Origin of the sequence: Paenibacillus pedocola (assembly GCF_031599675.1) — a bacterium.
Taxonomy (GTDB): domain Bacteria; phylum Bacillota; class Bacilli; order Paenibacillales; family Paenibacillaceae; genus Paenibacillus_AQ; species Paenibacillus_AQ pedocola.
Window position 1 is genome coordinate 2,421,264 of record NZ_CP134223.1, and the last position, 115,343, is coordinate 2,536,606.

Annotated in this window: 81 protein-coding genes, 1 tRNA gene and 1 pseudogene (2 of these 83 cut by a window edge); 70 read left to right on the forward strand and 13 right to left on the reverse strand. The window is 50.7% G+C overall.

Translation table 11 applies throughout. The features are described from left to right. From QU597_RS10305 to QU597_RS10325, 5 genes are all read left to right on the forward strand, one after another. A protein-coding gene (locus QU597_RS10305) for a FecCD family ABC transporter permease (RefSeq protein ID WP_310832554.1) crosses the window boundary here: on the forward strand, positions 1-651 show its 3' portion. 393 nt of this gene lie to the left of the window's left edge; the window shows 651 of its 1,044 coding nt (coding positions 394-1,044); its start codon lies beyond the left edge, outside the window; it ends in the stop codon at positions 649-651. Between the two features lie 42 nt (positions 652-693). Beyond that, on the forward strand, positions 694-1,428 hold the full coding sequence (locus QU597_RS10310) for an alpha/beta hydrolase (RefSeq protein ID WP_310832555.1): 735 nt from the start codon (positions 694-696) through the stop codon (positions 1,426-1,428). A gap of 592 nt (positions 1,429-2,020) precedes the next feature. Then, positions 2,021-3,220, forward strand: a complete 1,200-nt coding sequence (locus QU597_RS10315) for a saccharopine dehydrogenase family protein (RefSeq protein WP_310832556.1) — start codon at positions 2,021-2,023, stop codon at positions 3,218-3,220. A gap of 21 nt (positions 3,221-3,241) precedes the next feature. Next, a complete protein-coding gene (gene nspC, locus QU597_RS10320; RefSeq protein ID WP_370656259.1) occupies positions 3,242-4,378 on the forward strand; it encodes a carboxynorspermidine decarboxylase in 1,137 nt (378 codons plus the stop codon). Between the two features lie 266 nt (positions 4,379-4,644). After that, a complete protein-coding gene (locus QU597_RS10325) occupies positions 4,645-5,631 on the forward strand; it encodes a phosphotransferase enzyme family protein (RefSeq protein WP_310832558.1) in 987 nt (328 codons plus the stop codon). Between the two features lie 61 nt (positions 5,632-5,692). Here QU597_RS10325 and QU597_RS10330 read toward each other — a convergent pair whose 3' ends face one another. Further along, on the reverse strand, positions 5,693-7,261 hold the full coding sequence (locus QU597_RS10330; protein WP_310832559.1) for a stalk domain-containing protein: 1,569 nt from the start codon (positions 7,259-7,261) through the stop codon (positions 5,693-5,695). 210 nt (positions 7,262-7,471) lie between these two features. Here QU597_RS10330 and QU597_RS10335 point away from each other — a divergent pair, with 210 nt between their 5' ends. Beyond that, positions 7,472-8,941: a sensor histidine kinase gene (locus QU597_RS10335; RefSeq protein WP_310832560.1), complete on the forward strand. Its 1,470-nt coding sequence runs from the start codon at positions 7,472-7,474 to the stop codon at positions 8,939-8,941. Here QU597_RS10335 and QU597_RS10340 read toward each other — a convergent pair. Beyond that, the gene (locus QU597_RS10340; protein ID WP_310832561.1) at positions 8,928-9,515 is read right to left on the reverse strand and encodes a response regulator transcription factor; all 588 of its coding nucleotides are present in this window, start codon (positions 9,513-9,515) and stop codon (positions 8,928-8,930) included. The two genes, QU597_RS10335 and QU597_RS10340, sit on opposite strands and share 14 nt — an antisense overlap. Positions 9,516-9,726: 211 nt before the next feature. Here QU597_RS10340 and QU597_RS10345 point away from each other — a divergent pair, with 211 nt between their 5' ends. The 26 genes and pseudogenes from QU597_RS10345 to QU597_RS10470 all read left to right on the forward strand — a co-directional run bounded on the left by QU597_RS10345 (position 9,727) and on the right by QU597_RS10470 (position 68,220). Then, positions 9,727-11,079, forward strand: a complete 1,353-nt coding sequence (locus QU597_RS10345) for a cytochrome P450 (RefSeq protein ID WP_310832562.1) — start codon at positions 9,727-9,729, stop codon at positions 11,077-11,079. 113 nt (positions 11,080-11,192) lie between these two features. Beyond that, positions 11,193-11,876 (forward strand): helix-turn-helix domain-containing protein, encoded by a 684-nt coding sequence (locus QU597_RS10350; protein ID WP_310832563.1) that lies wholly within the window; start codon positions 11,193-11,195, stop codon positions 11,874-11,876. 185 nt (positions 11,877-12,061) lie between these two features. Then, positions 12,062-15,625: a glycoside hydrolase family 44 protein gene (locus QU597_RS10355; RefSeq protein WP_310832564.1), complete on the forward strand. Its 3,564-nt coding sequence runs from the start codon at positions 12,062-12,064 to the stop codon at positions 15,623-15,625. A gap of 66 nt (positions 15,626-15,691) precedes the next feature. After that, positions 15,692-17,068, forward strand: coding sequence for a copper amine oxidase N-terminal domain-containing protein (locus tag QU597_RS10360; protein ID WP_310832565.1), 1,377 nt, complete (start codon positions 15,692-15,694; stop codon positions 17,066-17,068). 30 nt (positions 17,069-17,098) lie between these two features. Continuing rightward, positions 17,099-25,078, forward strand: a complete 7,980-nt coding sequence (locus QU597_RS10365) for an S-layer homology domain-containing protein (protein WP_310832566.1) — start codon at positions 17,099-17,101, stop codon at positions 25,076-25,078. A gap of 215 nt (positions 25,079-25,293) precedes the next feature. Next, entirely contained in the window at positions 25,294-25,917 is a 624-nt protein-coding gene (locus QU597_RS10370; RefSeq protein WP_310832567.1) for a deoxynucleoside kinase, read from the forward strand. Next, a complete protein-coding gene (locus QU597_RS10375; protein ID WP_236333299.1) occupies positions 25,914-26,567 on the forward strand; it encodes a deoxynucleoside kinase in 654 nt (217 codons plus the stop codon). The genes QU597_RS10370 and QU597_RS10375 overlap by 4 nt, the downstream gene beginning before the upstream one ends. Before the next feature lie 183 nt (positions 26,568-26,750). Further along, positions 26,751-26,981 (forward strand): hypothetical protein, encoded by a 231-nt coding sequence (locus tag QU597_RS10380; RefSeq protein ID WP_310832568.1) that lies wholly within the window; start codon positions 26,751-26,753, stop codon positions 26,979-26,981. A gap of 750 nt (positions 26,982-27,731) precedes the next feature. Further along, the gene (locus QU597_RS10385) at positions 27,732-28,337 is read left to right on the forward strand and encodes a hypothetical protein (RefSeq protein ID WP_310832569.1); all 606 of its coding nucleotides are present in this window, start codon (positions 27,732-27,734) and stop codon (positions 28,335-28,337) included. A 93-nt stretch (positions 28,338-28,430) separates the two neighbouring features. After that, positions 28,431-29,225: a hypothetical protein gene (locus tag QU597_RS10390; protein WP_310832570.1), complete on the forward strand. Its 795-nt coding sequence runs from the start codon at positions 28,431-28,433 to the stop codon at positions 29,223-29,225. Between the two features lie 138 nt (positions 29,226-29,363). Further along, positions 29,364-29,822: pseudogene (locus tag QU597_RS10395) on the forward strand (deoxynucleoside kinase); the annotation flags it as partial. A gap of 411 nt (positions 29,823-30,233) precedes the next feature. After that, on the forward strand, positions 30,234-35,843 hold the full coding sequence (locus tag QU597_RS10400; protein WP_310832571.1) for a hypothetical protein: 5,610 nt from the start codon (positions 30,234-30,236) through the stop codon (positions 35,841-35,843). Positions 35,844-35,865: 22 nt separating this feature from the next. Continuing rightward, the gene (locus QU597_RS10405; protein WP_310832572.1) at positions 35,866-43,602 is read left to right on the forward strand and encodes an S-layer homology domain-containing protein; all 7,737 of its coding nucleotides are present in this window, start codon (positions 35,866-35,868) and stop codon (positions 43,600-43,602) included. Between the two features lie 88 nt (positions 43,603-43,690). Further along, positions 43,691-52,294 (forward strand): chitobiase/beta-hexosaminidase C-terminal domain-containing protein, encoded by an 8,604-nt coding sequence (locus QU597_RS10410; RefSeq protein WP_310832573.1) that lies wholly within the window; start codon positions 43,691-43,693, stop codon positions 52,292-52,294. 21 nt (positions 52,295-52,315) lie between these two features. After that, complete coding sequence (locus QU597_RS10415) at positions 52,316-53,005, forward strand: S1 family peptidase (protein ID WP_310832574.1); 690 nt, start codon at positions 52,316-52,318, stop codon at positions 53,003-53,005. Positions 53,006-53,153: 148 nt separating this feature from the next. Next, positions 53,154-53,516, forward strand: a complete 363-nt coding sequence (locus QU597_RS10420; RefSeq protein WP_310832575.1) for a LytR/AlgR family response regulator transcription factor — start codon at positions 53,154-53,156, stop codon at positions 53,514-53,516. 76 nt (positions 53,517-53,592) lie between these two features. Continuing rightward, positions 53,593-54,768, forward strand: coding sequence for a MalY/PatB family protein (locus QU597_RS10425; protein ID WP_310832576.1), 1,176 nt, complete (start codon positions 53,593-53,595; stop codon positions 54,766-54,768). Between the two features lie 123 nt (positions 54,769-54,891). Then, positions 54,892-55,842 carry a nucleoside hydrolase gene (locus tag QU597_RS10430; RefSeq protein ID WP_310832577.1) on the forward strand — a complete coding sequence of 317 codons (951 nt, stop codon included), beginning with the start codon at positions 54,892-54,894 and terminating at the stop codon, positions 55,840-55,842. Positions 55,843-56,222: 380 nt separating this feature from the next. Continuing rightward, on the forward strand, positions 56,223-57,467 hold the full coding sequence (locus tag QU597_RS10435; protein ID WP_310832578.1) for a stalk domain-containing protein: 1,245 nt from the start codon (positions 56,223-56,225) through the stop codon (positions 57,465-57,467). 170 nt (positions 57,468-57,637) lie between these two features. Beyond that, positions 57,638-58,591 carry a radical SAM protein gene (locus QU597_RS10440; protein ID WP_310832579.1) on the forward strand — a complete coding sequence of 318 codons (954 nt, stop codon included), beginning with the start codon at positions 57,638-57,640 and terminating at the stop codon, positions 58,589-58,591. Between the two features lie 196 nt (positions 58,592-58,787). Then, positions 58,788-59,798: an L-rhamnose/proton symporter RhaT gene (locus QU597_RS10445; RefSeq protein ID WP_310832580.1), complete on the forward strand. Its 1,011-nt coding sequence runs from the start codon at positions 58,788-58,790 to the stop codon at positions 59,796-59,798. A 270-nt stretch (positions 59,799-60,068) separates the two neighbouring features. Then, positions 60,069-62,102 carry a methyl-accepting chemotaxis protein gene (locus QU597_RS10450; protein WP_310832581.1) on the forward strand — a complete coding sequence of 678 codons (2,034 nt, stop codon included), beginning with the start codon at positions 60,069-60,071 and terminating at the stop codon, positions 62,100-62,102. A 179-nt stretch (positions 62,103-62,281) separates the two neighbouring features. Then, the gene (locus tag QU597_RS10455) at positions 62,282-63,520 is read left to right on the forward strand and encodes a helix-turn-helix domain-containing protein (protein WP_310832582.1); all 1,239 of its coding nucleotides are present in this window, start codon (positions 62,282-62,284) and stop codon (positions 63,518-63,520) included. A gap of 363 nt (positions 63,521-63,883) precedes the next feature. Next, positions 63,884-64,720, forward strand: a complete 837-nt coding sequence (gene licT / locus QU597_RS10460) for a BglG family transcription antiterminator LicT (protein ID WP_310832583.1) — start codon at positions 63,884-63,886, stop codon at positions 64,718-64,720. Between the two features lie 116 nt (positions 64,721-64,836). Further along, positions 64,837-66,732, forward strand: a complete 1,896-nt coding sequence (locus QU597_RS10465) for a beta-glucoside-specific PTS transporter subunit IIABC (protein ID WP_310832584.1) — start codon at positions 64,837-64,839, stop codon at positions 66,730-66,732. Between the two features lie 27 nt (positions 66,733-66,759). Next, positions 66,760-68,220 carry a 6-phospho-beta-glucosidase gene (locus QU597_RS10470; protein WP_310832586.1) on the forward strand — a complete coding sequence of 487 codons (1,461 nt, stop codon included), beginning with the start codon at positions 66,760-66,762 and terminating at the stop codon, positions 68,218-68,220. Between the two features lie 128 nt (positions 68,221-68,348). Here QU597_RS10470 and QU597_RS10475 read toward each other — a convergent pair whose 3' ends face one another. Beyond that, positions 68,349-69,623, reverse strand: a complete 1,275-nt coding sequence (locus QU597_RS10475; RefSeq protein WP_310832588.1) for a histidine--tRNA ligase — start codon at positions 69,621-69,623, stop codon at positions 68,349-68,351. Positions 69,624-70,034: 411 nt separating this feature from the next. On the opposite strand from QU597_RS10475, the gene QU597_RS10480 reads away from it, so the two are divergent. The 3 genes from QU597_RS10480 to QU597_RS10490 all read left to right on the forward strand — a co-directional run bounded on the left by QU597_RS10480 (position 70,035) and on the right by QU597_RS10490 (position 73,716). Then, the gene (locus QU597_RS10480) at positions 70,035-70,697 is read left to right on the forward strand and encodes an HD domain-containing protein (protein WP_310832589.1); all 663 of its coding nucleotides are present in this window, start codon (positions 70,035-70,037) and stop codon (positions 70,695-70,697) included. 33 nt (positions 70,698-70,730) lie between these two features. Then, on the forward strand, positions 70,731-72,176 hold the full coding sequence (locus QU597_RS10485; protein WP_310832590.1) for a DEAD/DEAH box helicase: 1,446 nt from the start codon (positions 70,731-70,733) through the stop codon (positions 72,174-72,176). A 226-nt stretch (positions 72,177-72,402) separates the two neighbouring features. Beyond that, entirely contained in the window at positions 72,403-73,716 is a 1,314-nt protein-coding gene (locus QU597_RS10490; protein ID WP_310832591.1) for a M20 family metallopeptidase, read from the forward strand. Between the two features lie 106 nt (positions 73,717-73,822). On the opposite strand, the gene QU597_RS10495 is transcribed toward QU597_RS10490, so the two are convergent. After that, positions 73,823-75,538: an ABC transporter ATP-binding protein gene (locus QU597_RS10495; RefSeq protein ID WP_310832592.1), complete on the reverse strand. Its 1,716-nt coding sequence runs from the start codon at positions 75,536-75,538 to the stop codon at positions 73,823-73,825. A gap of 207 nt (positions 75,539-75,745) precedes the next feature. On the opposite strand from QU597_RS10495, the gene QU597_RS10500 reads away from it, so the two are divergent. Beyond that, complete coding sequence (locus QU597_RS10500) at positions 75,746-75,847, forward strand: sporulation protein YjcZ (RefSeq protein ID WP_197071419.1); 102 nt, start codon at positions 75,746-75,748, stop codon at positions 75,845-75,847. 244 nt (positions 75,848-76,091) lie between these two features. Next, positions 76,092-77,279, forward strand: coding sequence for a CynX/NimT family MFS transporter (locus QU597_RS10505; RefSeq protein ID WP_310833272.1), 1,188 nt, complete (start codon positions 76,092-76,094; stop codon positions 77,277-77,279). Between the two features lie 68 nt (positions 77,280-77,347). Here QU597_RS10505 and QU597_RS10510 read toward each other — a convergent pair whose 3' ends face one another. The 3 genes from QU597_RS10510 to QU597_RS10520 all read right to left on the reverse strand — a co-directional run bounded on the left by QU597_RS10510 (position 77,348) and on the right by QU597_RS10520 (position 79,391). Further along, the gene (locus QU597_RS10510) at positions 77,348-78,106 is read right to left on the reverse strand and encodes a class I SAM-dependent methyltransferase (protein WP_310832594.1); all 759 of its coding nucleotides are present in this window, start codon (positions 78,104-78,106) and stop codon (positions 77,348-77,350) included. A gap of 191 nt (positions 78,107-78,297) precedes the next feature. Next, positions 78,298-78,927: a LysE family translocator gene (locus QU597_RS10515; RefSeq protein ID WP_310832595.1), complete on the reverse strand. Its 630-nt coding sequence runs from the start codon at positions 78,925-78,927 to the stop codon at positions 78,298-78,300. After that, positions 78,924-79,391: an Lrp/AsnC family transcriptional regulator gene (locus tag QU597_RS10520; RefSeq protein ID WP_310832596.1), complete on the reverse strand. Its 468-nt coding sequence runs from the start codon at positions 79,389-79,391 to the stop codon at positions 78,924-78,926. The genes QU597_RS10515 and QU597_RS10520 overlap by 4 nt, the downstream gene beginning before the upstream one ends. Positions 79,392-79,599: 208 nt before the next feature. Between QU597_RS10520 and QU597_RS10525 the strand changes: the two genes are divergently transcribed. The 4 genes from QU597_RS10525 to QU597_RS10540 all read left to right on the forward strand — a co-directional run bounded on the left by QU597_RS10525 (position 79,600) and on the right by QU597_RS10540 (position 84,070). After that, positions 79,600-79,683, forward strand: a tRNA-Leu gene (locus tag QU597_RS10525). 215 nt (positions 79,684-79,898) lie between these two features. Next, positions 79,899-83,363: a PAS domain S-box protein gene (locus tag QU597_RS10530; protein ID WP_310832597.1), complete on the forward strand. Its 3,465-nt coding sequence runs from the start codon at positions 79,899-79,901 to the stop codon at positions 83,361-83,363. 33 nt (positions 83,364-83,396) lie between these two features. Beyond that, entirely contained in the window at positions 83,397-83,585 is a 189-nt protein-coding gene (locus QU597_RS10535) for a DUF6954 family protein (protein ID WP_206104219.1), read from the forward strand. An 89-nt stretch (positions 83,586-83,674) separates the two neighbouring features. Next, positions 83,675-84,070, forward strand: coding sequence for a NusG domain II-containing protein (locus tag QU597_RS10540; protein ID WP_310833273.1), 396 nt, complete (start codon positions 83,675-83,677; stop codon positions 84,068-84,070). On the opposite strand, the gene QU597_RS10545 is transcribed toward QU597_RS10540, so the two are convergent. From QU597_RS10545 to QU597_RS10555, 3 genes are read right to left on the reverse strand one after another with little or no spacing between them, the layout of a single operon-like run. Further along, positions 84,063-84,941 carry a TIGR03943 family putative permease subunit gene (locus QU597_RS10545; protein ID WP_206104221.1) on the reverse strand — a complete coding sequence of 293 codons (879 nt, stop codon included), beginning with the start codon at positions 84,939-84,941 and terminating at the stop codon, positions 84,063-84,065. The genes QU597_RS10540 and QU597_RS10545 overlap by 8 nt on opposite strands. A 34-nt stretch (positions 84,942-84,975) precedes the next feature. Then, complete coding sequence (locus QU597_RS10550) at positions 84,976-85,965, reverse strand: permease (protein WP_310832598.1); 990 nt, start codon at positions 85,963-85,965, stop codon at positions 84,976-84,978. Between the two features lie 30 nt (positions 85,966-85,995). Beyond that, positions 85,996-87,039 (reverse strand): CobW family GTP-binding protein, encoded by a 1,044-nt coding sequence (locus tag QU597_RS10555; protein WP_310832599.1) that lies wholly within the window; start codon positions 87,037-87,039, stop codon positions 85,996-85,998. 216 nt (positions 87,040-87,255) lie between these two features. On the opposite strand from QU597_RS10555, the gene rpmG reads away from it, so the two are divergent. From rpmG to QU597_RS10590, 7 genes are all read left to right on the forward strand, one after another. After that, the gene (gene rpmG, locus QU597_RS10560) at positions 87,256-87,405 is read left to right on the forward strand and encodes a 50S ribosomal protein L33 (RefSeq protein ID WP_310832600.1); all 150 of its coding nucleotides are present in this window, start codon (positions 87,256-87,258) and stop codon (positions 87,403-87,405) included. Between the two features lie 51 nt (positions 87,406-87,456). Next, a complete protein-coding gene (locus QU597_RS10565; protein ID WP_310832601.1) occupies positions 87,457-88,665 on the forward strand; it encodes a GTP-binding protein in 1,209 nt (402 codons plus the stop codon). 306 nt (positions 88,666-88,971) lie between these two features. Beyond that, the gene (locus tag QU597_RS10570; protein ID WP_310832602.1) at positions 88,972-89,679 is read left to right on the forward strand and encodes a metal ABC transporter ATP-binding protein; all 708 of its coding nucleotides are present in this window, start codon (positions 88,972-88,974) and stop codon (positions 89,677-89,679) included. Next, positions 89,625-90,488 carry a metal ABC transporter permease gene (locus tag QU597_RS10575; RefSeq protein WP_310833274.1) on the forward strand — a complete coding sequence of 288 codons (864 nt, stop codon included), beginning with the start codon at positions 89,625-89,627 and terminating at the stop codon, positions 90,486-90,488. The genes QU597_RS10570 and QU597_RS10575 overlap by 55 nt, the downstream gene beginning before the upstream one ends. Positions 90,489-90,521: 33 nt before the next feature. Continuing rightward, the gene (locus QU597_RS10580; RefSeq protein ID WP_310832603.1) at positions 90,522-91,613 is read left to right on the forward strand and encodes a metal ABC transporter substrate-binding protein; all 1,092 of its coding nucleotides are present in this window, start codon (positions 90,522-90,524) and stop codon (positions 91,611-91,613) included. 39 nt (positions 91,614-91,652) lie between these two features. Further along, positions 91,653-91,922, forward strand: coding sequence for a 30S ribosomal protein S14 (gene rpsN / locus QU597_RS10585; protein ID WP_310832604.1), 270 nt, complete (start codon positions 91,653-91,655; stop codon positions 91,920-91,922). A 170-nt stretch (positions 91,923-92,092) separates the two neighbouring features. Beyond that, the gene (locus tag QU597_RS10590) at positions 92,093-92,719 is read left to right on the forward strand and encodes a class I SAM-dependent methyltransferase (RefSeq protein WP_310832605.1); all 627 of its coding nucleotides are present in this window, start codon (positions 92,093-92,095) and stop codon (positions 92,717-92,719) included. A 103-nt stretch (positions 92,720-92,822) separates the two neighbouring features. On the opposite strand, the gene QU597_RS10595 is transcribed toward QU597_RS10590, so the two are convergent. Beyond that, positions 92,823-93,407: a helix-turn-helix domain-containing protein gene (locus tag QU597_RS10595; protein ID WP_054939993.1), complete on the reverse strand. Its 585-nt coding sequence runs from the start codon at positions 93,405-93,407 to the stop codon at positions 92,823-92,825. A 162-nt stretch (positions 93,408-93,569) separates the two neighbouring features. Between QU597_RS10595 and QU597_RS10600 the strand changes: the two genes are divergently transcribed. From QU597_RS10600 to QU597_RS10645, 10 genes are all read left to right on the forward strand, one after another. Beyond that, on the forward strand, positions 93,570-93,857 hold the full coding sequence (locus QU597_RS10600) for a Dabb family protein (protein WP_310832606.1): 288 nt from the start codon (positions 93,570-93,572) through the stop codon (positions 93,855-93,857). A 213-nt stretch (positions 93,858-94,070) separates the two neighbouring features. Beyond that, entirely contained in the window at positions 94,071-94,511 is a 441-nt protein-coding gene (locus tag QU597_RS10605; RefSeq protein WP_310832607.1) for a DUF86 domain-containing protein, read from the forward strand. Between the two features lie 69 nt (positions 94,512-94,580). After that, positions 94,581-95,252, forward strand: a complete 672-nt coding sequence (locus QU597_RS10610) for a helix-turn-helix transcriptional regulator (RefSeq protein ID WP_310832608.1) — start codon at positions 94,581-94,583, stop codon at positions 95,250-95,252. A gap of 99 nt (positions 95,253-95,351) precedes the next feature. Further along, entirely contained in the window at positions 95,352-95,831 is a 480-nt protein-coding gene (locus QU597_RS10615; RefSeq protein ID WP_310832609.1) for a YtxH domain-containing protein, read from the forward strand. Between the two features lie 221 nt (positions 95,832-96,052). Beyond that, positions 96,053-96,859 (forward strand): glutamate racemase, encoded by an 807-nt coding sequence (racE, locus tag QU597_RS10620; RefSeq protein WP_279306713.1) that lies wholly within the window; start codon positions 96,053-96,055, stop codon positions 96,857-96,859. 487 nt (positions 96,860-97,346) lie between these two features. Next, entirely contained in the window at positions 97,347-98,555 is a 1,209-nt protein-coding gene (locus tag QU597_RS10625) for a M14 family zinc carboxypeptidase (protein ID WP_310832610.1), read from the forward strand. Positions 98,556-98,669: 114 nt separating this feature from the next. Beyond that, on the forward strand, positions 98,670-98,921 hold the full coding sequence (locus QU597_RS10630) for a hypothetical protein (RefSeq protein WP_310832611.1): 252 nt from the start codon (positions 98,670-98,672) through the stop codon (positions 98,919-98,921). Between the two features lie 126 nt (positions 98,922-99,047). Continuing rightward, complete coding sequence (locus QU597_RS10635; RefSeq protein ID WP_310832612.1) at positions 99,048-99,350, forward strand: HesB/IscA family protein; 303 nt, start codon at positions 99,048-99,050, stop codon at positions 99,348-99,350. Positions 99,351-99,391: 41 nt separating this feature from the next. Beyond that, positions 99,392-99,631, forward strand: a complete 240-nt coding sequence (locus QU597_RS10640; RefSeq protein ID WP_206104237.1) for a YuzB family protein — start codon at positions 99,392-99,394, stop codon at positions 99,629-99,631. Between the two features lie 179 nt (positions 99,632-99,810). Continuing rightward, positions 99,811-100,635 carry an aldo/keto reductase gene (locus QU597_RS10645; RefSeq protein WP_310832613.1) on the forward strand — a complete coding sequence of 275 codons (825 nt, stop codon included), beginning with the start codon at positions 99,811-99,813 and terminating at the stop codon, positions 100,633-100,635. Between the two features lie 75 nt (positions 100,636-100,710). On the opposite strand, the gene QU597_RS10650 is transcribed toward QU597_RS10645, so the two are convergent. Next, positions 100,711-101,850 carry a THUMP domain-containing class I SAM-dependent RNA methyltransferase gene (locus QU597_RS10650; protein WP_310832614.1) on the reverse strand — a complete coding sequence of 380 codons (1,140 nt, stop codon included), beginning with the start codon at positions 101,848-101,850 and terminating at the stop codon, positions 100,711-100,713. A 186-nt stretch (positions 101,851-102,036) separates the two neighbouring features. Here QU597_RS10650 and QU597_RS10655 point away from each other — a divergent pair, with 186 nt between their 5' ends. Beyond that, a complete protein-coding gene (locus QU597_RS10655; protein WP_310832615.1) occupies positions 102,037-102,666 on the forward strand; it encodes an O-methyltransferase in 630 nt (209 codons plus the stop codon). A gap of 17 nt (positions 102,667-102,683) precedes the next feature. Here the strand turns inward: QU597_RS10655 and QU597_RS10660 are convergent, their stop codons facing one another. After that, positions 102,684-103,904, reverse strand: coding sequence for an MFS transporter (locus QU597_RS10660; protein ID WP_310832616.1), 1,221 nt, complete (start codon positions 103,902-103,904; stop codon positions 102,684-102,686). 225 nt (positions 103,905-104,129) lie between these two features. Here QU597_RS10660 and hemE point away from each other — a divergent pair, with 225 nt between their 5' ends. The 11 genes from hemE to QU597_RS10715 all read left to right on the forward strand — a co-directional run. Next, complete coding sequence (gene hemE, locus QU597_RS10665) at positions 104,130-105,191, forward strand: uroporphyrinogen decarboxylase (RefSeq protein ID WP_310832617.1); 1,062 nt, start codon at positions 104,130-104,132, stop codon at positions 105,189-105,191. Positions 105,192-105,239: 48 nt separating this feature from the next. After that, positions 105,240-106,190, forward strand: a complete 951-nt coding sequence (hemH, locus tag QU597_RS10670; protein ID WP_310832618.1) for a ferrochelatase — start codon at positions 105,240-105,242, stop codon at positions 106,188-106,190. Next, a complete protein-coding gene (gene hemG, locus QU597_RS10675; RefSeq protein WP_310832619.1) occupies positions 106,187-107,644 on the forward strand; it encodes a protoporphyrinogen oxidase in 1,458 nt (485 codons plus the stop codon). Before hemH ends, hemG begins: the two co-directional genes overlap by 4 nt. A gap of 156 nt (positions 107,645-107,800) precedes the next feature. Further along, the gene (locus tag QU597_RS10680) at positions 107,801-109,162 is read left to right on the forward strand and encodes a CapA family protein (RefSeq protein ID WP_310832620.1); all 1,362 of its coding nucleotides are present in this window, start codon (positions 107,801-107,803) and stop codon (positions 109,160-109,162) included. A 68-nt stretch (positions 109,163-109,230) separates the two neighbouring features. Continuing rightward, a complete protein-coding gene (locus QU597_RS10685) occupies positions 109,231-109,962 on the forward strand; it encodes a glycerophosphodiester phosphodiesterase (RefSeq protein ID WP_370656260.1) in 732 nt (243 codons plus the stop codon). A 39-nt stretch (positions 109,963-110,001) separates the two neighbouring features. Beyond that, positions 110,002-110,625, forward strand: a complete 624-nt coding sequence (locus QU597_RS10690; protein ID WP_054940009.1) for a fumarylacetoacetate hydrolase family protein — start codon at positions 110,002-110,004, stop codon at positions 110,623-110,625. Between the two features lie 15 nt (positions 110,626-110,640). After that, positions 110,641-111,441: a DUF92 domain-containing protein gene (locus QU597_RS10695; protein WP_310832623.1), complete on the forward strand. Its 801-nt coding sequence runs from the start codon at positions 110,641-110,643 to the stop codon at positions 111,439-111,441. 298 nt (positions 111,442-111,739) lie between these two features. Then, positions 111,740-112,360 carry a TetR/AcrR family transcriptional regulator gene (locus QU597_RS10700; RefSeq protein ID WP_310832624.1) on the forward strand — a complete coding sequence of 207 codons (621 nt, stop codon included), beginning with the start codon at positions 111,740-111,742 and terminating at the stop codon, positions 112,358-112,360. A gap of 36 nt (positions 112,361-112,396) precedes the next feature. Continuing rightward, positions 112,397-114,328 (forward strand): ABC-F family ATP-binding cassette domain-containing protein, encoded by a 1,932-nt coding sequence (locus QU597_RS10705; RefSeq protein ID WP_310832625.1) that lies wholly within the window; start codon positions 112,397-112,399, stop codon positions 114,326-114,328. A 56-nt stretch (positions 114,329-114,384) separates the two neighbouring features. Then, positions 114,385-114,858 carry a tetratricopeptide repeat protein gene (locus QU597_RS10710; protein ID WP_310833275.1) on the forward strand — a complete coding sequence of 158 codons (474 nt, stop codon included), beginning with the start codon at positions 114,385-114,387 and terminating at the stop codon, positions 114,856-114,858. Between the two features lie 177 nt (positions 114,859-115,035). Continuing rightward, a protein-coding gene (locus QU597_RS10715) for a DL-endopeptidase inhibitor IseA family protein (RefSeq protein ID WP_310832626.1) crosses the window boundary here: on the forward strand, positions 115,036-115,343 show its 5' portion. 154 nt of this gene lie beyond the right edge of the window; only the first 308 of its 462 coding nucleotides appear in the window; the start codon lies at positions 115,036-115,038; the stop codon falls past the right edge of the window.

The window sequence follows — 115,343 nt, forward strand, 5'->3', positions numbered from 1 at the left end:
ATGTCCATGCCGATGTTCGGATTCATCGGCGGCCTGGTAGCGGTTGTCATGCTGTTTATCTTTGCAAGACAGCAGGGTGAATTTCATCCGCAGCAGCTGATTCTGGTAGGCATCGCGCTTGCCTCCGGTTTCGGGGCAGTCACACTGTACGTCTCACTGAAAATGGACGCGCAAAACTTCGAAGCGGCTACCGTCTGGCTGGCCGGCAGTGTGTACAATGCGAACTGGCGGCAGGTATTGTCCACTCTTCCCTGGCTGGTAATCCTGACGCCGATCATCTGGAGGCGTGCAGCTGTACTCGATCTGATGCAGCTCCATGAAGTAAGTGTGAAGGGAGTTGGCGTCGCTGTTGGCAGAGAACGACAGATTCTGCTGCTGTGCTGCGTCGGGCTGGTCAGTGCCTGCGTATCTGTGTCAGGCAGCATCGGCTTTGTCGGGCTGATTGCCCCGCATATCGCCAGACGCCTGATCGGCAATACTTACAGATATATAGTTCCCTTATGCGGCGTTATCGGCATGCTGATGGTTATCATTGCTGACTTTATCGGGAAAACCGTGTTTGCACCTGCGGAGCTTCCGGTGGGTATTGTTGTTTCGATTATTGGTGTGCCTTATTTCATATTTCTGCTGTTTAAGACACGGGTAAGATGACGGCTGCAGCATAACCGGCGCAGACGGAGGGGAGTAGCATAGATGGAAGGAACCTATAGACGCAAAGAATTTAACGGACGAAGACTGGGAATCTATACGCCTATGTCTTACGGGCAAATCGGCAGGCGGTACCCGGTAGTCTATCTTCAGGACGATGGAGAAATGCTGGAGGATAACTTCAATTACTTGGAGCATTTAATCATTACGAAGGAGCTTCCGGAGCTGATCTTAGTCGGCATCAGTCCGCATGACAGGAACCATGATTATACGCCCTGGCCTTCCCCGGCGTTGATGTCCGGCTGGCGGGACTTTGGAGGCGGCGGCGGAGAATATCTCAGTGAGCTGGTCCACAGCATCAAGCCCTGCATCGACAGCGGCTACCTTACGCTGCCGGGCCCTGAGCACACAGGCATTTGCGGCAGCTCCTTCGGCGGGATGATCTCCCTCTACGCCTCATATCTCTATCCCGATATTTTCGGGAGAATCGGTCTGATCTCTGCTTCCTTCTGGTATCCGGGCCTTGTAGAATACATGCGGCAGCAGGCCGCGGACCGGCCGGACCAGCGGATCTATATGTATGTGGGAGAGCTGGAGGGTCTGTATAAGACGAATATCCAAAGGCAAATGGTCCCGTTAACCCGGCAGGCGCATACCATCCTTCAGGATCAGGGTTTCGATGAACGGCTGTTAAGGTTTGAGACGAGTCCGGAGGGGACCCATGATAGGGCATTCTTCAGCCGGCAGTTTCCGGCAGCGCTGAAATGGATGTTCGGGTGAATCCGTCAGGAGCACGGATACGCGTACTTGTATAGAATGATTAGGAACAGGAGCTTAAGGTGCTGGATTATCAGCTGCCTTAGGCTCTTTTCTTTCTTTTATAGTGTGGTTGATGGAGGTATTGGATTCGGGCTGTTACACATACTACACCTAAGTATATCCGCTGCGGCGGCTCTATAAGCAGTTAGCGGACAGGTGAAAACGGGTAAGATAACTTATTGCGCCTGTTTTCCGGAGGTGAGCCTGTTTATTGATTTCAAATAATACGTATGAAGAAAGGCGCTGCTGTGATACAATAGTCTAGTTGTCCTTCTTATGGGGTTTTACGTTTCAAGTAGCCGGGCCATGTGGCAATGTTTCTACTAGAAAGCTTAGAAAAACGCAGCATTACAGTGTATTTACATGCGTTCAAGAGTATTAACAGGAAAAACCGAAGATTTTACAGACTATGTATCAATTTTTGTCGTTTTTTATTGATTTATTGCTGTGCTTTATGTATAATCAGCCTTGTTGATTTTTGCAACTGGAAATGGCTTGTACGCTATAAGTCAGATCTGAATTACGGATTTCTTATATTAGGAGGTTATCAATTTTGGGAAAAGCATTAATTATTGGCGCTGGCGGTGTAGCTAGTGTTGTTGTGCACAAGTGCTGCCAGAACCCGGATGTATTTGAAGAGATCTGCATAGCGAGCAGAACCCTCGCGAAATGTGATGCTCTGAAAGATAAATTGGCCGGAGGCCAGACGAAGATTTCTACTGCTCAGCTCGATGCAGATAATACGGATGAGGTAATTGAACTGATCAAGAGCTTCCAGCCGGATGTCGTGATTAATGTCGCTCTCCCATATCAGGACCTGACCATTATGGATGCCTGCCTGGCAACGGGAGTGCACTATGTGGATACCGCTAACTACGAACCGCAGGATACTGCGAAATTTGAATACTCCTGGCAGTGGGCCTACAAAGAAAGATTCGAAAAGGCCGGAATTACTGCGCTGCTCGGCAGCGGCTTCGATCCAGGTGTAACCGGTGTGTTCACCGCTTATGCGCAGAAGCATTATTTTGATGAAATTCACACGATTGATATTGTAGATGCGAACGCAGGCGACCATGGTTACCCGTTTGCCACCAACTTCAATCCTGAGATCAATATCCGCGAAATTACAGCGAACGGACGTTATTATGAAAATGGTGAGTGGATTGAAACTCCGCCGCTGTCCGAGAAAAAAGTCTACGATCTCCCGGAGATCGGCCCTAAGGATATCTACCTTCTCTATCATGAAGAGCTGGAATCCCTGGCTGTCAACATCAAGGGTGTAAAGAAAATCCGCTTCTGGATGACCTTCTCACAGAACTATCTGACTCACCTGAAGGTGCTTGAGAATGTCGGCATGACCTCCATTGAGCCGATTGTCTATGAAGGTAAAGAGATTATTCCTTTGCAGTTCCTGAAGGCGATTCTGCCTGACCCGGCTTCCCTGGGACCAAGAACCAAGGGCAAAACCAACATTGGCTGCATCATTCAGGGCACCAAAGACGGCCAGCCAAAGACGTATTATGTATACAATGTCTGCGATCATGAAGAATGCTACAGAGAAGTGGGCTCCCAAGCTATCTCTTACACTACCGGCGTTCCTGCAATGATCGGGGCTATGATGATTATAAAAGGCATCTGGAACAAACCGGGCGTACACAATATCGAAGAATTCGATCCGGACCCATTCATGGATGCACTCAACAAACACGGGCTGCCTTGGCAAGAAGATTTCTCGCCGACGCTGCTTGATTAGGGCGTAAGGCAAATGAAAGAAATCGATATCGACATCAGCTCGCTGCCGTCCCCTGCCTATCTTGTCGATGAGCGGCTGCTTAAGAAAAACCTGGAGACCCTGAATTACGTGCAGGAGCGTACCGGAGCAAAGATTCTTCTGGCGCAAAAAGGGTTCTCTATGCACGCTCTGTACCCGCTTGTCGGCAAGTACCTGCATGGCGTTACTTCCAGCTCCCTGTTCGAAGCCCGGCTGGGCTTCGAGGAAATGGGCAAGGAAGTGCATGTCTACGCACCAGCTTACATGGATCGTGAATTCGACGAGCTGCTCGGATACACTGACCACATTGTGTTCAATTCGTTTGACCAGTGGAACCGGTTCAAGGACCGGGTACAATCCGCTCCCAAAGCCATCAGCTGCGGTATCCGCGTGAACCCGGAATATTCCGAGATCGAAGTGCCGCTGTATGATCCCTGCTACAACTATTCCCGCATGGGCGTGACGCTGCCGAATTTCCGGCCGGAAGAGCTTGAAGGCATTGATGGACTGCATTTCCATACGATGTGCGAGCAGAACTCGGATACACTGGAACGCACGCTTAAAGTTGTGGAAGAGAAGTTCGGCCAGTATCTGCACGGCATGAAATGGCTCAACTTCGGCGGCGGCCATCATATTACCCGTCCCGATTATGACCTGGAGACACTGATCAAGTGCATTCTCCATATGAAGGAAACCTATAATGTCCAGATCTACCTGGAGCCGGGTGAAGCCGTTGCGCTGAATACCGGATACCTGGTAGCGACTGTACTGGATACGATGCATAACGGAATGGATATTGCTATTCTTGACACCTCGGCGGAATGCCATATGCCGGATGTACTCGCGATGCCGTATCGTCCTGGCATCATCGGAGCCGGTGAACCAGGAGAATATCCGTATACGTATAGACTCGGCGGCATGACCTGTCTGGCGGGAGATATTATCGGCGATTATTCCTTCCCAGAACCGCTCAAATACGGTGACAAGCTGGTCTTCCTGGACATGGCGCATTATTCCATGGTGAAGAACCATATGTTCAACGGCGTCAACTTGCCGGCTATCGCATCATACAATGATGAAGAAGGCCTCAAGGTCATCCGCGAGTTTGAATATAGCGATTTCAGCGGCCGTTTGTCTTAATACATTTATATCAAGGTGTTCTGTAAGCCATTCTTATGGCTTGCAGGACGCCTTTTTTGCTTTTTTCCAATATCCATTATTCAGAAATACGGCACGGAGAAAATGGTTATAACGATTCTGTACATGGCTCCGCAGGATGCAGAGTGATAACCTGAAAACAGTGTATAACCGGAAGGGAGTAATCGGCATGAAACGCCGGGCTAATCAAACAACAACTGCAGTGAAGGTGAAAATAACTTGAAGATATAAAGGAGCTGGCGCAGCGCGTGCTGAAATTGAAATATTTGTTCAATAATGAAGAGTTGGCGGAGATGGTGCTGCGGAACTGGGCGTATGACCGGGAGTCGCTGCATTTGTTTCAGTATTACCGGATTTCCTCCAATGCGATATATCCGTTCGAGAACGGCGGGAAGAATCAGCTGCTCCGATTCGCGCCTCAGACAGAGAAGCTTAGAAGTAACCTGCTGGCGGAGCTGGAGTTTATCTCGTACCTGCGTGAGCGTGGCTATGGGGTGCTGGAGGCCGTACCTTCACGGGAAGGGTCGGAGCTTGTAGAAGCGCAGACGCCTTGGGGGGCTTATTATGCCACGGTCTTTAAACGTGTAACCGGGGTGAGTATGGACACAATCTCTCTGGATGACCAGACTGTATTCCGCTACGGTCAGGCCTTGGGGGAGCTTCACCGGCTATCCAGTGAGTTCAGCCCTGTGCAGAGCAAAAGATGGTCACACAATGAAGTGCTGGAGTGGATTCGCCGGGTTCTGGAGCCATTCCCGGAACAAAGTGCAGCAAGGGCGGAGACAGAGCGGCTTGCGGATTACTTTGCGGGGGTGCTTGCCACTTCGGGCAATTACGGACTGATTCATTATGATTTTGAGCTGGACAATGTCTTCTATGATCAGACCCAGGATACGATTAACGTCATTGATTTCGACGATTCCATGTACCACTGGTATGCCTTGGATATTGAGCAAGCCCTGGACAGCCTGCTGGAAGCCGTTGCAACAGAGGAACAGGGCCCTATGAAGGAGCGCTTTCAGGAGGGTTACGCCAGCCGTTATGATCTGCCGGAAGAAGGCCCTTCGCAGGAGGCTTGCCGGCGATTTGCGGATTTGTACAGGTATGCCCGGATCCTGAGGTCTACAGCCGAACAATGGGAGCATGAGCCGGATTGGCTGACCGGGCTTAGATGCCGCCTGCAGCTGAAGATAAAGGCAGCAGCTTCCCGGTTCGGTCTGGACATCCCTGTCTGAAACGAAAGGTTATAAGCAAAGCCCGTTCTCCTAATGGGAAGGAGAACGGGCTTTTTTATGCTTATTTCATTGTTATGGAAATCTTCTCTTCATTCGGCAGCCATTCAACCACTGCCCCCAGCTGCTCACTGATAAAACGCAGCGGGAGATACATAGTACCGTTCACGATAAAAGGCGCTGTTGGCAGCGTGACACTTTTACCGTTCACTTTCGTTGATTTGGTCACTGTATTGATGGCGATGGACAGAGCAGGTTGATCCCCGGCAGGACGGGTGATCAGGACATTTTTGTCTACTGTATAACTGTTAACTCCTGGTATAGAGGAAGGTGCACTCTGGACATCTTCTTTATAGGATACGGTGGCCCCCATTTTGTCGAATAGGGAGCGTAGAGGGATAAAGTTCTGACCATTTCGGGTGATCACGCCATTCGTCAGGCTGATATTCTCACCGTTCAAGGTTACGGATATTGGCTTCTGCATCGGAACGGGTTCGTTATATCTGAATTCATAACTTGCATATCCGAGCTGAGCATTCTTGTTAACACCCCAGCCCCAAAGGGAGCCATCGTTCTTTTGCATAATGACATGGCGGCCGCCGCCCTTAATAGACTTCATTTCGGACGCCAAAAGGCTGAAATTTGCTTGCGCAGACATATGATCATTTTCAATAGATGCGGTATAGACTTTGTCTTCCGCGGTTATAGCCACAATGGACCGTTCTACAATGCAGGCGTCGATTACGTTCTGGATGCCAGTGAAGAGAACAGGTGCTGCCTGATGATGATAGGTGGTGCCATCTGAAGAACCTGTAATGGTAGAACCCCAGAACCATAAACGGGATTGTCCGTCTATAGCCAGCAAAGACTGCCCGTTATAACTGAGCCTCATGATATTGGTCATTCCCTGGAGAGGAGAAGGGGTTACGTTATCCGGATTACCTTGCGTCGAGGGCTCATAAATGGACTGAACGGGCCATGTCCAGACAGAACCGTCCTTTTGTAGTGCATAGTTTCCTTCAAGCTGAGTGACATCATTCAGATTCTTGACGGGTGTAAACGTAGCGAAATCATCTGTTGATGTCCATACCGTTCTGTCGCTCTTCAGGAAAAGAAACCGTCTCCAGTCCCCATCTTTGTTGTCCTCACTATAACCGGAGACTGCGGCTACCTGGCCGATACCGGAAACAGGGGTAAAGGGGGTCATCGTTAACCCATCCAGAGACATCACTGCAGTTGATACGGTTCCATCCTCACTGACTGCAAGATACCGGTCCCCCAAATTAAAAAGTCTTACTAACTTTTGCAATTCCTGCAACTGCACGGTTTCAATACCAAGTGTCTTCGGGTTAGTCTGCCACTTCCAAACGGCATCATCGTCCTTGGTGGTAAACAGCGCGCTGTCCCATAGGCTGAAGTAATCTTTAACATGTTCGGCACCCGGAACCTGCGTCGGCACGGAACGATTTTCGCCCCATACCCATAAGCTTCCGTCTGCTTTGACCAGATAATCCGGCCCATAGGTTGAAATAGTGGGAGCGCTACCTGCGGTTCCGGCGGCAGAAGGAGTCACCGAAGCATTCAGACCCAGGATAATGCCAAGAATAACGAGCCAAGTTCTTTTTTTTCTCATACTAGTACCCTCGCTATCATTTATGTAGTTTTGTTATATAAGTAAATATATGGTTCCTGTTATCATTAGATTAGACGTCAGGTATGGTAAAAAGTTCCTCCCTCTGGCAAAATAGAAGGGAACATAAAATATACCAATTTTAAGAGTTGTGGTAATATGGAGTCACTTTAATGCTAAGGATTATGAAGCTGATAGGGCGGAGGGTTGGCCTTGAATTTATTTTACATTCTTATGTTTCTGTCGATGTGGACAATGGGTGTGGTGTTGCTTGTATTTAATCGTAAAGCCAACCTCTGGATTAGCCTGACGCTGTTGACTGGAGGGATGGCCAGTTTTGCATTCTCCATTCATCTTACGATCATTCCATTCGTTTTACCCCGCGGGTGGTTATCGCCTGCATTCAGTTCTTTTCTCTATGAGCTTAGTGTTGTGGCAATGACGGTATACTTTTATCTATTTCCTTTTACAGCTTGTATGGGGGCGTTATGGCTGGGTGCGGTACGCTCCGCTAAGAATAGGGCACTGATCTCCGTCCTGTTATTCATACCTGCTGTTCTTGTCGGGGTCCATCATTTGCAGAATGAGCCATGGGCCAGCTTCGAAATCAGCCATTTTCGGATGTGGGCAGGGTTTTATTTCCTGTTAAGTTTTGTACTCTACGGGATTGCCTTCAAACGGGAGAAAGAATTCTATAGGAAGAAGAATAAGAAAAGAGTAGGGGTTATATTTACGCTCGGCACTCTATTTGCGTTCGTAACCGATTTCGTAGGCTTTCGTTCCTTGACCATGAGGGAGTGGAGCTTTGAACTGGAGAGCAACGGGGCATGGAAATACAATGTTATTGTGGTATTGGGCCTTGTGGCGGTTATTATTTTTTATCTGGTGAAGAACGGCTTCATGGGCATCAAGCTCAGAATTGAACGGGAAAAGATGGATGTATCGATGCGTGCGCTTACGATGGGGGTCTCGATCCTGAATCATTCCATCAAGAACGAAATTCAAAAAATCAATTACTTAACCGAGAAGACCACGGGCTATATTCATTCGGGCCAGTCCGACAAATCTCTTCAGTCCATGGAACAAATTCATTCAGTTACGGCTCATCTGCTGGATATGGTCGGGAGAATCAAGGACAAAGCCGACGATATTGTACTCAGTGAAACTCAAGTGGGCATCAAAGAGATCATTAGCGCGGTTCTGCAGCCTATGCAGCCGCTTCTGGAGAGCCGTTCAATCCGGGTAGCAGTCACGCAGGAAGAAGACGGGGAATTAATCTGTGATACGATGCATCTCAAGGAGACATTGTCAAACCTGGTTCAGAATGCAGTGGATGCCATGGATACTGAGGGCGGCTTGCTTACCCTGCGGACAGTGAGAGCCAAGCGTTATTTCATCATTGAAGTGACGGATACCGGATGCGGCATTCCAAAGGATCAACTGGGCAAGATCTTTGAACCATTTTATACCACGAAGAAAAACCCCTATAATCACGGTCTCGGACTATCCTATTGTATGTCGGTCATGAGGAAGCATGGAGGTAAGCTTACCATTGCAAGTGCAGAATCGGAGAGAGGAACAACGGTCATGCTGCATTTTCCAATACAGCGTTTTGTTGTACCTTCTGAGCTGAGTATTTACACCCCTTCCACACCTGTGATCAGATCCATCAATCGCTTTTAAAATAAGTAAGTTTATTCTTGATGCTCTTCAGCTGGGATTTGATCGTGTTGGTTGATTTATGCAGCTTGTCGGAGATTTGCTGTTTGCTCAGCCCTTCTTGTCTCAGTTCGAAGACCTCCCGCTCCATGGGCGACAGCTCCATCAGCTGAATTTCACTGCGCATGACGCGGGCGGCGTCCGCATGAATGGTTGACCGGTCATCATGTGCTTCCCTAATCGCACGGACAATATCTTTATAACTAAGCTTGGTAATGTAATTGAGCGCTCCAAATTGGAAGGATTTCATGATAATTTCTTTTTCGGTCAGCGAGGTAAGCATGATTACTTTGATGCCTTGGTCATGCAGATTTGACAGGATTTCCTTCATAGCTTCCAAGCCATCCAGATTGTTGCCGGTTAAATTAATGTCCATCAAAATGATATCCAGCGGATGCCGAAACGCCGCTTGAACTGCCTCCTCTTTGGTGCTGGCGACTGCCACAACCTCTATATCGGGCTCCTCTGCCAAATCCGTGCTTATATTCTGCTTCCAGAACGGATCATCCTCCACTAACATAACGCGTATACGCTCCATTGAATTCCCTCCATCACTCTGCCTACAGGTTAGCAATAGTATACAAAACAATCACCCGGGCTGATAGGGTGATTTTTTTTCACCCTTGGACATATGCAGGGGGGTGAAAAAAGTTCATCCTCCCCAATCTTCCTTCATCACTATAAGCTATGGATTGTAAACGGCAGCTTAAACGCCGAAATCGCAAGCTGGAACGGAGAGATACCCGAGTATGAAGGCTACAACAGAAACTATGTATGCCCCGCAGGGACCTAAGGGTTCCTGGCTGAGCGGGAATTTGATGGAATACCGGCAGGATCCTACGGGATTTCTAACGGAGCTGCAAAAGGACTACGGTGGTGTGGCACAAATACGGTTTGGTCCCCAGAAAATGTATGTTATCTATGATCCGAACCTTTTAAAGGAGGTTCTGCTGACGAAGCATGAGCATTTTATTAAACTTAAAGCGTTTAAAGAAGCACGCCTGTTTGTCGGGGACGGTGTTGCTACCAGTACAGGAGCCAAGCACAAACGGGTCCGAAAGCTGATTCAGCCTCATTTTACGAGAGGCCATATTCAGACCTATGCAGAGCAAATGGTGCAGACGGTTCGAAAAGAGCTGGACAGCTGGATGCCGGGAGAACGGCGGATTCTGACAGAGGATGTCTCTAACATTACATTTGCGGTTATTGCCAAAACATTGTTCAGCCTCGAAGGGGGCGGATATACCGATTCCATCCGGGTGCCGTATGAGCTGATTAATCGGATGTGTTCGGAACGTATGCGTTCCTTATTTCCGGTGCCCCTGTTCATCTCAACGGCCAATAACCGGGCTTACAAAAAAGCATTGCATGAATTGGACCAGGCCGTGTTCACCATTCTTCAGCAGCGAAGGGAAAATCCTGAGCAAGGCGCAGGGGATCTGCTCTCCGTATTGATGTCTGCGAAGGATGAAAACGGAGCCGGCATGACGGACCAGGAGCTGCGCGACGAGCTGATGATCATGTTCATTGCAGGCCATGAGACTTCGGCCAATGTACTGTCCTGGACATTCTCCTATATCCTGCAGCACAAGGAGGTAGAAGACAAGTTGTACGAGGAGTGGGACCGGGTGCTAGGCGGGAATGATCCTACAGATGCTACTTATATGCAACTGACGTATACCCAGAATGTGCTAAGAGAGGCCATGCGGCTGCGTTCACCATCCTTTTTTACCGGACGCTCGGCCACAGCGGATGTGGAGATTGGCCACATTACGGTGAAGAAAGGACAATCCATACTGTTCAGCCCCTATGCCATGCACCAGAATCCCGAGTATTTTCCAGACCCGTTATCCTTTATTCCAGAGCGGTTCGAGAATGATTTCCTGAAAAAGATTCCGCAGTTTGCTTATATTCCGTTCGGGGGAGGGCCGCGTGGATGTATCGGAAATCATTTTGCGATGATGGAAATGGTAATTGCCCTGTGTATGATCGGCCAGCGTTACCGGCTGAGGCTGGCTCCTGCGCATCCTCCGATTGAAATGGAGGCCCTGATGACGCTGCGTCCCAAACATGGCATTCAGGTCATTGTTAACAACCGGTAAGCAGATATACAATTTGTTAGTTTTTTTACAATGATACTTATAGTCCGTCGACTCCATGCCCCCATCTGGATTAACATGTGAATATAAATAAGTGAGTCAAAGGGTGCTGGTGAATGAATATATTACAGGATTTTGGAATCCGCCTGAAAGAATTAAGGCTCCGGTCGAGCATGTCACAGGATATGCTGGCTTCCAGGTCCGGGCTGGACCGGACCTATATTGGCAGCGTGGAGCGCGGGGAACGCAATGTGTCGCTTAAAAATATCGAAATTCTATGCAATACGCTGGATGTGGATATTAGCTATTTTTTTGACGATGAACGGTTCTCTGTCCATTCTGCATTTTTCAAACAGGAGATGGCAAGACCGCTCGAAGACCGGTTTAGCTACAGCCTGCTGATCGAGGACAATCTGCTGGCATGGAAGGTGACAGGAGCCCTGCATCCGGAGGAAGTCAAACGAATCTGTCTGGATTTAAAAGCGGCCTGCCGTCAGCTTACTCCCGGTCAAGTCAAGCTGCTGATCGATAACAGCAAAATGATGACCAAGGGGCAGCCCATTGCTTTTCTGCACGAAGTCACTGAAATATGGGAGGAGCTTCAGCGGTGGTTCCTTCCTTATTGCGAACAAGTCATCGTCCTCTGCAATTCCAAGTTCATGCAGAATCAGATGAACCGTCTGGCCAAACGGAGCGGGATCATCAAAGTGCAGAAGACGCTGTACGCCGAAGATAAGCAGTGGCTGGCAGCGGATGAGATGGATCTTGTAGATCTGCTCAAAAGGTATCTGGAAGTGTAGATACGCAGGGAGAAGAAATCAAAGGTGATTTATGCACAGACAGATTAAGGTGGCTGCGCGCGCCTTTGCTTGGTACAAAAACGTATTATTTAGATGAGAATAATTGGAGATGAGAAAGACGCATGAAAAAATCTTTATCAAATCACAACAGAAACGTAGCCGTTATGTTTTTGGTTGTTCTTCTGTTGTCAAACAGTTTTTCCTTCGTAGAGGCATTCACGGGGAATGCCTTGGCTGCCGCCAGCTTCAAAGCCTCGGCAGCTCCAGTCTCCCCAACAATAGAAGCGGGAACCAAAGCAACCGTGAACGTAAGCGTAACTTCATCAGAGCATACCGAAGTGCTGCTGGATGTTGAGTTTTTTGATGCAGCACTACAGAATGTCGGCAAGGTGTTCGTAGACAATATTAAGCTGGAAGCGGGCGTAGAGAAGACTGTACCACTGGTCTGGAATGTGCCGGCAAATCTTCCGGCAGGAGAGTATATGGTCAGTTTCGGAATTTTTGGAGCTGGCTGGAAAGGCGGGAACAGCAAGTGGTACCCGGGTGCAGCCAAGATAACCATCACTCAGGGAATACCGCAAATCAGCTTCTCGGCATCAGCAACGGCTGTTCCCGGCAGCATCAAAACGGGTGAGCAAGTGGCGGTTGAGGCCACTGTAACAGCAAATGTGTATACAGAGGCGATTGCCGAAGTGAAGATTCTTCATTCCAGCGGGGAGCCCGTTCATCAGCAAGAGTTCAAAAAGATGTTTCAGGCTAACCAACGGGTAGTATTGCCGGTGAAGTGGAGAGCACCGGAGGATGCTTTACCGGGAACCTACCATGTAGAGGTGGCTGTATATAACCCGGATCGTTCAAAAACCTACACGGTCAATTCAGCAGCGGCACAGTTTTCGGTTAGCCCCGTCAATGGCCCTATACTTCCGGCACCGACTAATGTGAAGGCCTCACTGGTTGTTGATACAGTAACAGTAACCTGGGATAAGGTTGCAGAGGCAGACAGTTATGAGGTTGAGGTGGACGGGGCAGGAATTCTGAAGGTGACGGGCACCTCTTGTGTTCATATCGGATTAAAGCCGAATACCAGTCATACCTACAGGGTCAGGGCCAAAAAGGGCTCAGATGCCGGTCCGTGGAGTATTGCGGTCAGCGTAAAGGTGCCTCCGGCTGAAAGCGGGGTACAGCCTTTTAAAGTCCTGACTGAAACGGGAACAAAGCAGAGCACATCCTCGATTACACCCAAATTCAAAGTCAAGAATAACGGCAAAACAGAGGTCAGTCTGAAGGATTTAAAAATCCGTTACTACTATACGGCCGACTTCACGAATGAGGAAGAAAAATCTTTTAACCTTGGGTTCTACAGCCTGGTGAAATGGAGAACGCTCGCGGCCGCCGACGTCATCACCCGGTTTGTCAAAATGCCGGTTCCCTCCGGGCAGGCTACTCATTACCTGGAGATCGGCTTCACAGAGCAGGCAGGTATGATAAAGCCGGCGGAAGAGCTTTTGTTCAGCGGCTGGATGAATAAGAGCGACTGGTCGGCGTTCAATCAAATGAATGATTACTCGTTCCTGAACACTTCGGCGGAAACCGAAAGCCTAAAAACGGTAGTCTATCTGCAAGGTGTGCGGGTATGGGGAGCCGAACCGGAGCTTCTGGATATCCCGCCATTTCCGGACCCGGTAGAAACCGCAGCCACAGACACGTCAATTACCTTAACCTGGGAAGCTGTTCCGGGAGCGGCGGGCTATGAGATCTATGCGGATGGGGTAATAACGACCGTACCCGGCCTTACGTTTGCTTACGATTTTTTGAAGCCCGGGACATTGCATACCTTCAAAATCAGGGCTCTTAAGGGAGACAGCTCCAGCTTATGGAGCTCGCGGTTCACAGTCAAGACAACCGGAGAGCAGCAGCTGCCGCAGCCTATAGGCATCAGGGCAGAGAAGACCGGAAGTTCAATTACGATCAGCTGGAAAGCCATGCAGGAGTCGGTTACCGGCTATGACATTGAAGTTGACGGTGCAGTTACACCAGTAGGGACTAACCTGTTCTACACACACAGCGGGTTAACGCCGGCTTCGCTTCATACGTACCGGGTTAGAGCCAAAGACGGCAGTACACTGGGGCCCTGGAGTGAGAAGATTCAGGTCAATACACTCCGCAGCCCTGAAGGACCCTTCGAAGTCCAGTTCCACATTGATCCGGCTGCGGAAAGAACCCCCATCAGTCCTTATATTTACGGTTCGAATGAGGATTTGACAGGTACCGAGAATCTGACTGCAAGAAGAGCCGGCGGCAACCGGTTCTCAGCTTACAATTGGGAGAACAATGCTTCGAACTCAGGCAGTGACGGAGGTTTTGTCAGTGATTCCTTTGTTCCGTGGTATTACGGCGGAATTCCGGTCTCGGAAAGCGCCAAGTGGGAAATCCCTGGAAGTGCAGCAGTAGGCTTCCACCAGAAATCCCTGGAGAAAGGTGCTTATACCCTATGGACACTGCCCATGGCGGGTTATGCTGCCAAAGACAAGGGGACCAAAGTGACCCAGGCAGAGATGGCTCCTTCCAGCCGGTGGGTGGACGTTAAGGCGGCCAAAGGTGCCCCGTTCAGTCTTACCCCGGATTTGAATGACAATGTGGTGTATAACGATGAACTGGTCAATCTTCTGGTCCATAAGTTTGGTCCGGCGTCTTCTGCCACCGGTATCAAAGGGTATTCCATGGATAATGAACCGGGACTTTGGAATCACACGCATGAATACATGCATCCAGAAATGGCGAAGGGTGCAGAGGTGCTCAACAAGTCCGTAGAACTCGCCAAAGCGGTTAAAAATGTAGATCCATCCGCTGAAATGTTCGGTCCGGTCTCGTACGGGTTCAGTGACGCCTATATGGTGGATAACAAGCCGGAATGGAATGAGATCAAAGGAAATTACAGATGGTATCTGGATTATTATCTGGACAATATGGCGAGAGAATCGAGAAAAGAAAATAAACGGCTGCTGGATGTGCTGGATATTCACTGGTATTCAGAGGAAATGGGCGGCGGAACCCGGATTACGAGCACAGCGCTTGAGAAACACTCGCTGGAGACGCATAAGGTGCGTGTTCAAGCGCCGCGATCGCTGTGGGATCCGAGTTATCTGGAAGATACATGGATCGGAGACTGGTTCAGTGAGTTTCTTCCGTTGATCCCAACGATGAGAAATTCAATTAACACCTATAATCCGGGGACCAAAATGGCGATCACCGAGTACGATTTCGGCGGCAGCCATCATGTGTCCGGAGGAATTGCACAGGCAGATGTGCTCGGTATATTCGGCAAGCAGGGATTATATATGGCTAATTACTGGAATATGGCGGGTACATCCAGACTGTCCCAAATTCCTTATCTGTCCTCAGGCTTCAAAATTTATAACAACTATGACGGCAGTAACTCGAAGTTCGGGGATACAAGTGTGGAGGCCGACACCAATGACATTGAGAACAGCTCCATCTACAGCTCCGTTTTCAAAAACAGTGACGGTAAGCTGCACATGATTGTGATCAACAAGAACTTTGATTATGAAATGAATGCTTCATTTAACATCGGTGGAACCGTCTCTTACAAATCGGCAAAAGTGTGGGCATTCGATGAGAACAGTCCGCAGATTACCGAAAGAGAAGGGGTATCCCACATCGACGGCAACACCTTCACACTCAGTATTCCGAAACTGACGGTAGCCCATATTGTGCTTTCGGCAGAATGAGGTTGGGCAAATTCACTTAGGATCAAGGCAAAATACTATAATACTAAATTTAAAGGGGCTAAACTCATGTTTGCTAAAAAAATACTTTCCGCTTGTGTATGTTCTGCACTTTTAATGTCCTTTGCCGCCGGAGGAGGTGCATTTGCGGCAGTAACGGCTGCTTCATCGGATATCCAAGTCAAGAAATTTGAATATCTTGACAAAGAATACGACCGGATTTCACTGGATTCGGCAGATTCGCCGGACGGTATACGTGACGGTCACCTGAGCCTGCTGATCGATGCCGGTGAAGGCACAGAGATTAAGTCAATTACGATGAAAGGTGCGGACGCGCAAGGAAATGAGGTCAACCGCGGTATTTGGAAGACGTGGAAGGATTCAGCCGCTGATACAAGTTATTTACTTGTAGTTGTCCAGGATGGGAAAACGATAAATTCCACGTTCACTAAGACACTGGGCAGCTTCAAAGGTGTAGCACAGTTTGAGCTATATGCTTCGGATAACAACGGAATGAAGCCAGGAGAATATTACTATCTGGAAATCGTTACGAACAAAGGCACAGTGAAATCCGACATCACTCCGTATGCAGAGAATGTGACCTCTTATGCGCCTGTTGCTATCCGGGAATTCAGCTGGAAGGACCTGACTTCTGATCAGACGGGTATCGCAAAGTTTGGTCCTGACGGCAGTCCTGATGCTCATTTTAAGTTGAAGCTTAATTTCGCGCAGAAAACCGATGTATTGTCAGTCATCCTCCGCGGTACGGACAAAGACGGTAATCCCGCAGGCGGGATCTGGCGGACTAACAGAGCCGGAAGCGGTTGGCTGCTCGGAATCGCCCAAGGAAAAACAGTAGTGACCCCAGGCTTCAAGGACGATGTAAAAGCACCGGTAGGAGCCTTTAGAGGGAGTGTGGATTTCGACCTGTATGCCGGCAATAACGGCTCTATCAAGAACGGTGAGTACTATGTGGTAGAAGTTGAAACTAGCTTCGGCACCGTTATGACTAATCCGGTGAAGTTCGGTGATCCGGCATCCAATTATGTGAATGATGCTCCGCTCGGGTTCAAAACGATTGGACTGAAGCTGAATTCAGTGAAGGCCAGCGTGGACGAAAAGAATTACACCCTGGAGGTAGCTCCGTTTAAGCAGGAAGGCCGTACGATGGTACCTATCCGCTTCATTGCAGAAGCACTGGGAGCCAAGGTAGATTGGAATCCTAAGGAAAGACGGGTAACACTCACAAAAGATGACACGAAGATTGAACTGATTATCGATAAAAAAGAAGCTTATGTAAATGGGGTTGCTACTATGCTGGATGCTCCGGCCGTTATCCGGAACAACGTAACCCTGCTTCCTGTTCGCTTTGTCAGTGAGAATATGAAAATGAAAGTGTTCTTTGATGAAGGAGAAATTGTCATTACTGACGCCACTGAACAATAAGAGAAGTATGAGATTGGAGGGTAGAGTGCAATGCAAATCAGATTTAACAGAGCCATAAAGGAAAAGCTCGCTACTCTGCTGGCATTTAGTATGCTGATTACAGCAGCAATGCCTGGCACTGTGGTTGCATCCGCTGTGCCGGAGAGTAATCCGGCAGCATCTTCCGTTACAGAAGCCGTGTATAACGCGGACGGGATTCTTAAGGATTTGCTGCCATCGGTGGCAGCCGGTACGCCTGCATCGTGGAACCTGCTCAGCAGGTTGAACCGCGGGTTCAAGTCCTTTATGTACCCTACGTTTGACATGCCGCTCACAGAGCTTAGTTCAGATGAGAGATATATGTCGTTTATGACTTATGATCTTGAGGATGAGAAGGGGACCGGTCGAAAGGTCGTATATATCCAAGACCGGAGTACGGCTGAATTCCAGCGTGTACGAACGCCGGATACTACCGGAACGGTAGTTTATTTCGATATGACTCCGGATGCCCGTTATGTCGTATACACCTACGCTGAAGAAATACTCAGCGGAATAACCAAGGTGTATCTGTATGACAGAACGACTGACGAGTTGGAAACCGTGAGCGGAACAAGCGGTACGAATGAGCTCAGATACGACGACGGGGAATATGTCTCCATTAGTGCGGACGGTCGATATGTGGCTTTTGATTCCGATGCGAAGCTTGTTCCGCAGGATATGAATGAAGAACGGGATGTGTATCTCTACGACCGTGAAGCAAACGGGGAGAAGCTGAAACGGATCAGCGTACCGCTTGAGGAAGGCTTGAACACCGACAGTTGGGCCCCTTCCCTTAGCGGGGATGGGAGCACCATCGCCTTTGTCTCCAAAGCTAAACTCACCTCCGGGGAGGAATATACCGGAACAGAAATTGTGTATATCTACCATCTGGCAGATGGAACGGTAAAGCAAATCACACATGGCAGATCACCCTCTGTCAGCGGTGACGGAAGGGTTGTAGCTTTCACCACCTACCGGCAGGATCTGGTTCCCGGAGACAGCAACGGCAAAGATGATATCTATGTCTACGATACTGGGGAAGACAGCTTCCGGAGAGTTTCTTTGCAGGAAGACGGAAGTGAACATACCAGAGACAGCAGATATCCCTCGATCAGCCAGGACGGCGCTTATGTGGCCTATGAGGTAAGAAGGGACAGTGCTTCGGATCCTGCAGAGAGTTATGTGGCGGGTATTCAGGATCTCAGCTCGGCGAAAATTGCTGTACCGGAATCCGATGTAAAGCTCGGTACTACATCGATGCGGCCAACAGTTGGAAATGGCGGGACAACAATTACCTTCTTCTCCTCTTACATGGAGCCATTGGGTGATACGGAGTTTGAATCTTTTGATTATTTTGTGGCTACATCCGGAACCGAACCTATATGGCCGGAAGGAAGCAGCATTGAGGCGTCTAACATCGGTAAGGATTCTATTACCGTAAGCTGGCCTGAAGCTACTGACGCGGAAGGTGTCACGGGATATGCCCTGTATTTGAACGGAGCACGTATCGCCTATATACCTGCGGGCGAAGAAATGACATACACTCTGACGGATGTTCCCCAAGGGACGGATGATGAAGATCTGATCCAGGTGGAAGCCATCAACAACCGTTACCATATGAGCATGGGAGGGCCTTCCTATACATGGATTAGAGAAGGCGGAGAGATTCCTCCGGATGAGTCTCTATACTTCGACTGGGTGGGAGAACGCAGCAGTGAATGGGGTCCTCTTAAGCAGGAAAGTACCATTGAGCTGTATGGACAGGGGCCTGCGGGCCGTGAGGCAAGTGTGGAATGGACTTATATGAAGTGGGAGGGAGATGTGCAAGTCCAAGAATCAGACTCCCTTCCTTTAGAAGAATTGGCAGAGGCACCGGGATTATACAGAGGGTCCTTTAAACTACCGCCGGATGCGACTGAGCTTAGCGAAATGAAGCTGGTCCTTACGGGTGAAGGAAAGGTTGAAGAGATTGAAGCAGACGACCTGCCGCTCGCTGTGGGAGGAAATCTGGATATTGAGTTCACCGGTGTACCGCCGGAGGAACTGCAGGGAGCCGTATTCACCCTGTTTCAAGCTGACGTTGCAGAAAGATCCGTCACACTCACCGGAAATAAGCTGGAGCTTATTGAGGGCTTGGAGCCTGATGAGGAAACGAGAATTGTCCTCTATACCCCGGATTACCAGTATGAAATGGCACGGCTGGAGGGTGTGATGATTGAACCCGGCAGAACCACTTCCATCCAGGTTCCGGTTACGCTGCCTGCACAGATGAGAGTAAAGGTACTCGATACCTACGGCAAGCCGGTTCCAGATATCCGGGTTGATCTGTGGGATTCAGAACATCAGCTGGTAGACACTGTTACCACAGGGATTGACGGGGCAACCGGGTGGCGTAAGGGACTTTTGCAGAACCAGACCCTGACCGCTGAGCTTGATCTGGATGATGTAGAATATGAGCTTGCGCCCGGTACATCTTTAAGCATAACGCTGGATAAAGGGGATAATGAATTACTGGTTAATCTCATTTCTCCTAACCGCGGAAAGCTGGAGGTGACGGTAAGGGATCCGGAGAATAAGCTCGTATATGATTCTATCGTTACCGCCACCCAAAACTACAAGGGCAAACCGGTCGTCACCAGAGGCCGTACCAGTTTTGACGGCAAAGTGAGGCTGGATTTGTATGCTGGGGAAGCGACTCTTGAAGCAATTCAGCCTAACTACCAGCTCAGCTCCGGGCTGCTCAAAGCCACTGTGAAGGCTGAGACCACGACAACTATGGAAATCCCTATGAATCAGCCGGACAATTATGTGGTCAACCTGAATGTATACAAAAAGGCACTAGACACGGATTGGCTCGGTCCTCTTAACATGAATGATGAATTTCTCTGGACTACGGTGGCCCTTAAACCGGATGGTGCTTGGGTCAAAGGTTACTTCTCGAATTCTTATACACTTGCCGGCAGACCCGGCAGCGAGGTAGAAGCCTGTGTGGAGGGCAATATCTACGGGTTTGCGAGAGGTTGCGGTACTGCGGTTATGGATGAGAATTCAAATGCCAACGTGGAGGTTCGCCTGGAGGAAAAAGGGGCGCGGATTCAAGGAGAGGTAGAGACGGGACGCAATATTATGTACAGCGGTTCTATCTATGAAATCACTCCTAACGGAGGCAAGAGATGGGTTACAGAAGCACGAGATGATCAGCTACAGAGTCATCCGTTCAACGTGAATATCCCGACAGGTGGAACCTTCCGGATGGAAATTCTTAAAATCATCCGCGACACGGGTCATCAGAACCAATATGAGTATGCAACCGTCGAATTTACCGTTGAAGAGAATCAAATAAAGGATCTGGGCAAGATTACATTCAGTCCGTCCAGTTATTTTATGAATCAATCTGGAAATTACCTGACAGCTCAGCCTGCACGGGCTATTCCTGGAAGTACTATAGTGATGAAAGCCGCATACAGAAACAATACGAACCTAACTGCTGAGGATGCGCATCTCCTGCTTGAAATTCCGGAGGATATGACAGTTGTTACTGACTCCCTCGGGAATATGGCTGTAACAGGCGGTGCCGGAGAAGCTGTGCTGGATGAAGGTATTCTGCGTGTACCTCTGGGCGATCTGGCTAAAGGAAACAGCGGTACAGTATCGTATAAGCTTCAGGTGTCCCCGTCCTTTAATAAAGCCAGTGTATCCACAGCTGCGAGAATTCAGGCTTCCCTGAATACGGAGAGTGTGGAAGAAACGATCGGAACGGTGCATTTGGATACACCGAGGGTAACCCTGGATGCGCCGGACAAAATCTCCTCCCCTGATATGCAGACCGTCTTAAGCGGCTACGCCCCGGCCGGAAGAACAGTGCATATCTATGATACCGATGTGCGGATCGGCGGAGCAGTGGCTAACGCCTCAGGGATCTGGAAGGTTAACGTAACCCTTGTGGATATGGGTAATCAGAGTATGCACGCCTTACGGGCCGAAACTGAAATGAATGGTGTGAAATTACAATCTGACAAATCCTACGCGGAATATGATGTGAATTTCCCTAAGCTGGTGCGGATGGCCTATTCCCAGGCGCCGAACGGCAGATGGATATCGCTGGAGGTAGGCAAGAATGTGCCGGATCTGCCTTATACTGTAGTCCCTGGACATCCATTTTTATTCGATCTGGAATTTACACAACCGGATCAGGTAGAGCACGTTAGAGTATACATGGACGGACAGGATGGGGAATCTATTCCCGCAGTAAGAGAAGGTGACTTGTTCCGGGCTACTGTACCGACAACACAGAATGCTCTGGGTGCTATTTATGTGGATTATGATGTGAAGGAGCGGCCGGTCGTTATTGACGATACGATCGAGGACATTGATCAAATCCGCGCGTCGATGCCTCCGTTAATGAGGGACTTCGAAGTAGTATCTAGAGAGCCTTATGTACTGAAGGATGGTATATACTCCGGATCGGCTATCTTGAATTTCCCGCAGCTTGATGATACGAAGATGGATATTAAGGTGACTTACAATCCGGATTCCGGATATATTCCCACTACCGAGGAAGTGGAGCTGGCCAACCGTTCAGGACTGCCGGTTATCCTTGAGCACTATGAGGCTTCTGAAACTGATACTACCATGAGTATGAAGATGAGCGGCTATCTGCCGAGTAATCTTCTGGTGCAGGAAGAAGGAAGCTTGAAGAGTATCGAAGCTTTTGCAGAGCCCCCTAAAGAGCCTGAATGGAAAAAAGCCGCTCAATTCACAATGGAAATGGGAATCTCTGCAGCACCGGTTGGCGGAACAATCATGAAGGTGAAGGGCCAGTACAAAACCTATTCGAAATACGAAGGAAAGATTAGCAAGATTTTGCATAATGTCGAGGTTAGCGGCATGGATTGTGTAGATGAAATGCCGACTACTGTAAAAGAAGCAGGGAAGGCTCTGGCCGCAGTAATCCTTGGAGAAGTAGGCAAAACGGCATTGAAAGCATGGGTAGGTGCGATGGCATTAACCGGGCCTGCCGGGTACGCAGCAGGCGGGATGGCCAAGTATGCAAGTATTAGAATTGACCGATATGTTGATCAGCAAATCAATAAAGTTGGTTCAGGTTACAACGAATGTAAAGACGACGAAGATGGAAAGAACAAGAAAAGGGGCATAAAGGTAGCCAGTCCAAAATGGATTTATGACCCTAGCGGCTTCGTGTATGAAGCAGTAGAGAGCAATCCGCTTGAGGGAGTAACCGCAACGGTGCTCTACCAGGACACGAATTCCGGAGCGTGGAAAGTCTGGGATGCCGCAGAGTATGAACAGGTAAATCCGCAATTAACGGATGGAGCCGGGAAATATGGCTGGGACGTACCGCCCGGAAAATGGAAAGTGGTTTGGAGCAAAGCAGGCTATGAATCGCTGTCCAGCACAGAATTAGATGTTCCGCCGCCGCATACTGAAGTAAACGCGGGGCTGATCTCACGGGCGGCGCCACAAATTTCTTCCGTTCAAGGGGTTACTTATGAGGGGGGAAGCTATGTGGACATTACCTTCTCCAAGTACCTTAAGGTGACTGAGTTACCTAAGGGAGCAGTCATTCTTACAGGGGAGGATCAGAATCAGCTGGAGGGTACTATTAAGTTTATCCAGCTGGAGAAAAGTGCTGCCGACCCCGGTATATCTTTATCCCGGACCGTACGCTTCATCCCTAAGACTGACTTGTCTGTTGAAGGGAAATACAGCGTGAAGCTCGGAAAGAGCTCTTTCAGCAGTTATGCAAATGTTATGATGCTGGATAAAGATACAGGTCCGCATCCGGTCACGATGAGAGAGCTTGATGTGGAAGGTCCGACAGCAGTAAAAGCAAGTATGGAGAGCGGAGGACGGATGATCCGGATCTCATTTAATGAGCCGATCCAGACACTCGCTGATGCTGCAAAGTTTACGCTGAAAGGCACTGCCGGTATCATTACATCGGCTGTAGCTGCAACGAAACAAGGCAGCAGTGAATCCTTTGAGCTTCTGCTTACACTTAGCGATTCTGTGATGGAAGCTTCTGAGCTGGCATTACTCGCGGGAGCTGTAAAGGATAAGGAGGGTAATCTTTCAGGAGAAGGTATATTGGCATTAACACCTGACGTGAATCCGAATCTGAGTGGTCTGACCGTTGGAAGCGGGACACTCACGCCGGTATTTAATCCGGCACAAACTGAGTACACTCTGGAACTTCTGGCAGGCACGAAGGAACTGGAGATTACTGCTGTAACTGCCGACACTGCTGCGAAACTTACCATCGGTTCGGAACCGGCGGTTAGCGGAATGGCGAAAAAACTGACCTTGCCTGAGGACGGAATCATAGAGGTAACAGCAGATCTGGGCAGCGGAACAACAGCGAAGACTTACCGCATTCATGTAAGTGTCGCTGGTGGAGGCGAGCCAACACCGACACCGACACCAAGTGCAACAGCGACGCCAACGCCGACACCAAGTGCAACGGCGACACCGACGCCAAGTGCGACGGCGACACCAACGCCAAGTGCGACGGCGACACCAACGCCGACGGCAAGTGCAACAGCTATACCAACGCCGACAGCAAGTGCGACGACGACACCAACGCCGACAGTAAGTGCAACGGCGACACCGACGCCGACGGCAACGGCAAGTGCGACACCAACGGCAACAGCAAGTCCAACGCCTACCGCAAGTGTGTCGCCGACTGCGAGTGCAAATCCGACGGAAAGCCCGACCCCGACAATCAGACCGACGTCTACTCCGGGCGGGGAACCGAAAAATCCGCTTGATGTAAGTGAAGGTGCAAAAATATCCAGCAAAACCACACCTGATGGGAAAACGACTGTATACGTCGATCTAAGCGCAGAATCCATTTTGGCCGCTTTAAAAGACGGCCTAAAGGGCAAGACCCTCTATTTTGAACTGAAGGATAGAGCGGATGGTGTAATTCTGCAGATTCCGGCGCAAGGCATGCAGCAAATGAAAAATGCTGAGGCGACACTGCAGGTAAAAACGGTACTGATAAATGTGAAAATCAATGCAGCAGTAGCCCTGAAAGGAACATCTCTGGCTGATGGTGGCAAGTATAGGCTGGTTGTAGTCAAGACGGGGGAAATGAACCCGGCAACAGCAGCTGAAAATGCGGGCAAACCGGGTAAAGGAATGAAGCTGCTAAGCCCGCCTGTATTGGTGCATGCGGAAACGATCAGCAATGATCTGGCAGCACCGGTGCCAGTCGCTGCGGTCAAGCGGGCTCTGCAGGGTGAATTCGTATCACTGTCGGAGAAAAAGGAGCTTGTCGATGTTTATCGGTACGATACGGCAGCTTCACGATGGGTTTATGTTAAGAGCACCCCGAACGCCAATGGCACAGGGTTAGTGTTCGACATTAATACCATGGGCCCTTATGCTGCACTAACGATTATGCACCGCCATTTTGATGACACGGCCGGACACTGGGCAGAGCAGGATATTGACTGGATGGTTCGCCACTTACTTGTGAACGGTACATCCGAATCTGCGTTCAAACCAAATGATTCGATCACCCGTGCAGAATTCACCGCTATGCTTGTTAGAGCGTTGAATCTGTCGGATGGTGGCAAAGAGACCAGTGCTGGATTTACAGATGTTGACCCATCAGCATGGTACAGTGAAGCTGTACAGAGTGCAGTATCCAAAGGTCTCGTTAAGGGATGGGACAATGACCATTTTGGCCCGAACAAGACGATTACCCGTGAAGAAATGGCTGTCATGATTGGCCGGGCATATCCGCTGCTTGGCGCCGGAGATCCATCCGCGGCAGACTTGGGCTTGCTCGGACAATATTCAGACAGCAGCAACATTTCTAGCTGGGCGAAGAAAGATGTAGCTATGGTTTTGAACGATGAAATTATGAAAGGCATCACAGACAGCGGCTTTGAGCCGGCGGGCATCACCACCCGCGCCCAGGCCGCGGTAGTCCTCAAGCGTTTACTCAGTAAATTCGAAGAGTAGGCTGCTGTAAGAATCAATAGACCGTATCTGCTTATTCTTAAGCGGGTACGGTTTTTTTTTTTTTTTTTTTTTTGCATCACCAGCACAAAAAAATCTCAAATTCAACCGTTCACGCAAAGGCCTCCTGTGATACAATGATTGAGTCTGTTTTTTGAGGATACACATTTCGCAGCTTCACCCGGCATGGTCCGTATTTGAGGAGGAAATCAGCGTTAATGAAACATGCACCCTTTATAGCAGTGGAAGGCCCGATCGGGGCCGGCAAAACAACCCTCGCCACAATGCTGGCCAGTGAACTGGAGCTACCGGTGATTAAAGAAATTGTGGAGGAGAATCCGTATCTGGACAAGTTCTATCAGAATATGGACGACTGGAGCTTCCAGCTGGAAATGTTCTTTCTCTGCAACCGGTACAAGCAGCTTGAAGATACCGTGAACGAGTACATAAATAAGGATAAACCGGTTATTTCCGATTATCATATTTATAAGAATCTGATTTTTGGCGAGCGTACTCTAAAAGGAACGAAGCGGGACAAATACCGCGAGATTTACCATGTATTGACCGATGATCTGCCAAAGCCTGATATTATTTTCTATATCCGTGCTGATCTGGATACCCTTATGGCCAGAATCGCCAAACGCGGCCGCCCGTTCGAAGAGGAAATTTCACCTGCGTATATGCAGCAATTAATAGAAGATTATGATGATGCTATGGCCTCACTCGCTGTCCGCGAACCGTCGACCGTCATTGTAACGATTGATGGGAACAAGGTTGATTTTGTAGAGAATCAGGAAGATTTCAGCGCTATCGCCGCACAACTAAAGGAGCTTATGAAATGAACACATACAATATCCCGGACAATGCCATTATTACTGTAGCCGGAACAGTGGGAGTCGGCAAATCGACGCTGACTGCAGCCCTAGCGAAGCGTCTGAATTTCCAGACATCGCTGGAGCAGGTCGACCACAATCCATACCTGGAGAAGTTCTACCATGATTTTGAGAGATGGAGCTTCCATCTGCAGATTTATTTCCTGGCGGAACGCTTCAAGGAGCAGAAGAAGATGTTCGAGCTGGGCGGCGGCTTCGTGCAGGACCGTTCGATCTATGAGGATACCGGGATTTTTGCTAAAATGCATGCTGACCAAGGCACCATGTCGAAAACCGACTATGAAACCTACACCAGTCTGTACGAGGCTATGGTCATGACGCCGTATTTCCCGCATCCTGACGTGCTGATCTATATCGAAGGTAGCCTGCCGTCGATCCTCACCCGGATCAATGAACGCGGACGCGAAATGGAAATCCAGACCGATGTCTCCTATTGGGAGCATATGCACGGCCGGTATTCCCAATGGATAGGCGAATTCAGCGCCTGCCCGGTGCTGCGGCTGAATATTGATGACTACGATGTGAATGATGAGGATTCGATGTCGGCGATTCTGGGACAGGTGGGCAAGGCGATTAACCGGAGCGCGGTGACGAAGTAAAGAGTTTCTATATGACTACTCGCTTCGATTATTCATGATATTATTGCGGATTATCCTGCTTCCTCCAATGAACATACCTGAGATGGAAGTAAAGCGAAGTATTTTACTTGAGCTCCAGTTGAGGTTGTGGTGTTTGCAGAGCGAGAAGTCTTACAGTTTCTGCTGGAGGAGTGAATTATTTAGATGGGTTTTTATACTAATACTCCGTGGGCAATTTATGTATCAATAGTAGCAATTATTTTCATAATTTTAATCGTTTTTGTAGTTAGGAATGCATCAACCGAACCGAAAGAGTATATTTTGGGATTAATCTTGCTTTCACTTTCATGTATCGCTGCAGCAGCTTACAAAATGATTGATAGCAGTAAGGCCTTTTATCGTATGTTAATTAATGAGTTTAAACTGAAAATATGAGGTCTTAATCGCGGTGCCAAAAGGCGCTGCTTTTTTTATTTCGGGACAAAAGTTTTTAGGGCGTGTCTGAAAACTCAACCTAGAGGAGTTACTTCAACAAAATCATGGCAGAAGCCAAAAAGGCAACGCTCAAAATCCGAGAAAGCTTATCATATAGTGTGGCGATCCCGCTGAATTGCAAAAACACTACAAGTACTAAAAGTTGCATTCCTAACGATTTGCAGCATTAAACTTTGGCGCGATGGAGAACGCAGCGTCTTCAGATTCGATAAATGTTCGAATTTTCAGGGTTACATAAGCTTTATCAGCTAAAACCACGATTTCAGGCAGCGCAATACCAGAGAGAGTTTCAATTGAGACCGTGTCTTAATGGATAATTTCAGGCGTTAAAAACATGCGCGAATGGGATTACCCTTTGCATCTACTACGGTATGGATTTTGGTGTTTCGGCCACCTTGGGAAAGTCAAATCTCTTAGTGAGTTTCTGCGTTCTCAGTCCCTTTTTTGCCCGCTGCATGCTGCTAAACCTTGCTGGAGGTGCCATCAAAGATAGTTTTCACACACACCCTATTTAAAATTAGAATATGTTCTTATGATATTGGTTATCGCTCGTATTTTTAATCATATATTGAATAAATGGATATTTCCCCCTGTATATATATTATGTTATTTACACATAAAGGAATTAATAGTAATATATTCACCATGTACTGGCCATACATACAAATATTATGAGAGAAGGGATTTTTAGTGAAAAAATTATCAGTTCTACTTTCCACAGCTTTATTGGCATTATCAATTGGAGTAGTACCTGTTAGCGCGGCAACGAGTGATGGTAGTGACGGTTCTACAATTGGAGCATCAGTAAGCGTGCAAGGTGTCCCTACTGTAGAAAATGAAGCTAACTCGAAGATTTCTCCTATGGATGCAGGATACTCATGGAACACTTATGATATTCGTTCAGAATCTAGCAAAACATTCCTATCTAAGAAATTTGTTCGATACTTAACTGAAAGTTGGGCGCAAGCATCTGGATATACCTGGAGTAAAGCCCAAGCGACTGCATTAACTTTCACAGGAAACCTGACATCAGAAGCAATCGACAAAATGAAAGTCCAGTTCGGATTATCCGCTGGATACACAACTACCTATACTGTTGCTATAACCTTACCCGCTACCGCAACACAATTTAGTAAATTAGCATTTGGTGCTGATTACTACACTCAAGATTTTTCATTTGTAAAAACAACTCACTATCAAACTTCTTACGGTTCTGGCGAAATAGTTGATCCAAGAGTATACTCAACTTATCTCCAACCCACACCTAATACTTATCTTTATGTTGTCTACCAATAATTAGCACAGTTAACGACTAGATGAATAATAGTATTAATCCAATGTTGAACATTGGATTAATACTATACTATTTGTTGGGAGATGTTTGAATATATGATTAAAAAATTCAAAATAATTCTTACATTTATAGTTATTATTTTAGTAGTGATTTTTGGTACATATTTTTCTTTAACAAAAGACAAATTTGCAGTAGCACACTTTATCCAATACAATTCCTCAATAGCAGCAGAACTAAACACAAATTATACTATTGATTTAGCTTATTTTATTGAGAAAAACCATAAAGATAAAATATCTACTAAAAGTATCGTATCCATAAACTTTAAGAATTCAGTAACTACTCAGGTCAAATCCTATAAATTAGTTAAAAGTGACTCATCAAAAAAGTACGATATTAGAAATATTACATTAGATGTATCTTTTCAAAAACCAGGAAAGGAAAAAGTAAGGTACATTGAAATAAAATTTGATGATAATTCTGTTGAAGAATACCTAGTAGGTATTTGGAACTTTAATGTTTCTAAGGATAAGAATGAAGAGAAATTGGTTATGAGTGACACTTTTCCATTAGTTTCTAATGATTTTAATGGATATAATTTTAGTTTTACAAATACTACTGCGAATGATATTAAGGTTATCGATTTGGGAATAGACTTAAATGAAACTTCTTTGGAAAATAAACCTATAAACATTAAACCAAAAGGAACAGAGAAAGTTGTTATAAAAACCAGCACAAAAAACAAGGATAAATTCTATATAATAAAACCTAAATTATCCTATGTTTATAATAATAAAGTTTATGCATATTATCCGTTTGCGACCTATTATGGTTTCTTAAACATGACAGATGCCGATATAGATAAAGAAGTAGAAAAAACAAGTATATAGACTGAAAGCCTTCCTAATTGAAGCTTATCCATTTCTGTGACCATAACTCATTCGTATGAGTTTCTTGTACACTTGCAAGTATGCCTGTAGATTGAGCGACGTTACTTATCGCAAATGAGGACGCCGGTAATTCCAATTTTCCTGGCGGAACGCTTCAAGGAGCAGAAGAAGATGTTCGAGCTGGGCGGCGGCTTCTTGCAGGACCGTTCGATCTATGAGGATACCGGGATTTTTGCCAAAATGCATGCCGATCAAGGCACCATGTCGAAAACCGACTATGAAACCTACACCAGTCTGTACGAGGCTATGGTCATGACGCCGTATTTCCCGCATCCTGACGTGCTGATCTATATCGAAGGCAGCCTGCCGTCGATCCTTACCCGGATCAATGAACGCGGACGCGAAATGGAAATCCAGACCGATGTCTCCTACTGGGAGCATATGCACGGCCGGTATTCCCAATGGATAGGCGAATTCAGCGCCTGCCCGGTGCTGCGGCTGAATATTGATGACTACGATGTGAATGATGAGGATTCGATGTCGGCGATTCTGGGACAGGTGGGCAAGGCGATTAACCGGAGCGCGGTGACGAAGTAGAAGCTGCAAGAAAAGAAAATGAACTTCATATCTAAATTCCCGAAACCTGGATGGTATTTACCGTCCAGGTTTTTTGTTGTACAGAGGTTTTTTCAGTTCTGTCTGATAAAAAAAAGTCGAAAGTTCGCATCATTTTAGCAGAATTTTCAAAAAAATATTCATTTTCAAGCAAAGTACCCGATTTTAGTTCCTCTGAACCAGTATTTTGTCGAGATTTGTTAAGAGTTTGTTTAGAGCGTCCTGCTAGAATGGATTTCAGATATGAAAAAATAGGTAAAAAGATGTTATTTGTTTTTTGTCCGCCGTAAGGGAGCCGAAAGGAGAGAGTGCGAGCACATAGAGAGATTACGAGCAAAGAATCTTGTAGGACGGCGGGCGAAAAACAACGAAAGAATAAGGGGGAGCATTGATTTGCTGAAGAGCAGGAGAGCGAAGAAATACACGGCATTAAGTCTGATCCTGAGCTTGTTATTGTCCTTAATACCAGGTTCATGGGCAGGTCAGGCTTCGGCTGCTACAGAGGACCTAGAAGTCACTTTTGGAAAAGGGACACATATTGGGAACTTGACTTATGCGGCTGATAACTCATTTATTAATCTTTTTAATAATCAGACAGCAGGCTTTAGAACAACTTACTCTAAAAATACCTCAATCGGCTGGTCAGATGGCGATGTTTTAATAACCGATGACGATGGTGGTAGTGCTAATTTTGAGATTGATGTAGCCAGCAATACTGAGCTGAGAAATCTTGCAATGAGTGGTCATGCGGAAGTAGTCGTTGGCTGGAAAGATTTGATTTATCATAGCGGTTCAGTCTTTGGGTTCGAATGGACTCGCGTCAGCGGCGCTTCGATCAAGATTGACGGGAGAACCATTATATCTGGAGATTCAAGAGATGATGATGCCGACAACAAGAGCGGTAAGGCTGTCATAACCCCTACTTCAATTATTACTATTTCTGTTTCAGGTGAAGGAAATAAAGGAGGAGCATCGGGTGCCACAGGTGTATCTATTAAATTTCAAGACAAAATCCGTCCCGTACTGAACAACTACACCTTCACCGGCAACGGGGCAACGCGCGAGAATACTACAATCAATCAGACTGAGCTCTATGTAAAAAATACAGAGAACGTTACGCTTGGTTACAATTTCACTGAACCTGTAAAGCCAACCTCAGTGGTACCTCAGAACTCGGACTGGTTTCTGCGCCATCCGCTGTTTGTGAATCCGGCGGGAACCGGGCTTCCGGGAGCCGGACAACAACAGTATCTAGAGAACATCACATACAGTTCTTCCAATCTGTCGACTCTCAACAAACAAATCGCTTTCCAATACAGTCCGAGCCAATACTCCCAGAGCGGGAATCTTCCGTTGGAGCCTAAGATTGCAGGTACTACACCGAACAATCCTCCAATGGAACAGACGATGCAGGAGAAATTTATGGCCGCCGGACTGGCGGATGCCGCCGGGAATATGGCGATCATCAGCTTCCCGAATGTTGGCAGTGCAAATAGTCTGCCTAATGTACAAGGCGATACCATTGATCCCTTCGACTACAAGCACGGAGGCTACCGTGTCATTGTCGATGCGGTGAGACCTAAATATACGAAGGAAGGCAATGGCATCCAGCCGGAAATTTTAACGGGCGTAACGCTAAATATGGGCGACGTTATTGATTTCACGGTCCAGATGACCGAAGAAGCTGTGGTGAAGAAAGGCTGGGATACTGCGAAAACCTTCCTTTATTTCAACAACGGCATGAAAGCATATTATACCGGCGGTTCTAATACGAAGAACTGGACATTCCGGATGACCGTTCCTGACGGTGTTACTGTGGAAGCGCCGCTGCTCAAGGTTATTGCGTTGTCGAATGATGCCAAGGGCAATAACACTGACATTGATGTTGTTCAGGACTATGCGGGTAACCTGCTGTTCCAGCCGGCTAACTATGCAGGGGAGCATGTTGACGGCAACTCCACGCTAATCAACTCTAAGATTGACTGGGCGAACCTGTCCATTGACAATACGAAACCAATTGTCAGCTACCGCTATGAGAGCGGCGGGGGCAGCAATACAACCTATCAGAAAAAAGGCAAGGTTACGATTGATGCCAATGATCCGGCAGTAATGGTTCCGGAGCTTGATCCCATCGTAGCAGATCAAAAGAATTACAGACCAAGCCGGGGGATTTACCGCCCGTCCAATATGACAGGCTCAGCCTCACCATCGGTTGGCCTGGTGTACTACCTATGGAGCCAGGACCCGTCCGATCCGTTTGCTGACAAGACGGAGGATAATTTTGCCGCACTAAAACGCTATGCCCTGGCAGCCAAACAGCCTTCTGAGGAGCTCTATCCGGGAGAGTATCAGAACATTAAGCTCCAAGTGGCTAATAACAAAACCAACCTGCTCTCTCCGCCTGCGGAAGCCTTTACTTCCGAGAACAGCGGTGAGTGGTATCTGCACACCTGGACCGCAGATATGACTTGGGATTCCGCGCGTGAGCTGAAACAGTATGAATTAATGAAGAATTATGTCCGCTTGCATTATGAGCAATATGAAGCTTGGAAAGCGGAAGCCCCAGGTACTGACGACGACAAGAAATTGTATGCCGACAACAAAGCGCTGGTTGCCGTAGGTCAATACGGTGATTTAACCACGTGGAAGCTGGACTATTTCAAACAGGATGATTCCAACTGGACTCATGAGGTAGGGGTCCTGAAGCTGGACAACCAGGTTCCGGTGATTGCTAGTGGCACCCCGAACAACGACAAAACTAACAATGTAGAGATTACAGCACTTGTTACGGACCCGCATAGCGGAATCGGCAGTGTGAAATATCAGTGGGTCAAGGACGGCAATCAGCCGTTAGACGATGACTGGAAGCCGGCCACTTATAGCGGCACTACGGTTACTCAGTCCACTTATGAAGATGTTTTTGAGGATGGCAGCTACTGGCTCTACCTCAAGGCAATGGATAGAGCGGGCAATGAAATTACGGGCAAAGCTTACGACAAAGCGGTGACGGTCAATTCGCAGGACAGCGTTCCTGCTACATTCGCACCCGAGGCTAACCCAAACTATGTGCAAAGCCATGATGTGATGTTCAAGATCGGCGGGATTACGCCGGATTACGTTGGATATGCCATTACTGGCAGTTCCAATCATCCGACGGATGATGCGGAGTTTACTCTGCTTGAGCCATTAGCGGTTCAAGAACAGGAGCCTTCTCCATCTCCACAGACCGGCAGTTCTGGCGGTTCAGCAGGAACTCCTGTGGAGCCAACACCTGTACCAACTCCAGCTGAAACCATTTCACCAGGCGCCGAACCTTCAGTGAGTGCTGTGGTTGGTCCTGTAGCCATGATGAAGCTGTTGGCGGCTGGTCCGCTGAGCGCAGGCAGCTTTAAGCAAGTAGCAATGAGCGTATTGGAAGCTACTCCTGCTCCGGAGGTTACCGCATCACCGGAGGCAGCGGCACCAACTGCGGACAGCAGTTCGAGCCCGGAACCGGCCGCTACGCCGGAACCAACTCCATCTTCTGGATCGCAGGTGACACCGGCAGATGGTGCTGAACCTGCTGCAAAGCTGCTGGCTGAGGATGAGGAGGAATCACTAAGCTATTTGATCCCTGCAGATGCCACCAAGAACGGCGTGCAGTATGTGCATGTGGCCGTGAAGCAAGGCGATAAGGCTTATTACTACTCCAAAGCTTATTACTTTGATAACCAGCCGGCTGCTGTGACCTTCAGCAAGAACGGCGTCAACTACCCGCTTCCTAAACAGTCAGTGGTGGTGACTGTGTCGGAGCTGTATAGCAAGAAGGGTCTGAAATCTAACTATCAATGGGTTAAAGAGGGCGCAGGTATTCCTGGCGCAGCATCCCAAGGCTGGGCGCCTCTTCCTGACGACGGAGAAGCAAAAATCGAAGGCTCTGCTGTGCTGGCACCGGGTGAAGTAGCTGATTTCACTTTGTATGTGTGGTCTGTGGATGGCGCAGGCAATAGTGTCATCGCGAAGACCCCTGAAATCTTCAAGGTATCGGCAGCAGGAGGCAAGGAAGCCCCACCGGCTGATGCCAAGTCGGCGCTCCTGTATTTGTCCGGTGACGAAGAAGACGGCTACACCGCGATTGTGAAGCTGAGCCTCGATACTGAGGATAAATCAGGTTATGAATATTCCATCTCACCGGACAACGGCAGCAGCTGGGTGAACTGGAGACCTTACACGAACTTTGTATCGGTTAAGGTGCCGACAGGTGTTCCGGGACAACTTGAAATTATGGTGAAATACAGAACGCCGGGCGGCAAGATCAGTGATGCAGCTAAGCTTGAGCTTCCGGACAATATGCCGGGAGAAGCTCCGGTATACGCGCTGGCCAGTCAGGTGACTACCGGTCCGGTGAATGCTAAGGTCGGAGCAAATATTGATGTAACGGTACCTGCGGGAGTTAAAGTCATTCTCGGTAAGTCGAATCCGACAACACCGGTACGCACCGGCAATACCTTTAATGTCAAAGAGAACGGCTTTTACAGCTTTGAACTGATTGATCTCAACGATCCCGAACGAACAGATAACCTGTATGTCGTTGTCAAAAATGTGGACGGAGCCAATCCGCAGGCGACAGTGGAGTATCCGTTCACGAAGCTCACCAACAGCAATGTTACGGTTCTGCTTACGGAACCATCAGAGCCGATTATAATCACGAACAATAATGGTAAGAGCAGCCATACCTTCACTGAGAACGGTACGTTTACGTTTGAATTTAAGGATGCTGCAGGCAATACAGGAACGGCTGTAGCCCAAGTGAACAATATTGATAAAGAAGCACCTAAAGTGAAAATTGTCCGCTCCTACCAATATGGAACGGATGGCAGCAAGGTGTTCGGTACGATTAAGGATGGCAACGGCAATGTGCTGCTCTCCTCCGGTGTAACGCTTGAAGTTCAAAAAGCGGATGATTCGGCCAAGGAACTCTTTATCACCAGCCAGAATCAGACGATTTCGCTCAAAGAAAACGGTGTTGCTTCCTTCACCGTTGCTGATCAGTTCGGTAATACAACGGTAGTCAAGGAAACAGTGACTAATATCGTGAGTGCACCGCCGGAAGCGGATAACGTTACTTATACCTTCGTTGATGCTGCAGGCAAAACTCTGCCGGACAGTAAGATTGTCACCATCGGCGGACAGAAGTACGCACAGGGTAAGGTGAAGGTTACGATCTCCGGTAAAACTACAGCGCCGAATATGATTTTCTCAGGCCTTAAGCCAATTCTGTCTGGTGGCAGCTACACTAACAAGATTAGCGGGTCTAACGGAACGTTCACCTATTCAAGAGAATTTGAGGGCAATAGCTCTACAGTCATCGCAATCTCTGATTTGCTCGGCAACTCGAACAAAATTCCGGTTACGGTCAAAGGATTGGATAACACGGCGCCTGAACTGACGCTGAAAAAAGAAACCGTCGGCATTGTCCAGAACAAGCCTGACTTCAATTTTGCCACTGACCTGGGCGGCTACACCGTGTCCGATAATGTATCGGCGGCAGGGAATGTGAAGGTTGCAGTCAGCGACCTGGATCTGACTAAACTGGGACGCCAGCTGGTTACCTATACTGCTACAGATCAGGTAGGGAACAAGAGCATTGCTACTCAGAGTGTAGTCGTAGTAAAAGACGGCGGACTGCTTATTTTCGGGGACGATACACTGATTTCGGCTTCTTCCGGGGAATCTGCATTGTTCAGCAGCAATAAGATTACCTTCAAGATTTCCGGGTACAACGTGATGAAGGTAGCTGGAGCAGACAAAGTTAACGAGTGGGGTACCTTCGATCTGCTGTATCAGGCAGGACTTTACCGTGAAGGGCAAATGAAGACGATCGCAACCAAGATCACTTACCAGGAGCTGGTCAGCGGCCAGTACAAGGTTACTTTCCCGAAAGCCGGCTGGTATACGATTATCGTGAGAACGCAGGAACGCGACCGTGAGTATGCGACCTTCTTTGTCAGCAGCACGAATTAGAAAACTATGAACAGGGGGGACTATGGTGAAGCTGTTTAAAAAAACGTGTGCGATGATGCTCTCATTTGTGATGGTATTCCTGTCCACATCGGAAAGCCTGCATGCCTTGGCTGATGCCGTGAAGAACACGAACACAACGACTATCCAAAATGAATTCATCAAAGTTACCGTGGATAACGCTACGGGCCGGTATGGTGTCCGTACAGTGGAAGGCCAGCCAATACGTAAAAAAGACCAGGAAACAAATCTGTTATTCAAGGGAGATGATCCGGAAACGTCGTTCACGACGTTCCGGATTGATGGAACAGATTATATCTACGGTAACAAATATAAGTTCGGCAACAATTTTTATTCCGAGACCACTGCACCGAAAATCGTGGTAAACACGAACGGAACCCAGCAGCTGGAGATGATCTGGAAGATCAAAGGCGTAGAGATCAAGCAAATTCTGATGCTCTATACCGACAGCGCCGATAAGGTGAACTCCGGAAATGTGAATATCCGCTATGAAGTAAATAACAAAAGCGGTGCCAAGGTTGAAGTGGGCAGCCGGATCCTGCTTGATACGATGGTAGGCAGCAATGACGGCCCTCTGTTCCAGATTGGTACGGCATACCAGGCACCTTTAATGGTAGAAAGAAAATTGACGCATGACCCGAAAGCTGCCGGTATTCCGGATGAGGATGCTGCACTTTATAAATTGCCTTCCTACTGGGTAATGCGCGATAAGCTGGACCTGGCGAACCCGCAGGCGACGAACGTTGTCGCCTACGGCTTCAACAATATCGCCGAGCAGAATATCAACATTGTAGATGAGATGATTGTCGGCCACTGGAACGGCCTGGCCAACACGAAATGGGATTACACCGTACATCCGAATCTGGATTTCACGCGTGATACCAACGATTATGGGAGCTCTGACTCCGCGGTTGCCTTCTACTGGAACCCGGATACTATTGCTGCCGGCGGCTCCCAGAGCTTCGAGACTGTATATGGTCTGGGAGAAATCATTGCCCCGGATAAAGTCTTCTCGATCCGTTATGTAGACCAGATTCAGCAGCTGGCCACACTTCCGGACAACAGCGCTTATAACAATGAGGGGATCTTTGACATCACCGCTGAAGTGGAGAATCTGGCCGCTTTTGGTATGGAGCATTCCCAAATTGAAGTGCAGCTTGACCTAGAGAGCGGGCTTGATTTTGTTAAGCTCGACAGCAAGGGCGATGTTGTTAGGGATAAGAACGGGAAGCCGGTTCTTGAGAATACGCGGAGCCGGAGTCTTGAATTCAAAAAATCCGCCACACCTGAAGAAGCGGAACAAGGGATTAAGCCTAAATACAAGCCGGGCGATACGATTGCCGTTTCCTTCAAAGTTATGGCTAAAGGCAGACCTTGGCCGGTAACGCGCGAATATATGCTGACTGCCCGCAGTCCGGAGACCCAGAGCAAGATTGAAGGGGTTGATGATGAGAGCATCAAAGCACAGTATGAATCGAATAAATCCAATTTCATTCTGCTGCCGCCAGTTGGCGAGGCTACTCCGACCTACGTGTACGGAATCTCGCCGCAAGAGCTCTACAGCACTGATGTGAAATATATGACGGTGAACCTCTCTAATATAGAGGCTTATAATACCGGAAATGAGACGACAGCTCCTAACTTTGACTTATATCTGAAAGAAACCGTAACAGGTGAACGATATAAGGTTGATGTGCAGGATGCGGTAGTCATGCAGCCGACGGATGATGGGATGTCCGGGGACATGCGGATTACGTACCGCGGCGGAGCTAAGGTAGATGAGTCGGGGACAGTGATAGAGCCGGACCTCGGACCTGAATTGCCGCTTGGTGAATACCAGGTGGAGATTGACTACAAAGGCGATGCCGGCGGCGATGAGGAAGTCGCTGCAATGTATGACATTACAACCGAACAGACCATTCTAGTATCCGACAATGATGAATCACGGATCCGTGAAGCCGGTATCATGGTTGTTTACAAGCAGCTGGTAGATGTCAGCGGAATCGCGAACGGAGCTTCAGTGAGCGGGGATCTGCTTGACGATCTGAACAGCATGTTCCCGGACGAGCCGTTCGAAGACGGTGCGTTTCTCTACAATGCTGTAACGGAATACAAAAAGACCAAAGCGGTATTCGGAATGGCCAGCAAGGCGGTTGATCCGGAATTTGAGCTCAGTGACTTCATGGATGATGAAGCACTGGAAGAAACACCTCTCTACAATTACAAACTGTTTGACTCCGAAGAAGAGCTGGAGGCCTTCGAGGCCGAAGCGGAGGAAGAGGAAATTGACCGCGAAGTGGTAGTTGTCATCCGCGGGATGATCAAGCAGGTCGGTTCCAAAGCAGACGAGCAAGTTATTGTAGATACGAAGACTGAACCGGCAATTATTAATGATTCTGTAGCATACACAGGAAAAGATTTGGCGTTTGTCCGTGGTAAACTCGACATTTTCGGAGTATCGCAGCCGGATGATATGCCGTTCCTTGATACGCTGTTTATTAAAGGGGACGGTACGCTGAGTGTGGCGAGCAGCGGCTTTATTTTCCATCAGGGCGAATGGACACTGGACTTCTTCAACGGCTTCAACAAGTCTCTGGGCGGAGATAACTACAATCTTCCTTCCGCAAGCACCGGTGATGATGAAGATGAAGAAGAGGAGGGTGAAGAAGCGCCAGAGAATACGAACCCGGAAGATGATACCGAGAACGGCAGCCTGAAATGGGCCGTCGGGGGCGTGGGCGACCGCTTGAACCCGCTGCGCCAGGTGATGATTGAGGACGTATACTTCAACAAGCAATCGCTGTTTGGTGCACCGAGCTTTTCGATTGACGGATTCGGACTTTCTTTTAATGACTTCATTTTAAGAGAAGGCGGTATCTCCTTCGGCGGTTCCTTATCGATGAAGATCGTTAATGCAGAGATCAACAACGTTGTGTTTAATGATAAAGGCTTTGTCGGCATTGACGCGGCGCTCAAATTCGACTTAGGTGAGGAGCTTGGATTGTTCGGACCTAAGAAGGAAGGGGCTGCCAAGAAAAAGGAAGACGGACCGAAGAGTCCTAGCGGTGAGATTACGGTCACCCACTATGTCCAGGATGTCGGCGGAGAGCCGGTTGAGAATCAGTACGGGCTTGCTTTTGATGCCCAATTGAAAAATATGCTTGAAGTATCGATTGAACTGTCACTCAAGAAAGTAAAGGACGGACGGATTCTGCCGGATGTCATCGCCTTCGGAGCAGGACTGCCTTCTCCGGGGATTCTGATTACCGGTGCTACTTATCTGACCGGAGTCCGCGGTGCAGTTCGTGAACTGGCCGATACGATTGCCGGAGGCAGCAAGGATGATCCATTCCCGCTGACCGTATCGGCAGGCGTGAGCCTGAGATTCGGTATGGCTCCGGCGTATTTCTTCGGAGATGTAGACCTGACTGTAAAACGGACCGGACTTAAAGTGGAAGGCAAGCTGGATTATTCAGCGAAAGCAGATGCTGAAGATGATGAGAAGCTGCCGATGCTGACAGAGGCGCTGCTTGAAGCCCAATGGGTTACCCCATGGTTCGTGCGCGTGCAGTCGGAGATGGATATCGGCGGCTGGGATATTATTGTCGGTAAAGCGGGGATCTTCGTCGGGCAGAATCTTGAGAAGAACCGGACGGATTTTGAAGGCTATATCGGCTCAAAAGTACAGATTCCAAACGATGTACCGATTGTCGGCGGAATGCCGCTGTCCAGTATGTTCCTTGGAGTCAATAACGATAAGGTATGGGGCAGCATCGGCGTTCTGCTGATCTCGCTCGGAATTACCTATTACTGGGGAGGCGGGGTCGAATTCGGTACCTCGACTGATCAACTGCCGGAAGGCATGATCCATCTGGTTGTAGATGACCCAGAGCTGGGACCGCGTCTGATGGTTATTGGTCAGGGCGTAGAGACTCTGGCAACCTCAGAAGCAGCAGCTCCGGCGGCTGAACAAGAGAATCAGGAAATTGTTTATCACGAAATTAACGAAGAGATGAAGCTGGTTGAAAATGGTTCACTCAATGTCAGCGTAGGCGGCATTACCGTTAAAAACAGCGGCAGAGTGCATGAAATTCCAATGGATAATGTAACCGGTAATGCGGTCATTGAAATGGAATATGAATCGAAGGACCTTCCGGCATTCACTCTGAAGGATGCTAGCGGCAAGGTGTTCCCGGTTAAATTCGACAACACGAATACAGACCCTACTGCCAATGCATTCACACAGTATATTCCGGCCAGTAATTCTCCTGACCAGGTCGATATCCGCAAAGCTTATATCATCGTTCCTGCAGATAAGGTGAAGAGCGGCGGCAAATGGACACTTACGGCTGTTTCCGCTGTCAAGACGAAGCTGCTGAATGTACCAACTACACCGCAGCTGAATGATATTAACCTGGCTAAGGACAGCACGAACGTCAACAAGTTCACCGCTTCCTGGAAAGTAGCCAATGCTGCCGAAGGGGATACCATTAATCTGTATCTGGCAGAAGATGCTGTTACTAAGAACACTACTACGCTGGAAAATGGCGATGCCGTGCTAGAAGCGGGTGACCCTGGACTGCTGATTGCGAAGGATATTCCAGTTGGACAGGGTGGCAGTGTAAGCAATGGAATTACAAGCGGCAGCACCAGCCTTGATGTAACGAATGTAACCTTGATGGGGAACCAGGAGGATATCCGCGGTCTCTTAAGACAAGGGAATTATTATCTGCGTGCTGAACTGAAATCTAGCGCGAATTTCGCTACAAAGACCTCGGCCCAGAAATTTGAGCTCACTGATCCGTTTGCTCCGCAGAACGTGAGTGAAGTGAAGGTTGAACCGGCAGGGAACGGACTGTTTGCCCTTTCCTTCAAACCGGGTGCCAAGAAGGCCGGACATGCAGATTATGAACACAGCTACATCATTGATGCCAAGCGTGAGCAGGATGGAACAATGAAGGATTATTCCAATTTTGGAGAGATCCTATTTACTGAAGACGAACTGGCCCCTTACTGGAATGCCTCGACCGGCAAATACGAAGGGATCCTGATCGGCGGCTGGTCCGCAACGTCCACAACGGATGAAGTGGAGCTGGGCAGTCTGGAAGGAACCGTAATGGACCTGAAGGATGTGAAGTATGTAGGGCTTGAAGTTGATCACGAATATGAGATTGGCGTTTCTGCAGCAACGATTCCGACAGCGGCAGATGATAAGAATCAGAATTATCATTACGCTGACCGGATTGCAGCTGCGACAAAACTGCTTCCCAAACCAGTTAAGCCTAATCTGGACATAACAGGACAAGGTACCGTAGTCGATACAGGCGATTATACCAATCTGCTCACGAAGCAGACAGAACAGACACTATCCCTGACTTCGGATCAGAAGAACGTGACGGTTGAAGCCTTCTATGCGGATCAATCGATTGGCAAGGTTGCGCTCAGCAATACCGCAAGCGGAAGCCAGGGCACCTTGAAGCTGGATCAGTTCAAGACGGACGGACCGTTCGCGATTGAACTGCGGGCAACGAATTCAGTGACCAAGGATCTTTCGGTCACAATGCTGTACCTGACGGTCGATACGATTGCCCCTGTGCTCTATATTGATCAGCCGGCAACCGGAGCCAGAACCGTCAATGACGGTACAGGCAACACAATTACTGTAGCGGGTACAACCACGAAGGATACTCTGCTTAAAGTGGGAAGTACGGTAATTCCGGTAGCGGATGACGGAACCTTTAACGCCAAAGTAGCGGTGAATTCTGCCGAACCTACAGTGGCCCTTCAGTTTACTGCTACGGATGCGGCCGGCAATGAGAATTCGGCGGTTGTGGATATCTCGAATGAGAGCTTCGAAGTTCCGTCGGCTCTGATTTTGGAAAAGGTTCCATCCCTGCAGCCTGGCCAGACCGGCACGGTTAAGGCCTATCTTAAAGTGGCAGACGGCAAGGATGAGAACGGGAAGACGAAATATAAGCAGGTGGCTGTGAAAGACAGCGAGCTCAGCAAAATCACCTATTCAGTGGCTTCCGGGGATTCTGTCGAGGTTGTAACAGCGAACGATACGCTTACGAAAAAACCAGTAACTACAATTACCGCCCTGTCAACCGGCTCCAGCCTGATTGAAGGGGAATATAAGGTAGCGGAAGGTGTTAGCCTTCAAGGTTATACCGTTGCTACGGTTGCAGTACCTAAGCCTGAGAAGCTGGGCAGTCTGACAATTTCGGCAGAAACAGTCTACGCGGATACCGATCATACGAAGATTGTCGTCTCTGATTCTGGAGATATGACCGGCCAGCAATTGGCTTATAAGATCTACCCTGCAGGTACAGCAGCTGTACTTCCGGTATTCGAATCCAATCTGAGCGATTGGGAAATGCTGCCTGCGGACGGTGTGATTTCTGTAAAACCGGGTGACGTAATCGTAGTTGCCAAACGTACTTCGCTCCATAAGCTTGCCATGGCAGCAGCTAAAGTATCATCGATTATTTACTCCAACCTGCCGGGCGGAACAGGCGGTGGCGGCGGAGGCGGTGGCGGCGCTGTTGGCGGTGTTGCACCGGTAACACCGACCGGGCTTCCTGCTGCGACATTAAATGGTCAGCCTGTGGATGCTGCCTGGGATGGAACGACGGCCATCATTCATGTGACTACGGACAGCAAGGCTGGGGAAAGCAGCGGGGATATTACGATTAGCAGCACAGATTCTGCGGCTACAGGCTTCAATATTACTGTTGACCTGAATTTTGCAGAGCAGGCCATTGCAGCCAAGAAGAAGATTATTGTCAGTCTGCCACAAGCCCAGCTTGTAATTGGACCAGAGAACCTGGCCGGAATGAAAGAGCCGCTTAAGATTAGCGTTGGAAACAACTCCGCTGCGGACAAGGAGGCAATGACGGCTCTTGCCAAGACTCAGAATTTCAACGTATTGGCTGCAGGCGGCGGGACAACTGTTGCTGTCAATCTGCCTGCGGGCAAATGGACACCGGCGCTTCAGTCTAAGGTTATGATTCCAACCGGTATCACTGCAGGTGACATAACCGCTGTAGTCTTGAAAGATGACAGCGGCAACTGGACGACAGTACCTTGGAAGCTGGCCGCAAACGGCAGTTATGTGGATGTCCAGTTGACAGGAGAAGGAAGTCTGTTCTTTATCAACAACACCAAGGCGTTCAAGGATGTTGCCAAGGGCTTCTGGGCCGAACAAAGCATTCAAGACGCTTCGGACAAACTGTTTGTCATGGGTAAGGCGGCTGACAGCTTTGTCCCTCAGGCTAAAGTAACCCGTGCTGAGCTGCCTACCATTCTGCTCAGAGTAGCGGGCCTCATGAACAATCCGTTCACGCAGCAGAACTTCACGGACGTGGCGGCAGGCAGCTGGTACAGCCGCAGCGTATCTATCGCCGCTGAGCTGGGAATTGTCACTGGACAGAGCTCCGGACAATATGCACCGCAGGCTACATTAACGCGGATGGAAGCCATGACAATGGTCGGAAGACTGCTGAATGTGGTCAGCGCCGGCGGTGAAACGCTTAGCAATGCTGAGATTACGCAAATTCTTAGCAGTTATTCGGACAAGGATATGATTCCGGCATGGGCTAAGCAATCGATCGCACTTAGCATTAAATACGGAATCATCCGCGGGACAGACGGCAAGATCAACCCTGCGGGCGTATTGACCCGTGCGGAAGCTGCTGCGATAGCTATCCGGCTTGATGAGTACATTACAGACAAACAATAGAGAAGCAGGGCCCACACCCGTGAGATGACAGGTGTGGGTATCCTACTGTAAAGGATCACAATACTATTTAAGGTGGTGCATGATGGGAATGAAGCAGAAATCAATCCTGGGGTTGGCGGTTGCGCTGATCGTGCTGACTATCGCAGCGGTTGCCGGGGGCTTGATGGCGAAAGCCGATGGGCAGACCTGGTCGGGCGCGGCAGATACGTCATGGTACAACCCGGTTTATACAACCTTTAAGATTGACAATGTAGCCAAGCTCGCCGGGGTAGCGAAGCTGGTAAACGAAGATAAAGATGCCAATGGGGACCCGATTAACGGGTTCAGCGGTAAGATTTTGGAAATTGACCGTGACTTGGATCTTGGTGCTCATCTCTGGGTACCGATTGGAACCGGGGAGCATCCGTTTCGCGGAACTTTGATTTCTATTGAGGGCTCTATTATCACCCTGTCGGGGATGAAAGTGCAGGACGGCCTGTCCTATCAGGGGCTGGTCGGCAATATGATTGACGGAACGGTAGGCGGGTTTGAATTTTCCAATAGCGGTTCCATCAGTGTGACAAGTGTTACCTATGATGTCTATGCAGGTGCTGCAGTCGGCAAGATGGCCGGCATCAGTATTGTGTATGACATTACTAACAACATGAATATTACAACGGACAGCGCGCCTTACCCTGCTTATTCCGGGGGGATCGTCGGGATGGGGGAAGGCTCCATCGCCAATTCCTTTAACCATGGCGTAGTTACCTCAACGGGTACGACTGCTGTCGGCGGGATCGTGGGTTATGGAGACACCGGCGGCCTGAAGGTCAAGAAGGTGTCGAACTACGGCGCAGTACATGCTAACGGAATAAGCGGTGACATCATTTATGCAGGTGGTATCACCGGGCATACGGTTGGCTCTGTTACGATGAATGATGAGGATACCGTAATCAGCAATACTGCTCCAGTTACAGCAAATGGCGGTTCGACCGTCTATGCCGGGGGTATTATCGGTAAAATCGACAATACGGCAGAGTTCTCCGATTCGACAATCAACAGCGGAGAAGTAGGTATTGAAGCACCGGCAGCAACCGGCACCTATGCCGGAGGCTTGCTGGGGGCAACCGGGACTGTGACCAGTCCCGACTTCAATATCGCTTTTGTCAATTCTGCTCCTGTCACCAATGTTGGCGGAACCAATGTGCATACAGGCGGGATTGCCGGCTATGCAGACAGTACGTTCACATGGACAAAAGGCTACATTCATGCTGCCGATGTAACGGCTGCAGGCTCACAGAATATCTACACCGGCGGATTAATCGGTTATGCAGCCAAAGGAGTTGTGCTGAATAATCCTGCGGCTAATGCTTATGGGAATACCGCTCATATCAAAGCCAGCGGCGGCACCCATGTGTATACGGGTGGAATTGCCGGCTACGATACGGGCGGCAGTATCTCCAATGCTTCCTTCACGGGCAGCATAGATGCTGCCGGTACAGCGGATGTGTACACCGGTGGGATCGCCGGATATGAGACCGGCGGAACCATTACGGTTTCTCAGGCCGGTAACCTCTCCTCGGCTCCAATGATTACTTCCGATGGAACCATCGGCGGGATCGTTGGTTATCTGGATGGAACGGTTAGCCAGGTTTCCGTTAAGTATATCCACCTGAAAGCTACAGCTGAAGGCGGTGTTATAGGCGGGATCGCAGGCCGTGCGCAAGGCACCATCAGCAGCGCTTTTGCCGGGGATGCTGAAGCTGCGGACTACAACAGCTTAACGATTGAGTCCGCGGTTAAGAATCCGGCTGCCGGCGCTGATAACATCACAGCGGGCGGGCTTGTCGGTATCAATGACAAGGCGCTGGAGCTTATCGGCAGCAAGGCTGCCAGAGTAGGTTTTATTACGGAGAGCGGGAAGAGCGGATATACCTTCGGTGCTGTAGCGGGTGAGCTTAACGCGCTGGCTGTCATCGGGACAACAGCAGTACCGATTGAAGCCAATGATTTCCTGATTGAACTGAAAGCAGACAATAGCATTGCAGGCGGTGCGGTCGGGATTAACCGGGCAACCGGACTCCATCTGCACACGAACCGCATTGAGATCAAAGCATTGGGAGTATCGGCGCGTGCCGGTGGTGTCTTTGGTGAGAATCACAGCGCGGCCCCATATGTACTGGCTGAAAATATTGTCCTGTCTTCCACAGGCGCAGATGCGAAGCTTGGCGGGATTGCCGGATATAACACGGGATCGCTCACAGACGCCACTGCAAATGCGGTGAGCATTATTGTTAATGGTGAACGTACCGAAGCCGGCGGCATTGCCGGACGTTCGGAAGGAGCGGACGCTGCCTCCAGCCGGGCCAGTATTGTTACCCCAGTATTCACTGCCGGGGAAGCAACCGTTGTAACGGTTAACGCAGTTGATGCCAAAGCCGGCGGCATTGCCGGATTTGCGACAGCTACGGATATTATTAACCCTGCAGCCGGAGCGGTAGCACCGGATTACGTCAGTTTCTCGGTCAAAGCAGCTGGGGCCAGAGTCGGCGGATTAGCCGGAGCCCTGGAGAACAGTAATATCAGCGGGGATACCACTGCAATTAATATCGAGAATCTGCTGATCAATACAACCAAGGACGCTGCAAACGCCTATGTCGGCGGTCTGGTCGGCTATAACGACAAGTCCAGGCTGGAACGTCTGGTCGGCAAAACTCTGAATCTGACCTTAAACGGGCCTGGCGTGATAACCGGAGGAATGACCGGTTACAATCTGGGTACCAATTCGGCAGTTATAATGAACAACTATATTTCCGCCCTTAGTCTGAAAGCTAACGCTACCGCAAGCGGCTCGACAATTGGCGGTATCGTCGGACTCAATGATGCGCGGAACACAGACCCGGCCGTAAACCCGGGAACAGCGGTAAGCACACTTCAGAACAGCCGGACACTAGGCAGTATTGCGATTACGGCACCTTCCTCGAAGCTGGGCGGAATGGTCGGCGAAAACCGCAGCCTGATTGCCAATAACAGCATTACGGATAAAATCTCGGTGTCCTCCAAAGGCAGCAATGTAACCTTCGGCGGCTTGGCCGGATTGAACACGGAAAAAGGAACACTTTACTACACCTATTCGAATGCCAACCTGACCATCGAGGGTGCCGGTACACTGGCAGGCGGTCTGGCAGGCGAGAATGCCGGACAGGTCAAAGGCTCTTATGTTGATATCGACATTACGGGCAAGGCTACTGGTACAGCAAGCCAGTCTGTCTTCCTGGGCGGTCTAATCGGCCGAAACAGTGCAGGTACGGTGGAGCAGTCTTATACTTCATCCAAAGTTACTGCGGACGGCATATATACCAATGTCGGCGGGCTCATCGGTGAGCTGACCGGTGGTTCAATCAAGAACTCCTACGTGGCAAAAAGCGTATATGCCACTAAAGAAAATTCCTATGCCGGCGGATTTATCGGCAGAATTAAAGACGGTAAAGTAACAAACGCCTACTCTGCGGCTGAAGTATCAGCCACAAATGGCGCATATGCCGGAGGTTTTGCCGGCCGCTATGATAATGCCAGCAAGGAGCTCTTATATAAGACCTACTATATTAAAGATGACTCACTCAATATCAATACAGATCTGCCGGACTTTGCAGAAGGCAACCACCGCTGGTTGAACGTGCATGTAAGGCTGACAACCATTCTGTCGTCTACATTGAAGGACAGAACTGCATTCCCTGACCTGTCCGGCTGGGATTTCACCAGTGCATGGAAATACGGATCACTGAATGCGGATTACAAATACCCAGAAGTGAACCGTGAAGCAAATACGGGCGGCGATACCGGCAATGAGGTCAATGCCAATATCAACTGGTACATGAAGGATAAGGATGCTATCGGCTTCCAGATTACCAGTGAAGCGGAACTAGCCGGCCTCGCGGCAATTGTCAACGGCACGATTGCCGGTGTGGACCAATTCGACTTCGCAGGTAGAACTATCACCATCATGAACCCGATTCATATTCAATCGAAGCAATGGGTTCCGATCGGCGACAAGGAAGAGAATGCCTTTGAAGGTACCCTCGAAGGCGGCAATCATCTGATTGACGGCCTGACCCTGCAGCCGGTCTTCACTTACTCCGGTTTGTTCGGAGTTATCGGAAAAGAAGGAACGGTATCCAACATCAATCTGGAGCCATTATCCGTGACCGGTAACCAATACAGCGGCGCTCTGGCCGGTCTGAATCTGGGTACGGTATCGAATGTGGATCTGAAGCTGCTTGGCGGCATCAAGATCAGCGGCGGAACTGTTGGCGGAATTATCGGTAAGAACACCGGGGCTGTCTCCGGGCTGAAGCTGACCCTGGATGGCGGAAGCCGGATCGAGACGGTTTACAGCAGCGGAATTGCCGGAGGTATTATTGGTGATAACACAGCCGATGTCACCTCCACGACACTCTCGGTGAATACAATCGACGGCAGCATCGGCAGCTCTGCTGATCAAGCTGTTGTTGGCGGCGCCTTCGGCAGACAGTCGGGAAATGTAACAGGCCTGAAATTGGAAGTAAGCTCGAAGATCCGGATTACTTCAACGGGCATGAACAGCATCACGGGCGGTCTGATCGGTTCTTACACCGACGGAACGGCCAGTGAACTGGAAGTAAGCTTCACTGACGGAACGCTGGAAGCCCGCGGACATGATTCCATTCTGGGCGGCGTGATCGGCCAATCTGCTGCCGGGACATTGCTCAAGAATATTACAGTCACCGGACCAGACGACGGTGTTCAATTGACCGGTAATGGTACAGTGGGCGGTATCGTGGGTGTGAAAGAAGGCGTACTTGGCGGCATCCTGCCTCTGAATATTGAAGCTGGCGGCAGCAACTTCGATATTGATCATGCAGCAGCAAGACAGATTCATCTGGTCACGACGGAAGACTCTCTGGAAGCAGTGATCGGCGGGATTACCGGACAGGCTGTAAATGTAGCCATGAATGGAGGCTCGTTTGAAGGTGGAATTTCGGCTCCAGGCGAAACCGTAACTGCAGGTGGTATTACCGGACAAGCCGGGAACACCATTCTCTATGATGTAGAAGCCGCTCCAGTGATTACGGCGACAGCCAAAACGGGTGAAGCAGCAGTTGGGGGGATTGCCGGAACAATCTCCAGCGATGATATGAACCAAGGCTTTGACTTTGGCAAAGCCTATCCTCTATACAGAGGTATTTATCTCGCAGAGGTCCATAACGGGGCTATTACAGTAACCGGAGTAAACAATGCAATGGATCTTTATGCCGGAGGTTTGACAGGGCGTATGACGGATGCATCGGTCTACCGCTCCAATACGGCAATTGACCTGAAGGTTATCGGCGGGAAAACTGTGAATGCCGGCGGTATCGCAGGTTACAGCAACGGCATTATCGTGGATGCATTGGGGAACAACAGCCTGAATGCAGAAGCCAGTGGCTTGTACAATGTTGGCGGTATCGTCGGCTGGGGAGCTGACGGTGAAATTCATTACACTGAAGCTGCTGCCCAAGGCGGCCAGTCTATTACTGTAGGGACTGCTCTGACTCTGGAAAATTCCTTGCCGGCGATACATGCCGGAGGTATTGTAGGATTGGGGGATCACATTAAGATCACCTATACTCATGCACAGCTTCCAGTGAACATTAACGATACCAATAAAGACAATACGATTTATGCGGGCGGTTTCGCCGGTCTTCTGGGTGATACCGATGTCCGCGAAGCCCAGATTCAGCACTCTTATGCTACAGGTGCTTTGAATGTCAGCGGCAGGCTGGGGTCTTATGTCGGCGGCTTTGCCGGATCGGTAGACCACTACAGCATTAGCGATGCTTATGCTTCCGGTGATATTGCCAATACGGCGCTGGACACGCGCAGCGGCGGTTTCGCGGCAGCGGTTGAAAGAAACGCCAGCATCAGCAGCTCCTATGCGCTGCAGGCAAAGGTTACTACAACAGGAATCAAATCATCAACCCGGTCTTATACAGGCGGCTTCGCCGGTTATAATGACGGATCTTTAAACATTATATACTCGAATGTTCCTGGTCTTACGGCAACCGCACCTGCGGGAGCGGATTTCCAGAAGGGTGCACTTGTCGGCTATAACTTCCGGGACGGTAAAGTGAGCGGCTCGAAGTATGTCGGGACATTAAATGCACTCGGCAAGAATGCCGGTGCGGCAGCGGATGCCTTGAAGTTAGAGGATGCACTAGATCCGCTTGCTTCCGGAGCATGGAACATTGATTTTGACACTTCGTTCATGGATAATGCTGCAGAAGGTGTCATGACACTGAACTCTCCGCAGCAGTTAAAGGGTGCAGTACTGCTCTACAATGAGACAGGTCTTGAATACTACCGTCTGTATAACAGAACAGCTACGGAGAAGCCTGAGATCAATACACTGCTGCTTGGTGCTGATATTGATCTGGGAGGCAAGCCTTGGGTTTCCTTTACAAGCTTTGCAGACAAATTTGACGGCCAGGGGCACACGATTTCCGGTCTTACGCTTGGCTCAGCCGGTGAGCCTTATGTCGGCTTTGCTGCTGAGAATCTCGGAGAGATCACCAAGGTGAACTTTACAGGCGCTATCATTACAGCAGACAAGAATGCCGGAGCAGCTGCCGGAATTAACAAAGGAACGATCAGCAATGTCCAGGCCGCGAACCTGACGGTGTCGGGTACGGGCACACTGGGCGGCATTGCCGGAATCAATGCCGGCAGCATAGAAGCTTCCAGCTCCGGCGGCAGTATCAGCGGTAGCGGTCAAGCGGCCGGCGGTATCGCAGGTGACAACGTGGCTGCTGGTACGATTTCTAACTCGCTGTCTTATGCGGATATTCATGTGGCAGCAGCCGAAGCAGTTGCCGGCGGGATTGCCGGCCGCAGCAGCGGCAAGATCAGCAACAGCTACTCAGCCGGCAGAGTCTCGGCTGAGGGCACGGATAAGGCATGGAGCGGCGGGATCGCCGGACTTGCCCTGAACGGTTCCATCCTTTCTTCATTGAATACTGGTGAAGTAAGAGCCGCAGTGGGCGGTAAGCTGGCACCGGGACAAGCCTTCTTTGGAGGTATTGCCGGTCAAATGGCCAAAGAAGCCTCCATTAGCGGATCTATCTTCAACTCACAAATGCTTAAGACCAACACTGCGTACTTTGATGCAGACGGCAAGGCTATAACAGGCAACGCCGGCGCATCCAGCGCAAATGGAATGAAGGCTGCAGAGCTGGCGGGCGGAACACTTCCTGCAGGTCTGAACAACGGGTATTGGAAGGCACATGCCTCCTTCTATCCGGGACTTGAAGCTTTCGAAGGCACAAGACAAGGGTTGCTCAGTACAGCGGCTGTAATCCTTGCACCGAAGGATCTGATTAACCGTGTGGCTTCCAGCTTTACACTGGGAGGCACCGATGCTATGAACTGGACTGCAGACTCCTCCAAAATAACTCTGAACGGAAAAACCGGAACGCTGACATCCGGCGGCAGCACGAAGCTGACGGTATCCGTTCAAGGAATAAGCAGAAGCATCATCATCAATGAACCTGCCGTGAAATATCCCGGACAGGCACTGGCGCCGGTTAATCTGACCGAAAGCAAAGAAAAGTGGATTATGGTTGGGAAGCCAATCGTTCTTTCTACAGATGAGCCGGGTGGAAGCATTTATTACACACTCGACGGCAGCGCGCCAAATGAAACTTCACTGCTCTATAGCGGGCCAATTACGCTGCAGAGTACAACAACGCTTAAAGCAATAACGATTGTTGAGGGTAAAGAGTACAGCGGCGTATTGACGGAAGAGTGGATCATTCCACCATCCGGCGACGGAGGCGGTGGTGGCGGATTCGTTGCCCTACCTGTCAAAGAGCCGGCAATTACCGCCATCGCGAATAACACCAGTGTGAGCGGCAACAGCGAAGCACCGGTGAAGGTAGCCCGGAACAGCAAGCTGAAGCTGACTGCACCGGAAGGGCAAATTATCTATTACACACTGGATGGCAGTACGCCGACAGTCAACAGCACGAAATACACCGGTGAGCTTTTGATTACCGGAAATATGACGATAAAAATGATTACTGATCAGGATGATACGGTCATCACCATCCAGTACACAGTGGAAAATGCTGCGTACAATCTTAAGAGCACAGCCAGTGAAATCAAGTATATGACTGCCTATACAGACGGAACATTCAGACCGAAGGCGGCCATTACAAGATACGAGCTGATTTCTGCGCTTGCCCCACTGCTGGATATGGAAGATGTGAATGTCGGAAACCTGTTCAACGATGTAACAGCAGAGCATGAGGAGCTGACGGCATTCTTTGCTTCTGCGGGAATTATTCAGGGATATCCAGACGGAGGCTTCGGCGGCGAGAAGGGCTTGACGCGGGCCGAGTTCGCAAAGATCATGACCAGCGTGCTTAACCTGGATCTCAAGACAGCCGGAAGTACGAAGCAATCCGATCTGAAGGGCCACTGGTCCGAGCAATATGTCAACGCCCTGTCTAAGGTGGGTTATGTCCAAGGCTTCCCGGACGGAACGTTCAAACCGAATGCACCGATTACACGGGCAGAGGCTGTAGTGATGATCAACCGGATCGCCGGTACGAAGAAGCTGACGATTACGGCTGTGAAGTACAAGGATCTGCCGGCTACCCACTGGGCGTATAAAGACATTATGTCTGTAGTGCAATAAATCGAAGGGAATGAGCAGCGGATGAAAAAACAACTGGCTTACCTCTGCATCATTATGACCCTCTTGTCCGCAGTGCTCTTCTACAACGGAACTACCAACGCTGATACGCCGGTTGTTAATAATGCCGAACAGACCTATCAGCTAACCAAGAAGGCTATGTTCTATCTCCGGGTGCTGAAAAGCGACGGGACAGCTAGTGCCACGGGTACGGGAGTGATCCTGTCCCCGGGCGGCACAGCGGCAACCGCATACCATGTCGTAAAAGGCGCACAGCGGATGGAAGGGATCATGGCAGACGGAACGATCATTAGTCCTATCAAAGTCAGTAACTATGATGAACAGAAAGATCTTGCCGTGCTGGATCTGCCCTCACCGGCAGCAGCGAAGCAGGCAGACAATGCCTATCCTTACCTGGAGGTACGCACAGAAGCGGTGAAGCATGGTGAAGCTGTATTCGCACTCGGGTACCCCCTGAAGAATACGAACATCATTACCGAGGGGATTATCAATACGCCTGTAGCTGAGATTAACGGTAGAAGCAGAATTCTGACTTCAGCCCAGGTTGTAAGCGGAATGTCCGGAGGACCGCTGATGGATGCGCACGGCCGGCTGGCCGGCATTATTTCCGGCTCTCTGCGGACGATGGATAATATTCATTTGATCATCAGCATGGATGATCTGCGCAGCATATTGCCGGCGGCAATGAAGTAAGGGCATAATAACAAGCAGCTAATCTTCTGCAAGCAGCATAGAGGTTTTTACAATCATGGCTGTCCCCCGATAGTTCAGATCTACGCGGGGGCGGCTCTTTTTTTAAAGTATAGGTCGAAAAGATTTCCTGGCGAGAGGCGGGAGAGGTATGATTAGAGCGTTTTTGCTGGATGTGAATCAGAAGGATCTCTATAAACTGGCAACAATGCTCCAGCAGTCCGGGAAAGTGGAAGTAATCGGAATGTCCTCCCATCCGCAGAGCGCTTTGAATCAGATCATCGGGCTTCATCCGGATGTGCTGTTTCTGGATCTCCAGCTTCACGGCTTGCAGGGAGTGCTGGTAGCCGAGCAGATCAAGCAGCAGCTTCCGGCGATTCAGATCGTAGTGATCACAGAGAGTAAGCAGCATGCCCTATGGGCCTTTGATCAGGCCATTGCCGATTATCTTTTGAAGCCGCTTGAGGAGGTTAGGCTGTGCCAGTCGCTGGAACGGCTGCGTAAGGGGAGCTGAAGCAGTGAAGGATGCCGGAAAGTCCCCCCTGTGATACAATAATCTGAAAAGCTGAAATGATGGGGGATTGAAGTGAATGTATGATTTTGAACGCATAATTGACCGCCGCAATACCCGCTCTTACAAATGGGATCAGAATGAAAAGCTGTTTGGCAACAAGGATATTCTGCCGCTATGGGTGGCGGATATGGATTTTGAGAGCCCGCCGGCAGTGAAGGAAGCAATCCTGCGCCGGGTGGAAGCCGGTGTCTATGGCTATAGCATACCAAGTGAATCTTACAAACAAGCGATTGTTAACTGGTTCGGACGGCGCCATGATTGGGCGATTCAGCCGGAGTGGATCACGGATTCACCGGGAATTGTCACTTCGCTCAGCTTTTCGGTGGAGCTGTTCACCCAGCCGGGTGATGAGGTGATTCTGCAATCGCCGGTCTATTATCCGTTCTATGATGTAATTAAGATGAATGACCGCAAGGTAGCCAAGAATCCGCTGATTCTTCGCAATGGGCGGTATGAGATGGATTATGCCCACCTTGAATCGCTGATGCAGGGCGGCGCCAAGCTGCTGCTGCTGTGCAACCCCCATAATCCGGGAGGAACCGTCTGGAAACGCGAGGAGCTCCAGCAGCTTGGAGAGTTATGCCTGCGTTACGGGGTAACTGTCATTTCAGACGAGATTCATTGCGATTTGACGCTTCCGGGACATAAGCATATCCCGTTTGCCTCTTTATCTGAAGAACTGGCCAATATTACAGTGACAACGCTGGCAGCAACCAAAACCTTCAATCTGCCCGGCCTGCAGACCTCATTCATCGTAGCCCGGAATCCTGAACTGAAGGGGAAATTTGAGCGCAAGCTGAAGGCGCTCAGCCTGCATATGTCGTCTTATTTTGCACCTGAAGCGGTAGAGGCGGCATACAATGAAGGAGAGACATGGCTGGACGAGCTGCGTCAACATATTGCCGGGAATGCCGAATATGCGATCAGCTACCTCGCCGAGCATCTTCCTGCGGTTAAGGTTATGCGCCCAGAGGCTACTTATCTGCTATGGCTGGACTGCCGGGCGCTTGGACTGGATGCAGCCGGACTGAAAAATCTGATGTACAGAGAGGCAGAAGTGGCTTTTAACGAAGGTTCCGTGTTTGGACCTGAAGGAGAAGGACATCTGCGGATCAACCTGGCTTGTCCGAGATCGGTACTCGCTGAAGCACTGCTGCGGTTCAGCCGGGCGGCTGCTTCATACGCAGAGTAATAAGGACCCGTTCGATTACAGATAAGCTTGCTGCAGTTCTTTTGAACGCTTGTTGTTCATAGACCTGCGGCAGGCTTTTTGCTTGGCATCCTAAACACATAGAAGAATGGGAGAGAAATCAAAATGAGCAAAGCCCGAATTATCATCGACTGCGATACGGGTATTGATGACGCACTGGCTATATTATATGCATTACGCGCTCCGGATGTTGTAGTAGAAGGGATTACTACGGTGTTTGGCAACATCGGTGTCGAGCAGGCGGCGGACAATACGCTGCGGCTGCTTGCGCTGGCACGGCCCGAAGCAGAGATTCCGGTTGCTCTCGGTGCTTCCCAGGCACTGGTCCGTGAACTCCGCGGTTTCTCCCAGCATGTGCACGGTGAAAATGGCATCGGAGATGTGCAGCTTCCGCCATCCAACCAGCGCCTGGTTAGTGAAACAGCGGCAGAATTTATTGTACGGCTGGCGGATGAGAATCCCGGCGAAATTGTACTGGTGACCCTCGGGCGGCTGACGAATCTGTCGCTCGCGCTTGATCTGGACCCCGGACTAAAGGGTAAATTGAAAAAGGTAGTTGTAATGGGGGGGACGATCTTCAAGCCGGGCAATGTGACTCCGGTGGCGGAAGCCAATCTGTGGGGCGATCCCGAAGCGGCAGACCGGGTATTCACCTCAGGGCTGCCAGTGCTGATGGTCGGTCTGGATGTGACGCTGAAGACACTGATCACCACGGAGCATTTGGAGCTGCTGAAACGGTATGGCCGGGAAGACAATCAGGCGATTATTGAATTTATGGACAAGTCTCTGCAGCATTATTTCAAATTTTACCGTGACGCCAACTATGTGATTAACGGTGCACCTCTGCATGATCCGCTGGCACTAATGGCTGCGCTGCAGCCTGACCTGCTGACCTGCCGGCAGATGAAGGTCCGTGTGGAGCATCAAGGGGAGCATACTTCCGGGATGGTCGTTGCCGATTTGCGGGCGCAGCCCCGGATAGGTGAATTCATCGAGGTCGCCGTCGATGTGGATGCCCAGCGGGCAGTTGGCGTCTTTTTAAGTGCCTTTATGTAAGTCCTGTTTGCGTTGATTCTGGCTGGTATAATCTGTAATCTGCAGAAGTTACAATCTATTAATTTGCCAAAAATATCAATTTTGGTAAAATGATAGAGGTGTGATATAGATTAAATTATACTATTACTAATAGGATTAGCCGTGGCTCCAGAGAATATTTGGACTTCCGGCCGCTGTTGTCTCCAGATTTCTCGATTATACCGCTATTTGCGGTAGAAATCCGAAGACAAAGGCGGACGCTACCGCACCTACAGTTCCCAAATTCTCCTCCTCCACTTTTTCCTAATAGTATTTTTTAATTTAATCTATAAAGTTGTTGGGTGCAGACTAAACATGGGACTTTATATCATTCAGAATCTTGCAGAACGGAGAATCAACATATGAAAAGGCTAAGTAAACTATTATTATGCGCGGCAATAACAATAGGCGGATATACAGCACTTCCCGCACAGCCTACACAGGCTGCGGCAGGCAGTGTGAGCATTATGCTCGACGGTTATCCGCTGCCGTTTCCGGTTCCGCCCGCGGTGATGAACGGGACAACAATGGTGCCGTTCCGTGCTATCTCTGAAGCGCTCGGCATTCAGGTGAAGTGGGATCAGGCCGCCAAGAAAATTACCGCCACCAAAAGTGACACAGCAGGTTCCAAGGTGGTCGTTCTTACACTCGGCAGCGCAAAGGCAGCAGTGAATGGAGCGGTCGTCCAGCTGGCTGTTCCGCCGCAAAATATCCGCGGGACAACGATGATTCCGCTCAGCTTCTTCGGGCAGCAGTTCGGGGCAGGAGTAGGCTGGAATCAGGCAACTAAGACTGTATCGATTACCTCACCCAAGAAGGATATGTACACGCTGGGCTTCTATGCACAGAAGTCGTACAGTGAGGTGTCGCTGATTCCGGATTTTAATGCGATTGCCTTCGGCTGGAGCCGGATCGACCGCAGCGGCCAGTTCACGACGACCAGCACGGATTTCTGGTGGCCGAAGGCCGACGGTGATGTCACGCCGGAATCTATTGTTCAGAACGCCGCTGCCGGAGGAACTGCTCCTTATTTGATGGTTTATTCAGGTGACAAGGAGCTGGAACTGACCAAAAATCTGGAGGATCCGGCGCTGCAGCAGCAGACCATATCAGGTATCGTCTCGCTGGCTACAGAGAAAGGCTTTCAGGGCATCGGGCTGGATTTGGAGGGGCTCGGGCTGACCGGGGACAAGAAAACCGTACAGGGCCAATTCAATACATTCGTGAAGAACTTGGCGGCAGCGGCTAGGCCGGCCGGCCTCAAGCTGACTGTTATTCTGCCCCCGCTGAACGGCTCTTTTAAAGGGTATGACTACAAGACCTTGGCTTCGCTTGCTGATGATCTGGTCATTATGGCCTACGCCTATGAGGACGAATCCAAGCCGGAGCCGCTGAACATGGTGGATCAAGGCATCCGTCTGGCACTGGAGCAGGTTAGTAAAGACAAGCTGATCCTCGGCATCTCCGTATACAGCGAGGATGAAACCTCTGTGAATGCCAAGATCGGGCTGGCCAAACGGTACGGGCTTAAAGGAATAGCGATCTGGCGTCTGGGCCTAATTGGACAGCCGGTATGGAACGAAATGGGCAAATCCGTGGAATTATAAAATATAGTATTATTGAGGGGCAGCCCGCGGGCTGCTTCTTTTTTTGTGCTCAGACGGTTCTAAACAGGCCCATTACAACAAAAGTCACATTAACCTGCGCCTGAAACCTTTATAATTTTTAAGGTTGACCCTAAAGCAGAATATCTTATTTTTCAGGAGGACTATAGAGCATGAGCATTAAATATAAAGCACTGGAGCTTGATAAACCGCTGACTTACGAGCTGGAGGGCCTTGAGGTCGGAGTAACTTCAAACTGCAATTTCCGCTGTGATTACTGCTGCGCATACAATAGAAATGACGGGCAGAGCATTAACGGCAAGGAGGTTATCCGCATCTTGGAGGAGCTTCCGGGACTTAAGCGCGTCCGGTTATCCGGCGGCGAGGTGACGCTGAAATTCGAGGACTGTGTGGAGATTGTGTCCTATTGCTCCTCACGCGGGATTCAGACCCAGTTGAACTCTAACGGCAGTCTGCTGAATCCGGCCCGGATTCAGGAGCTGGTAACGGCCGGGCTGACTACCATACATATTTCGTTTAATTTTACGACCGCTGAGGCGTTCTCGAACTACTATAATATTCATCCCAGTGTCTATGACAAAATTAGAGAGAACATCACCATGTTTGCCAAAACAGACGTGAATGTGGTACTGGAAACCCTGCTGTTCAATGAAACGCAGGATAATATGCAGGAAATCAGCGACCATGTCTATGCAATGGGTGTACGGACGCATGAGATTCAGAACAGTATTATTATGGGTCATACCGGCTGGAAGGCGATCGCCGCACAGGAGCAATTGAAGAATGCCGTTGCGGAGCTGATTGCAAACCGTAAAGAGGATACTACACTTTACTTCACTTGTATGGACCGGTTTATGGATAAGCTGGGTTTTGCGGAGCAGCCGGGCGTGTATTTCCCGCACTGCATTGAAGGCAAAAAACAGCTGCACCTGCACGGCAATGGCGACATCCTGATTTCCGAGCTGTGTCATCCGGTCATCATCGGCAATATCTATAACGGAACCTCGCTGAATGAGCTGTACACCAACATGCCGGCACCGCTTTCGCAATTTTTGGAGAAGCTGCCTTGCCCGGCACTGGATGCTCTATTCCCGCAAGAAGGTTAAGCGTTCGAATTCACATCCGCTATTACACAAGGGCCGCGGCGATTCTGCCGTGGTCTTTTTTGAATTATAAGCAAGCCCTGAACGTGAGAGATACTTCTGTAATAATTTCCGCTCAAACTGAAAATTTTCATGTATAATCATCAGCATGTTCATTTAACCGGACGATTGTAACTTTATGCTTGGGGAGGATTTCAAGATGATTTACGGGTTTTTACTATTGCTGCTGGCCTGCTTTTTCCAGGGGAGCTTCGGACTGGGGATGAAGAAATATCAGCCCTTCTCCTGGGAGGCGTTCTGGGCGATCTTTTCCGTTGTTGGCATCCTGCTTATACCGGCGGTCTGGACGTGGATCGAAGTGCCTAACTTCGTGGACTATATCCGGCAGACCCCGGCAGATGTACTATGGATAGCCTCCTTCTGCGGCTTTTTATGGGGGATCAGCTCGATCATGTTCGGCAAAGCGATTGATTCCATCGGCGTCTCTCTTACATATGGCGTGAATATGGGTATTTCAGCTTCGCTTGGCTCGCTTATTCCCTTATTTATCTTCGGTAATATTCCAGCTGCTGCTTCGTTTACAGTGCTTTTGACCGGTGCGGCTATCATGCTGGCCGGCGTCGCGGTGATTACCCAAGCCGGACTGCTGAAAGAAAAAATGATAACTGCCTCTACATCCGGGACAAGCACCGCTAACGGTCTTACCAGGGGGCTGATCATTGCTTCCGTTGCCGGTCTAGGCTCGGCAGCGATGAATATCGGCTTCTCCTATGCGAATCAGACGGTGGATATTGCGGTTGCTGACGGAACTGCCAAAATCAGCGCCAGCCTTATTTCCTGGGTAATTACCCTCTCCGGCGGCTTCATCGCCAACATTGCCTATGCGCTTATCCTGCTAATCAAGAATCGGACATATAAAGATTATATTGCCAAAGGAGCAGGAACAGCTTACGCGAAGGCCTTCATTACCGCACTGGTCTGGTTTCTGGCACTTGGCTTCTACGCTAAAGCGACGGCTTTACTCGGGCCACTAGGTTCTGTAGTCGGGTGGCTTGTTTTTAACGGTTTGGCGTTGATTATCAGTAATGCCTGGGGTCTGAAGGATGGTGAGTGGAAAGGCTTTGCTGCTCCTAAACGGCTGCTGCTGTGGGGAAATGCGATTCTGATTCTATCGTGGATTGTTGTTGGTATCGCTAATAGCATGGCCTAAGCTTAGGCTGCCATCGGGTTGACCATAAGTCCCTTTCTCTTAAGGAGAAGAGGGACTTTTTGCTCTATTTTCCGGGCCGCGGCTTAGGTTTTGTAAACGAAATGTAAAATTAAATCTTAAATTTCGACAAAGTATGATATTTTTCACTGAATTTCCCCATGTCATCTTAACTATCAACAAAGATAATCCGATAATAAAATTAAACAATATTACATTATTTAGGGTGTCTAACAAGCAAGGATTAGATGAGGGCGGAAGGATGTTGAGAAGATGAAGATTCGGATGAAGCTATCAGTTATGATGATCGCTGTTACTATGATTTCAACAGCATTAATGGGGATTTTTACGTATAACAAATCTACCAGTACGATTCTCAATCTCACCGATGCCTCTATGGGGCAGGTCAATACCAACAAAGCACAGACGATTGAAGCGATGATCGACAAAGAAAAGCGGAGCATTCAGCTGGTAGCCGGGGAAACAGAAATCGCCGAAGTGCTGCTGGAAGAACAATCCGGTGCATTAGCCGCTGGCGATGAGCTTCAGACCGGAGTTAATACCAAGCTGCAGGCTTTGGTCAAGGATGCAGGCAATCTGGAGCATATGTTTGTGGTCAATATGAAAGGAATCATTGTTGCGGATAGCGATACCAAACTTGTGGGCACGGATCTCAGTGAACGGAATTATACGATCAATGTCTTGAAGACGGCTGCACCGGTGGTCAGCGAAACACTTAAGTCCAAGTCTACAGGAGCTTATGTACTTGCTTTTGTGCATCCGGTAACCAGCGGTGGCAAGATGATCGGGTTCGTCGCTTCAGCGGTGAATGCGAACAGTATTATCAAGTATCTGGCCGATGCCAAGGTGGCGAATGCGCCTTCCTCCTATGCCTATCTGGTGGATGAGACTGGAAATATACTCTATCATCCGGATGAGGCAAAGATCGGAACACCGGTAGAGAACGCCCAGATTAAAGCGGTTGTCGAGCAGGTAAAAGCCGGGAAAACCGTTAAAGACGGTAACGTGCAGTATCTTTATAAGGGCGCCGAGAAAAAAGCAGCCTTTACCGTATTGCCTAATACGAATTGGACGCTGGTTCTGACCGGTGACCTGGATGAAATTACAGAACCGGTTCAAAACATGACGAATTATATCCTTCTGCTGGGGATCGGGAGCCTACTGGTCACCCTGCTGATCGGGATCATTGTGGCAACCCGGATCTCATCGCCGATTATCAAGCTGACCGAGCTGATTAACAAGACGGCTGAGCTGGACCTGAAATACGATAAGCAGTATGAGCATCTGGTGAAAAATAAAGATGAGACCGGAACGATCGCCAAAGCGATGTTCCACACCCGGGCGGTACTGCGGGAGATGGCCGGAAGCCTGGTGGCGATTTCTGCCAAAGTGCTGGATAATGCAGAGACGCTTGAGAAGCTCTCCATTGATGTACGCGAGAATGCTCATGACAACTCGGCTACTACAGAGCAGCTGTCGGCAGGGATGGAAGAGACGGCGGCATCTACACAGGAAATGACGGCAGCAATCCATGAAGTGGAGAATAATGTGCGCATGATCTCCAGCCGCGTCAAAGAAGGGGCTGGAGTGTCCAGTGATATCACAGAGCGTGCATTGGTACTTCAGCAGGATGCCCTAACATCCACTGACAATGCCAAACGGATCTATGAATCCGTGCGGGTTGAAATGGAGAAAGCCATCGAGCAGTCGGGGGCCATCAATGAAATTAACGTGCTCGCCGATACCATCCTCTCTATCACCAGCCAGACTAATCTGCTTGCGCTTAATGCGGCCATTGAAGCCGCACGGGCAGGAGAGGCAGGCCGGGGCTTCGCCGTTGTGGCGGGTGAAATCCGCAAGCTGGCGGAGAAATCCTCTGAGACGGCTGCGGGCATCCAGGACGTCGTCAAAAATGTGTATTCCTCTGTTGAGCAGATGAAAGAAAATTCGGAGGCTATGTTAGTCTTTATAGATCAGAATGTATTAAGCGACTACGAACGGTTAACCGAAGTCAGCCAGCAGTATAATGATGATGCTTCCACGATCAAGCAGCTGATGGGGCAGTTCGAGGAAGCTGCCGATCATCTGAACGAGACTGTGTCCAGTATTGCCATAGCGGTGAATGAAGTTGCGGCTACTGTGAATGAAGGAGCAATCGGTGTGCAGGATATTGCCGAGAAAACTGCCGATATCGTTGAGAAGACCTTCCATGAAGCAGCTATGGCTGACGAGAATACCCAGAGCGCCAAAGAGATGCAGGGACTGGTAGAGAAGTTCAAAATATAAGCAGTATGTAACCCCGCCGGGAATCCGGCGGGGTTTTTCGCCTCCCTTTTCAAATAAATTTGGTTTTTGCGGGTTCTTCCTGTTTTTTTGGTCCATAATGATAGTAAGGAATGCGTTTTCGCCGGAATAAGGGAACAGAGAGGATTAATGCTGCTCCTGTTATAGGGGGTGATACTGCTATGTTTGAGATCAGGCAGGTAGAGGAAGAACAGCAGGGGAGCGGCCAGGTGCGGCAGCTGCAGGAGAGCTTTTTGCAGCAGATGGTCAAGGAGGATTGGCTCAGTATGGAACCTGTCAGAACCCGGCTGCGCCAGCTCAAGCTGACTGCGCTTGCAGGAGAGGGGTTGAAGCTGCGGTATGCTGCAATCGAACTGAAGGTGCGCTCAGAGCTCCTGGCTTCCAAGCCCAAGGACCGGCTGTTAGCAGGTACGCTATTTCAGAAGGTGTGCCGGGAGACAGCAGGCGGATGGAAGCATATTTACCCGTTCGGTGATGAATCTGATCCGCTGCGGATGTATTTTCTGATTCCTTCGAAAGAGGGAGTGGAGCATGCAAACCGTACCGGACGTTTCATAGAGGAACTCTTACAGAAACTTAAGGATATTATGGAGCTGGATTGCTCCGTTGCAGCCGGACTGGAAGTGAAGGGTCTGAAGCGGGTGAAAAATGCTTTTGCTTCCTGCCTGTGTGCCTTACACAGAACAAATAGGATTGCCGCAGAAAGCTGGAAAGAAGCAGGGCCGGGTATGGTAATGTCCTGGTTATCTCCTGAAGATGAACGCAGGCTGTCGCAAATGATTGAACATGCGGATTCCGCTGCGTATGAGCGGGAACTACGTTATATTTTTGAGGGCGATGAACCGGAACACACGCCGTTTCACATCACCATGTATAAGGCCATGCGGCTGCTGCTGCTCCTGACAGCTATAGCCCGTAAATTTGAATGCAGCGGTACGGCGTTAGGGAAATTTATGTGGAACAGCCACAAGACACTTGCTGCCTGCGCCTCACCTCAGGAACTGAAGCAGCAGCTGCATGAACTGGGACTGCTGGTAATGGAAGAAGTTACGCTGGTACGTAAGTCCCGCAGAAGCGCTCTAGCCGAAGCGGTCAGAAGATATATGGAACGAAACTATGGCTGTGAGCTGCCGCTTTGTGCTGCAGCACAACTGTTCGGCTTGGAGGAACATAACCTGTCCCGCCAGTTCAAACAGCATGTAGGCATTCCACTGGCCGATTATGTTGCCAAGATCAGAATGGCCAAAGCGGAGCAGCTGCTGCAGGCTGATGACCTGAAGCTGCCTGAGCTTGCACTGCTCGTCGGCTATTCCAGTATGAGCCATTTTGTCAGTACCTTCAAAAAATTCAGCGGCAAAAGCCCCAAGGAGTATCGCGATCGGATCCAGCGAACCCGTTAAGGACAGGATATGCAAGCGCTGGAGGCAGCCTGGAGCAGGGTCTTCTCCGGTTAACATATATTACCGAAAAGAAAGCGCATACTTTTCTCTTGTCAAAACGAAAAATTGATGTTATTCTGACTTTGGGATTGTTACTGAAAAGGCAAAACCCAGGACATGTGTTGAGACATGTTTTGGGTTTTGCCTTTTTTTAATCTTACCACTTGTACTCACTGTAGTTACAGAACGAATGAAACGGAGTGGGTGATGTTGAAATTCTAGTCCCTTTGGAAGCGCTTAACATTGTCGGCCGGCCGGAGTCTTCTTGTCCAGTGTCTAAATCCTGCTGTTTCAGCATTTCGGGATATGGAGGAGGCCGCTTGGATGATTATCAAAAAAATCTTTAACAACAACGCAATTGTCGCCAAAGATTCTCAGAAGCAGGAACTTGTTGTGATGGGCTGCGGGATTGGCTTCAAAAAAGCTATTGGAGATGCAGTGGAAGAAGGCTTAATCGAGAAGGTCTTCATCCTCAAACAAAAGGAAGCATCCGAAAGATTCAAGCTGCTGCTGGAAGACGTTCCATCAGAATATGTATCGCTATGCTACGACATCATAGAATACGGCAAGAATATGCTGCAAGTGCCTCTAAGCGAATATATCTATGTTACACTCACGGATCATATCCATAATACTTTTAAAATGTACGACGAAGGTATTCAGAATCCGAATCCGCTGATCTGGGAGATCAAAAAAATCTATCCCAAAGAATTTGCCGTCGGCCTAAAGGCGCTGGAATTCATCAAAGATACTGCCGGTAAGGAGCTGTCGGAAGATGAAGCGGGGAATATTGCCCTTCATTTAATCAATGCCCAGATCAACAGCACCTATCAGAAGACATCCGATGTAGCCGGCCAGACCCAGAAGATCCAGGACATTCTGAACATCATCAAATACACCTATAATATTACCCTTGACGAGAAATCGATCAGCTTCGAAAGATTCATCACTCACCTGCGTTTCTACTTCCAGCGGATTCATCAGAAGAAGAAGATGGAGCTGGACGATGATTTCTTATTAAAGCAGGTCAAAGCCAAATATAAAAATGCCTACAACTGCATGCTGAAAATAGAGAAGTACTTAAATACCGAACTGTCGGATGAAGAAAAGCTGTATCTGACCATTCACGTGCACCGTGTAACGGACCGGCAAACTGAATAGCTATTTTGGATTGTTACTGGTAAAGCAGGCGAGACCAAAATAGATAGTATGCTCTGTATGCTATCTATTAGGTCTCGTCTTTTTTTATAGAACTATCAAATAAAGGAGCGGTCAACATGAAATACGAAAAGCTGGCCAAAGAGATCATCCACAACGTCGGCGGTAAAGAGAACGTAAGCAGTCTGACGCATTGTATCACCCGTTTGCGTTTTAAATTAATAGATGAGAGCAAGGCGAACACCGATATTCTCAAGAATATGGACGGCATCGTGACGGTTATCCAGAGCGGAGGCCAGTATCAGGTGGTTATCGGCAACCATGTGCCCGAGGTGTATGCGGATGTCTCGGCGATCGGCGGATTTCAGTCGGCCGCAGCAGAGCCCTCAGACGAGAAAATCGGCTTATTCAATAAATTTATAGATATTATCTCGGGAGTGTTTACCCCGGCGCTAGGCGTATTGTGTGCAACCGGTATGATCAAGGGCTTCACCGCTTTGTTCCTGTCTCTGGGCTTGCTGACAAGCACCTCTGGAACCTATCAGATTCTGAATGCAATCGGAGACTGCTTATTCTACTTCTTCCCGATCTTCCTGGGATATACGTCAGCTAAAAAGTTCAATGCCAATATTTTCCTAGGAATGGCGATCGGGGCAACGCTGGTCTATCCTACTTTTTCTTCTATAACGGCTTCCGGGCAACCGATGTACACCCTATTTAGCGGCAGTGTTATTGAGTCACCCGTGTACCTGACCTTCCTGGGCATTCCGGTGATCTTAATGAGCTATTCCTCAAGCGTTATTCCAATCATTCTCTCGACCTATGTGGGAGCAAAGATTGAAGCAGTGTTTAAAAAGATTATTCCGAGCGTGGTCCGGACCTTCCTGGTTCCCTTCTGCACGCTGCTGATCATTGTTCCGCTGGCGCTGATTGTGATTGGACCGGTTGCCACCTGGGCAGGCCAGCTGCTTGGCGCAGGTACATTGTTTATCTATAATCTGAGTCCGGTCATTGCCGGCATTCTGCTAGGCGCCTTCTGGCAAGTATTTGTGATCTTCGGCCTGCACTGGGGGTTTGTACCGATTGCAATCAACAACCTTACCGTGCTGAAATATGATCCGATTCTGGCTGGTGTATTCGGAGCTTCTTTTGCCCAGACAGGTGTCGTACTCGCGATTCTGCTGCGGACCAAAAACATTAAATTGAAATCGCTTTCTATTCCAGCTGTCATCTCCGGGATCTTCGGGGTTACAGAGCCGGCCATTTACGGGATTACCCTGCCGCGCAAGAAGCCGTTTGTTCTAAGCTGTATAGCAGCGGGAGTCGGCGGCGGTATTATCGGCCTGATGGGAACCAAGGGATACATCCTGGGCGGTCTGGGGATTTTCGGAATCCCGAGTTATATCAGCCCTGAAGGCATGGATGCAGGATTTTATGGGGCAATTATTGGTATTAGCGTAAGCTTTGTGCTCGGGTTCCTGCTAATGTACTTCGGCGGATTTAAGGACGATGTGGTCAAAGATCAGCCTTCCGATGGCCCTAAGGGAGATATCCTGGTGAAGCAGGAGACAGTGAGCAGCCCGTTAAAAGGCGAGGTTGTCGCGCTTTCCGACGTAAAGGATGAGGCCTTCTCCACAGGCGCGCTGGGCAAAGGAATTGCTATCGAACCCGCCGAAGGCAAAGTGTTCTCTCCGGTAGACGGCGTTTTAACCTCATTATTCTCATCCGGTCATGCGATTGGAATCACCAGCGATCATGGGGTGGATATCCTGATTCATGTCGGCAAGGACACCGTTAAGCTGAAAGGGAAGCACTTCACACCCAGAGTGAAACAAGGAGACACCGTGAAAAAGGGCGACCTGCTTATGGAATTTGATATGGATGCGATTCGGGCAGCAGGCTACATCCTAACTACACCTGTTATCGTCTCTAATTCGAATAATTACCTGGATGTCATAGAAACCGGGAAGAAGTCTATCGGGTACAAAGAGGATTTGTTAACTGTAATGATCTAACACAACTTTAATGGGAGGCATTTAATCATGAACCAAATAACCAGACATTTTCCGGACGGATTTCTGTGGGGAGGAGCAACGGCTGCGAACCAGCTGGAAGGCGGCTACAACGAGGGCGGTAAAGGCCTGAGCACTGCCGATGTCATCACAGCCGGAACGCATACGACACCCCGCAAAATCACACCGGTGCCGGAGCAGGGGATGAACTATCCGAGCCACGAGGCGGTCGATTTTTACCACCATTATAAAGAAGATATCCGGCTGTTCGCGGAGATGGGCTTCAAGGTGTTCCGGATGTCGATGGCCTGGTCGAGAATTTTCCCCAATGGGGATGATGCGCAGCCGAATGAAGCCGGCTTGAAATTCTATGATGATGTATTTGCCGAGCTGCGAAAATATAATATCGAGCCGCTGGTCACCATTTCCCATTACGAAGCTCCGTTTCATCTGGCGCAGGAATACAACGGCTGGACAGACCGCCGGGTGGCTGATTTCTATGTGAACTATTGCGAAGTGATCTTTAACCGCTACAAGGACACAGTGAAATATTGGCTGACCTTTAATGAAATTAATATTCTGACCATGCCGTTCGGTTCATTTATGGCCGGAGCGATTATGCCGGAAGGTAATACAGAGTTCGGTCACACCGCAGGGCCGGCAGATGATGAACAGCAGAGATACCAGGCGCTGCATCACCAGTTCCTCGCCAGTGCGAGAGCGGTGAAGCTGGGGCATTCCATTAATCCGGATTTCAAAATAGGCTGCATGATCGCGTATATGTGTTCCTACCCGCTGACCTGCAATCCCGATGACATTATGCTCGCACAGCAAAAGGATAATTTAACCAACTTCCTCTGCTCCGACGTTCAGGTGCGGGGGGCGTATCCCGGCTTTGCCAAACGCTATTTTGCGGATAAAGGAATCGAAATCGCCATGGGAGAACATGATGAGCAGATTTTACAGGAGGGCCGGGTCGATTTCTATACCTGCAGCTACTATTCATCCACTTGTGTGAGCGCTGATCCGGAACAGGAGAAGATTGGCGGCAACCTGTCCATGGGACTGAAGAATCCTTATCTGCAGGCTAGTGCCTGGGAATGGCAGATTGATCCGAAGGGTCTCAGATGGTCGCTGAACAATATCTATAACCGTTATCAGATTCCGATGATGGTCGTAGAGAACGGCCTCGGCGCAGTTGACACTGTTGAAGAGGACGGATCTATTAACGATGATTACCGGATTGATTACCTCAGAGGCCATATTGCGGAAATGAAAGAAGCCGTGGCTGATGGCGTTGAACTGATCGGGTATACGCCCTGGGGCTGTATCGATCTCGTGAGTGCAGGAACAGGCGAAATGAAGAAGCGTTACGGCTTCATCTATGTGGATAAAGACAATGAAGGACAAGGCACACTGGAAAGATCACGGAAGAAGAGCTTCGGCTGGTACAAGCAAGTGATTGAGAGCAATGGAGAAGAGCTGGAATAATTCAAGCAGCGATTATAGAATGGTAAACAGCCGTATCAGATGAAGGTCTGGTACGGCTGTTGTGCTATAAGCCCGTGGATATTCAAAAGCATGGTGCTGGTATTCCTTGCGGAAGGTTCAGTCCGGCCTTAACCCGAAATAACCTTCTTCGCTTCTTCTGCCGTAACCACCTGCTCTGTTTGCAGCGTCATGTCCTTCAGCTGCAGCTTACCCTGCTCTGCTTCGCTCTCTCCGATCAGCAGACAATACCGGATGCCCTTGGCAGAGGCTGAGGCGAGTGTTTTTTTGAGCTTGCGTTTACCGGTGTCGACACTGACCCGGATGCCTGCATTCCGCAGTTCTGCTGCGGCGAGCAATGCCTGCGGCATGGTCTCGCCAATCGGTATGATCAGCACACCGGAATATTCCTCCTGAACCGGGCGCTCCCCGAGCAGTGCCATAATCGACTCCATCCCGAATGAGATGCCTACTGTCGGATACGGGATGTCATCGCGTCCCACCAGCTTGCCGATGATGTCATCATATCGTCCACCGCCGCCAAGGCTGGAGGGATAGCCACCTGTGGCATCGAAAATTTCATACACCGTTCCGGTATAGAAGGATAAGCCCCGTGAAAGAAACGGATCGAACACACAAACAGCGGAGAGTCCGGTGGCATCAATCAGCTGCTGCAGCGCCTGTACTTCAAGAACGCCAGGCTGACCGGTTAGTTCATAGCTGTCCGCCAGACTTCTGAAGTTGGTATTGTCCGTTTCCAGCAGCTTGGTAATGGAGAGCAGCGCTTCCGCAGACAAGCCCTTCTCGCGGAGCTCCGCCAGCACACCCTGACTGCCGATCTTGGCAAGCTTATCTAAGGTCAGCATTACGGAGAGGCTGTCATCCGCAGGAACGCCGACCGCAGACAGAATTTCACCAAGGAACCGGCGGTTGTTCCATTTGAGTACGATGGGAATCTCCAGCCTGCGGAAGACTTCCACGGCAAGCTGCATCAGCTCGGCTTCGGCCTGCGGGCCGGCAATTCCGACCACATCGGCATCACATTGCAGGAACTCGCGCAGCCGCCCTTTTTTGACCGGGCCATCACGGAATACCTTGCCAATCTCATAACGTTTATAAGGAAACTCGATTCCCGGATTCAGCGCGATTACTTTGGCGAACGGGATCGTAAGATCATAACGGAGCCCCAGCTTGCGCCCGCCCTGGTCAGTCAACTGGTACATTTCGCGGAGAATTTCGTCCCCGCCGGCATATTTGGAGGTCAGCAGCTCCAGCTCATTCAGCATTGTGGTCTCCATCGGTTCAAAATCATACAGCCCGAACAGTTCGCGCAGCGTACTCTGGACCTTTTGTCTGACCGCCTGCTCCCGTCCGAAATAATCATAGGTTCCTTTAATATTTTGCATCTTTCGCAGCTCCTTTTGGTATGATTAAGCCTAAATTCCGGCAAAACAATATAACCCCACAATGTGGCACACTCACATGGAGGTTAAATCAAAGCCTTTGTGGTGACCCCGAATTTATAGTTTTGAAATGAACAAAAAAACGCGCCGGACCTCGTGGTCCTGCGCGTTTCGTATCTCGCAGGGAGGTCAAACGCAAAATGCGTTAGCCCTCCCTGAACTCATTCAGGTGTGCTAACGCTGCTTGTGATGATGAAGCTGATTCTGTATGATGGAAATGCTGTTTATGAGGTTCATAGGAAAGAGCTCCCTTCAGTTTTAGATTACTGCACATTATAACGGATGAATATACGCCATGCAAGCAGCAATTTCAGCAGCAAACCGGATTGACTTATACGAAAAGGGGAATTATTTATGGGTAATCAACAATGGATAGCAGCAGCCGAAGACTTTGCCAAAGCACAGCTGGGCCGGGATACCACAGGCCATGACTGGTTTCATACAGACCGTGTGCGCAATACGGCTGCGCTGATCGCCGGGATGGAGGGGGCGGATGTCCTCATCTGTACAATCGCCGCACTGCTGCATGATGTAGCCGACGAGAAGCTGAATGACTCCAAGGAAGCGGGACTGCTCAAAGTACATAACTGGCTGGCAGAGCATCTCACAGATGAGCAAAAAATCAGACATATTATGCTGATTATTGAGACGATGTCTTTCAGTGGCGGCGGAGGGGCACCCATGTCTACACTCGAAGGACAATGTGTACAGGATGCGGACCGGCTGGATGCGCTTGGGGCAATAGGTATTGCGAGAACGATGGTTTTTTCGGGGGCAAAAGGACGCCCGGTCTACGATCCGGATCTAACGCCGCGCGATGAATCGCTGCAGAAGGAATACCGTGATTACTCTAAAGGGACGGCAGTCAATCATTTTTATGAGAAGCTGCTGAAGCTGAAAGACCTGATGAATACACCCTATGGACGCAAGCTGGCCGAAGAAAGGCATGATTTCATGCTGCTGTATCTGGAGCAATTTTATAAGGAATGGAATCAGGGCAGCCAGAAGCTGTTATAATGGGACCATGCTTAACACGGAAGGAACAACTACATGAGTGAATTACAGTTTAGAGATTATGATTTAAATGAAGAGATTATCAAGGCACTGGACGTTCTGGGCTATCATAGCCCGACCGAAGTACAGAGCAAGGTCATTCCGGCCGCGCTGAAGGGTCAGGATCTAATCGTCAAATCACAGACCGGCAGCGGCAAAACGGCTTCGTTCGGTATCCCGGTCTGTGAACTGGTGGACTGGGCGGAGAACAAACCGCAGGTTCTAGTTCTGACTCCGACACGGGAATTAGCCGCACAGGTCAAAGAAGACATTACGAATATCGGACGCTTTAAGCGGATCAAGGCGGTGGCCCTATTCGGCAAGCAGCCGTTTGCCCCGCAGAAGATTGAACTGACACAAAAAACGCATGTTGTCGTAGGCACGCCGGGACGGGTGTTTGACCATATCGAGCGCGGCACACTGCCGCTGAACCGGATCAAGACCCTCGTCATTGACGAAGCGGATGAAATGCTCAGCATGGGCTTTATCGAGCAGATTGAGAAGATCATCCAGCAGCTGCCGCGGGAGCGGGTCACAATGCTGTTCTCAGCGACGCTGCCGGAGGCTGTCAAGAACCTTTGCCGCAAATATATGACTCAGCCGGTGGATATTGAGATCGAAGCTGCCGGTATTACTACTGCATCCATTGAGCATGCCCTGATTGAAGTGAGACAAGCTGCGAAGTTCTCGCTGCTGTGCGACTTGCTGACGGTGGAGAATCCGGACAGCTGTATTATTTTTTGCCGCACCCAGGATCAGGTGAATGCGCTGTTCCGGGGGATGGCCGATCAGGAGCTTCCGGTGGACAAGATCCACGGGGGAATGATGCAGGACGAGCGGTTTGAAGTGATGAATGCTTTTAAGAGAGGCCAGTTCCGCTATCTGATCGCTACGGATGTGGCGGCCCGGGGCATTGATATCGAGAACATTACCCATGTAATCAACTATGATATCCCGATGGAAAAAGAGAGCTATGTGCACCGCACCGGCCGGACCGCCCGCGCAGGCAAAAGCGGTAAAGCCATCACGCTGGTTACGCCGAATGAACATAAATGGGTGGCGGATATTGAAGGGTACATCGGCTTCAGCATTCCGGTGATGAAGGCTCCGTCCGAAGATGCAGTAGCGTATGCCAAACCGGCTTTTGATCAGAAACTCGGAAAGAAGCAGGTCCGCAAAGTAGGCAAGACCGAGGTTATGAACGAGAACATCATGAAGCTGTATTTCAACGGAGGTAAGAAAAAGAAGCTCAGAGCCGTCGATTTCGTCGGTACAATAGCGAAGCTTGAGGGAATGACTGCTGATGATATCGGGATCATTACCATTCAGGACAACGTAACCTATGTGGATATTCTGAATGGCAAAGGGGCAATGGTGCTGCAGGCAATGAGGGATACTACGGTAAAAGGCAAGCTGCTTAAGGTGCATATTGCGAAAAAGTAAAGTGATGTAATAATTAATGTGACGCAGTAGCAGGGAGAGCCTCATTTCGCTGTGGATGGATTGCCATTCATGAGCAGAAGGAGGCTTTTTTGCGTGTAACCGTCTTTTCATAGCGGTAAAAGCTGGTTTTTACCGGTAACGTGATATTTACGGCTGCATATTGCTGCGGTATGTCGTACATTTCAACATAATCATAGGAATTACGGATACTGGAGGGATGTAAAAGATGATGAATGTCAGAAGCCGGGAATTCGCGGTTCCCTTTTTGCAAAGCTTAATCCAAGTGGATACCTGTAATCCGCCGGGGAACGAGCACCGCTTGTCGCTGCTGCTGCAGGAGTTTTTTCATGAGGCTGGCCTTGAGAGCAGTATTACCGGGATTGAGCAGGGACGCAGCAATCTGGAGGCGGTATTCAAAGGCGGAGGCAGCCGGAAGCTGATGTTCTGCGGACATTTGGATACCGTCAGCCCGTGGACGGCCGAAGCCGGGAGTTATCCGCCGCATGGTGCGGTAATCGAAGACGGTAAGATGTACGGCCGGGGAACCTCCGATATGAAAAGCGGGCTCGCTGCCATGCTGCTTGCCGCCGTATCACTGCACCAGGACGGCATCCGGCTGGGAGGCGATCTGGTTTTTCTGGCGACAGCCGGGGAAGAGGTTGACAGCTGCGGTGCACGGCAGTATGCGGAGCAGCACAGCCTGGCGGAGCTGGATGGCCTGGTCATCGCCGAGCCAACGGGGAGCCGCGTCGCTGTCGGCCATAAAGGTGCGCTATGGCTGCGGATTTCGCTCTTCGGGCGCAGCGCCCACGGCTCCATGCCACAGCTTGGCCTGAATGCCGTGGAGGGCATGATGGAACTAATCGCACTGATCCACCGCCATGCGCTGGAGTGGCAGGCCCATGATCCGGTGCTGGGGTCAAGCAGCTTGTCGGTCAACAAAATTGATGGCGGTGTGCAGACCAATGTGATTCCAGACCGCTGTACCATCGACGTGGACATCCGGACCGTTCCGCCGCTCCGGCATGCAGAGCTGCTTAGCGAAATCACGGCCAAGCTGGAAGAAATTCAGGAGCGGCACTCCGGCTACCGTTATCAGGTGGAGGAGCTGCTGGACAGGAGTGTTGTCTATACGGATCCCGGTGAGGAATTAATCCGAATTGCGCTGGAGCTCGCCGGACAGGCCGACGGCAAGGGTGAGAGAGAGTCGGATGGTAAAGATAGGGCAAGAGACTATGGCGCTGGAGGTGCTGGTGGTGCTGGTGGCGCGGAAAGTGCTGCTGATCCTGAAGATGTGGGTGATGGCGATGGTAGCTCTGATGGAGTAAAGGATGCTGTCCCAGCTGTGCGCGGGGTATCCTATTATACGGATGCCTCTGTACTCCATGATTACGGGAGACTGCCCGTGCTGATCTATGGACCCGGAGATCCCGGGCTTGCTCATCAGCCGGATGAGTGGATCGATATTGAAGCATATCTGGATTCGATTGAGTTCTACCGTAAGCTCGCCATCTCATACCTTGGAGTTTTCGGAGATTAGGCTGTGTCTGCTTATCACACCAAAAAACAACCTTCCGCCAGCAGACGATGAGGCTGCGAAGCGGAAGGTTGTTTTTGGGTTCATCATTAATTATTACGAATTGAAATTACGCCTGATACTGCGCCTGAAACAGACGGCTGTAAGTTCCTCCGGCATTCACCAGCTCCTCATGGCGGCCTTCCTCGGAAATGCCGTCCTCATTCACGACGATGATCCGGTCGGCATTTTTGATCGTCGTGAGGCGGTGGGCGATCACGAGCGTAGTCCGGCCCACAGACAACTCAGCCAGAGACTGCTGGATTGCGGCTTCCGTCTCGGTGTCAAGCGCTGAGGTGGCTTCATCCAGAATCAGAATCGGCGGGTTCTTCAGGAACATCCGGGCGATGGCCAGCCGCTGTTTTTGTCCGCCGGACAGCTTCACACCACGTTCTCCGATCACCGTGTCCATGCCTTCCGGCAGGCTGTTGATCAGGTCCTCCAGATGGGCACGCCGGGCAGCTTGCCAGATTTCCGGCAGCTCCGCCTCCAGCTTGCCGTAGGCGATGTTCTCGCGGATGGTCCCGGAGAAAAGGAATACGTCCTGCTGTACAATCCCGATCTGCCTGCGCAGTGAATGGAGCTTCAACTCGCGAATATCCGTACCGTCAATGGAGATGGAGCCGCCGGTAACATCGTAGAAACGGGGCAGCAGGCTGCAGATCGTTGTTTTACCGGCGCCGGAGGGTCCGACGAAGGCAATCGTTTCGCCGGCATTTACCTTCAGGCTGATATCCTGCAGCACCGGACGGGTGGCATCATAGCCAAAGCTGACATTGCTGAAAAGAATATCGCCGCGCAGGGAACCGGCCTGGGTTGCACCCGGTTTGTCGGCAATATCCGGCTCGGTATCCATGATTTCCAGATAGCGCTTGAAGCCGGCGATGCCCTTCGGATAGCTTTCGATCACGGCATTGATCTTTTCGATCGGCCGGAAAAACACATTGGCCAGCAGAATGAATGCTACAAATTCACCGATTTCAAGCTCCCCCTGAATGAAGAACCAGGCGCCGCAGACCATGACCACAATCGTAATCAGACGCGTCATCATATAGCTGACCGACGAGCTTTTGGCCATCAGCTTGTAAGCCATCAGCTTCGTCTGACGGAACATTTGATTGTCGGCAGCGAACAGCACCTTCTCATGTTCTTCATTGGCAAAGGACTGGACCACGCGGATACCACCTACATTGTCTTCGATCCGGGCATTGAAATTACCTACATTGCCGAAGAGCTGGTGGTAAGTGGAGGTCATATTGCGTCCGAAATGAATAATGACCCAGGCCATAACCGGCACAATAATGAAGGTTATGACAGCCAGCTTCAGATTGATGTCTGCCATTAAGATAAAGGCACCGATCAGCGTCATCACAGCAATAAATACATCTTCAGGCCCATGATGCGCCACTTCGCCGATATCATTGAGGTCATTGGTGATCCGGCCGATCAAATGACCGGTTTTATGATTGTCGAAGAAGCGGAAAGAGAGCTTCTGGATATGATCGAACATTTTTTTGCGCATATTGGTTTCGATATTGATTCCCAGCATATGTCCCCAATACGTGACCACATAATTCATGGCAGTGTTCAGGGCATAGATGGCAAGCAGGGCAACACAGGCCATCAGAATCAGCGGCCAATCCTGACCGGGCAGCAGATCATCAATAAATGTATTCACAGCCACCGGGAAGGCAAGCTCCAGCAGCCCCGCACCTACCGCACAGGTGAAGTCGAGAATAAACAGCTTTTTGTAGGGGCGGTAATAGGAGAAAAAACGACGCAGCATCTCTTGTTCACTCTTTTCTGTTGTAATATTCACTGTCAGTTGAGAGTCATTCTCAACTGCTCTTATTCTTAGGATACTAAAGAGGACATAGAGTTTTGTCAACCTTTACAATGTAGGGAATGAGCAGCATTTTATACCGTTTCACCCAGTCCGGCCTGGCCATTTTCGCATATTTTATCAGTATTCAAGTATAAAGGAGGAGTTAACATGAGCGAAAATGTCGGCGGATACAGCCCGTTCACTTCTACTGGCGCGATTCTGGTTTTGTTCATCCTGCTGGTAATCATCACTAAATCCCTCTGGGTATAAGGTTAGATGGTCTTATCTCGAAGCTGCCGGTCCTTATGGGCCGGCAGTTTCTTTACATAGAGGTGCCTGGAAGAGAAGCTGAAATCTTATGCAATTGCAGTCATGTAAGGTTATAATAAAACAATGTGCGTTGACATATGGGCAGTAATCCCTGACAAACCCGGGTTTGTCAGGGACTTGCGCTGCAACCGGGAGGAACATCATGACTGCAAAACCGCAAGACCGAACCTTACAAAATCCGGGCATGTCCCGTCCGGATGCCGGATCCGGCCGCTTCCTGCTGGTGCTGGGCATACTGTTTGTTGCCGCAGCACTGCGTGCTCCATTCACCTCTGTCGGACCGCTGCTGGGACTGATTCGTGACGATCTGGGCTTAACCAATACACTCGCGGGGTTTATCACTACTTTGCCGCTGCTGGCCTTTGCACTGTTATCACCTTTTGCGCCGCAGCTTGCCCGCAGGTATGGACTGGGAAATATTCTGCTGCTGGCTATGCTGGCGCTGTCGATTGGAATTCTGCTCCGCTCAGCGGCGGGAGTCGTTACTTTCTTTACAGGCACGGCGCTAATTGGACTGGCTATTGCCGTCTGCAATGTGCTGCTTCCCGGACTGATTAAGGGCAGATTTCCTGCACGGATCGGCCTGTTGACGGGCATGTATACAGTATCCATGAATCTTTGTGCAGCCGCGGCTTCGGGCTTCAGTGTGCCGCTTGCCGGTATTGCTGGCTTCGGGTGGCGGGGAACGCTCTCGCTGTGGTTTATTGTCGCAGCATTGTCTACGGTGTTCTGGATTCCTCAAATGAAGAATCTGGTTCAAGGCAACGGGACCCGTTCAGCTGCTGCTTCTGTCAACATATGGCGTTCACCGCTTGCATGGCAGGTAACGCTGTTTATGGGACTGCAATCCTTGCTCTACTATGTTCTGATTGCCTGGTTTTCGGTGATCTTAAGTGAACGCGGCATGTCTTCCGGCCATGCCGGCTGGATTCTGTCGCTGATGCAGCTGGCCCAGCTGCCGTTTACATTTTTTGTACCGCTATGGGCGGGAAGATTGAAGAATCAGCGGGGGCTTGTTCTGATCACCTCCATATTGTTCTTCCTCGGTATTCTCGGAATCTGGCTTGGCAGCAGCGGTTGGATGGCGCTGTGGGCGGTATGCATCGGTATCGCCGGCGGGTTCGCCTTCGGCCTCGCGATGATGTTCTTCAGCCTCCGGACCCGCACATTTCAAGAGGCAAGTGAGCTATCGGGGATGGCTCAGTCTGTCGGATATCTGCTGGCTGCCGCAGGTCCGGCATTGTTCGGGCTGCTGCATGATGCGACGCATAGCTGGAATGCTCCGCTGGCCCTGCTGGCAGCGGCAAGCCTGCTGCTGTTCGTTGTAGGGATGGGAGCCGGAAGAGACAGGTATGTAGGGGAACAGAGATAGCCGTTTGCTATCCGTAATAACTAAAAGAGCGCTCCGGAAGGAAATATTCCGGTGCGCTCTTATTATTTTTACCGTTTCGTGGCCGATACACGGATTCTCCGGTAATCCATTACCCAGACTCCGTCATAGAACAGCTGGGGTTTCAGCTCCTTTTCCAGGAACGCCAGCACTTCTTCACGCTGCGGAGGTGTCAGCACACTAAGTATCCCGTCGGCAAAAGTATTCAGCCAGCGTCCGAGGCCCTGCTCGCCGCCGGCGAGTGTGGTCGGACGGTCATAGCAGAGCGCGAGGCTGGCGGTCAGTCCATGCTGCTCCAGCAGTGTTGTGTACTCCGCGATGCCGGGGAAATACCAGGGCAGCACAAGCTTATCGGCGCAGCCGATAGCCTCGAAGGCGGGCGGCAGTCCGCTAATGACCGAAGCAATATTGCCCTGACCACCGAATTCAGCGATGAAGCGTCCGCCTGTGCGCAGGCTTGCAGCAATGCTCGCCGCAGCTCCTTCTGCATCCCTTAGCCAGTGCAGCGCTGCATTGCTGAAGATAGCATCGGCTGGCGGGTCGGCAGTATAATCCTGGCCATCGGCGAGGATGAACGCCAGCTCCGGGTGCTTGCTGCGGGCAGCAGCGATCATCTCAGGTGAAGCATCGATCCCGGTGACGGCTGCACCATAACCTGCGATGGCAGCAGCCAAATCCCCCGTGCCGCAGCCCCAGTCCAGGATTCGTTCGCCGGGCAGCGGCTTAAGCAGTTCAATAAGTGATTCGCCATATTGTGAGACAAAAGCCATATCCGTATCATAGGTTCCGGTATTCCATTGCTGATTCATGCGGGAGCTCCTTTCGGGTTACACAGGAATACTATTGTTGTAACACAGGGCACTCTTATAAGTGAAATATATGGATGTAATAGACTTTATTGTTTTTGCCTATCAGCCCCGTATACAACCTGCAGATAGGCGTGGCAGTCCGGGTCAGCACTTTGGAGAAATTGAGCTAGGGGTACACAGGGCAGCGGGGGTCAAGCCGGACCCCCATTCCCCAGACTGTATATAGCAGATATAATCCCGTATAAGCTGAACAGAATCAGGATGAGGGCTGAGGCCAGGCTCAGGGTTCGGGTGAAGGATTCAGGCAGCCTGCTGCTGATCCATAATATGACCGAAGTCAGGAGCAGCCACCAGAAGAATGACCCGAAGCCAATACCGGCCGGGAGTAAAAGTGAACCGCCGATGGTGCTGCCGAGTGATGCGGCCAGTGCTATAAAGCTAAGGATCGTCGCCGGATTGGCCATTGTCAGGAGGAATGAAGAGATCATGCAATAAAGAACTCCGTTGTGTCCGGTTTCCGGCCGGGATTCAGCAGCACCATTCCGCAAGCCTCTGACTCCAAGGTAGCCGATAAACAAGGAACCCAGGAGTTTGAGGGGGAATTCATAAGTAGAAGTGAATTCATTCACAATCCTGAAGCTTGTAACAGTCACCAGAGCATAACAGGTATCTGCCAGGGCAATCCCTGCTCCGGTAGCAAGACCTGCGAGTAAGCCCTGCCTCAGTGTCCTGTTCATGCACAGAATAGACATGGGTCCGACAGGGGCGGCAATGATGAAGCCGAAGCTAAAGCCGCCGATCAGTGCAGACCAGAGAGTCATGGCTCACGGTCCCCGGGCGGGAGAGGAACATTCGGTGTTTCCTTCACCGTACCCAAAATAATGGTCGTCCGGGTGCGTACAATTCCCGGAAGACTCTTCAGTTCTTCGCTGATGATCCGGTCAAGATCCCGTGTTCCGCGGCAGCGGATTTTCAGGACATAGTCGTCATCGCCTGCGGTGTGATGGCATTCCTGAATTTCCGGGAGCTTCTGCACTAGCTCCAAAAAAGCCTGCCGGTGTGCCGGGCGCTCAAGCGTAACTGCGATTAGTGCAGCCAGCCCATAGCCGGCTGACTCGGCATCTATCAGTGCTGTGTAGCCTTTGATCACTCCCTGTTCTTCCAGACGCCTTACACGGTCAGCAGCTGCCGGAGAGGAGAGGCCTAGTAATCCGGCCAGCTCGGCCCAAGTTATTCTTCCATTAGCCATCAGTGCCCTGATAATCTTGTGATCCGAAGAATCCATGCTTATCATCCTTTCTTTAGTAAGTTTTTTGATAATATATCGTATTTAAATTCATATTACAAGGTGAAATTCATCTACAACCTTATAATTAACAAAATTAATTGCTCTTTAGTAATTAAATTAAGGTTAATAAAAAACCTCTTGCAATTGTAGTGGAAAGAGAGTATATTCTTAATTACGGTGATTGAATCACTGAAGTACATAATATGCGGTCGTGGCGGAATTGGCAGACGCGCACGGTTCAGGTCCGTGTGGTAGCAATATCGTGGAGGTTCGAGTCCTCTCGACCGCATCATCGTTTCAACTAAACCCTTCTGATGAAGGGTTTTTTCATGTTTTCAGGCATATAAAGACCGCCTTACAGTCATTCCAGTGACAATGGGCGGTTTTTTTCTGCGCCTCAGCAGCTGCAGTTTACAGGACTTCATATCTAGGGCGTGTTGGCCGAAAAAAGGGTATAATGTTTATAATTTAAGACCCCCGACTTTTACAGAGGAGGCATTATCATTGTCCGACACTCTTTATAAAACACTATTTTTGCGCTCTTCTACAGGATTTGCTGTTGTTTCCCTGGAGGACGGGACGATCCGGCTGGCCAACCCTGCCTTATGCAAGATGTTCGGATATACGGAGGAGGAGTTTATAGGTCTCCGGTATATGGATATTGCTTGTGCAGAAGAAAAGGACCGGGCGGATCAGAACCGGGTGATGAAGCTTTTGCTGCAAAGCCCCGGTGCGGCTGTAGACAGCGAAGAACGTTTTTTGCGTAAAAACGGAGAAATGTTCTGGGTATCGCTGCATTTATTTCTAACCTTTGAGGAGAATGCGGAAGCCCCTACATATATGATTGCGGAATTGACCGATATTACGGAACGCAAACAGGCGGAAAAGAAGATCAGGGAGGAACATAATCTCTATGATCTGATTACGCAAAATACACCGGATATGATCTCTCTGGCTTATCCTGACGGTACTATATTTTATGTATCCCCTTCTGTAGAGAGAATGCTGGGATATCCCGCCTCCGAAATGATCGGCAAAAAAAGGCCGGAGTTCTATCATGAGGAAGATGCGAATGAGATGAGAGAGCAGGGGAAGCTCTTTTCAGACAGCGATGTGTTTACCCGCAGAGCACGGCATAAAAACGGCGATTATTTGTGGATTGAGAGCTCTTTTCAGGTGATGCGTAATTCAAACGGTGAAGTGGAGCAGGTGCTCACGGTTGCCCGGGATATTACTGTGCGGAAGAAGTATGAAGAGATGCTGGCGAACGCCCAGTTCCTGGCAAAGATGGGCTCCTGGGAATGGGATCATGCCGGCAAGCAGCTGACCGCCTCAAGGGAAATGCGCCATATTTTCGGACATACTGATGATAACAGCAACCATTCCTTATATGACCCTAAGCTTATTATGAGCTGTATTGATCCGGAGGATTTGCCCGGGGTAATTCAAGCGATACTGGATTGTCTGGAGCATGGGGGGGACGGAAACAAGGTGTTCCGGATAACCTCAGCAGACGGTGTGAAGAAATTTATTGATGCCCATTGGAAAACTGCGCTGGATGCTTCAGGGAACATGCGTTATATCAGCGGTGTGATTCAGGATGTGACCGTACAGCTGATGATGGAGGCGCAGCTACGGGAAAGCGAGCACAATTACCGGCTGATTTCGGAGAATACCCAGGATTTCATTACAAGGAATGCCTCGGATGAGGAAGCCACTTATCTGTATGCTTCCCCGGTATGCCAGCAGATGTTCGGATTTACCCCGGAAGAATTGATAGGTACCGCCGGGATGAGTTATGTTCATCCGGAGGATAAAGACAGAGTGCAGGCATATCGGATTGAAGGCGGGAACGGGAAGCAGCTTGAACCGATCGTTTTCCGTTTCCGGTGTAAAGACGGCACGTATATGTGGGTGGAGACAACGCTTCGCCATATCACCTCTGGGACTGGCGGGTCACCCGAGATCATCGGCGTGACACGTAATGTTTCGGAGCGCAAGCAGTATGAGCTTAAAATGATGGAAAGTGAGAACCGCTACAAATCCCTGTTCGAATACAATCCCTCTGCAATTATTGCGATGGATCTGGAGGGCTGCATTCAATCGCTCAATGCCAGTCTGCAGTATCTGACCGGTTATTCCCGCGAGAGTCTGCTGCATTCGTCCTACAGTGAGCTTATTGATTTGGATGAGCTGGATTTTGTGTCAGACCGTTTCAAGCTCGCTGCAAGCGGTGTGGCTCAGACCTTTGAGAGCCGGCTGATTCACAGGGACGGCCATGCTGTTGAGGTAAGTATGATTTATGTACCGATACTGCTGGACTCCCGGGTTGTCGGGGTATTTGCCATCACGAGCGATATTACGGAGCGCAAGCGCCATCTGGAGCAGATCGAGAAGCTAAGCTATGAGCATGCGCTGATCCTGAATTCAGTTACCGAGGGTATTTTCGGGATGAGTCTTGAAGGTGAAACGGTGTTCATTAATCCTGCTGCCTCTGCGATGCTGGGCTATGGTCCGGGGGAGCTGGGAGGAAGCATTGCGCTGCACTCGATACAGCAGACCTGGCTGGACGGCGAGCCGTACCCGGGAGGCGGCAAGACACTGCCGGAATGGTTCTCTGAGCATCTGTCCTACGAAGAGAAGGAAGGGGTATTCTGGAGACGGGACGGCTCCAGCTTTCTCGTCAAATACCGGATGACCCCGCTGTTTGACAATGGGGAGCGCAAGGGCGTTGTTGTGGTATTCCGCGACATTACCGAGGAAAAGGCAATTGTACGGGCCAAGGAGTCGGCGGAGCAGGCTGACCGGGCGAAATCGGAGTTTCTGGCGATCATGAGCCATGAGCTGCGCACACCGATGAACGGGATTATCGGGATGGCCGATTTGCTTGCCGGAACGGAACTGAGTGAGGAACAGCAATATTATACGCAAATTATTAATAAAAGCGGCGCATCACTGCTGCATATTCTGAATGAGGTGCTTGATTTCAGTAAAATTGAGGCGGGGATGATGTCCATCGAGCTGCAGGCGGTCGATCTCCGCCAGGTCATGACCCATGTTACCGAAATTTTTTACCCCCGGGTAAAAGAAAAGGGCCTTATACTGCATGCAGAGATCGATCCTGCGCTTCCGCAGCTTTTGGTAACCGATGAAGGACGGCTGCGCCAGATTCTTATTAATCTCGTAGGGAATGCTGTGAAATTTACCGAAGAAGGGTCAGTCAGTCTTTCTGTGAAGCTGGAAGCATTCAGGGAGCCTGGGCAGGCGATTCTCAAGTTCACTGTAAAAGATACTGGTATTGGCATTCCGCAAGCCAGCCAAGGACTGCTGTTCCAATCTTTTTCCCAGCTGCATCCATCTATTAACCGTAAGTATGGTGGGACTGGACTGGGGCTTGCGATCAGCAAAAAGCTGGTCGAGCTGCTGGGCGGAGCGATAGGGGTCGACAGCCAGGAGGATGAGGGATCGGAATTCTACTTCACTATTGAAGCATTAATCCCGCAGCAGTCTGCCCAGGGAATCCTTACTGCAGGCACCGGGGATAAACAGATAAAAGTAAAAAACAGACGTACAGAGTACTCTACAGGTGAATTTGGACCGCTCTCGATTCTGATTGCCGAAGATCATCCGGTGAACCTGCAAATTTTACAGGTCTATCTGAAGAAGCGGGGATATGCCGCCGATGTGGCTCTGAATGGTCAGCAGGCTGTTGAGGCGGTACGCTCGAATCACTATGATCTGATCTTTATGGATATTCAAATGCCGCTGATGGACGGTATTGAGGCTACCGTGAAAATAAGGGAGGAGCACGGGCTGTATCCGGTGATTGTAGCGGCTACGGCTTTTGCCCAAAAAGAAGACAGGGAGCTGTGCCTGAAAGTAGGCATGCAGGACTTCATTTCCAAACCGATTCGTACGGAGGAGCTGGACAGGGTGCTGCGGGAATGGTCGGCCCAAATCCGCAGATAGGGTATACTACCCTTGTGAAGGGAGGGCCTCAACATGAAATGGATCCTTTATATACTGTTCGCTCTGCTGTACCTGATCGTTACCTTTTTCGGGCTGGGACCGGTATTGTTCGCGGATGGTTCTACAGCAGAGCGGATGGTAACGCTGGTTGTGGTGCTGCTGGTCTATGTGCTGATCACGCTATGGCTGCGGAGTGTGCTGAAACGGCTGCGTCATCGTTGACAAAGACGCCTTTGCTGACTATATTTATATTATTCGTAATTATTACGATATATAAATTCAGCCGGTGAGAGGGAATAGGTTTGCATACGATGAAACGCGGCGATTTTATGATCATTGTGCTAGTTTTGCTGCTGGCAGGCTCCATCTACGGGGTCAAATGGATGAATACCCGGGGTGAGCATTACGCACAGGGGGATTTGAAGGCTGTAATTACAGTGAACGGTAAAACCTATAAAACGATCGCACTGACCAAAGAAGAGCAAACGATCGAGATCAAGACCAAGTTTGGCCACAACACGCTGAAAGTATATGACTATGGCATTCAGATGACTTATTCGGATGCGCCGCTGCCTATTGCTATGGAGATGGGGTTCATTTCCAGGCCGAAACAGCAGATTATCTGCATTCCGGCCCGCCTGATGGTTGAGGTGATCAATCCGCACAAATCGATTGATGATGACGAAGAACTGGATGCCGTTATTTAGTCTCAATTTCTCCCGGGGTAGCCGGGAGCTGCTCCCAAACCGCTATGGAATCGGCGCTGGTGTACACATATGGTGTTGGAGGCTGAGGGATTGGCGTCAGACTATCCGGAGTAATCTGCATAATCTCCTCACCTTCGAATACAGCAACATGAAGCTTGCCCCGTACCTCAATCCAGGTGTCGGCGGGCAGGCTTATTTGCGTTTGCGGGTCAAGCAGGATACCAAAAGGGGTCGCGTCTGCTGTACAGCACTGTACCAGAAAGCGGCTTACGGCATAGGTAACGCTGTCCGCCCGCCGCTCGCGGTAGAGGAAACCGGACACGCTAATCTCCTTGCCTTCGAACTGCTTCTTATACAGATCAATCGCGCCGAATGTCTCAGAGAAGATCTCTGGATGCACGGTGATTACCGGCTGCTTATACAGCTTGCCGGCCAGTTCGGCGAACTCAGTCTGATAAGGATTAACGGCGGTAAAACGTTCTTCTCTCCCGGTTTCAGGCAGGGCATAGGTTAGGGAGATCCCTTTCCTTGCAGCCGCTTCGCTGCCTAGCGCCCGGTCGGGAAGCAGAAAGCCCAGCAGCAGGGGAAACAGGAACAAGCCGTAGAGGGCACTGCTTCTCGTGAGGGAACGGGGCAGCTGGTGCTCGCAGTCGCAGAGTGCGCTGCTTTTGCCGAATAAAGCCTGCAGACCGAGACTTGCAGCCATCAGTGAGAGCGGCACCGGACAGAGCCTGATCCAGCGCGCCAGCTTGGGCGCAACATAATAATGCAGTGCATCCTGCTGGCTTAAATGTCCGATATACAGCGCGAAACCGAGCAGAATGACCGCCCTGAGCAGATAATGAATGCGGATGCTTCGCGGGTCATTCATGTGGACCTCCTAAATGTTTTGTAAGAGTAATTCCTCACAGCCACAATGAAGCGAGCACCGAACCGGTGAACACAGCGGAGAAGATGAGGAAGAACAGGTACACTGCAAATCGGGTTTTGAACAGCGACAGCAGCATAAGTGAATTCTTGAAATCAAGCATCGGACCAAGCACCATAAAAGCGAGCAGAGAACCGGCAGGAAACGTATGCAGGAAGGTAGCCGCAACAAAGGCATCGGAGGTCGAGCACAGGGAGAGCACAAAGGCGAGTCCCATCATGAACAAGTAGGAGCCGAGCGGCTGTTCTCCGATGGCGGCCAGGCTGCCATGATTCATAAAAGTCTGAATACCGGAGGTCAGCAGGCAGCCGATGATTAAATATTTGCCCATTTCAAAAAACTCGTCCGAGGTATGTACAAGGACCGAGACCAGCCGGCCTCCGCGCGTACGGAGCTGATGGGGTTCGGCAGTCTCCCGTTTGATGGACAGGCGCAGCGGCGATTTTCGGACCGTGGCGTAAATGATGAATCCGATCCCTGCAGCCACGGCAAAAGCCAGTCCCATCCGCGCATAAGCCAGCCATGGATGAGAGCGGAAGGCGGTCAGTGTTGCCCCGTAGACGACAGGATTCAGAATCGGGCCGGACAGAATGAACACGACGGCTACATATAGCGGCATCCCCTTGTGCATCAGGCGGCGGACGAGCGGGATCATCCCGCATTCGCAGACCGGGAAAATAAGGCCGAGCAGACAGCCGAACAGAATCGCCGGAACCGGCCGCCGCGGAATCCACCGCGAGATCCATTCATCCGGCACGAATACCCTCAGCAGCGACGAGAGCAGCGCCCCCAGCAGCACAAAAGGCAGGGCTTCCAGCAAAATGCCGATAAAGGCTGTTTTGAAGGTGTCCATATACGCATTGTCCAGCAGCTCCGGGTGATCCGGCAGCCAGACCATGCCGAAGATGATCAGGAAGACGGCTGGAACAAGCAGCGGCAGGATTTTGAGCGGCAAAAAGGTTGTCAAGGCTGGATTGGCTCCTTCCCGGTCTTTGCTTTAGGCGAACAGTGCATTCCAGCCCTCGGCCAGACGTTTCTCATCCAGATTAAGTCCGATGAATACGATATAGGGCAAGCCGGGATACCGGGAGGTTTCCCAGGTTATGCGGTTTCCGGCAAATTGGACCAGCTGAACGGGCTGGTGCTCCTGTTCCTTTCCGGAAAGACGGACATGGCCTTTTGCCCTTACCAGGCTGCTGCCCCATTCTTGAAAAAAGGCCTCCAGCTCCCCTCTACTGATACTCCGCTCCCCTGCCTGCGGGAAAGTTAACGTTACCGCAGTGACTTGTGAATAGGAGGCTTCCGCCTTTGTTTCGGGCTCCTGTACAGCGGTTGCTCCCCGGGAGTGTCCTGAATTCATGCGCTCCAGCGGGACTCCATTAATGCTGCGGGAACTGCGCTGTGCCGCAGCGCTGCGGGGGGCCTGAGGGCTGATTCCGGCCAGGAGCGGAGCCAGATTAATTTCGCTGTAATGGGTAAAGACGATTTCTGAGTCCGCGTTATACTTACGGACGGTCTTTTCAATTCTCCATAACGTTTCCGGCTCCACGAGATCGGATTTATTGACGATCAGCAGGTCGGCACCGCTCAGCTGCTTGCGCAGGGTGCGGATCAGCTGCTTATCGGCTGAAAAACGGCTGTTATACTCCAGTACGTTCTCCGCATCCAGCACCGTAACCGTATAATGCAGCATGAGACGCTCGCTTAGCGGAGGTGTCTGCAGCGATTTGGCAATTTCTTCGGGGTCGGCAACCCCCGTTAGCTCAACAAAGATAATATCCGGCCGCCGGGCCAGCATTGCATTCAGGCTCCTCGGCAGATCCTCCTTGCGGCTGCAGCATACACAGCCGTCCAGCAGCTTTTCCACCGTTGTACCTGTATGCTCCTGCAGAATGTATCCGTCCACATCGCGTTTCCCCAGCTCATTCATCACCACACCCGGATTCAGCCCCCGTGCCTTGCTCTCCTTCAGCAGGGTGAGCAGGAGGGTTGTCTTCCCGCTCCCCAGAAAACCGCTCAATATCATCACCGGTATCTTCATGGTCCACACTCCCGCTTTTGTTTTTTGTAACTGCAAGAATCATAGTTTCATAATTCCATCTATACGTCATTTGGCGTACAGAAAGACCACAATTCTAAGAGAGTTCCCATGATGAACATTCGAATTTTCTGCCGCGGACGGTTGACATATGTTTAATATTACCTGTATGATGTGTAAATCGTAAAAATTACGATTAAATAAAAGGAGCTGAATACGATGAGAGCAGTTGTAACTTTGGCTTGTACAGAAACAGGCGACCGCAACTATACCACTACCAAGAATAAGAGAAATCATCCGGGACGGCTGGAAATGAAGAAGTATTGTCCGCGTCTGAAGCGCGTTACGCTGCACCGTGAGACACGCTAAGCTTTACTGTGACAAGGAGAATAAAACTATACAAAGGTAAGGAGCAAATTGATGAAGAAAATACCTGTAACTGTGCTCAGCGGATACCTCGGTTCCGGTAAAACCACACTGTTGAATCACATTCTGCATAACCGCGGCGGCTTGAAGGTGGCGGTCATTGTCAATGACATGAGTGAGGTGAATGTGGATGCCAATCTGGTGAAATCCGGAAACACACTCTCCCGGACGGAAGAGAAGCTGGTGGAAATGTCTAACGGCTGCATTTGCTGCACTCTGCGGGATGATCTGCTGCTTGAAGTCAGCAAATTGGCCGCTGAAGGCCGGTTCGATTATATACTGATCGAATCCTCCGGCATCAGCGAACCGGTTCCTGTGGCCCAGACCTTCACCTACGCCAATCCGGATCTGGATATTGATCTTACGGAGCTGGCCAGACTGGATACGATGGTCACCGTGGTTGATGCCAACCGGTTCTGGCATGACTTTGCTTCCGGCGACAGTCTGATCGACCGTAACATGACCGCCGGGGAAGGTGACTTCCGTGATATTGTCGATCTGTTGATCGACCAGATTGAGACCTGTGACGTACTCCTGCTCAACAAATGTGATCTGGTGGAAGAGCAGGAACTGAACAGGCTGGAGGCTGTGCTGCGCAGGCTTCAGCCGTCCGCCAAGATCATCCGCACGGTCAAGGGTATGGTGGATCCCAAGGAGATTTTGAATACGGGGTTATTTGATTTTGAGCAAACAAGCATGTCTTCCGGCTGGATCGCCGAGCTGAATAAGGACGGCCATACGCCGGAAACAGAAGAATACGGTATCGGTTCCTTTGTCTACCGGCGCAGAACGCCGTTCCATCCGCAGCGGCTAAGCTTCTTCTTCAGCAACTGGCCGGAAGAGGTTGTGCGCGCCAAAGGGCTGGTCTGGCTTGCCGCCAAGGGAGACCTTGCCGCGACATTAAGCCAGGCTGGGCCCTCGATTCAGTTCGGGCCTGCCGGCTACTGGCTGGCCACACTGCCGGAAGCGCAGCAGCTTGAGGTGCTGGAGAACGAGCCGGATGTCAAAGCCAGATGGGACGGGCAGTGGGGTGACCGGATGAATGAGATTGTGTTCATTGGTGTCGGCATGGAACGAGCCGTCCTGGAAGCACGGCTCGACAGATGTCTGCTGACCACGGAAGAGATGCAGCAGGACTGGAAGCAGTTCAATAATCCTTTGCCATGGCCGGTAGAGGAGCTGCTAGCGGCAGCCCAGGAATAGGGGCCCCCACCTCTGGGCTGAGTGATGCAGACATAGAACTGGGGGTGTAGGCTGAGGGGAAAGTGTTGCAAATACAAGAATAGGCACGATATTATGCCGGAATCACAGTTAGGCGATTCCGGCTTTTTGCTGCCTTGCTTCACTCATTAATCGTGTTGATTACGATTAAATTATGATTTTGGGTTTACAAATCGTAATTATTACGATAATATCGTTGAAGTTAATACGTAAACATTACGATTAAGTTACTGTAAGTAAAGCAATATGTAGGAGCAGTAATTCAATGTGTGAAAGGGAGGCAACTCCATGATTTTGTCATCAATGCGGGATGTAGTATTCGGTTACGGAGAGGAGCCTGTCATCGACGGTCTGTCACTAGATATTACAGCAGGACAGTTTATCGGGATTACCGGCCCGAACGGGGCAGCGAAGACTACACTGCTAAAGCTGATGCTGGGACTGCTCCGTCCGTGGAGCGGAATGGTTACCTTAAACAATGAGCTGGCTGCGGATGGCAGGCTTGAGATCGGCTACGTTCCGCAGCAGGTCGCATCCTTCAATGCCGGATTTCCCAGCAAGGTGATTGAGCTGGTCCGTTCCGGCTGCTACGGCCGGCTGGGGCTGTTCCGGCGCTTCACGCAGGAGCAGGAGGCGCTTGTGGAGAGCTGCCTGCGGCAGGTTGATATGTGGAATTACCGCGACCGCAGAATCGGCGAATTATCCGGCGGGCAGAAGCAGCGGATCTGCATCGCCCGGGCGCTTGCCCAGCAGCCGCAGGTGCTGGTGCTGGACGAACCGGCAACGGGTATGGATCTGGAGAGCCGTACCGGCTTCTATGGACTCATGCGTCATTATGTAAATGCGCATGGCCGGACGGTAATTATGGTCACTCATGGCCTGGAAGAAACAAGCCCCTATCTGGATAGCATCATCAGCCTGGAGCGGAAGGAGCAGGAGGGCTGGACATGTTTAGTTACGAATTCATGCAGCGCGCATTTTGGGCCGGGGGCCTGATTGGTATAATCGGTCCGCTGCTTGGCGTATATCTGATGCTGCGCCGCCAGGTGCTGATGGCTGATACGCTGTCGCATGTATCGCTTGCCGGGGTAGCACTGGGCACGGTGCTGCAGCTGAATCCGGCACTCAGCGGCTTTGCGGTTGCCGTCACCGGCGGGATCGTCATCGAGCAGCTGCGCCGTTCTTACCGTACATACAGCGAGCTTCCGGTAGCAATCATCATGACTTCGGGGCTGGCGCTAGCGGTTGTACTGATGAGCCTGAAGCAGAATCTGAGCAAGAGCTTCAGCTCCTATCTGTTTGGCTCTATCGTCGCCGTCAGTGATATACAGCTAAAGCTTATCGCGGTTGTCGCAGCCGCCGGATTGCTCTATTTCATCGTTTTACGCAGGCCGCTGTACAGTCTGACCTTTGACGAAGAAACCGCCAGCATAAGCGGTGTGCATACAGGGCTGCTGTCCTTTTCGTTTGCTGTGCTTACGGGAATGACTGTTGCCGCTGCTATGCCGGTAGTCGGTGTGCTGCTGGTATCCGCGCTGATTGTGCTCCCGGCATCGATCGCCCTACGGATCGCTTCCGGTTTCACCACCGCAATACTAATTGCTGTGTCCACAGGGCTGCTTGGAGTTTTCAGCGGTCTGACCGCATCCTATTATATCAATACGCCTCCGGGAGGCACGATTGCCCTTATTCTGCTTATATTCCTGCTGACAGCAATCGGGGTTCAGAAGCTGCTCAGGCTGAAGCAGCGACGCAGCAAATATAGAAGACCTTTGAAGCAACCCGAAATTCATTCCAAACCATAGATATCATTGAAGAAAAAGGAGCTGTTATCCCTCATGTTTACTTTTCGAATCCGTCATCTTGCTGCTTTGTCCCTGTCTGCACTGCTGATTGCCGCCGGCTGCGGCAGCAACAGCAACTCTGCAAATAATGCCGGCAGCACAGGTGCTAATGTTAACCCTAACCCTAGCCCACCTATTGTAGAGACCAGCTCTCCTGCGCCGGATAAGCTGAATATTAAAGTCAGCTTCTATCCGCTGTACGAATTCACCAAGAACATCGTTGGTGATCTAGCCGATGTAGAGACGCTGGTGCCTGCCGGAATCGAGCCGCATGACTGGGAGCCGACCGCCCGGGACATGGCGGCAATTAACGATGCCGATGTGCTCGTCTACAATGGAGCGGGCATGGAGGCCTGGGCTGAGCAGGTGCTGGACAGTGCCTCCGGCAGCAAACTGATCACCGTGGAAGCCAGCAAAGGGCTGGAGATTATGGAGGGCACTGGGGAGGAAGAGGCTCATGCCGAAGGAGAAGCGGATGACCATGATCATGCCGACGAAGATCATGAACATGCGGATGAAGCTCATGCCGAAGAAGAACCAGGCCATGATCACCACCATGGAGGACTTGATCCCCATGTCTGGCTGGCTCCTGCCCTGGCAATCAAAGAGGTCCGTACCATTGAAGCTGCGTTGTCTGCTGCTTCTCCTGAGAACGCCGCTGCATTCCATACGAATGCAGACAGCTATGTCGCTAAGCTGGAACAGCTTGATCAGGACTTCAAAGACGGACTGGCGGGTACGAAGCGAACGGATTTCATTACCCAGCATGCCGCTTTCGGGTATCTTGCTAAGGAGTATGGCTTAACGCAAGTGCCAATTGCCGGCCTGTCGCCGGAACAGGAGCCTTCCGCCGCCCAAATGGCTGAGATCGTTGAGTTTGCGAAGGCGCATGACGTAAAGACGATCTTTTTTGAAACCCTCGTCTCCTCCAGTGTTGCCGATACGATCGCCCAGGAAATTGGAGCCAAAGCGGCTGTGCTGAATCCGATTGAAGGCTTAACCGATGAGGACCGCAGCAATAAACTGGACTATGTGGCGATTATGCGCCAGAATCTTGAAGCACTGAAGGCAGCGTTGAATGAATAGGCAATTTACTATTTGAACTAGGAAAGGCGGATGCCCATCATGGCAAAGAAATCCAAAGTAGTGAAGGAGCTTAAGCGAAAGGAACTGGTCGCCAAATACGCGGATAAACGAAGAGAACTGAAGGCGAAGGGGGATTATGCGGCACTGCAGAAGCTGCCGCGCGATTCCTCGGCCACCCGGCAAAAGAACAGATGCGTAGTCTCCGGCAGACCCCGAGGCTATCTAAGCAAATATAAGGTTTCGCGGATCGTCTTCCGGGACTTGGCGCTGAAAGGGCACATTCCCGGCGTCACCAAATCAAGCTGGTAGCTGAATGTATGGTTCCTTTCATATGAATTAACAAGAACGGCCAATGTCCCGGAATACCGGACCGGCCGTTCTTTGCTGTGCGTTTAAGCTTTGCATGAATTACTCCGGTCAATTAAGATAAACAACAACGCAGCACACGGTGTACAAACTCTGCAAAAGGGGGAAGAGCAATGCCGGAATACTGGAGCGGGCGGTTTGCCCGTGAAGGCATGATTTGGGGGAGGGAGCCCAGCCCCTCAGCGGAGTGGGCCAAAGAGAAGTTTCAGGAAGCAGGGCTGAGCTCTGTCCTGGTTCCCGGTGCGGGCTATGGACGCAACAGCAAGGTATTCTCAGCCGCATTTACTACCTACGGGATCGAATTAAGCACCGAGGCCCTGGAGCTTGCTGCAGCATGGGACCCGGACACTATCTTCATCGCCGGTTCTGCGCTGGAACCGCAGCTGAATACCCAGGTTGATGCCGTCTACTGCTACGATGTGCTTCATTTGTTTCTGGAAGAGGAGCGGAAGCAGCTGATTGCTGCAAGTCTTGCCCAGCTGCGTACCGGAGGGCTGCTTTATTTCACAAGTTTCTCCGATGAAGACTGTACTAACGGCTGCGGCAGACGGCTTGAACCGGGGACTTATGAATACAAGCCAGGGAAATATGCCCACTTTTTCAGTGAAGCCGATTTAAGAAGTCATTTCTCCGGGACAGAGATTCTTCAGACCGGATCATTCCCTGAGAAGCTGCAGAGTGAACAGGGAGGAATCCACGAATACATACTGAGATCTATTGTTGCGCGTAAAATAAACTGAAGCTCATCAGACGTCAATAGGCCCTTCTTTTATATAAAGAAGGGCCTTAAGTATAGTTGGAACCAGGTTGTTGGGGATTGTTCATGTAAGACTTCGTGCCCGCCTATCTCAAATCGCAGTCAGCGAACAGAATATTCCGCGGAATACGGAAGAAGCTTTCAGCTTTTTCCTGCAGGGCCAAGGTTGGAAGATGGCATTGATGCAGCCATTTGCGGAATGTGCCGGGATGTACACCGATCCAGACGCTGACATCGGTTACAGAGAAATCATACACCATGCATAGCCCTGTCAAAATCACATTGTTCTGAGGTGAGTGGGCAAGTGTTCTTTTCATAAAACGTGAAGGTGTAGGCTGGCATACAATTGGACTTTGCCGCAGGAGAGCTTCATTGAACAAGATATGGGACGGATAGCCTAGCAGGCGGCAGACCTTCTCCAGATTGTTCCTGGAAGGGATGCGTCCTTCGTACACCCAGGCGCTCACACTGCGCGAGGATACGGCGAGCTCTTCCGCAAGCTTGGATAATTTAATGTCCTTGGCCATCAGGATAGCAAGCAGAACGCGGTTGCGGATCTGGCTGCGTTTGGGCCTTCTGAACCGTTTGACCCGTACGCCTTGTCCAAGATATTTGCGGTTGATCAGAGACCAGGCCTGGATTTTATGAGATTCTTGTTGATTCTTAGGCATACTTCCTCCGAATTTTTAACGTTATACTACAATACTTTCGGGTACGCTGCAATGGTTAATGCTGTAATTGCTGACATGAGGTTTAAGTTTCTTTCAGAAGTCTTGCCGTTATGATATATTTTTACTAAACAAATTACAAATCCAGGGCAGGGAGCGAAATAGATGATTAAGCATATCGTATTTTTCAAATTAAAAGACCGGTCACCGGAAAGTATCGCTGCTACAGTAGCAGTTCTGCAGAATATGGAAGGGAAGATCCCCCAGCTGATTTCCATTGAGGTTGGAACCGATGTCGTTCGTTCGGAGCGTTCTTTTGACATTGCACTGGTTACTGTAGTTGCATCACTGGAGGATTTGCAGGCATATCAGGTGCACCCCGCCCATAAGGAAGTAATAGCGCACATCAACGAAGTCAAGGAAGTGTCCTACGCCGTAGACTACGAAATTTAAGGCTGCCGGGAGCGGCAGGAGTTCCCATTCTATTCCGGAAGCGGTGATGTAAATGCGTGAGCTTGAGTATCCGATGGAAGCGTTAACCTACCTGATCGTTTTTCTGGCCGCCTGCTTCACCATGCTGTTCTGGCTGAAACGCCGCGGTAAGCGCGGCAAATAAATTCTTAATCGTTGTAGTTCATTTTTACCACCAGACTTGGAGGGTCAGCTGTGTACTATGTTAACCGGAAGCAAATTGAAAATATACTGGGACAGATTCCCGATATCGGGACCGGTCTGCGGGGCGCTGCGGATTCCTGGGATGGAAGTATTGTCATGGGTCTGGTGCAGGAACGCTGCCTGCATTTGGCGATAGAGGTCGTTACCGACGTTGGGAGCTGTCTTATCGACGGGTTCATTATGCGTGATGCCGGTAGCTATGAAGATATCATCTCGATTATTCATGAGGAGAAGGTGCTTGGAGACAGCGGGATCTACGATGTGCTCATTAGCCTGGTAGCGCTCCGTAAGCCGCTCGTGCAGGATTATTATTCCTGGGATCGCAGCGCGCTGCATCCGTTGACGAATGTGCTTCCAGGCGTTCTGGAGCGTTTTGCCGCAGAGGTGCACCGGTATCTGGATCAGGAGCTGGGAGCGGAGCTGCCGGTTTGAATAGAGGGTGACCAGCAGACCGAAGGGCATTACACGGACGACAGCCGTAAGGAGAGGAGGTTCCAGAACATGAAGAAGGGTCAGGAGAGCGGATCGACAAGACGCAATATAATGACGCTGCTCAAAATGAAAGGGCCGCTGACCATCGGCGCGCTGGCGGAAGAGCTCGGGATTACCGAGATGGGCGTAAGGCGACATGTGCTGCAGCTGGAGCAGGAATCGCTGGCCAAGACCAAGGTAGTACGCCAGGCGATGGGCAGGCCCTTGCATGTATATTCGCTGACCGAGCGGGCAGAAGAGCATTTTCCCAAAACGTATCATAATCTGGCCCTGGAGCTGCTGCGGGAGCTCGATCATAACAACGGGGTGGAGGCTGTGAATGTGTTGTTTGAAGGCCGGCGGAGGCGGATGCTTGCCCAATATACCCCGATGATGGAGAACCGTAATTTGGAGGAGCGGGTAGCCGAGCTATCCTCGATCCAGAACTCCGGGGGGTATATGGCGGAATGGAGCAAGGGGGAAGACGGCTCATATGTGATGCGGGAATATAATTGTCCCATCCGCCAGGTTGCTACCCAATACCGCAAAGCCTGCCAATGCGAACAGAGTCTTTTTGAGGAGCTGCTCGGGGCTAAGGTAACACGCACGGAATGTATGGCGGAAGGCGGACAATGCTGCCGGTATGCCATCACTCCTAACCCAACAAACAGACAGGACAATCCTTCTGAAAAAACTTCCTAAAGTAATCACAGGACAAACTCTCTTCGCTTATGATATAGCAGAACTAGGCGATAGCCCGGATGGCCGGGCAGATGCACTTTGAATCCAAAGGAGAGATGGATGATGAAAAAGGATAGCAAAAGCTTGCTGTGGGGAATTCTGGCGGGTAGCGTAGTGGGTTCAGTGACGGCGCTGCTGTTCGCACCCAAGCCGGGAAAAGAACTGCGCAAGGATATTGTTGACGGAACGAATGGCGCGATTGATAAAGTACAGGAAATTGCCGTCCAGGCAGGGGATAAAGGATCGGAGCTGTACGGAAAAGCCAAGGACGCGGTAGAGTCTGTGGTGAGTGAAGTGAAGGAATGGAGCAAGCAGTATACCCATACTGATACGGAAGAGGAGCTTGCCGTGGTCAGCGGAATCGCCGCAGAAGAAGCTCCGGTAAGCTTGGACGAAACCGAAACAGCAGAAATTATTGCCGCAGCCATTGAGGATGCCCAGGATGTGGCGGATGCCGGTATCGGTGAAGCCGCAGACAGCGCGGAAGCTGTTGTGGATGAAGATGGTGCAGCGGACGCAGACAAAGACGGTATTGTCTAAATTTATTTTGCAGCCCGAGTAATTAGTGAAAGCTGAATTTATAAGGCTCTAGCAGGCATATAGCCGCTTTCCGCGCTTCCGGCGGGAGGCGGTTTTTTCAATACTTCCTTGAATTGGGGCCATAAAAAGAGTAATATCTGCAATTGGGGCTCAAAGTCAGGTACACTTTGTTTTGACCTTACATAAGCTACACAAAACAAGTTAAAGGAAGCGGTGTGTTCGTGCAGCAAGCTATAGCTATACTAGACTCAGGTGTGGGGGGACTTACGGTAGTCAAAGAAGTAATGAGACAGCTCCCTAGGGAGAAAATCATTTATTTTGGAGATACTGCCCGTGCCCCATACGGACCCCGTTCAACCGAAGAAGTGAAATTGTTCACTGAACAGATTGTGGACTATTTAATTCAATTTAATCCTAAAATGATTGTAATTGCCTGCAACACCGCAACAGCGGCAGCGCTGGACTATATCTCCGCCAAGGTGTCCATACCGGTGATCGGAGTCATCCATCCCGGTGCCCGCGCCGCCATCAGTGCTACCAAAACAGGCCGGGTCGGTGTCATCGGCACCATCGGAACGATTAAGAGCGGGGCTTATACAGCGGCGCTGAAGCAGCTTTCCCCGTTTGTCGAGGTGGTCAGCCAGGCTTGTCCGGCGCTTGTCCCTTTCGTGGAGCAAGGTATGTTCCGCTCGGAGGAAAGCCATATCGCAGTGGCTGAATCGCTCAACGGAATCAAATACGAACCCATCGATACTATGATTCTCGGCTGCACACATTATCCGTTTCTGGTAGAGCCGATAGGCAAAGTAATGGGGCCGGGAGTGAAGCTGATCAGCTCGGCGGATGAGACCGCGCGGGAAATTAGCACCATTCTCTACCAGAAAGGCCAGCTCGCCAAGGGGGATGAGACCCCGATTCACCAATTTTTCTGCAGCGGAGATGCCGAAATGTTCCAGCGGATCGCCCGCGACTGGCTTGGTGAGCAGCTTAAACGCACGCCTGTCGTCTGGCAGGTATCCTCGTTGTAGATTTACTGTGGTGAGATGAATAGGGACAAACCCCCTGCATTGGGTTTGTCCAAGAAACCGGGAGTGTTGCTCCCGGTTTTTTTATATATTAGTCGTGTATGCTACTTGAAAATGTGAATCGCCCGGAGAGTGGTGTGAGGTGTTCAAATAGAGAGCCTCAGGAAAGGGGGGAGTAGCTCGGGATCCGCCGTACGGCGTAGTCAGACAAACGCGGAATTTAGAGGTAAGGTCCCGTTGAATTTGACGTAAATGAGCAAAATGGTGAGATCAAAGGGAAAAGTCCCGTTGGATTTTACATCCCTTGTTGGGCCTCATGAATGCCAACATCGCAATATTTGTATGCGGTTACATTTTTTCGTGCGGTCAGGCACGGGCAAGCTCTTTTCGTTCATGCAGGGCGGTAGGGGCAGCATACAATAAGGTGAGGCTGTGTCCCGAAGTCTTGTAGGGGATGACGGCAACTAGAGGGTTTGAGAGGATGAGACATATGCAGCAATATATTACCCGCAGGGGAGACACTGTTAACCGCATTGCCGCCAGGCATGGACTTACACCGGAGCATGTCATCCAAGGGAATCCGTGGGCAGGGAGGCAGCCCTACCTGTACCCGGGGCAGATTCTTTTTCTGCCCTCTGCACCGCGCAAGCGTTACTCCGTGCAGCAGGGGGACGATGCGGCTTCCATATCCGCTTTATTCGGAGTGAGCGTTGAGGAGCTTGAAATTCTGAATCCCGGCGTCACCTCCGCACGCCAATGTATCCCGGGTAAGGTGCTGGTCATCCCCCAGCCGCTGTCCAGCAGCAAGGTAGCTGTCAACAGTGAATACGGACCAGCAGATGTTGAGGAAGATGTCAGGGAGCTTACGGACAAATTTCCTTTTCTTCACCGGGACAGCATCGGAACCAGTGTGCTCGGCAAACCGCTGCATGTGCTGCGGATCGGAAGCGGCCCCCGGTATCTGCATGTGAACGCCGCTCTGCACGCCAATGAATGGCTGACATCACCGTGCCTGATGTCTTTTATAGAACAATATGCCTCAGCTTACGCGGAGGGGAGGGACTGGAACGGACATGATCCGGCGCTCTGGTACCAGAACTGGACTCTATGGGCTGTGCCGATGGCCAACCCGGATGGTGTTGAGCTGGTACAGGAAGGTGTACTGCCGGGTCATCCCTATTATGAAGAGCTCATGAAATGGAACTGCGGCAGGCACAGCTTCCGTAACTGGAAAGCCAACATCCGCGGCGTGGATCTCGGCGACCAGTTCCCGGCTCACTGGGAGGAAGAGGTTGCCCGGCGCAGAATAACCGGTCCGGCCCCCCGCGATTACAGCGGCCCCGCCCCGCTAAGCGAGCCGGAAGCAGCAGCGCTCGCGGCTCTGGCTGAGCAATATCCCGGGGAGGCAGCAGTGTCGCTGCACAGCCAGGGTGGAGAAATCTACTGGAACTACCGCGGATATGAGCCGCCGGAGAGCAAAGAGCTGGCCGCCCGTCTGGGGGCGGCCAGCGGCTACCGCGCGGTTGAGCTGACCGGCAGTGATGCCGGGTATAAGGATTGGTTCATCCAGCGGTTCCGTAAGCCAGGCTTTACGGTAGAGCTGGGAATTGGCAAGAATCCGCTGCCGCTGGCTGATTATGAGGATATGGCGCTGGAAACAGGCTGGATTTTAGCAACGATTCTTTCGAATTTTAAATAAAAATGAAACACATCCTGCAAATTTGCGTAATATAACAGCAAAGGGTACGGCCGCAATCACAATTGTAATTGCTTCGCGGCTGTATCCTTTTCTTATGGAAAGAGGAGGATACCTATGAAACTAAGAAAATTGCTGTCGCTGAAGCGGTGGTCTCATATATTACTCAACTCCTGGCAATACGTTATTTCGCCTTCTGTAACGCTTGCGGACAAGCTGTTCTTCACCATTCCGGTGCTGCTGTACTGGGTATTGCCTGATATCATGCCTTTTATGCCGATTGATGATATTGGCGTGACCATGCTGCTGATGGGCTGGTTCGTGTCACGGATGGACCGCAAATATCCGGCGCTGAAGAGCGGAAGATGAAATTTTAAAGAATTTTTTGTACTTGATTCCAGATCTATTTATCCCAGGGTGGTTGCTTTTACAGGCCACTTTCCTTAAAATAAATTATTGAGGTTTTAAAATAGATGCCTGGGAGATGGATGAGGAATGAACGTCAAAATTACCCGCAATGCGGCTAAAGTGATAAAAAAAACCATGGAGCTTGAAGGCAACAGCGAACTGAAGCTGCGCGTAGCGATTACACATGCTCACGGAGACCATGCCCACTACGGTCTTGATTTGGACACGCCCAAAGAAACTGATGTTGTAATTTCTACGGATAAAGAGATCGATGTTATTCTTGATCCGAACCAGCCGCTGCTGGACGGTGTGAAGATCGACTACTTGTACTTCCCGGAAGAAGGCTTTGTCATTACTAATCCGTCAAAAGGTAATCATGGCGACCACTAATAATTCGCCGATGACTAACGGACAAGAAGAAGGGTTGCCCCATGGCTAACGAAATACAAATTTGTGATCAATGCAATCACACCCGAATGAAAACCATCCTGCCCAAGCTGCGCAAAATGGCGCCGGACGCCGAGATCAAAGTCGGCTGTAAGTCCTACTGCGGACCTTGCGGCAAACGGGCCTTTATCTATATTAATGGACGTTATGTCAGTGCTCCAACTGAGGATGAAGTGCTGGCGAAGGCGGAAGCTTTTGTAAAGCGGCCGGTGGCCAAAGACTAAATCAGATACCTGGCAGCAGTATTCGCCAGTGTACCATATTAACGGGTTTAGCAGCCTCCGCACTTGTGTGGAGGCTTTTTTGCATGCCGCCATCCAGCTGGTTTGGGTCTGGCTATAAGGACATGGTATAATGTGCATATTGTTTCACAGGTATATACATAGGCAGGAGGGAAAATGAGATGAAGCATCTGACAGACACGACGATATTGAATAACGGTGTGCATATGCCCTGGTTTGGTCTGGGGACCTATAAGGCGGAAGGGGCGGAGGTAGCCAAGGCGGTAGCAACCGCACTCGAGCTGGGGTACCGCAGCATTGACACCGCAGCAGTGTACGGCAATGAAGAAGAGGTCGGCCAGTCGATAGCCGCAAGCGGTGTGGCGCGGGACAGCCTGTTCGTGACTACAAAAGTGTGGAATACCGATCAGGGATATGATACAACTCTGCGGGCCTTTGAAACCAGCTGCAAAAAGCTCGGGCTGGATGTCATTGATCTGTATTTGATCCATTGGCCGGGCCAGACCCTATATAAGGACACTTGGCGTGCCCTGGAGCGCCTGTACGAGGAAGGCCGTGTGCGGGCGATCGGGGTCAGCAATTTCCAGATACATCATCTGGAGGAATTGAAAAAGGAGAGCAGCCTGGTTCCTGCAGTCAATCAGGTGGAGCTGCACCCGCGGTTTATCCAGAAGGAGCTGCATGACTACTGTGTACAGCATCAGATCCAGATTGAAGCGTGGGCGCCTCTGATGAAGGGAAGACTGCAGGAAAACGAGCTGCTGCAGGGCATCGCCGGGAAACACGGCAAGACTGTATCCCAGGTTATTCTGCGCTGGGGGCTGCAGAACTCCATCGTCATCATTCCCAAGTCAGTTACGGCCTCGCGGATCAAAGAGAACAGCGAAATTTTCGATTTTGAGCTGACAGCGGATGAAGTTAGCGCTATTAGCGGGCTGGATGCCGGAGAACGGATCGGTACGAATCCGGATAACCTGCTGTTCTAGAACGTCATAGACACTTAAATAGCCTTAAGCTCCTTACAGCAGCGCTGTATGGGCTTAAGGCTATTTGCATGCTGTTTATTGCGGATTACGCGGCGGGAGCGGGCCCAGATACTGATAGTATTGGCACTCGATCCGGCCGTTGTACAGCTTGCGGCGCTTGTCCGCTTTGCGGCCGTAGTATTGCTCGAATTCCTTATAGGGGCTGATCGCAAAAAAGGACCAAGTCGGCAAATACAGCATCATCTCGCCGAATTGGCGGGTCAGCTTCTCCACTTCCTTGTCATTACTGATCCGCTCGCCGTAGGGCGGGTTCGTAATGATGCAGCCGTAATCGCCTTCAGGGCGGGCTTTGGCAGCCGCGAGATGCTTGAAGGTGATTTCTCCGGCCAGCCCAGCGCTTTTGGCAGCCGCTTCGGCAATTTCAATTGCTGCGGGATCAATATCGGTACCGGTCAATTGCAGCGGATAATCGTCGCGTACGGCGTCGAAGGCCTCATCGCGGGCTTCTTCCCACAGGCGCTTCGGAATCTCCGGCCAATGTTCGGACGGGAATGAACGCCGCAGTCCCGGTGCGATATTCCAGGCAATCATTGCTGCTTCGATCAGAATGGTTCCAGAGCCGCAGCACGGATCGTACAGCGGGCGGTGGCCGTTCCAGCGGCTAAGCTGGATGAGGGCGGCAGCCATTGTTTCCTTCAGCGGCGCTTCTGTCGCCTGGCGGCGGTAACCGCGTTTGTGCAGTGCCGGACCGGTGGTATCCAGAGTAATCAGGGCGACATCGTTCAGCAAAATCACTTCAACCACATAGCGCGGGCCGTTCTCCGGGAACCACTCGGTGCGGTAGGACTGCTTCAGCTTCTCAACAATCGCTTTCTTGACAATCCCCTGGCAGGCAGGTACGCTGGTAAGCTGGGATTTGTGGGACCGGCCTTCTACCGGAAACTCCCCGTTTTCGGGAATCCAGTCTTCCCAGTTGATAGCTTTAACGCCTTCGAACAGCTCATCGAAGGTTTTGGCCTGGAATTGGCCCATTTTGACCAGGACCCGGTCAGAGGTACGCAGCCATAAATTGCAGCGGCAGATATCGATATAATCTCCGCTGAACAAGACCCGTCCGTTCTCGACTGTGGTCTCATAACCCAGTTCGTTTAATTCGCGTGCTACTACAGCCTCCAGTCCCATAGGGGCGGTGGCGATCAATTGTAATTTACCCAAATGCGCTCAACTCCGTTTAGCTTGTAGATGGTTGCTCCTAGCCAGTACAATAAGATAAGCAGAGAAGTAACAACGACACTGTGCATCGCCTTTATTCTGTGCATGCGCTTAGTAAAGCTTGGCCTAGCCGATCCTTCTAAGTATAGGTGAATGCGCGGGACTTCACAATATCAAAGGAGAATACATATGCCTAATCAGGAAGAATACAGTGAAATGCTTTATACAGAGGATGAATTATTGCTTGAGGTCAAACAGGCGATTGCGGATTACGGGATGCCTGAGGTCTCCATCGCTCCGGGGTACGGGCGGCTGCTCTCGATGCTGATCCGTCTGTCCCGCTCCACCCGCATTCTGGAGATTGGTGCGCTTGGCGGATACAGCGGAATCTGCTTATGCCGCGGATTTGCTTCCGGCGGCCAGCTGACCTCCCTTGAGCTGAAGGCAGAATACGCCCGACTGGCACATAGCCACTTAGCCAAAGCAGGCTTCGGCGAATCCGTAGAATACAAAATCGGCCCTGCGCTGGACAGCCTGAAGGGGCTCGAAGCAGAGGGCCGGACATTTGATTTCTTTTTCATCGATGCGGACAAAGAGAATTATCCGAATTATCTGGAGTATGCAATCCGCCTGGCATCACCGGGGGCCATTATCGCCGGGGATAATATTTTCCTGCGCGGCCGCACCCTGAACACTGATAAGAACGGGCCCGCAGTACAGGCGATGCGCCGGTTCAATGAGATGATCGCCAGCGATGAGCGGCTGACCAGCACGCTGCTGCCTGCGTACGATGGACTGGCTTTAGCCATGGTGAAGTAAGCCGGAGTCTCCGGGTGTCAGCGGAACCAATGGTGCCGGGTCGGCTTGTACAGCTTGAGGCGTACCCAGACTGTATTGATCAGCAGGAACCCGCCGGAAATAATGAAGAGGCCTTCAATCCCGATATAACCCGATAAGAATCCGCCGATAACCGCCCCAAGCATATTACCCAGAGCCAGCGTGCTGCTGTTGAAGCCGAAGGCCCTGCTCTCTTTACCGTCTGGAGTATAGGAACGGATGAGTGCGTTCACGCTTGGCAGCAGCCCTCCCATAAACACTCCCATCAGGAAACGGATGATGATCAGCTGCCAGACGCTTGTTACAAAGGCTTGCGGAATAAGGAACAGGGATGCGCCGATCAGCGCATAGGTCAAGATACGATGGGCGCCGACCTTGTCGCTCAGCCTGCCGAGAAGCGGAGAAGCCAGCATGTTGGATATACCGGTAACAGCGCTGACCATCCCTGCCCAGAATGCAATATTAACGGCTGAGCCATGCAGCTTCTCTACGTATAGCGGCAGCAGAGACATCGGGCTGATCATCGCAAACTGCAGCAGGAAGGTCACGCCGAACAGTGCTGGCAGCTGCGGCACCTTGGCCAGCTCCTTAAACCCTTCGAATACCGATACCTGCGGTACTTTTGCGGCTTCGACCCGGTTGAACTTCTCTTTGACAAGGAATAAAGCGAGCAGTGAAGCAACGAACAGCAGCGCACCGACGACATAAAAAATCGGGCGGAAGCCGATCCAGTCAGCCAGCGCTCCGCCGATCAAAGGTCCCAGAATTGTTCCGGCCACCGAGCCGGACTGCATCAGCCCCATGGCAAAGCCCATACGGGGTTTAGGTGTTGTACCGGATACCAGCGCGATGGAGGCCGGGTTGAAGCCGGAAATCGTCCCATTCAGCAGACGCAGCAGCAGGAGCTGCATCGGCGACTGGGCGAAGCCCATCAGTACCATGACGATGGCCATACCGAAGCTGGAGCGCAGAAGCATGATTTTGCGGCCGTATTTGTCGGCGAGCTTGCCCCACAGCGGCTGGAATAGGAACGAGGTCAAAAAGTTTGCGGCAAAAATTAGGCCTGCCCACATCCCGATTGCATGATCACCGGTTACACCCAGATCCTTGGCGAGATAAAGAGACAGGAACGGGGTAATCATTGTCATGCCGGCATTTACCAGAAATTGGCCAAACCAAAGCACCATGAGGTTGACCTTCCATGTCTCCCAATTCTTCAAAGTGCTTTCACTTCCTTTCAGAGAGTTCTATCTAAAAAATTCACGAAAAATTGACATTCTATCAGTATATCATATATTTTTGGCTGTCCGGTGCAACACTTGTCATAGTAATGTCATTGGATTGTCATTCCGTTGGCGTGAGAACGGTTGTTACCATCTTTTAAAAGGGGCATAATAAGTTATATGCGTTAGCAACTATCCTATCAAACTAATGGAGATCTTATCATGACCTACAATGATACTTTTATCCGCGCCTGCAGACAGCAGGACACGGACCACGTTCCCGTATGGTACATGCGGCAAGCCGGCCGTTATGATCCCGAGTACCGTAAAATCAAGGAAAAATATTCGCTGCTGGAAATTTGCAGCCAGCCGGAACTTGCGGCGGAAGTGACCTTGATGCCTGTGCGCAAGCTGGGTGTGGATGCGGCTATCCTGTATTCCGACATTATGAACCCGGTGGCTTCGATCGGTGTGAAGTTTGACATCGTGAAGAATATCGGCCCGGTTATCGAGAATCCGATTGCGACAGCTGCCGATGTAGAGCGGCTGAAACCGATTGATGTAGAAGGCGACCTCAGCCATGTGCTGGAGACTATCGCCATTCTGGACAAGGAACTGGATGTACCGCTGATTACGTTCGCCGGTGCCCCGTTCACGATTGCCAGTTATTTAATTGAAGGCAGGCCTTCAAAGAGCTATCACCGTACCAAGGAAATGATGTTCAGCCAGCCCCGCGTCTGGGAGAAACTGATGGATAAGCTGGGCGATATGGTCATTGCTTATCTCCGTGCCCATGTGAAGAGCGGCGGCAAAGCCTTTCAGCTGTTCGACAGCTGGGTGGGAGCACTGGCCCCGCGTGACTTCGAACGGTATGTGCTGCCTACGATTTCCCGTATTTTTGCCGAATTGTCGGTTCTTGATGTACCGAAGATTTATTTTCCGGGCGTAAGCTCCGGGGAACTGCTGCCAAGCCTTACCAAGCTGCAGGCTGATGTCATCGGACTGGACTGGCGCGTGAGCCTTACTGAAGGCAGACGCAGAACCGGCGGAGGTTTTGCCATTCAGGGCAATCTCGATCCTTATCTGCTGACAGCTCCAATGGAGCTGCTCAAGGAACGGGCTAAGGATTTGATTGACGAGGGCATACAGGAGCCGGGATATATATTTAATCTGGGTCACGGCTTATTTCCGGAGGCTTCACTGGACACGCTAAGAGAGCTGACGGAGTATATCCATGAGTATTCACAGCAGGCGCTGAAACAAGCAGCTGCACCGAAATTATAATACCGCAAGCACTGGTATGAACATTATTCGTAAAAGGAGATGGATTCCGTGACAGCTAAAATTGGTGTACTCGTGATGTCTTACGGCACGCCTGAAAGTCTGGAGGGTGTGGAAGCCTATTATACTCATATCCGGCGCGGCAACGAGCCTTCCCCGGAGCAGCTTAAAGAGCTGAAGGATCGCTACGAAGCGATTGTCGGCGGCGTGTTCCCGCTCCGGGAGAATACAGACCGTCAGGTGGAGGCTCTGCAGGAGATGCTGAACCGCAGCGGCGGGGATGTGGAATATGTTTGCTACCAGGGACTCAAGCATGCCCAGCCTTTTATTGAAGACGGCGTTGAAGCTATGGTGCGGGATGGCATTACCCAGGCGGTCGGCATTGTACTTGCCCCCCATTATTCTGTAATGAGCGTTGGCACATACATCAAACGGGCAAAAGAAAAAGCGGATGCCTGCGGAATCCGGATGGAATTCGTGGAGAGCTACCACCTGCATCCGGAACTGATAGACGTGCTCAGCAGACGGGTATCAGCCAAGCTGGATCAATTTGAAGAGACCGGCGCAGCCCGCGGGGATGTGCAGGTCTTATTCAGCGCGCATAGCCTTCCGGAACGGATTCTTGCCATGGGCGATCCTTACCGGGACCAGCTGCTCGAAACCTCCAAGGCAATCGCTGACAGGGCAGGAGTCACCTCCTGGCAGTTCACCTGGCAGAGTGCAGGCAGAACGGCTGAACCTTGGCTGGGTCCGGACATTCTGGATACACTGCGTGAGCTGTCCAAAAGCCAGGTGAAGTATGTGCTGTCTGCTCCGATCGGGTTCGTGTCCGACCATCTGGAAGTGCTGTATGACCTTGATATTGAAGCCCAGGCGCTTGCTTCCGAGCTGGATCTGCGGCTGATGCGGATTGATTCGCTGAACAGCGATCCGGCGTATATGTCTGTGCTCAGCGATGTAGTCCGCACCAAGGCAAGCGAGCTGAAGGTGATTCAGCCATGACCGGTATGCCCCGGAAGATCGTCATTATCGGCGGAGGCCTCAGCGGCCTCAGCGCCGCTTTTTATGTCCGCAAGTTTTACCGGGAAGCCGGATACCGGCCTGATATTGTGCTGATCGAGAAGGAAACTGCACTCGGCGGCAAAATTGAAACCTTGCACCGCGACGGCTTCGTCATTGAGAAGGGGCCGGATTCCTTTCTGGCCCGCAAAACAGTGATGAGTGATCTGGCCAAGGAGCTTAAGCTGGATCATGAGCTGGTTACAACCAATCCGAATGCCAAGAAGACGTACATACTGCAGCGGGGCAAGCTTCATCCGATGCCGGCCGGGCTGGTTCTCGGCATTCCTACCGAGCTGAAGCCGTTCCTCAAGAGCGGCCTGGTATCCTTCAGCGGCAAAATGCGGGCGATGCTCGATTTCGTGATTCCGCCGCGCCGGAGCAGCGAAGATGAGTCGCTCGGAGACCTGATCGAGCGGCGCCTGGGAACAGAGGTCCTGGAGAATATGACAGAACCGCTGCTCGCCGGGATTTATGCGGGTGATATGCGTAAGATCAGTCTTCAGGCCACCTTTCCTCAATTCGGTGAAGTCGAGCGCAAGTACGGGAGTCTGATCCGTGGAATGACTACCGGCCGCAAGCCCGTCGAGACGCATACAGGTACCAAGAAAAGTGCCTTCCTGACCTTCCGTAATGGTCTGCAAAGCCTTGTGGAGGCCTTAATCCGTGAACTGCATGATGTGGAGCAGCGGACCGGAGCGGCAGCAGCGGGGATTACCGTGCTGAACAATGCTGCAACAGATGCCGCGCGGTATGAGGTGAAGCTGGAGACTGGTGAAATTCTGCAGGCGGATGATATTTATGTCACCGTGCAGGATTTTGCTGCAGCGGAGCTGTTCCGTCCGTATGTTGATGTATCTCCGCTGGAGAACGTTAATTATGTATCCGTTGCGAATGTGGTGCTGGCTTTTGCCAAGAAGGACATCGTCACCGAGTATGACGGCTCTGGCTTTCTAGTTCCACGTAAGGAAGGACGCAATATTACAGCCTGCACCTGGACCTCCACGAAATGGCTGCACACCAGCCCTGATGACAAAGTGCTGCTGCGCTGCTACGTCGGGCGTTCCGGTGATGAGCAGAATGTGGAGCTGCCGGATCAGGCGCTGACGGAACTGGTGCTGAAGGATCTGCGGGAAATCATGGGAATTACGGCTAAACCGCTGTTTGCGGAAATTACCCGGCTTAAGCATTCGATGCCGCAATATCCTGTCGGGCATCCGGCCAGAATAGCCGGTTTCCGCAGTGAGCTGGGACAGAAGCTGCCCGGCGTTTATGCTTTTGGCGCAGGCTATGATGCTATAGGCTTGCCGGACTGCATTAAGCAGGCTAAGGAAGCTGCCGAAAGCGCTGCGGCCGGCTTGAAGAAACAGCCGGAACCCGAAGCTGTATTCATTTAATTAAAGAACGGTGAGCCGGGATGATTCGGCTTCACCGTTCTTTTTTTTGCCGGATAATGAAGTTAACAGCAGCAATACTCCCTGCGGTTTGGAGGGGGGAGTGTGAGTTATGCTATAATAGAAACACTTTTAATACAAAGGAGATTCTTAGTACCCATGTATCCGCCGCGATCACGCAAAAGAGAGAAGAATAAGCGCAGCAGTAAACGCCGACGCAGAACGGTATGGTCATGGATTAATGTAAGCTTATTATTATTGATTACTGCCATGTTAACCTATTATTTTATTGGAGACCCTGGCGGCGGCCCGACCTCGCAGCCCCCGTCAGCGGAGACAGCAGGTTCGCCATCCCCATCCCCGGAACCTGTTATTGCTCAGCCTTCCGCAACGGTGACACCTGAGCCGGAAGCTACTGCGTCACCTGAGCCGTCGCCTTCCGCTACTCCGGAGGTTTCACCAACACCTTCTCCATCTGAGGAGGCTGCTGTAACCTCTTCGCCAGACAGCAGCGGTGCAGGTGATAACAGTTCAGGGGATGTTTCCGGCTTGCCCGGGGATGTTTCAGGGGCGACCGTTAAGCTCAATTTTGCCGGGGATGTCATTTTCTCGGGCAAAGTAGCCGATTTGCTTCAGAAGAAGGGCTATGATTATTCCTACTCTGCGCTGGATGGCATGTTCCAGAAGGATGATCTGACCATTGTAAATCTGGAGACTCCGATCACCACTGGTGGCGTAGGTGCAGAGAATAAGCAGTATGTGTTCAAGGGAGCCCCGCAGGCGCTGGATGCGCTCAAGTCAGCAGGTGTGGATGCGGTCAATCTGGCCAACAATCATACGCTAGACCAGGGTGAGCAGGGGCTGCTGGATACACTGAACAACCTGAGCACACGGGGGATCCCTTATGTAGGCGCAGGTAAGAACAGCCAAGAAGCATACACCGCCCAATATTTTGAACGAAACGGGATCAAGATTGCACTCCTCGGCTTCACCCGTGTCATTCCACACAGCGATTGGATGGCGGGGGCAAGCAAGCCGGGAGTAGCCAGTGTCTATGACAGTATGGAAGCGCTCAAGACCATTTCAGCCGCCAAGAAAAAAGCGGATCTGGTTGTAGTAGTTGTCCATTGGGGCAAAGAGCGGGTGGAACAGTATGACGCTGCCCAGCAGACCCTGGGCCGCAGCTTCATTGATGCAGGAGCAGATCTGGTCATGGGCGGTCATCCGCATGTACTGCAGGGGATCGAACCTTACAAAGGCAAGTGGATTGCCTTCAGCACCGGGAATTTCATTTTTACACGCTCAACGACTGCGGCCACCTGGGAGACCGCTGTCTTTCAGGCGGAATGCGGCATCACAGGCCAGTGTTCGCTTACTCTGCATCCGATGGATGCAGAATTAGGCCAACCGGTGCCAATGAATGATGCTGACGGACAGCTTTTGCTGAACAAGGTTCAGTCCTTATCTTCCGGCTTAGTCAAGATCGGCAGTGACGGACGCGTTACCCAAGCCGGTAGATAGGCTGGAGCAAGGCTTTGTAGTTGTAAGCAGCCCGGGGACTGATCATACTTCTGCTGGAGGTGGTTATGATGAAAAACATATGTGTTGCCCATCGCGGGTTTTCCGGTAAAGCACCGGAGAACACACTCGCCGCCGTCCGGATGGCACTTGCTCTGCCCTATGTCAGCTGGATGGAAATCGATGTGCAGCTGACCAGGGACGGCGTGCCGGTTGTGATTCATGATTTCACGCTGGACCGGACGACCAACGGTCACGGGAAGGTGAAGAATATGGATTTTGAGCCTATGCGGCGATTAGACGCGGGAGGCTGGAAGAGCCGTGCCTTCCGCGGGGAAAAGGTTCCTTCACTCGAAGAGGTGCTGGATCTTGCTTCCGGGAGACTCAAGCTGAATATTGAGCTGAAGACGAGCGGCGACATGTATCCGGGTCTGGAGAAGGCGGTCATTGATCTGATCTCCGCTAAAGGCATGCGCGATGAAGTAGTGCTGACCTCCTTCGATGCAGGGGTGCTTCAACGGGTAAAAGAACTGGATGCCCGGTTTCGTACCGGGCTGATCTATGACTCCCGTTCAGGTGATCCTGCGCGCAAGGTGAAGGAGCTGGACTGCTCCTTTCTGTCAATCAGCTTTACTAGAATCAACGCCGGGCTGGCCAAGCTGCTGGCCGAACGCGGAGTGAAGACCATGGCCTGGACCGTAGATAAGGCGAAGGAAATGCGCCGCCTGGCTGAGATGCATTCGGATATCATGATCTGTACGAACCGCCCGGATATATGGGGCGACACCTTTTTGGAAGTCTGACTGCATTCAAATTTGACGGGAAAGCGAGCTGAAGCTTCGATGTGTGCTGATGTAAATAATGTGTACTGTGTTGGACGTAATTATAGATTGCATGCGGAGGAACTGGGGAACAAGGTTCCTGCAGAACCGCTGATTTTTCTGAAGCCCTCCCATGCTGCTGTTCCGCTAGATAAAGCTATTATTCATCTTCCCCAGGATGCCGGGCTGATCCATTATGAGGGAGAACTTGTCCTGCGTATCGCCCGGGATTATGTGCCGGGCATGAGTGTCGACGAGCTGGTGGATGTTATGGCGCTGGGTCTCGATTTCACACTGCGGGATGTGCACAATGACCTGCAGAAGAAAGGCCTGCCCTGGACGCCGGCCAAAGGCTTCAAGAACGCCGCTCCGCTCACCCCTTATATTGCTTTTCCCGAAAAGGAAGAACTGGAAGCTACAGATTTCACTGTCCTCAAGAATGGTGTAGAGGTGCAGCGGGGGAATGTGAAGGATATGATCTTTTCACTGCAAAAAATCGTCGAATTCATCGCTGCGCGGTATGGGCTTGGTAAAGATGATGTGATTTTTACCGGAACCCCGGCAGGGGTGGGGCCGGTCGTTTCAGGAGACTCCTTCGAGCTGTTCTGGGGCGACAAGCTTTTAGGCACCTGCCTCGTCGGTTAACGGGAGCTGAATGATATGCTGTGGATATTAGGTGCCTGTGGCGCCTTGCTGGTTGCCGGAGCAGCTTACCGGAAGCGTTCGCTGAGCTTCTCCGGCATGATCGCGGCTTTTGTAATGGGTACGATTTACTTTGGAGCAGGCAATGCTTTCTGGTTCGGTATTCTTCTGCTTTTTTTTATCTCCTCAAGTCTGCTCTCGAAGCTTCATCACGAGAACAAAGCAGAGCTTGAGCTGACCTATGATAAGACCGGCACGCGTGATGCGGGGCAGGTCTTCGCGAACGGCGGAATGGGTATGCTGCTCGTCTTGCTGAACGCGGTTTATCCGCTGGAGCTTTGGGGATTTCTTTTCATTGGCGTAATGGCGACCGTGACCTCAGATACATGGGCCACGGAAATCGGCACCCTGGCGAAGAAGCCTCCCCGTTCTGTGCTGACAGGCAAAGTGCTGCCGGCGGGAACCTCGGGCGGCGTATCGCTGCCGGGCACACTAGCCGCTGCCGCGGGCGGGGCGCTGATCGGCGCTGCCTCCTGGCTGCTGCGTGCGGCTTCCGGAATGGAAGACCATTCCTTCCTGCTGCTGTCGCTAGCCGGCCTTATCGGCGGACTCGCCGGCGCGTTCGCCGACTCCATCCTGGGCGCTACAGTGCAGCGGATGAACCGCTGCTCCGTATGCGGCCGTGAGGTGGAGGCTTCTCGGCATTGCGGTCAGCCTACTGTATACGCAAGAGGCTGGCGCTGGATGGACAATGATGCTGTCAATGCGATCAGTTCCATCATTGGCGGTGCAGCCGCCCTGCTGGTTAGTTTACTGTAAACAGGCGCCAGAGCAAATCAATCATTTAATTGAACTTAAAATAGACATTTAGGGAAAAGTGGCGGAGGGGAATTTTGGAACTGTAGGAGCGGTAGCGTCCGCCTGAAAGCTTTCCGTAGGAAAGGTCGCTTCGGAAGCATAAGCAGTCATCAGATTTCTACCGCTAATAGCGGTTCTAATCAAGAAATCTGATGACAACAGCGGCCGAAAGTCCAAACATTCTCTGTAGTCACGACCAATCCCCAAAAATAAGAATTACAAGTTCAATATATAGAGTCATTAATTGGAGGTGAACCGTTTGGGCGGCACAGTAAGTCACAAGCATACAGCCATTTTGGATGCCGCGTATGAACTTTTTGGTTCGGAAGGCTTCTACGAGACGAAGATGTCGGAAGTGGCAGAACGTGCGGGAATTGCCAAGGGCACGGTCTATTTATATTTCAAAAGCAAGGAAGAGCTGTTCATGGCCGTCACACGCCGTGACTGTGAGGACTTCCTCCAGCGGCTTGAAAAGCTACTGCAGGCTTGCAGCACCCTCGCGGATAAGCTGTCGGCCATTGCCGGACATCACCTGCTGTACTATTATGAGCGTAAGCAGCATACTAAACTGTTCTTCCGGGCCCCTAATAACAATCCGGAGCTGATGGCCTACATGACCCAATTCATGGAAGAATACATGCAGTCTGTAATGAAGGTTATGCAGGAGAGCGGTGCCGCCGAACCGGAGCTGCTGGCAGAGTCTTATATCGGCATGCTGGACAGGCTGAAGATGGATATTATGCTGCGTCCCGGTTTTTCGGAGGCGGATGCGCATAAGCGGGCAGAATTTGCTGCAGGACTCTTTATCCACGGCGCATTAGGCAGCCAGAATGTGCCGGCGGTACATACACTGCATGAAGATCATCAAGAAGAAGCGTAACCCGCTACTAAAATATAAGGCAAGCGAGGACAAAGCATGAATATTATGACTGTGGAGCATCTATCCAAAAGCTATGGAGAGAAAACATTGTTCCAGGATGCATCGTTCGGGATGGATGACCGGGATAAGATCGGCGTTATCGGTGTGAATGGAACAGGAAAATCTACCTTTCTGAAAATTATCGCAGGTTTGGATACTGCCGATGATGGACAAATCGCTATCGGCAACGATGTGCGGGTGCAGTACCTGGCGCAGAATCCACCGTACGAGCCGGGCAATACCGTGCTGCAGCAGGTGTTTGCCGGGGATGATCCGGACCTTCGTACGATGCGTGAATATATGGAGATCCTGGCTGAGCTGGACAAGAGCCCAGGCAATGCGGAACTTGAAGGTGCAATGGTCCGGATTGGGCATAAGATTGACGCAGCCGGCATCTGGCATCTGGAGAGCGAAGCCAAAACGGTGCTGACCAAGCTCGGCATCACCCGCTTTGACGCACAAATGGGAACGCTATCGGGCGGTCAGCGCAAGCGTGTAGCACTAGCGGCTGCACTTATTACGCCTTCTGAGCTGCTGATTCTGGATGAGCCTACGAACCATATCGATACCGATTCGGTGGCCTGGCTGGAACAATATTTGCAGAAACGGCGCGGAGCGCTGCTGATGGTTACGCATGACCGCTACTTCCTGGAGCGGGTAGCCAGCGTGATGCTGGAGCTGGACGGCGGACGCCTCTACCGCTATGAAGCGAACTATTCACGGTTCCTGGAGCTGAAAGCCGACCGCGAAGAGCGTGAGGCCTCAGCGGAGCAGAAACGCAAGAACCTGCTGCGCACGGAGCTGGCGTGGATCCGGCGCGGTGCCAAGGCCCGTTCGACCAAGCAGAAGGCCAGAATCGACCGCTTCGAGAAGCTCAAGGAAAGCACAGGAGGAAGCGCGGCGGGATCACTGGACATTTCGGTGGCTTCCACGCGGCTGGGCCGCAAGATCATCGAGATGAAGGACCTGACTAAATCCATGGACGGGCGGACCCTGATTAAAGATCTGACCTATATCGCGGTACCGCAGGATCGGGTCGGCATCGTTGGCCCGAACGGCAGCGGCAAATCTACCCTGCTTAATCTGATTGCCGGGAAGCTGCAGCCGGACAGCGGCGAAGTTCAGCTGGGCGCTACGGTCAAGCTGGGGTATTTCACTCAGGAGCATCAGGATATGGATGACAGCATGCGGGCGATTGAGTATGTTAAGGAAGAGGCAGAGGTGATCCGTACAGCTGACGGCAGTGTGATTACGGCAGGCCAGATGCTAGAACGGTTCCTGTTCCCTCCAGCCATGCAGTGGACGCCGATTTCCAAGTTGTCCGGCGGCGAGAAAAGACGCCTGTACCTGCTGCGCGTACTGATGGGGGCACCGAACGTGCTGCTGCTGGATGAGCCGACCAATGATCTGGATATCGGCACACTGTCAGTGCTCGAAGACTACCTCGATGAATTCCCTGGTGTCGTCTTTACCGTATCCCATGACCGCTATTTTCTGGATCGTACCATCGATAAGCTGATCGCATTTGAGAACGGCCAAATCCGGTTACATGTCGGGGATTACAGTGAATATGAAGAATGGCTGGCGAAGAATGTACCTGCGCAGAGCAGCGCGGACAAAGAAATGAACGGTAAACAGAATACTGTTCAGGAGCCGGCCGCGAGTGCCGCGGCAGTCCCTCCGGCCCGGGAAAAAGTCAAATTCACCTTCAAGGAACAGCGTGAATACGAAACAATTGATGAGATGATCGGGCAGGCGGAACAGCATCTCGTGGATATCACTGCGCAGATGGAAGCGGCCTTTGCCGACTCGGGCAGATTGCAGGAGCTGGTCGAACAGCAGCGGCAGGGTGAAGCGGAGCTGGATCGGCTGATGGAGCGCTGGACGTATCTAAATGAGCTTGCGGAGAGAATTGCCGGCAAGGCTTAGGCTTTAATAGCATTATTTAATCAATAGTCAGGAGGCGGCGGCCTTTGAAATATACCATGCTGGATGCCGTTGCCTTACGCAGCGCGGGCCAAGCGGAAGAAGCGAGGATAATTCTGCTCAATCTTTTGATTGAGGACAGTGAGAATGCAGAGCTGCTGTACCAGCTGGCTTGGACGCATGATGTGCTGGGTCTTGAACGGGAAGCTGTTCCCTATTATGAACAGTGCCTTGCGTTAGGGCTGCCTCAGGATCAGCGGGCGGGAGCGTTGCTTGGACTGGGGAGTACCTATAGAACGCTGGGAGAGTACTCCCGTTCCAGGGAGGTGCTTCAGCAAGGGGCCCGGGAATATCCGGAGCGCAAAGAGTTCCCGGCATTTCTCGCGATGGCACTTCACAATCTGGGATCGCATCATGAAGCGATGGAGATTCTGCTTAAGCTGCTTGCGGAAACCTCTGCTGATCCGGGGATTAAAGATTACAGCAAAGCGATCTCGTTCTATTCGGATAAGCTGGATCAGATCTGGCCGTAAGGATCGCAACAATTCAAAAGCAAGCTGAGACCGGAGTAACCGGTAATCAGCTTGCTTTTTTTTTTTGAGGCTGCTGCCTCTCTTGAAGTAACTATAGAAAATAGGCTTGTTCAGCCGGGTCAAGCACCCTGGCACTTCGTGCGACTTGTAATACAGTATTACAAGGAGGCGTTGAAGATGCTGAGGATATCCCAGACGAACGGTGAGATTAAGAGGCTGATTGAAACGGCTGAAATGGCTTGGTTTGAGGTCTTTTATTCTGCCGATACCAACAAGGTTATTTACGTGAACGGAAGAGAATATTACCGCCTGCCGCTTCGCTTCAGCACCAAAGCCAAAGTGCTGGCTTATTTCAGACAATATTGGGGAATTACAATGAGCAGCCTGATGTTCCGGAACTTAATCACTGTTACAAAAAACGGACGGCTGTATGTGGTAGCAGGGGATACCGGCCCTCTGCCTATCTTTCCGAGACAAGTTACAGT

Coding starts and splice junctions, on each gene's coding strand:
- QU597_RS10310 (WP_310832555.1), top strand. CDS start 694: ATGGAAGGAACCTATAGACGCAAAGAATTTAACGGACGAAGACTGGGA.
- QU597_RS10330 (WP_310832559.1), bottom strand. CDS start 7,261: ATGAGAAAAAAAAGAACTTGGCTCGTTATTCTTGGCATTATCCTGGGT.
- QU597_RS10340 (WP_310832561.1), bottom strand. CDS start 9,515: ATGGAGCGTATACGCGTTATGTTAGTGGAGGATGATCCGTTCTGGAAG.
- QU597_RS10345 (WP_310832562.1), top strand. CDS start 9,727: ATGAAGGCTACAACAGAAACTATGTATGCCCCGCAGGGACCTAAGGGT.
- QU597_RS10350 (WP_310832563.1), top strand. CDS start 11,193: ATGAATATATTACAGGATTTTGGAATCCGCCTGAAAGAATTAAGGCTC.
- QU597_RS10360 (WP_310832565.1), top strand. CDS start 15,692: ATGTTTGCTAAAAAAATACTTTCCGCTTGTGTATGTTCTGCACTTTTA.
- QU597_RS10365 (WP_310832566.1), top strand. CDS start 17,099: ATGCAAATCAGATTTAACAGAGCCATAAAGGAAAAGCTCGCTACTCTG.
- QU597_RS10370 (WP_310832567.1), top strand. CDS start 25,294: ATGAAACATGCACCCTTTATAGCAGTGGAAGGCCCGATCGGGGCCGGC.
- QU597_RS10375 (WP_236333299.1), top strand. CDS start 25,914: ATGAACACATACAATATCCCGGACAATGCCATTATTACTGTAGCCGGA.
- QU597_RS10380 (WP_310832568.1), top strand. CDS start 26,751: ATGGGTTTTTATACTAATACTCCGTGGGCAATTTATGTATCAATAGTA.
- QU597_RS10390 (WP_310832570.1), top strand. CDS start 28,431: ATGATTAAAAAATTCAAAATAATTCTTACATTTATAGTTATTATTTTA.
- QU597_RS10405 (WP_310832572.1), top strand. CDS start 35,866: ATGGTGAAGCTGTTTAAAAAAACGTGTGCGATGATGCTCTCATTTGTG.
- QU597_RS10410 (WP_310832573.1), top strand. CDS start 43,691: ATGAAGCAGAAATCAATCCTGGGGTTGGCGGTTGCGCTGATCGTGCTG.
- QU597_RS10415 (WP_310832574.1), top strand. CDS start 52,316: ATGAAAAAACAACTGGCTTACCTCTGCATCATTATGACCCTCTTGTCC.
- QU597_RS10420 (WP_310832575.1), top strand. CDS start 53,154: ATGATTAGAGCGTTTTTGCTGGATGTGAATCAGAAGGATCTCTATAAA.
- QU597_RS10425 (WP_310832576.1), top strand. CDS start 53,593: ATGTATGATTTTGAACGCATAATTGACCGCCGCAATACCCGCTCTTAC.
- QU597_RS10430 (WP_310832577.1), top strand. CDS start 54,892: ATGAGCAAAGCCCGAATTATCATCGACTGCGATACGGGTATTGATGAC.
- QU597_RS10435 (WP_310832578.1), top strand. CDS start 56,223: ATGAAAAGGCTAAGTAAACTATTATTATGCGCGGCAATAACAATAGGC.
- QU597_RS10440 (WP_310832579.1), top strand. CDS start 57,638: ATGAGCATTAAATATAAAGCACTGGAGCTTGATAAACCGCTGACTTAC.
- QU597_RS10445 (WP_310832580.1), top strand. CDS start 58,788: ATGATTTACGGGTTTTTACTATTGCTGCTGGCCTGCTTTTTCCAGGGG.
- QU597_RS10450 (WP_310832581.1), top strand. CDS start 60,069: ATGAAGATTCGGATGAAGCTATCAGTTATGATGATCGCTGTTACTATG.
- QU597_RS10455 (WP_310832582.1), top strand. CDS start 62,282: ATGTTTGAGATCAGGCAGGTAGAGGAAGAACAGCAGGGGAGCGGCCAG.
- licT (WP_310832583.1), top strand. CDS start 63,884: ATGATTATCAAAAAAATCTTTAACAACAACGCAATTGTCGCCAAAGAT.
- QU597_RS10465 (WP_310832584.1), top strand. CDS start 64,837: ATGAAATACGAAAAGCTGGCCAAAGAGATCATCCACAACGTCGGCGGT.
- QU597_RS10470 (WP_310832586.1), top strand. CDS start 66,760: ATGAACCAAATAACCAGACATTTTCCGGACGGATTTCTGTGGGGAGGA.
- QU597_RS10475 (WP_310832588.1), bottom strand. CDS start 69,623: ATGCAAAATATTAAAGGAACCTATGATTATTTCGGACGGGAGCAGGCG.
- QU597_RS10480 (WP_310832589.1), top strand. CDS start 70,035: ATGGGTAATCAACAATGGATAGCAGCAGCCGAAGACTTTGCCAAAGCA.
- QU597_RS10485 (WP_310832590.1), top strand. CDS start 70,731: ATGAGTGAATTACAGTTTAGAGATTATGATTTAAATGAAGAGATTATC.
- QU597_RS10490 (WP_310832591.1), top strand. CDS start 72,403: ATGATGAATGTCAGAAGCCGGGAATTCGCGGTTCCCTTTTTGCAAAGC.
- QU597_RS10495 (WP_310832592.1), bottom strand. CDS start 75,538: ATGCTGCGTCGTTTTTTCTCCTATTACCGCCCCTACAAAAAGCTGTTT.
- QU597_RS10500 (WP_197071419.1), top strand. CDS start 75,746: ATGAGCGAAAATGTCGGCGGATACAGCCCGTTCACTTCTACTGGCGCG.
- QU597_RS10505 (WP_310833272.1), top strand. CDS start 76,092: ATGTCCCGTCCGGATGCCGGATCCGGCCGCTTCCTGCTGGTGCTGGGC.
- QU597_RS10510 (WP_310832594.1), bottom strand. CDS start 78,106: ATGAATCAGCAATGGAATACCGGAACCTATGATACGGATATGGCTTTT.
- QU597_RS10515 (WP_310832595.1), bottom strand. CDS start 78,927: ATGACTCTCTGGTCTGCACTGATCGGCGGCTTTAGCTTCGGCTTCATC.
- QU597_RS10520 (WP_310832596.1), bottom strand. CDS start 79,391: ATGGATTCTTCGGATCACAAGATTATCAGGGCACTGATGGCTAATGGA.
- QU597_RS10535 (WP_206104219.1), top strand. CDS start 83,397: ATGAAATGGATCCTTTATATACTGTTCGCTCTGCTGTACCTGATCGTT.
- QU597_RS10540 (WP_310833273.1), top strand. CDS start 83,675: ATGAAACGCGGCGATTTTATGATCATTGTGCTAGTTTTGCTGCTGGCA.
- QU597_RS10545 (WP_206104221.1), bottom strand. CDS start 84,941: ATGAATGACCCGCGAAGCATCCGCATTCATTATCTGCTCAGGGCGGTC.
- QU597_RS10555 (WP_310832599.1), bottom strand. CDS start 87,039: ATGAAGATACCGGTGATGATATTGAGCGGTTTTCTGGGGAGCGGGAAG.
- rpmG (WP_310832600.1), top strand. CDS start 87,256: ATGAGAGCAGTTGTAACTTTGGCTTGTACAGAAACAGGCGACCGCAAC.
- QU597_RS10565 (WP_310832601.1), top strand. CDS start 87,457: ATGAAGAAAATACCTGTAACTGTGCTCAGCGGATACCTCGGTTCCGGT.
- QU597_RS10570 (WP_310832602.1), top strand. CDS start 88,972: ATGATTTTGTCATCAATGCGGGATGTAGTATTCGGTTACGGAGAGGAG.
- QU597_RS10580 (WP_310832603.1), top strand. CDS start 90,522: ATGTTTACTTTTCGAATCCGTCATCTTGCTGCTTTGTCCCTGTCTGCA.
- rpsN (WP_310832604.1), top strand. CDS start 91,653: ATGGCAAAGAAATCCAAAGTAGTGAAGGAGCTTAAGCGAAAGGAACTG.
- QU597_RS10590 (WP_310832605.1), top strand. CDS start 92,093: ATGCCGGAATACTGGAGCGGGCGGTTTGCCCGTGAAGGCATGATTTGG.
- QU597_RS10595 (WP_054939993.1), bottom strand. CDS start 93,407: ATGCCTAAGAATCAACAAGAATCTCATAAAATCCAGGCCTGGTCTCTG.
- QU597_RS10600 (WP_310832606.1), top strand. CDS start 93,570: ATGATTAAGCATATCGTATTTTTCAAATTAAAAGACCGGTCACCGGAA.
- QU597_RS10610 (WP_310832608.1), top strand. CDS start 94,581: ATGAAGAAGGGTCAGGAGAGCGGATCGACAAGACGCAATATAATGACG.
- QU597_RS10615 (WP_310832609.1), top strand. CDS start 95,352: ATGATGAAAAAGGATAGCAAAAGCTTGCTGTGGGGAATTCTGGCGGGT.
- QU597_RS10625 (WP_310832610.1), top strand. CDS start 97,347: ATGCAGCAATATATTACCCGCAGGGGAGACACTGTTAACCGCATTGCC.
- QU597_RS10630 (WP_310832611.1), top strand. CDS start 98,670: ATGAAACTAAGAAAATTGCTGTCGCTGAAGCGGTGGTCTCATATATTA.
- QU597_RS10635 (WP_310832612.1), top strand. CDS start 99,048: ATGAACGTCAAAATTACCCGCAATGCGGCTAAAGTGATAAAAAAAACC.
- QU597_RS10640 (WP_206104237.1), top strand. CDS start 99,392: ATGGCTAACGAAATACAAATTTGTGATCAATGCAATCACACCCGAATG.
- QU597_RS10645 (WP_310832613.1), top strand. CDS start 99,811: ATGAAGCATCTGACAGACACGACGATATTGAATAACGGTGTGCATATG.
- QU597_RS10655 (WP_310832615.1), top strand. CDS start 102,037: ATGCCTAATCAGGAAGAATACAGTGAAATGCTTTATACAGAGGATGAA.
- hemE (WP_310832617.1), top strand. CDS start 104,130: ATGACCTACAATGATACTTTTATCCGCGCCTGCAGACAGCAGGACACG.
- hemG (WP_310832619.1), top strand. CDS start 106,187: ATGACCGGTATGCCCCGGAAGATCGTCATTATCGGCGGAGGCCTCAGC.
- QU597_RS10680 (WP_310832620.1), top strand. CDS start 107,801: ATGTATCCGCCGCGATCACGCAAAAGAGAGAAGAATAAGCGCAGCAGT.
- QU597_RS10685 (WP_370656260.1), top strand. CDS start 109,231: ATGAAAAACATATGTGTTGCCCATCGCGGGTTTTCCGGTAAAGCACCG.
- QU597_RS10690 (WP_054940009.1), top strand. CDS start 110,002: ATGTGTGCTGATGTAAATAATGTGTACTGTGTTGGACGTAATTATAGA.
- QU597_RS10695 (WP_310832623.1), top strand. CDS start 110,641: ATGCTGTGGATATTAGGTGCCTGTGGCGCCTTGCTGGTTGCCGGAGCA.
- QU597_RS10705 (WP_310832625.1), top strand. CDS start 112,397: ATGAATATTATGACTGTGGAGCATCTATCCAAAAGCTATGGAGAGAAA.
- QU597_RS10710 (WP_310833275.1), top strand. CDS start 114,385: ATGCTGGATGCCGTTGCCTTACGCAGCGCGGGCCAAGCGGAAGAAGCG.